Source organism: Exiguobacterium sp. s149, from assembly GCF_018618395.1.
GTDB lineage: Bacteria > Bacillota > Bacilli > Exiguobacteriales > Exiguobacteriaceae > Exiguobacterium > Exiguobacterium chiriqhucha.
In genome coordinates this window covers 111,280-225,660 of the sequence record NZ_JACSLZ010000003.1, presented here as the reverse complement: position 1 = coordinate 225,660, position 114,381 = coordinate 111,280, and the positions used below count along the sequence as shown (strand labels likewise).

General features: G+C 53.7%; 117 protein-coding genes, 2 riboswitches and 2 other annotated features (2 of these 121 cut by a window edge). Of the genes, 44 read left to right on the top strand and 73 right to left on the bottom strand.

Annotated elements, in window-relative coordinates; translation table 11 throughout:
* The 3 genes from KNP81_RS06180 to KNP81_RS06170 all read right to left on the bottom strand — a co-directional run.
* Positions 1-181, bottom strand: the start of a protein-coding gene (locus KNP81_RS06180) for a YwiB family protein (protein ID WP_214719297.1). The gene continues 239 nt to the left of window position 1, outside the view; the window shows 181 of its 420 coding nt (coding positions 1-181); the start codon lies at positions 179-181; the stop codon falls past the left edge of the window.
* A gap of 186 nt (positions 182-367) precedes the next feature.
* Positions 368-1,027, bottom strand: a complete 660-nt coding sequence (locus KNP81_RS06175; protein WP_214719295.1) for a Type 1 glutamine amidotransferase-like domain-containing protein — start codon at positions 1,025-1,027, stop codon at positions 368-370.
* A 95-nt stretch (positions 1,028-1,122) separates the two neighbouring features.
* Positions 1,123-2,832, bottom strand: a complete 1,710-nt coding sequence (locus tag KNP81_RS06170) for a glycoside hydrolase family 13 protein (RefSeq protein WP_285800917.1) — start codon at positions 2,830-2,832, stop codon at positions 1,123-1,125.
* A 213-nt stretch (positions 2,833-3,045) separates the two neighbouring features.
* On the opposite strand from KNP81_RS06170, the gene KNP81_RS06165 reads away from it, so the two are divergent.
* Complete coding sequence (locus KNP81_RS06165) at positions 3,046-3,510, top strand: GNAT family N-acetyltransferase (protein ID WP_214719294.1); 465 nt, start codon at positions 3,046-3,048, stop codon at positions 3,508-3,510.
* 47 nt (positions 3,511-3,557) lie between these two features.
* Positions 3,558-4,322 carry a MerR family transcriptional regulator gene (locus KNP81_RS06160; RefSeq protein ID WP_214719292.1) on the top strand — a complete coding sequence of 255 codons (765 nt, stop codon included), beginning with the start codon at positions 3,558-3,560 and terminating at the stop codon, positions 4,320-4,322.
* A gap of 26 nt (positions 4,323-4,348) precedes the next feature.
* On the opposite strand, the gene KNP81_RS06155 is transcribed toward KNP81_RS06160, so the two are convergent.
* The 6 genes from KNP81_RS06155 to KNP81_RS06130 are packed head-to-tail and all read right to left on the bottom strand — an operon-like array spanning position 4,349 to position 10,586.
* Positions 4,349-5,002, bottom strand: a complete 654-nt coding sequence (locus KNP81_RS06155; RefSeq protein WP_214719290.1) for a hypothetical protein — start codon at positions 5,000-5,002, stop codon at positions 4,349-4,351.
* A 35-nt stretch (positions 5,003-5,037) separates the two neighbouring features.
* Entirely contained in the window at positions 5,038-6,039 is a 1,002-nt protein-coding gene (locus KNP81_RS06150; protein ID WP_214719288.1) for a polysaccharide deacetylase family protein, read from the bottom strand.
* A gap of 19 nt (positions 6,040-6,058) precedes the next feature.
* Positions 6,059-6,643, bottom strand: a complete 585-nt coding sequence (locus KNP81_RS06145; protein ID WP_021066075.1) for a hypothetical protein — start codon at positions 6,641-6,643, stop codon at positions 6,059-6,061.
* A gap of 12 nt (positions 6,644-6,655) precedes the next feature.
* The gene (locus KNP81_RS06140) at positions 6,656-7,798 is read right to left on the bottom strand and encodes a DegT/DnrJ/EryC1/StrS family aminotransferase (protein ID WP_214719282.1); all 1,143 of its coding nucleotides are present in this window, start codon (positions 7,796-7,798) and stop codon (positions 6,656-6,658) included.
* Complete coding sequence (locus tag KNP81_RS06135) at positions 7,795-8,637, bottom strand: NAD-dependent epimerase/dehydratase family protein (RefSeq protein WP_214719281.1); 843 nt, start codon at positions 8,635-8,637, stop codon at positions 7,795-7,797. Before KNP81_RS06135 ends, KNP81_RS06140 begins: the two co-directional genes overlap by 4 nt.
* Before the next feature lie 29 nt (positions 8,638-8,666).
* Positions 8,667-10,586 (bottom strand): polysaccharide biosynthesis protein, encoded by a 1,920-nt coding sequence (locus KNP81_RS06130; RefSeq protein WP_214719276.1) that lies wholly within the window; start codon positions 10,584-10,586, stop codon positions 8,667-8,669.
* 420 nt (positions 10,587-11,006) lie between these two features.
* On the opposite strand from KNP81_RS06130, the gene KNP81_RS06125 reads away from it, so the two are divergent.
* On the top strand, positions 11,007-11,759 hold the full coding sequence (locus KNP81_RS06125) for a homing endonuclease associated repeat-containing protein (protein WP_214719271.1): 753 nt from the start codon (positions 11,007-11,009) through the stop codon (positions 11,757-11,759).
* A 39-nt stretch (positions 11,760-11,798) separates the two neighbouring features.
* Here KNP81_RS06125 and KNP81_RS06120 read toward each other — a convergent pair whose 3' ends face one another.
* The 4 genes from KNP81_RS06120 to speE form a co-directional block, all read right to left on the bottom strand.
* The gene (locus tag KNP81_RS06120) at positions 11,799-12,749 is read right to left on the bottom strand and encodes a sodium-dependent bicarbonate transport family permease (RefSeq protein WP_214719269.1); all 951 of its coding nucleotides are present in this window, start codon (positions 12,747-12,749) and stop codon (positions 11,799-11,801) included.
* 193 nt (positions 12,750-12,942) lie between these two features.
* Entirely contained in the window at positions 12,943-13,311 is a 369-nt protein-coding gene (locus KNP81_RS06115) for a Na-translocating system protein MpsC family protein (protein ID WP_021066069.1), read from the bottom strand.
* Between the two features lie 2 nt (positions 13,312-13,313).
* On the bottom strand, positions 13,314-14,195 hold the full coding sequence (gene speB, locus KNP81_RS06110) for an agmatinase (RefSeq protein ID WP_214719267.1): 882 nt from the start codon (positions 14,193-14,195) through the stop codon (positions 13,314-13,316).
* Entirely contained in the window at positions 14,192-15,031 is an 840-nt protein-coding gene (speE, locus tag KNP81_RS06105) for a polyamine aminopropyltransferase (protein WP_029594637.1), read from the bottom strand. The genes speB and speE overlap by 4 nt, the downstream gene beginning before the upstream one ends.
* A gap of 205 nt (positions 15,032-15,236) precedes the next feature.
* Between speE and KNP81_RS06100 the strand changes: the two genes are divergently transcribed.
* A complete protein-coding gene (locus tag KNP81_RS06100) occupies positions 15,237-16,157 on the top strand; it encodes an EAL domain-containing protein (protein WP_251130283.1) in 921 nt (306 codons plus the stop codon).
* A gap of 39 nt (positions 16,158-16,196) precedes the next feature.
* Here the strand turns inward: KNP81_RS06100 and KNP81_RS06095 are convergent, their stop codons facing one another.
* On the bottom strand, positions 16,197-16,334 hold the full coding sequence (locus KNP81_RS06095; RefSeq protein ID WP_214719266.1) for a hypothetical protein: 138 nt from the start codon (positions 16,332-16,334) through the stop codon (positions 16,197-16,199).
* A 138-nt stretch (positions 16,335-16,472) separates the two neighbouring features.
* On the opposite strand from KNP81_RS06095, the gene cls reads away from it, so the two are divergent.
* Positions 16,473-17,996, top strand: a complete 1,524-nt coding sequence (gene cls / locus KNP81_RS06090; protein WP_353048078.1) for a cardiolipin synthase — start codon at positions 16,473-16,475, stop codon at positions 17,994-17,996.
* Here cls and KNP81_RS06085 read toward each other — a convergent pair.
* From KNP81_RS06085 to ypfJ, 9 genes are all read right to left on the bottom strand, one after another.
* Positions 17,972-18,505: a TVP38/TMEM64 family protein gene (locus KNP81_RS06085; RefSeq protein ID WP_214719262.1), complete on the bottom strand. Its 534-nt coding sequence runs from the start codon at positions 18,503-18,505 to the stop codon at positions 17,972-17,974. The genes cls and KNP81_RS06085 overlap by 25 nt on opposite strands.
* Before the next feature lie 61 nt (positions 18,506-18,566).
* Positions 18,567-19,829 carry a dicarboxylate/amino acid:cation symporter gene (locus KNP81_RS06080; RefSeq protein WP_214719255.1) on the bottom strand — a complete coding sequence of 421 codons (1,263 nt, stop codon included), beginning with the start codon at positions 19,827-19,829 and terminating at the stop codon, positions 18,567-18,569.
* A gap of 158 nt (positions 19,830-19,987) precedes the next feature.
* A complete protein-coding gene (locus KNP81_RS06075; protein ID WP_214719253.1) occupies positions 19,988-20,491 on the bottom strand; it encodes a YwhD family protein in 504 nt (167 codons plus the stop codon).
* Positions 20,492-20,548: 57 nt separating this feature from the next.
* Complete coding sequence (locus KNP81_RS06070; RefSeq protein ID WP_214719251.1) at positions 20,549-21,601, bottom strand: DUF871 domain-containing protein; 1,053 nt, start codon at positions 21,599-21,601, stop codon at positions 20,549-20,551.
* 54 nt (positions 21,602-21,655) lie between these two features.
* Positions 21,656-23,029, bottom strand: coding sequence for a PTS transporter subunit EIIC (locus KNP81_RS06065; protein ID WP_029594632.1), 1,374 nt, complete (start codon positions 23,027-23,029; stop codon positions 21,656-21,658).
* 12 nt (positions 23,030-23,041) lie between these two features.
* Positions 23,042-23,935 carry an N-acetylmuramic acid 6-phosphate etherase gene (gene murQ / locus KNP81_RS06060; protein ID WP_256442315.1) on the bottom strand — a complete coding sequence of 298 codons (894 nt, stop codon included), beginning with the start codon at positions 23,933-23,935 and terminating at the stop codon, positions 23,042-23,044.
* A gap of 170 nt (positions 23,936-24,105) precedes the next feature.
* Positions 24,106-24,561 (bottom strand): GNAT family N-acetyltransferase, encoded by a 456-nt coding sequence (locus KNP81_RS06055; RefSeq protein WP_214719249.1) that lies wholly within the window; start codon positions 24,559-24,561, stop codon positions 24,106-24,108.
* Positions 24,558-25,406 carry a MurR/RpiR family transcriptional regulator gene (locus KNP81_RS06050; RefSeq protein ID WP_214719248.1) on the bottom strand — a complete coding sequence of 283 codons (849 nt, stop codon included), beginning with the start codon at positions 25,404-25,406 and terminating at the stop codon, positions 24,558-24,560. The genes KNP81_RS06055 and KNP81_RS06050 overlap by 4 nt, the downstream gene beginning before the upstream one ends.
* Before the next feature lie 108 nt (positions 25,407-25,514).
* Entirely contained in the window at positions 25,515-26,372 is an 858-nt protein-coding gene (gene ypfJ / locus KNP81_RS06045) for a KPN_02809 family neutral zinc metallopeptidase (RefSeq protein ID WP_214719245.1), read from the bottom strand.
* 164 nt (positions 26,373-26,536) lie between these two features.
* On the opposite strand from ypfJ, the gene KNP81_RS06040 reads away from it, so the two are divergent.
* Positions 26,537-26,725 (top strand): 2-hydroxymuconate tautomerase, encoded by a 189-nt coding sequence (locus tag KNP81_RS06040; protein ID WP_012727443.1) that lies wholly within the window; start codon positions 26,537-26,539, stop codon positions 26,723-26,725.
* A 40-nt stretch (positions 26,726-26,765) separates the two neighbouring features.
* Here KNP81_RS06040 and KNP81_RS06035 read toward each other — a convergent pair whose 3' ends face one another.
* Together KNP81_RS06035 and KNP81_RS06030 are read right to left on the bottom strand one after the other, a co-directional pair.
* Positions 26,766-28,352, bottom strand: a complete 1,587-nt coding sequence (locus KNP81_RS06035; protein ID WP_214719243.1) for a Na/Pi cotransporter family protein — start codon at positions 28,350-28,352, stop codon at positions 26,766-26,768.
* Between the two features lie 23 nt (positions 28,353-28,375).
* Entirely contained in the window at positions 28,376-29,671 is a 1,296-nt protein-coding gene (locus KNP81_RS06030; RefSeq protein ID WP_214719241.1) for an HD domain-containing protein, read from the bottom strand.
* Between the two features lie 100 nt (positions 29,672-29,771).
* On the opposite strand from KNP81_RS06030, the gene KNP81_RS06025 reads away from it, so the two are divergent.
* Both KNP81_RS06025 and KNP81_RS06020 read left to right on the top strand, forming a co-directional pair.
* A complete protein-coding gene (locus KNP81_RS06025; protein ID WP_214719239.1) occupies positions 29,772-30,620 on the top strand; it encodes a lipoate--protein ligase family protein in 849 nt (282 codons plus the stop codon).
* A gap of 4 nt (positions 30,621-30,624) precedes the next feature.
* Entirely contained in the window at positions 30,625-31,470 is an 846-nt protein-coding gene (locus tag KNP81_RS06020; protein WP_214719237.1) for a DegV family protein, read from the top strand.
* Between the two features lie 51 nt (positions 31,471-31,521).
* Here KNP81_RS06020 and KNP81_RS06015 read toward each other — a convergent pair whose 3' ends face one another.
* A complete protein-coding gene (locus KNP81_RS06015; RefSeq protein WP_214719235.1) occupies positions 31,522-33,471 on the bottom strand; it encodes a glycoside hydrolase family 3 protein in 1,950 nt (649 codons plus the stop codon).
* A 326-nt stretch (positions 33,472-33,797) separates the two neighbouring features.
* Here KNP81_RS06015 and lipA point away from each other — a divergent pair, with 326 nt between their 5' ends.
* A complete protein-coding gene (lipA, locus tag KNP81_RS06010) occupies positions 33,798-34,697 on the top strand; it encodes a lipoyl synthase (RefSeq protein WP_353047974.1) in 900 nt (299 codons plus the stop codon).
* Positions 34,698-34,715: 18 nt separating this feature from the next.
* Positions 34,716-35,546, top strand: a complete 831-nt coding sequence (locus tag KNP81_RS06005; RefSeq protein WP_214719231.1) for a lipoate--protein ligase family protein — start codon at positions 34,716-34,718, stop codon at positions 35,544-35,546.
* Positions 35,547-35,602: 56 nt separating this feature from the next.
* Here the strand turns inward: KNP81_RS06005 and amyS are convergent, their stop codons facing one another.
* The 5 genes from amyS to KNP81_RS05980 all read right to left on the bottom strand — a co-directional run bounded on the left by amyS (position 35,603) and on the right by KNP81_RS05980 (position 40,448).
* Positions 35,603-37,120: an alpha-amylase gene (amyS, locus tag KNP81_RS06000; protein WP_251130297.1), complete on the bottom strand. Its 1,518-nt coding sequence runs from the start codon at positions 37,118-37,120 to the stop codon at positions 35,603-35,605.
* 198 nt (positions 37,121-37,318) lie between these two features.
* Complete coding sequence (locus KNP81_RS05995) at positions 37,319-37,846, bottom strand: DUF2812 domain-containing protein (protein WP_214719227.1); 528 nt, start codon at positions 37,844-37,846, stop codon at positions 37,319-37,321.
* Positions 37,843-38,175, bottom strand: a complete 333-nt coding sequence (locus KNP81_RS05990; RefSeq protein WP_214719225.1) for a PadR family transcriptional regulator — start codon at positions 38,173-38,175, stop codon at positions 37,843-37,845. Before KNP81_RS05990 ends, KNP81_RS05995 begins: the two co-directional genes overlap by 4 nt.
* Before the next feature lie 114 nt (positions 38,176-38,289).
* Complete coding sequence (locus tag KNP81_RS05985) at positions 38,290-39,417, bottom strand: YfbR-like 5'-deoxynucleotidase (protein ID WP_214719224.1); 1,128 nt, start codon at positions 39,415-39,417, stop codon at positions 38,290-38,292.
* Positions 39,417-40,448: an ion channel gene (locus KNP81_RS05980; protein WP_214719223.1), complete on the bottom strand. Its 1,032-nt coding sequence runs from the start codon at positions 40,446-40,448 to the stop codon at positions 39,417-39,419. The genes KNP81_RS05985 and KNP81_RS05980 overlap by 1 nt, the downstream gene beginning before the upstream one ends.
* Positions 40,449-40,551: 103 nt before the next feature.
* Between KNP81_RS05980 and KNP81_RS05975 the strand changes: the two genes are divergently transcribed.
* The 6 genes from KNP81_RS05975 (at position 40,552) to KNP81_RS05950 (ending at position 44,144) form a co-directional block, all read left to right on the top strand.
* Positions 40,552-41,010 (top strand): hypothetical protein, encoded by a 459-nt coding sequence (locus tag KNP81_RS05975; protein ID WP_214719222.1) that lies wholly within the window; start codon positions 40,552-40,554, stop codon positions 41,008-41,010.
* Positions 41,007-41,372: a hypothetical protein gene (locus KNP81_RS05970; RefSeq protein ID WP_214719221.1), complete on the top strand. Its 366-nt coding sequence runs from the start codon at positions 41,007-41,009 to the stop codon at positions 41,370-41,372. The genes KNP81_RS05975 and KNP81_RS05970 overlap by 4 nt, the downstream gene beginning before the upstream one ends.
* A complete protein-coding gene (locus tag KNP81_RS05965; RefSeq protein ID WP_214719220.1) occupies positions 41,369-42,592 on the top strand; it encodes a glutathionylspermidine synthase family protein in 1,224 nt (407 codons plus the stop codon). The genes KNP81_RS05970 and KNP81_RS05965 overlap by 4 nt, the downstream gene beginning before the upstream one ends.
* The gene (locus tag KNP81_RS05960; protein ID WP_021066039.1) at positions 42,589-43,002 is read left to right on the top strand and encodes a DUF350 domain-containing protein; all 414 of its coding nucleotides are present in this window, start codon (positions 42,589-42,591) and stop codon (positions 43,000-43,002) included. Before KNP81_RS05965 ends, KNP81_RS05960 begins: the two co-directional genes overlap by 4 nt.
* Positions 43,003-43,063: 61 nt before the next feature.
* The gene (locus KNP81_RS05955; RefSeq protein ID WP_214719218.1) at positions 43,064-43,573 is read left to right on the top strand and encodes a hypothetical protein; all 510 of its coding nucleotides are present in this window, start codon (positions 43,064-43,066) and stop codon (positions 43,571-43,573) included.
* Positions 43,574-43,595: 22 nt separating this feature from the next.
* Entirely contained in the window at positions 43,596-44,144 is a 549-nt protein-coding gene (locus KNP81_RS05950; RefSeq protein ID WP_214719216.1) for a hypothetical protein, read from the top strand.
* A 61-nt stretch (positions 44,145-44,205) separates the two neighbouring features.
* On the opposite strand, the gene KNP81_RS05945 is transcribed toward KNP81_RS05950, so the two are convergent.
* Positions 44,206-45,306, bottom strand: a complete 1,101-nt coding sequence (locus tag KNP81_RS05945) for a globin domain-containing protein (protein ID WP_214719214.1) — start codon at positions 45,304-45,306, stop codon at positions 44,206-44,208.
* A 190-nt stretch (positions 45,307-45,496) separates the two neighbouring features.
* Between KNP81_RS05945 and KNP81_RS05940 the strand changes: the two genes are divergently transcribed.
* Positions 45,497-45,937 carry an RrF2 family transcriptional regulator gene (locus KNP81_RS05940; protein WP_214719212.1) on the top strand — a complete coding sequence of 147 codons (441 nt, stop codon included), beginning with the start codon at positions 45,497-45,499 and terminating at the stop codon, positions 45,935-45,937.
* A 22-nt stretch (positions 45,938-45,959) separates the two neighbouring features.
* Here the strand turns inward: KNP81_RS05940 and KNP81_RS05935 are convergent, their stop codons facing one another.
* The gene (locus KNP81_RS05935) at positions 45,960-46,892 is read right to left on the bottom strand and encodes a ring-cleaving dioxygenase (protein WP_214719210.1); all 933 of its coding nucleotides are present in this window, start codon (positions 46,890-46,892) and stop codon (positions 45,960-45,962) included.
* 119 nt (positions 46,893-47,011) lie between these two features.
* Here KNP81_RS05935 and KNP81_RS05930 point away from each other — a divergent pair, with 119 nt between their 5' ends.
* From KNP81_RS05930 to KNP81_RS05905, 6 genes are all read left to right on the top strand, one after another.
* On the top strand, positions 47,012-47,221 hold the full coding sequence (locus tag KNP81_RS05930; protein ID WP_021066034.1) for a helix-turn-helix transcriptional regulator: 210 nt from the start codon (positions 47,012-47,014) through the stop codon (positions 47,219-47,221).
* On the top strand, positions 47,218-47,682 hold the full coding sequence (locus tag KNP81_RS05925) for a hypothetical protein (protein WP_214719208.1): 465 nt from the start codon (positions 47,218-47,220) through the stop codon (positions 47,680-47,682). Before KNP81_RS05930 ends, KNP81_RS05925 begins: the two co-directional genes overlap by 4 nt.
* Positions 47,683-47,815: 133 nt before the next feature.
* Positions 47,816-49,144, top strand: coding sequence for an MATE family efflux transporter (locus tag KNP81_RS05920; protein WP_214719206.1), 1,329 nt, complete (start codon positions 47,816-47,818; stop codon positions 49,142-49,144).
* Positions 49,128-51,410 carry a bifunctional glutamate--cysteine ligase GshA/glutathione synthetase GshB gene (gene gshAB, locus KNP81_RS05915; RefSeq protein ID WP_214719204.1) on the top strand — a complete coding sequence of 761 codons (2,283 nt, stop codon included), beginning with the start codon at positions 49,128-49,130 and terminating at the stop codon, positions 51,408-51,410. The genes KNP81_RS05920 and gshAB overlap by 17 nt, the downstream gene beginning before the upstream one ends.
* Before the next feature lie 64 nt (positions 51,411-51,474).
* Positions 51,475-51,804 carry an ArsR/SmtB family transcription factor gene (locus KNP81_RS05910; protein WP_214719202.1) on the top strand — a complete coding sequence of 110 codons (330 nt, stop codon included), beginning with the start codon at positions 51,475-51,477 and terminating at the stop codon, positions 51,802-51,804.
* Positions 51,804-52,304, top strand: coding sequence for an SRPBCC family protein (locus KNP81_RS05905; RefSeq protein ID WP_214719199.1), 501 nt, complete (start codon positions 51,804-51,806; stop codon positions 52,302-52,304). Before KNP81_RS05910 ends, KNP81_RS05905 begins: the two co-directional genes overlap by 1 nt.
* Positions 52,305-52,351: 47 nt before the next feature.
* On the opposite strand, the gene KNP81_RS05900 is transcribed toward KNP81_RS05905, so the two are convergent.
* The 3 genes from KNP81_RS05900 to KNP81_RS05890 are packed head-to-tail and all read right to left on the bottom strand — an operon-like array spanning position 52,352 to position 54,934.
* Complete coding sequence (locus KNP81_RS05900) at positions 52,352-53,410, bottom strand: threonine aldolase family protein (protein ID WP_214719198.1); 1,059 nt, start codon at positions 53,408-53,410, stop codon at positions 52,352-52,354.
* 49 nt (positions 53,411-53,459) lie between these two features.
* Complete coding sequence (locus KNP81_RS05895; RefSeq protein ID WP_214719190.1) at positions 53,460-54,440, bottom strand: zinc-binding dehydrogenase; 981 nt, start codon at positions 54,438-54,440, stop codon at positions 53,460-53,462.
* Between the two features lie 2 nt (positions 54,441-54,442).
* Positions 54,443-54,934 (bottom strand): lactoylglutathione lyase family protein, encoded by a 492-nt coding sequence (locus KNP81_RS05890; RefSeq protein WP_214719189.1) that lies wholly within the window; start codon positions 54,932-54,934, stop codon positions 54,443-54,445.
* A gap of 117 nt (positions 54,935-55,051) precedes the next feature.
* Here KNP81_RS05890 and KNP81_RS05885 point away from each other — a divergent pair, with 117 nt between their 5' ends.
* Positions 55,052-55,357: a winged helix-turn-helix transcriptional regulator gene (locus tag KNP81_RS05885; protein ID WP_114165246.1), complete on the top strand. Its 306-nt coding sequence runs from the start codon at positions 55,052-55,054 to the stop codon at positions 55,355-55,357.
* A 28-nt stretch (positions 55,358-55,385) separates the two neighbouring features.
* Here the strand turns inward: KNP81_RS05885 and KNP81_RS05880 are convergent, their stop codons facing one another.
* The gene (locus tag KNP81_RS05880; protein WP_214719186.1) at positions 55,386-55,766 is read right to left on the bottom strand and encodes a VOC family protein; all 381 of its coding nucleotides are present in this window, start codon (positions 55,764-55,766) and stop codon (positions 55,386-55,388) included.
* Between the two features lie 79 nt (positions 55,767-55,845).
* On the opposite strand from KNP81_RS05880, the gene KNP81_RS05875 reads away from it, so the two are divergent.
* Positions 55,846-56,331, top strand: a complete 486-nt coding sequence (locus KNP81_RS05875; RefSeq protein ID WP_214719184.1) for a GNAT family N-acetyltransferase — start codon at positions 55,846-55,848, stop codon at positions 56,329-56,331.
* 9 nt (positions 56,332-56,340) lie between these two features.
* Here KNP81_RS05875 and KNP81_RS05870 read toward each other — a convergent pair whose 3' ends face one another.
* From KNP81_RS05870 to mtnK, 5 genes are read right to left on the bottom strand one after another with little or no spacing between them, the layout of a single operon-like run.
* Positions 56,341-57,342 carry an ABC transporter permease gene (locus tag KNP81_RS05870; RefSeq protein ID WP_214719182.1) on the bottom strand — a complete coding sequence of 334 codons (1,002 nt, stop codon included), beginning with the start codon at positions 57,340-57,342 and terminating at the stop codon, positions 56,341-56,343.
* A gap of 1 nt (position 57,343) precedes the next feature.
* Complete coding sequence (locus KNP81_RS05865; RefSeq protein WP_214719179.1) at positions 57,344-58,717, bottom strand: sugar ABC transporter ATP-binding protein; 1,374 nt, start codon at positions 58,715-58,717, stop codon at positions 57,344-57,346.
* Complete coding sequence (locus tag KNP81_RS05860) at positions 58,717-59,793, bottom strand: sugar ABC transporter substrate-binding protein (RefSeq protein WP_214719177.1); 1,077 nt, start codon at positions 59,791-59,793, stop codon at positions 58,717-58,719. Before KNP81_RS05860 ends, KNP81_RS05865 begins: the two co-directional genes overlap by 1 nt.
* Positions 59,786-60,820 (bottom strand): S-methyl-5-thioribose-1-phosphate isomerase, encoded by a 1,035-nt coding sequence (mtnA, locus tag KNP81_RS05855; protein WP_214719175.1) that lies wholly within the window; start codon positions 60,818-60,820, stop codon positions 59,786-59,788. Before mtnA ends, KNP81_RS05860 begins: the two co-directional genes overlap by 8 nt.
* A complete protein-coding gene (mtnK, locus tag KNP81_RS05850) occupies positions 60,817-61,968 on the bottom strand; it encodes an S-methyl-5-thioribose kinase (RefSeq protein WP_214719173.1) in 1,152 nt (383 codons plus the stop codon). Before mtnK ends, mtnA begins: the two co-directional genes overlap by 4 nt.
* An 81-nt stretch (positions 61,969-62,049) precedes the next feature.
* A riboswitch (SAM riboswitch) is annotated at positions 62,050-62,152 on the bottom strand.
* Between the two features lie 205 nt (positions 62,153-62,357).
* Positions 62,358-62,459, top strand: a riboswitch (SAM riboswitch).
* Positions 62,460-62,528: 69 nt separating this feature from the next.
* Here mtnK and KNP81_RS05845 point away from each other — a divergent pair.
* The 4 genes from KNP81_RS05845 to KNP81_RS05830 are packed head-to-tail and all read left to right on the top strand — an operon-like array spanning position 62,529 to position 65,494.
* On the top strand, positions 62,529-63,686 hold the full coding sequence (locus KNP81_RS05845) for a 2,3-diketo-5-methylthiopentyl-1-phosphate enolase (protein ID WP_214719171.1): 1,158 nt from the start codon (positions 62,529-62,531) through the stop codon (positions 63,684-63,686).
* A complete protein-coding gene (locus KNP81_RS05840) occupies positions 63,683-64,333 on the top strand; it encodes a 2-hydroxy-3-keto-5-methylthiopentenyl-1-phosphate phosphatase (RefSeq protein WP_214719169.1) in 651 nt (216 codons plus the stop codon). Before KNP81_RS05845 ends, KNP81_RS05840 begins: the two co-directional genes overlap by 4 nt.
* A complete protein-coding gene (locus KNP81_RS05835) occupies positions 64,330-64,947 on the top strand; it encodes a methylthioribulose 1-phosphate dehydratase (RefSeq protein ID WP_128123584.1) in 618 nt (205 codons plus the stop codon). The genes KNP81_RS05840 and KNP81_RS05835 overlap by 4 nt, the downstream gene beginning before the upstream one ends.
* Positions 64,948-64,960: 13 nt before the next feature.
* Complete coding sequence (locus tag KNP81_RS05830) at positions 64,961-65,494, top strand: 1,2-dihydroxy-3-keto-5-methylthiopentene dioxygenase (protein ID WP_021066014.1); 534 nt, start codon at positions 64,961-64,963, stop codon at positions 65,492-65,494.
* Positions 65,495-65,531: 37 nt separating this feature from the next.
* Here the strand turns inward: KNP81_RS05830 and KNP81_RS05825 are convergent, their stop codons facing one another.
* Positions 65,532-66,365, bottom strand: coding sequence for a TerC family protein (locus tag KNP81_RS05825; protein ID WP_214719166.1), 834 nt, complete (start codon positions 66,363-66,365; stop codon positions 65,532-65,534).
* Positions 66,366-66,622: 257 nt separating this feature from the next.
* Here KNP81_RS05825 and folE2 point away from each other — a divergent pair, with 257 nt between their 5' ends.
* On the top strand, positions 66,623-67,531 hold the full coding sequence (gene folE2 / locus KNP81_RS05820) for a GTP cyclohydrolase FolE2 (protein WP_214719165.1): 909 nt from the start codon (positions 66,623-66,625) through the stop codon (positions 67,529-67,531).
* Positions 67,532-67,568: 37 nt separating this feature from the next.
* On the opposite strand, the gene KNP81_RS05815 is transcribed toward folE2, so the two are convergent.
* The 4 genes from KNP81_RS05815 to pta all read right to left on the bottom strand — a co-directional run bounded on the left by KNP81_RS05815 (position 67,569) and on the right by pta (position 69,843).
* Complete coding sequence (locus KNP81_RS05815; RefSeq protein WP_214719395.1) at positions 67,569-67,757, bottom strand: hypothetical protein; 189 nt, start codon at positions 67,755-67,757, stop codon at positions 67,569-67,571.
* Positions 67,733-68,032 carry a rhodanese-like domain-containing protein gene (locus KNP81_RS05810; RefSeq protein WP_214719164.1) on the bottom strand — a complete coding sequence of 100 codons (300 nt, stop codon included), beginning with the start codon at positions 68,030-68,032 and terminating at the stop codon, positions 67,733-67,735. Before KNP81_RS05810 ends, KNP81_RS05815 begins: the two co-directional genes overlap by 25 nt.
* 36 nt (positions 68,033-68,068) lie before the next feature.
* Entirely contained in the window at positions 68,069-68,776 is a 708-nt protein-coding gene (locus KNP81_RS05805; RefSeq protein ID WP_214719162.1) for a DUF2711 family protein, read from the bottom strand.
* Between the two features lie 77 nt (positions 68,777-68,853).
* On the bottom strand, positions 68,854-69,843 hold the full coding sequence (pta, locus tag KNP81_RS05800) for a phosphate acetyltransferase (RefSeq protein ID WP_214719160.1): 990 nt from the start codon (positions 69,841-69,843) through the stop codon (positions 68,854-68,856).
* Between the two features lie 338 nt (positions 69,844-70,181).
* On the opposite strand from pta, the gene hemQ reads away from it, so the two are divergent.
* Complete coding sequence (gene hemQ, locus KNP81_RS05795) at positions 70,182-70,961, top strand: hydrogen peroxide-dependent heme synthase (RefSeq protein WP_214719158.1); 780 nt, start codon at positions 70,182-70,184, stop codon at positions 70,959-70,961.
* A 77-nt stretch (positions 70,962-71,038) separates the two neighbouring features.
* Positions 71,039-71,185 (top strand): hypothetical protein, encoded by a 147-nt coding sequence (locus KNP81_RS05790; RefSeq protein ID WP_021066006.1) that lies wholly within the window; start codon positions 71,039-71,041, stop codon positions 71,183-71,185.
* 15 nt (positions 71,186-71,200) lie between these two features.
* Here KNP81_RS05790 and KNP81_RS05785 read toward each other — a convergent pair whose 3' ends face one another.
* Positions 71,201-72,136 carry an ATP-grasp domain-containing protein gene (locus KNP81_RS05785; protein ID WP_214719156.1) on the bottom strand — a complete coding sequence of 312 codons (936 nt, stop codon included), beginning with the start codon at positions 72,134-72,136 and terminating at the stop codon, positions 71,201-71,203.
* Positions 72,137-72,293: 157 nt separating this feature from the next.
* On the opposite strand from KNP81_RS05785, the gene KNP81_RS05780 reads away from it, so the two are divergent.
* Positions 72,294-73,790, top strand: coding sequence for a potassium/proton antiporter (locus KNP81_RS05780; protein ID WP_214719154.1), 1,497 nt, complete (start codon positions 72,294-72,296; stop codon positions 73,788-73,790).
* A 113-nt stretch (positions 73,791-73,903) separates the two neighbouring features.
* Positions 73,904-74,347 carry an Hsp20/alpha crystallin family protein gene (locus KNP81_RS05775; RefSeq protein WP_214719152.1) on the top strand — a complete coding sequence of 148 codons (444 nt, stop codon included), beginning with the start codon at positions 73,904-73,906 and terminating at the stop codon, positions 74,345-74,347.
* A 26-nt stretch (positions 74,348-74,373) separates the two neighbouring features.
* Here the strand turns inward: KNP81_RS05775 and trpA are convergent, their stop codons facing one another.
* Genes trpA through trpD form a run of 5 tightly spaced genes read right to left on the bottom strand, consistent with a single transcriptional unit; the run spans position 74,374 to position 78,608 of the window.
* Positions 74,374-75,150: a tryptophan synthase subunit alpha gene (gene trpA / locus KNP81_RS05770; RefSeq protein WP_214719150.1), complete on the bottom strand. Its 777-nt coding sequence runs from the start codon at positions 75,148-75,150 to the stop codon at positions 74,374-74,376.
* Positions 75,150-76,331 (bottom strand): tryptophan synthase subunit beta, encoded by a 1,182-nt coding sequence (gene trpB / locus KNP81_RS05765; protein ID WP_214719149.1) that lies wholly within the window; start codon positions 76,329-76,331, stop codon positions 75,150-75,152. Before trpB ends, trpA begins: the two co-directional genes overlap by 1 nt.
* A complete protein-coding gene (locus KNP81_RS05760; protein ID WP_214719147.1) occupies positions 76,313-76,885 on the bottom strand; it encodes a phosphoribosylanthranilate isomerase in 573 nt (190 codons plus the stop codon). The genes trpB and KNP81_RS05760 overlap by 19 nt, the downstream gene beginning before the upstream one ends.
* The gene (gene trpC / locus KNP81_RS05755) at positions 76,861-77,622 is read right to left on the bottom strand and encodes an indole-3-glycerol phosphate synthase TrpC (RefSeq protein WP_214719145.1); all 762 of its coding nucleotides are present in this window, start codon (positions 77,620-77,622) and stop codon (positions 76,861-76,863) included. The genes KNP81_RS05760 and trpC overlap by 25 nt, the downstream gene beginning before the upstream one ends.
* Positions 77,619-78,608 carry an anthranilate phosphoribosyltransferase gene (trpD, locus tag KNP81_RS05750; protein ID WP_214719143.1) on the bottom strand — a complete coding sequence of 330 codons (990 nt, stop codon included), beginning with the start codon at positions 78,606-78,608 and terminating at the stop codon, positions 77,619-77,621. Before trpD ends, trpC begins: the two co-directional genes overlap by 4 nt.
* Before the next feature lie 57 nt (positions 78,609-78,665).
* Positions 78,666-78,890 (bottom strand) — a binding site (T-box leader).
* Positions 78,891-78,940: 50 nt separating this feature from the next.
* Positions 78,941-79,170: a binding site (T-box leader), on the bottom strand.
* A 195-nt stretch (positions 79,171-79,365) separates the two neighbouring features.
* Between trpD and KNP81_RS05745 the strand changes: the two genes are divergently transcribed.
* A complete protein-coding gene (locus KNP81_RS05745) occupies positions 79,366-80,727 on the top strand; it encodes an amino acid permease (protein ID WP_082665751.1) in 1,362 nt (453 codons plus the stop codon).
* A gap of 95 nt (positions 80,728-80,822) precedes the next feature.
* On the opposite strand, the gene KNP81_RS05740 is transcribed toward KNP81_RS05745, so the two are convergent.
* From KNP81_RS05740 to KNP81_RS05730, 3 genes are all read right to left on the bottom strand, one after another.
* A complete protein-coding gene (locus KNP81_RS05740) occupies positions 80,823-82,358 on the bottom strand; it encodes a murein hydrolase activator EnvC family protein (RefSeq protein ID WP_214719140.1) in 1,536 nt (511 codons plus the stop codon).
* Between the two features lie 458 nt (positions 82,359-82,816).
* On the bottom strand, positions 82,817-83,182 hold the full coding sequence (locus KNP81_RS05735; RefSeq protein ID WP_214719138.1) for a DUF423 domain-containing protein: 366 nt from the start codon (positions 83,180-83,182) through the stop codon (positions 82,817-82,819).
* A 13-nt stretch (positions 83,183-83,195) separates the two neighbouring features.
* On the bottom strand, positions 83,196-83,801 hold the full coding sequence (locus tag KNP81_RS05730; protein ID WP_214719136.1) for a trimeric intracellular cation channel family protein: 606 nt from the start codon (positions 83,799-83,801) through the stop codon (positions 83,196-83,198).
* A gap of 93 nt (positions 83,802-83,894) precedes the next feature.
* Here KNP81_RS05730 and KNP81_RS05725 point away from each other — a divergent pair, with 93 nt between their 5' ends.
* Positions 83,895-85,532 (top strand): ABC1 kinase family protein, encoded by a 1,638-nt coding sequence (locus KNP81_RS05725; RefSeq protein WP_021065993.1) that lies wholly within the window; start codon positions 83,895-83,897, stop codon positions 85,530-85,532.
* On the opposite strand, the gene KNP81_RS05720 is transcribed toward KNP81_RS05725, so the two are convergent.
* Both KNP81_RS05720 and KNP81_RS05715 read right to left on the bottom strand, forming a co-directional pair.
* The gene (locus KNP81_RS05720; RefSeq protein WP_214719134.1) at positions 85,471-87,063 is read right to left on the bottom strand and encodes a GNAT family N-acetyltransferase; all 1,593 of its coding nucleotides are present in this window, start codon (positions 87,061-87,063) and stop codon (positions 85,471-85,473) included. The genes KNP81_RS05725 and KNP81_RS05720 overlap by 62 nt on opposite strands.
* Entirely contained in the window at positions 87,056-87,571 is a 516-nt protein-coding gene (locus tag KNP81_RS05715; protein WP_214719132.1) for a glycerol-3-phosphate acyltransferase, read from the bottom strand. Before KNP81_RS05715 ends, KNP81_RS05720 begins: the two co-directional genes overlap by 8 nt.
* Before the next feature lie 86 nt (positions 87,572-87,657).
* On the opposite strand from KNP81_RS05715, the gene KNP81_RS05710 reads away from it, so the two are divergent.
* On the top strand, positions 87,658-89,070 hold the full coding sequence (locus KNP81_RS05710; protein ID WP_214719130.1) for an NAD-dependent succinate-semialdehyde dehydrogenase: 1,413 nt from the start codon (positions 87,658-87,660) through the stop codon (positions 89,068-89,070).
* A gap of 38 nt (positions 89,071-89,108) precedes the next feature.
* Here the strand turns inward: KNP81_RS05710 and KNP81_RS05705 are convergent, their stop codons facing one another.
* Positions 89,109-89,741 (bottom strand): HAD family hydrolase, encoded by a 633-nt coding sequence (locus KNP81_RS05705; protein ID WP_021065989.1) that lies wholly within the window; start codon positions 89,739-89,741, stop codon positions 89,109-89,111.
* 205 nt (positions 89,742-89,946) lie between these two features.
* Here KNP81_RS05705 and KNP81_RS05700 point away from each other — a divergent pair, with 205 nt between their 5' ends.
* Entirely contained in the window at positions 89,947-91,275 is a 1,329-nt protein-coding gene (locus tag KNP81_RS05700; protein WP_214719128.1) for an alkaline phosphatase, read from the top strand.
* Positions 91,276-91,337: 62 nt separating this feature from the next.
* Here KNP81_RS05700 and KNP81_RS05695 read toward each other — a convergent pair whose 3' ends face one another.
* The 5 genes from KNP81_RS05695 to KNP81_RS05675 all read right to left on the bottom strand — a co-directional run bounded on the left by KNP81_RS05695 (position 91,338) and on the right by KNP81_RS05675 (position 94,672).
* Entirely contained in the window at positions 91,338-91,703 is a 366-nt protein-coding gene (locus KNP81_RS05695) for a rhodanese-like domain-containing protein (RefSeq protein WP_214719127.1), read from the bottom strand.
* Between the two features lie 105 nt (positions 91,704-91,808).
* Positions 91,809-92,081, bottom strand: coding sequence for a DUF5327 family protein (locus KNP81_RS05690; RefSeq protein WP_214719126.1), 273 nt, complete (start codon positions 92,079-92,081; stop codon positions 91,809-91,811).
* Between the two features lie 69 nt (positions 92,082-92,150).
* On the bottom strand, positions 92,151-93,446 hold the full coding sequence (locus KNP81_RS05685) for a DUF2252 domain-containing protein (RefSeq protein ID WP_214719125.1): 1,296 nt from the start codon (positions 93,444-93,446) through the stop codon (positions 92,151-92,153).
* 13 nt (positions 93,447-93,459) lie between these two features.
* The gene (gene msrA, locus KNP81_RS05680; protein ID WP_214719120.1) at positions 93,460-94,410 is read right to left on the bottom strand and encodes a peptide-methionine (S)-S-oxide reductase MsrA; all 951 of its coding nucleotides are present in this window, start codon (positions 94,408-94,410) and stop codon (positions 93,460-93,462) included.
* Positions 94,411-94,489: 79 nt separating this feature from the next.
* On the bottom strand, positions 94,490-94,672 hold the full coding sequence (locus KNP81_RS05675) for a hypothetical protein (RefSeq protein WP_021065984.1): 183 nt from the start codon (positions 94,670-94,672) through the stop codon (positions 94,490-94,492).
* 89 nt (positions 94,673-94,761) lie between these two features.
* Here KNP81_RS05675 and KNP81_RS05670 point away from each other — a divergent pair, with 89 nt between their 5' ends.
* From KNP81_RS05670 to KNP81_RS05660, 3 genes are all read left to right on the top strand, one after another.
* Positions 94,762-95,097 (top strand): hypothetical protein, encoded by a 336-nt coding sequence (locus tag KNP81_RS05670; RefSeq protein ID WP_214719394.1) that lies wholly within the window; start codon positions 94,762-94,764, stop codon positions 95,095-95,097.
* A gap of 90 nt (positions 95,098-95,187) precedes the next feature.
* A complete protein-coding gene (locus KNP81_RS05665; protein WP_214719118.1) occupies positions 95,188-96,258 on the top strand; it encodes a diguanylate cyclase in 1,071 nt (356 codons plus the stop codon).
* 147 nt (positions 96,259-96,405) lie between these two features.
* Entirely contained in the window at positions 96,406-96,930 is a 525-nt protein-coding gene (locus tag KNP81_RS05660; protein ID WP_214719114.1) for a hypothetical protein, read from the top strand.
* Positions 96,931-97,177: 247 nt separating this feature from the next.
* Here the strand turns inward: KNP81_RS05660 and cydC are convergent, their stop codons facing one another.
* The 8 genes from cydC to arcA form a co-directional block, all read right to left on the bottom strand.
* Positions 97,178-98,893, bottom strand: coding sequence for a thiol reductant ABC exporter subunit CydC (gene cydC / locus KNP81_RS05655; RefSeq protein ID WP_214719113.1), 1,716 nt, complete (start codon positions 98,891-98,893; stop codon positions 97,178-97,180).
* A complete protein-coding gene (gene cydD, locus KNP81_RS05650; protein WP_214719111.1) occupies positions 98,890-100,614 on the bottom strand; it encodes a thiol reductant ABC exporter subunit CydD in 1,725 nt (574 codons plus the stop codon). The genes cydC and cydD overlap by 4 nt, the downstream gene beginning before the upstream one ends.
* Before the next feature lie 128 nt (positions 100,615-100,742).
* The gene (locus KNP81_RS05645) at positions 100,743-101,429 is read right to left on the bottom strand and encodes a Crp/Fnr family transcriptional regulator (RefSeq protein WP_214719103.1); all 687 of its coding nucleotides are present in this window, start codon (positions 101,427-101,429) and stop codon (positions 100,743-100,745) included.
* Between the two features lie 134 nt (positions 101,430-101,563).
* On the bottom strand, positions 101,564-103,906 hold the full coding sequence (locus tag KNP81_RS05640; RefSeq protein ID WP_214719101.1) for a glycoside hydrolase family 31 protein: 2,343 nt from the start codon (positions 103,904-103,906) through the stop codon (positions 101,564-101,566).
* A 178-nt stretch (positions 103,907-104,084) separates the two neighbouring features.
* Positions 104,085-105,047: a carbamate kinase gene (gene arcC, locus KNP81_RS05635; RefSeq protein ID WP_214719099.1), complete on the bottom strand. Its 963-nt coding sequence runs from the start codon at positions 105,045-105,047 to the stop codon at positions 104,085-104,087.
* A gap of 15 nt (positions 105,048-105,062) precedes the next feature.
* A complete protein-coding gene (gene arcD / locus KNP81_RS05630; protein WP_214715650.1) occupies positions 105,063-106,538 on the bottom strand; it encodes an arginine-ornithine antiporter in 1,476 nt (491 codons plus the stop codon).
* Positions 106,539-106,591: 53 nt separating this feature from the next.
* The gene (argF, locus tag KNP81_RS05625; RefSeq protein WP_214719097.1) at positions 106,592-107,620 is read right to left on the bottom strand and encodes an ornithine carbamoyltransferase; all 1,029 of its coding nucleotides are present in this window, start codon (positions 107,618-107,620) and stop codon (positions 106,592-106,594) included.
* Positions 107,621-107,636: 16 nt separating this feature from the next.
* Positions 107,637-108,866, bottom strand: a complete 1,230-nt coding sequence (arcA, locus tag KNP81_RS05620) for an arginine deiminase (protein ID WP_214719384.1) — start codon at positions 108,864-108,866, stop codon at positions 107,637-107,639.
* A gap of 342 nt (positions 108,867-109,208) precedes the next feature.
* On the opposite strand from arcA, the gene mgtE reads away from it, so the two are divergent.
* Together mgtE and KNP81_RS05610 are read left to right on the top strand one after the other, a co-directional pair.
* The gene (gene mgtE / locus KNP81_RS05615) at positions 109,209-110,567 is read left to right on the top strand and encodes a magnesium transporter (RefSeq protein WP_214719095.1); all 1,359 of its coding nucleotides are present in this window, start codon (positions 109,209-109,211) and stop codon (positions 110,565-110,567) included.
* 145 nt (positions 110,568-110,712) lie between these two features.
* Positions 110,713-112,494 carry a solute:sodium symporter family transporter gene (locus KNP81_RS05610; protein ID WP_214719093.1) on the top strand — a complete coding sequence of 594 codons (1,782 nt, stop codon included), beginning with the start codon at positions 110,713-110,715 and terminating at the stop codon, positions 112,492-112,494.
* Between the two features lie 39 nt (positions 112,495-112,533).
* Here KNP81_RS05610 and KNP81_RS05605 read toward each other — a convergent pair whose 3' ends face one another.
* On the bottom strand, positions 112,534-113,436 hold the full coding sequence (locus tag KNP81_RS05605) for a sensor domain-containing diguanylate cyclase (RefSeq protein WP_214719089.1): 903 nt from the start codon (positions 113,434-113,436) through the stop codon (positions 112,534-112,536).
* A gap of 151 nt (positions 113,437-113,587) precedes the next feature.
* Here KNP81_RS05605 and KNP81_RS05600 point away from each other — a divergent pair, with 151 nt between their 5' ends.
* Positions 113,588-114,381, top strand: partial view of a serine hydrolase domain-containing protein gene (locus KNP81_RS05600; RefSeq protein WP_214719088.1) — the 5' portion only. The gene runs 223 nt beyond the window's last position; the window shows 794 of its 1,017 coding nt (coding positions 1-794); it begins with the start codon at positions 113,588-113,590; the stop codon falls past the right edge of the window.

Below are 114,381 nucleotides of genomic sequence, written 5' to 3'. Positions count from 1 at the left end.
GGCCTGTCGTATATTTGATTGTCGTCGGAACGACACCGTCTTCCCGTTCTTGATCGAACGTCAAGATGAAGCCGGTCTTCAATTCATAATAGAGCCCCTCGGCTTGCAGCTCGATCGGTTCCGCGATCTCACTGATCGTCGTCTTTTGGCGCACACGTACGCGTTTCGGTTCAATTGCCATGATGATTCCCCTTTCCGCTGTCCCATCGTACCATATCTCGCGAACGGTCCGGAATCGGTAACTTTTTCTTTCCCGGTTCGCACGCGCTTCACACGTCGGGCCCGATCAATTTTATATTATGTGCGTGCAAGAAGTCCGCTTCAAGCAAAAGACCGCGGATGTGATCATCCGCGGCCGTTCGTTCCGTTAAAACTTCAGCCAATTCCCTTCCGAAATCACGTCTACACGCCCGTCGACGACTCGAATCGCCGTCTCGTCATCGATGGCGTAGCTCGGCCCAGCCAACATGCCTGCCCATTCGGTCGCATGCTCGGACGTGTTCTCCGGCAACATCTCATGATCGAGGTGAGGGAAAATCGAAAAATCGACGTAGCCTAGCGTCTCATCGCTTTGCACGCCTGGCGCCTGCCAACCGACAAACGCCTCCCCGATTCTCGGGGTCATAACCATGCTGCCGGCACTCAAACCGACATAGACGCCATTCCAATCCGGTAACAGCTGCGAGACACCGGACTGCTTCATCCAATAATGCAAGAACAGTGGGTCGCCTCCGTTGACCAACAACACATCCGCCTCGTCGAACGCCGGTCTCCAAACCGTTTCATCAAGACTTGGGAGGGCACTCAATTCGAGGACCCCGACCGACTTCCACCCTAACTCACACATCGGCGTCGAGAAATCACCGTTGAAAAAGTTCCACGCGTGATTCGTCCCACCCGGCAACGCGTAAATCGCGGTCGGGATGCACAGGGCGGTACACTCCTCAATCGGTTTCCCTAACAACTCGAGTAACGTTTGTTTAATCCGGTCATTTTTAATCCCGGCCGATGTCAGTAACAGTCTCATTCCAACCCCTCCTCGTCTTGTCTATATATGAATTCGTGCTCTCTCGTCATTTCCCTGTACGCAAAAAAAAAGACAGGGAATGTCCCTGTCTTCGATTAACTCATTTTATAGACGCGCCCCTCGAACGGCTTCAAGTGGACGAGTGTCGTCTCATCATGCGGCTCGAGCGGCATATTTTGCAAGACGACGTCTTCCGAGCGAAGCGTGAGCTCCGTCGCAAAGATGGCTTCTTTGCCCGTCAAGTTCGTCATGACGAGGTATTGCGAGTCACCGAGCGTGCGCGTGTACGCGTAAATCTCCGGGTGTTCCGGCAAGACGATGTCATACGTCCCGTAAACAAACGTCTCGTCTTGCTTGCGAAGACGAATCATCTCTTTATAGAAATTGAGAATCGAGTCGTCGTCTTCGAGCTGGGCGTCGACGTTGATGTCCGTGTAGTTCGGGTTGATGCCGAACCAAGGCGTCTCGGCGAACGTGAAGCCCGCGTTCGGGGCATCGCTCCACTGCATCGGTGTGCGCGTGTTATCACGTGACGAGTTCCACGTGATGTCCATCATCTCCTCATGGCTCTTGCCATGTTCGAGACCGATGTAATAGCGGTTTCGTGTCGCGATATCATCGTACTGGTCGATCGAGTCGAACTTCACGTTCGTCATGCCGATCTCTTGGCCTTGATAGATGAACGGCGTCCCTTGCATGAGGAAATACATCATCGCAATCGATTTCGCGCTCTCTTTCCAATAGCGCTCGTCATCACCCCATGACGACACGGTCCGTGTCTGATCGTGGTTCTCGACATAGAGGGCGTTCCAGCCGTCTTCTTCGAGACCTTTTTGCCATTTCGTCAGGACGTTCTTCAAATGGACGACGTCGAGCTTCGACTCGGCGTCTTCGCGCCAAAGACCCATGTGTTCGAATTGGAACACCATGTTCATCTTGCCTTCCTTCTCGCCGACCCAAAGGTGAGCGTCGTCAGGCGACACGCCGTTCGCTTCCCCGACCGTCATGATGTCGTGCTTGTTGAACGTCTCGTCGCGAAGCTCTTCCAAATAACCGTGAATCCCATCGACGTTCATGTGCATCTCGAACGATGGCACGAAGTCGAGGCCTTCTGGGTTCGGCAAATCGCCGAACGATGGATGTTTGCGGATGTGGCTGATTGCATCGACACGGAAGCCGTCGATGCCTTTGTCGAGCCACCAGTTGATCATGTTATAGATCGTCTGGCGCATCTCGGCGTTCTCCCAGTTCAGGTCCGGTTGTTTCTTCGAGAAGACGTGCAAGAAATATTGCTCCGTCGTCTCATCGAACTCCCAGGCCGACCCGCCAAAGATTGACTCCCAGTTGTTCGGTTTCGAGCCGTCGGGTTTGCCGTCACGCCAAATGTACCAGTCACGCTTCGGATTGTCTTTCGAGCTCTTCGATTCGATGAACCATGGGTGCTCGTCCGACGTATGGTTGACGACGAGGTCGAGCAACAACTTCATGCCGCGTGCATGGACTTCCGTCAACAGTCGATCGAAATCTTCCATCGATCCGAACTCGTCCATGATGTCCTGATAGTCGCTAATGTCATAGCCGTTGTCATCATTCGGCGACTTATACATCGGACAAATCCAGATGACGTCGACGCCGAGGTCTTTCAAATAGTCGAGCTTATCGATGATGCCTTGGATGTCGCCGATTCCATCGCCGTTCGCATCGTAGAAGCTGCGCGGGTAGATTTGATAAGCGACGGCTTCTTTCCACCAGTTTCGTTTCAGTGTTTTCGTTTGTGTGTGTTGGTCACGTTGTAAAAGTTGCATGTCTCAATGATACTCCCTTATCCCTAAACTCACTGCGCATCCTATATACTAATATCAGTGCTGTTCTCTCTATATCGCATTAGCGCAATCGTTTGCACGATGCACTACGTTTATCTTAACAAAAATTCGAAATCAATACAAAGAGTGTTTCAACAGCTTACTCACCGTGTACCCTACACGAATTTGAAATGAAATGAAAGTGAGGCGACTTATATGATTCGTTTGGCCACACAGGCCGATCTTTCGGCAATCGATCAACTAATTTTAAAGAAAGCCCAAGCTTTTCAGGCAGCCGGAAAAACGCAATGGGTGAAATATTTGGAACCGAGCCGGACCGATTTTGTGACTCATGACGTCACGAACGGGACCGTGTATGTATATGAAACAAATGGAACCATCACCGGGTCGGTCAGTTTGATTCCGCCGACGGCTTGGGATGAGAATTTATGGGACGATTCCCGGGGGGCCGTCTATTTACATCGGCTCGTCGTCGACGACCGAATGAAAGGCCAACAAATCGGCGAACAGCTGATGCGTCATGCACTCGCAGCAACGTCGGACCGGATTCGCCTCGACTGCGTCGCCACGAACTCTTTTTTGAACGCCTATTATCCCCGCTTCGGCTTCCGGTACATCGGCGAACGGGATGGTTTTTCTTTGTTTGAAAAAGAGGCTTGACCTTGACGCGACGTCAACGTGTACGCTGAATCCAAGGAGGTGAGGACATGTATACGATTCAACAGCTCGCCACGCTCGCTGGCACGACCACACGGACGCTACGGCACTATGATGCGGTCGGTCTGCTTGTTGCCGAGCGTGACGTCAACGGGTATCGCCGTTACTCGTCACAGGACGCCGAGCGGTTGCAGTCGATTCTGCTGTATCGTTCGCTCGACTTTCCACTCGAGACGATTCAGGCGTTGCTCGAAGCCGAACCGTTCGATCGGACCCGTGCCCTCAAGGAGCAGGTGACCGCGCTGCGCGCAAAGGCCGCCTATTTCGCGACACTCGCCGAGACGGCGGAATCGACGCTCACCTCACTGAGAGGAGGAATTTCAATGGAAGACAAATCGTTGTTCAACGGTCTGTCGTTTGACGAACTGAAAACCCACGAAGCGAAACACGAGCCCGAGGTCGTGGAACGTTGGGGCGAGAGCGAGGCGTACAAGACGTCACGTGCGCGCGCCGACAAGCGCTCGAAAGAAGACTGGGAAGCTCTCAGTCAACAGCAAGTCGATCTCGTCAAACCGCTGGTCGACTTGTTCACGGCCGGTGTCCCGGTCGAAGACCCACGTGTCCAAGCGGCCGTCCAGGCGAACCACATGTTCATCAACGACCAGTTTTATGACTGCTCGCTCGACATGTTCAGCGGACTCGGACAGATGTACGTCATGGATGAGCGTTTCACCGCATTCTATGACAAGTACGCCCCAGGACTTGCCGTCTACTATAATGACGCCATCCAACACTATTGCATCACCCAAAGCTAAACGGCCAAAGCATCACGCTTTGGCCGTTATTTCGCCGTTCGGCGGTCATAGACATCTTCCTTTAACAGCAACTCGATTTGCCGTCTCAGGAGGGGCAATACGGTCGTGAGCTGTAAATACGGGTACGTGGCAAAATTATCCGTCCCGCCGATATAGAGCACGGCCCGGTCGACCACGGACCAGCCCCGCTCGGTCCACTGTTCGATTCGTGCCTCACAGACGTCCGGTTTGGCCCGGAACGCCCAGTATGCCTCAATTTGCCCTTCGGCGATCGTCGGTTTGACTGTCAGCACCGGACAGTCGAATCGGGCGAGGACACTCGGGTCAATCGGTCCCGTTTCATGGGTGACGATCAGTTGTGGATCGAGACGATCGAGCCACATCGTCGTCTTCGCATCGTTTAATGAAGTGACCCGCAGGATGTGATGGAACGGAATCGGCTCGTCGTTCAACGGATAGCGACCTTTCAATTCTCGAATCCGGGCCCGGCTGGATACGCGCATGAGAGGCGACATCGACCGGACATAGGCGTGCGTCAGCCAATGGTTGAGCGATTCGGGTCGATGCTCGCTCGGACCATCTTCTCGAATCACATGGGTCACCCCTAGGTTGCGAATCGCCTGATAGACGTAGGCGGATGTGCGATGTTCCCCGATAAGTAACACGATGGGTCGACCCATGGCGTTTCCCTCCTTCCATTTTCCTAACACAACGCTCATCCGTGACGCTCCTGCGTCGAGACGACGACCGGACGGCACCGGTCAGCCACTTCTTCCATCGATAAACTTTCGAATTGGTATGTCTGGTGGAGCTTCTCATAATGAGCGACGATTTCGCTCAACATCGCCATATTTTCCGATAAGTGCTTCCCGAAGTTATGCGGGTGCCACCAGAGATGGAACACTTGTCCGGTCTTGGCCGCATGCGTCATGCTGCGCTTGATACGACGCAATTTGAGACGGTCGAGGAAGCGGAGCGGCGGCACGTACGGACGGAGGAAGCGGCTCGAAGGTACGTTATACGGAGAGGACTGGCGAATGGATTCCCATGAGACGGTGTGATGCCCGGTCAAGTTCACGTAGGCGTCCAACAGTCGAAGGGCCCGTCGGCCTAACCCCTCATCCCCTCTCGCATCGGCCCGATAAATGTAATGGGTCTCATTGCCGCGATAGACATCGATGCCGACCTCTTGAGCTGCCTTGAAATGCGCCGGACTCGATTGGTTACGTGGATAGACGATACTTTGAATCGGGACATCCCGCCGTGCCGCCACACGCTTCGCCGCCTCAAGGTCGGCCTTGAACGCCTCGATGGTCACACCTTCCTCGAGACAAGAGAGATGGCAATACGTATGAGTTCCAATCGTTTGGCCAGGGGTGGCGATGATTTGATCGACGAGTGACTTCCCGAAGTGATACGGATCGGTCGCCTCGTCCGCCCCAACGTGCTGCATCCAGTTGTACGAAGAATATTCGGGATGACGGTACGCCGGCTGAATCGTCGGCAAGTCTTTCAACAGTTCCGCTTTCGTCTCATAGAACAGGAAGCCGACGGTCGCCCACGTCACATGAATCTGATGCGCGGCGAACAATTCGAGCAGGCTTGGAACGACTTGCCGTACTCCAAGTAGATTCTCGCCATACGCCTCGATCGTCGTGCCGTCAAACGTGACCCAGTTCAATTCGAAATCTAACGAGATGACAAATGCTCCGTTCATCGCGATTCCTCCTCCATGTTCACTTCTTTCCATCACACGACTCACGAAGCTCCAACTCGGCGAGTGCCCGTTTCCAAGAGCCATACCGCCGCGATATTTTGGCAACACTCGGTCGTTTATGTTGTTTGGCCCATTTCTGATACGTGACGGCGTTGAATGGGACCACGACCCGGCTTGCTTCGAGTAACGATTGGACGATTTCTGCTTTTTCACGTTCTGGTTGGACGGTAAAATGGAGTTCTTCTAAACGCTCAACCGTTTTCACGGCCAGACTCCAAGACCCGAAGTGGGAAATAATATCACCTAGGGAAGGGGCGACTTGACCTTTGGCCCATTGTTGATAGTGGGTGCTCGTCAATCTCCCTTCCTGTTCAAGTGCGAGCCGAAGCGCTGCGATGAGTTCTTGTTGGGTATACTGTTTGCGGGATTCGACGAGCCCGGCCGCTTTTAACGCACCGGTCCATGACCCATAAAAATTGAGAACGTCGAGGAACGTCGGGACGTCTCGGTCTCGGCTCCAGAGCTGATATTGTTTGACAGTGAGGGTCGGAGTCAGAGATGCAGCGGCTCGAAGCGACTGGATAATCTCTGCTTCCCGGTTCATCGTTCGTCCTCCTCAGACACTTTGTTCGGTCACGATTGTACGTGTATCGAGTACCGTCTGGATGACTTGCTGTTGTTCTCCGAGCGTCAAATCAGATCCCGACGGAAGACAGATGCCGTTTTCGAAGAGTCGGCGACTGACGTCTTCTCCGTCGACCGACACGTATTCTGCATCGCGGTAAACGGGCTGTAAGTGCATCGGCTTCCAGACGGGACGCGATTCAATCCCGGCCGTGGCGAGCCGCTGCATCAATGTGTCACGATGCAATTCGGTTTGGTCCAATTGCATGGCCGTGAGCCAACGGTTGGCCCGTGAATATGGGACCTCTTGTTGATACGTCGTCCCAAGTTGCCGGAACATGCGCTCGTAGCGGGCGAAGACTCGACGTCTCGCTTGGACGCGCTGTTCAATCACTTCGAGCTGTCCCCGACCAATGCCGGCCGAGACATTGCTCAATCGATAGTTGTAACCGACTTGTTCATGCTCATAATGCGGCGCATCTTCCCGGGCTTGCGTGGCCAACTTGAGCGCTAACTGTTTCGTTTCCGCATTCGGCACCATGAGCATGCCGCCGCCTGAGGTCGTGATGATTTTGTTGCCGTTGAACGAATAGAAGCCGATGTCGCCAATCGTGCCCGTCATCTGCCCGTGCCATGTCGAACCTAGTGATTCGGCCGCATCTTCAATCAACGGGACACCATACTCGCGGCAAATATGGCGAATCTCACCTATTTTCGCGACGACGCCATAGAGATGCACGACGATGACTGCTTTTGGAAGTTTCCCTTTCGTCGCCGCTTGGACGAACGCTTTCCGGAGCGCGTCCGGCGACATGTTCCACGTCGTCGTTTCCGAATCGATAAAGACCGGGATCGCCCCGACATAACGGATCGGGTTGACCGATGCCACGAACGTGAGCGATTGACAGAAGACTGTGTCATTTGTCCCGACACCGAGGGTAAGTAGCGCTAAATGGAGGGCGGCCGTGCCTGAGCTTGTCGCCAAGGCGTGAGGATGATCCGCATATGCGGCCACTTCCGCTTCAAACGCATTGACGTTCGGGCCGAGCGGCGCGATCCAATTGCTCGCGAACGCCTCTTCGATATAAGCCATCTCACGTCCGGACATGTGCGGCTTCGATAATAAGATGTTCATTTGATGCCCTCCTTCATCATGTTTTTATACGAGATATGCCAGTCGACGACTTGCTCGAGCCCTTCAAACAGCGATGTACTCGGGCTAAAGCCAATCAAAGTATCGAGCGTCGGGATGTCCGACTGCCGGAGCACGGATGTGCGCATCGGCAACGACGTCTTGGCCGATTTGTTGAGGATGTGCCCAATATCGGACAGTAACGTTTGAACGATCACGTAGTCCGAGGCTGGAATTTGAAAGTAGCCGACGGGCGACAGCCCTGTTTGAATCAAACGCAATAGTCGAACGACCGACTCAACGACGTCATCGATATAGGAGACGTTGATGATATCCGTCGCATAATAACCGGAAAGACGGACGCCGCGGTCGACGGCGACAATCGCTTTGGACACGAGTGTCGAGGCGTCATCCCAAGGTCCGAAGACGTCTTCCGTGAATAAGTGGATGGCGGGATCTTCTTCGCTCACTTCCTTTACCGGGAGGTCGAACGTGATGAACGACTCGAGTGGGACTCGTGTCGTATGCAGCGCGATGTACCGCTTCATCAACTCGTATCGTTCGAGCGGGTCGTCGACGGTACGGGTCGAACATAGGATGATGTGGCGTGGTTCATGTCGCTTCAAGATGCTGCGCATGACCGTCTTGTTCGCGAGTGTCGTGCGAATCAACTGAAACTGCGGGTGCGTCAGGACGTAGAGACGTTGTTTGGCAATTCTCGTCTTGTGCCGCCCTTCATCGTCGATTCCGACGACGTCAAACCCTTCCTGTAACAGTCGACGTGCCAGATGGAATCCTTGAAAGCTGGCGACGCCGACGATGATCACTGTTTGATCGACCATCGTTCTCCCCTCCTCGCTCGTAGTGGCGTTCAGTTCCCATCGGCGAGACGTGATGCGGCGATATGAGGACGCATCCGTTTCACCCCGTGTGTGAACAGCCGTTCGACGTCTCGATCGAGGTCGTCGCTGTTGGCGATGAACAGCAACAGATACATCAACGCGTCACGGTCATCGCGGAACGTTTCAATCAAATGCAAGACAGAGGAGACGGTCTTGAACGACCGGGTCCGACCGACGAAGATTTTTGGGAAGACGTTCGCTTCCGGACCGAGCTCACTTTCGGCCAACAGTTCTTCATACAACTTCTCACCAGGACGAATCCCAGTGACCTCGATTCCAATCTGATCGGTCGTGAATCCGCTCAACTCGATCATCTTTTTCGCCAAATCGATGATTTTGACCGGGTCACCCATATCGAGCACGAACACTTCACCACCTCGCGCTAAGACGCTCGCTTGAATGACGAGGCGACTCGCTTCCGGAATGGTCATGAAGTAACGGGTCATCTCGGGATCGGTGACGGTGACCGGACCCCCGCGTAAAATTTGTTCTTTAAACAGCGGGACGACCGAGCCACGGCTGCCGAGGACGTTGCCGAAGCGGACGACCGCAAAAATCGTATCACTGACACGAGCTTTCTCTTGGACGACCATCTCGGCAATTCGTTTTGTCGAACCCATCACGTTCGTCGGATTGACCGCCTTGTCCGTCGAGATCATGATGAAGCGATTCACTTTGTGCCGGGCCGCGACGTCGACCATATGTTTCGTCCCGTAAATGTTGTTTTTGACGGCTTCGAGCGGATTGTCTTCCATGAGTGGAACGTGTTTGTGGGCGGCGGCGTGATAGACGATGTCCGGTTTATACATCCGGAACACTTCTTCAAGCCGGGCCTCATCCTGCACATCACCGATGACGGGATAAAGCACCGTGTCCGTCCCGAGTTCGCGCAGCTCGCGTTCAATCAAGTAAATACTGTTCTCGCCGTGACCGAGGAGAATCATTTCAGCCGGGGCAAATTTGATGAGCTGACGGCACAGTTCCGAACCGATGGATCCGCCGGCACCCGTGACGAGTACCGTCGCTCCTTCCACATGACTAGAAATTCCAGATATGTCCAACTGGACCGGTTCTCGGCCTAGCAAGTCTTCGATTTTCACTTCGCGGATTTCACTGATGGAGACCTTCCCGGTCGCGAGCTCCGAGATCATCGGTAACGCATGGGACTCAGCACCCGTCTTCTCAATCCGCTTGAGCAAGGCAAGTCGTCGCGCATAGGACAGGCTTGGGATGGCCAAAATCACGACTTCAATCCCGTGCTCTTGGATGATGCGCTCTAAATCGTCCGTTACCCCGAGCACTGGAACACCGTGCACGTAAAGCGACTGTAAGTGCGGGTTGTCATCGAGTAGACCGACGACGCAGAGGACGGTCGTCCGATGTTCTTTCAACTCACGGACGATCAACTGGCCCGAATCACCAGCCCCGATGATGAGCGCTTTTCGTCCGGGATGATTGGAGTGCGGTTTGAACACATCGAATACGTGGTTGCGGGCCAGGAATCGCGTGAACAAAATCAAGTTGAAGGCGAGCAACCCTTGGACAGCGATGATCATGCCGAGCCCTGCCCCGAAGTGGAACTGGTTGTAGGCGTACAACACCAAGTCACTGCTCAGTAAGGCGATAGCGACTTGTTTCATCTCATGGACCGAGGCGTAACGCCAGTCGATACGATGGATTTTTAACACCGTCCCGACGAGACTGAAGCTGATGATTTTGATACCGACCATCATCAACATTTCGCTCGATTCGAGCGCCGCGTACGACGTAATCGTCGAGAACAGCAATTCAAACGTCGCATAGAGCACAAATGAGACGATCAAGATGTCAAGACATAAGAACAGCAAATTCCGTTGATTCTTCCGATACACGTTCACAAGTGTTGCCATGGTAGTTCGCACCTCCAAGAGTCTGAGTTGTTCGTTCGTGGTGTGGGTTGGAATGCGCAAAAGATGCGTCGATGCTAGTAAACTACCCGACTCTTCTCGACAAATTTAAAGATAAAACAAGCTTTTTCTCATGAACGACACAGATGGCAACAAAGGAGTTCACGAAATTATTATCATGATTTCTTTCACATAATGAATAATTGTCGGACAAACGGGAAATGGGAATATACATAACCCGAATTGGGTATCGTTTACATTATCTTGAATTTCGTCTAAAACATCATGTAAGGAGGGAAACATCGATCGCACGCATTCTTTTTGACTAGCTCGTTGACTCTTCAACCAATACAAGCTGTTCATTCACACCAAGAGACCTTCCGAGACGCTCGCTGCGTCTCCCTCCAAAGGAGAGACACCAAGATGAAAAAATGGACACGCCCTCAAATCGTACAAGCGTTGCAGTTAGCTGCTCAAGAACATGCCGAGCTCGATTCGAAACGGTACAGCGTTTGGTCGCAAACCAAAAACGTACCGTCCCTTTCCACCGTTATCCACCAGTTCGGGTCTTGGCGCGAAGCACTCGTCGCCGCCCAAATTCAAATGTCGTTCCATTACTATTCAGATGAGGATATCCTTCAGGCATTGAATCAAGCCGCTGAGGAACTTTCGCTCTTCACGAGCCAAACGTATCGGGAGTGGTCGAAAGTGACACGTTCCCCGTCGCTGACGTTAATCAGCAGCCGGTTCGGCTCTTGGTCGAACGCGCTCCGGGAAGCCAAACTTCAGACGACCGCGGCGAAAAACAATGAAGAACGGATTATCCAAGCGTTGATTGAAGCGTCCGAGGAACTCGAACGTCTCACATCTCAGCATTACGCCATCTGGGCCCAAGAGCGCGGCTATCCGACGGTCGCGACCATCGCCCGGAAGTACGGGTCATGGAGCTACGCCTTGTTCGTCCTCGATATCGCCCCACCGAAGCGGAAATGGGATGAAGAAGATGTCATCGAGGCGCTTCGGGTCGCTAGACAAGAGTTGTCTCACTTCAGCATCCTCCATTATCGGAAATGGGCCGAAGGACGAAACGTGCCGAGCACATCGACCATCAACGCCTTATTCGGCAGTTGGACGGCGGCGTTAAAATGTATGGAAGAACAAAAAGTGAATCAATAAAAACAGGCCCGGTCTCAACTCGTGAGAACGGGCCTGTTTTCAGGTGACGATTGAAATGAATAGCGGGATGCCGACGAGCAGATTGAACGGGAACGTGACGGCGAGGGCGAGCGTCAAATAAAACGACGGTTCCGCTTCGGGCACCGACGCCTGAAGCATGGCCGGGGCGGCGATATATGACCCGCTCGCGGCGAGCGTCATGAAGAGAATCGTCCCCCCGTCCGACAGTCCGGCCATCCCGGCCGCGATGTAACCGATGACGGCCCCGACGAGCGGAAACGTCATGCCGATGACTAAAAACTTGAGGCCATAGGACGGCACCGCCTTCAACTGATGACCGACCTTGACGCCTAGGCTGAGCAGGAACAAGAGCAAGACGCCCGGGAACAAGTCGATGAAAAACGGTTCGAGCGCTGATGTATCCGGTGTGACGATTCCGACGACGAGACCGGCCAACAACAGCAGGATGCTCTTCGAGAGCAGACTGTCGCGGATGACCGTGAACGATTGAGTCGGGGCCGCCGTGATCCCGAGGACCCGGCTCTGATTGTATAGCAACAGCGCGACGACAAGACCCGGAATCTCGAGCACGACGACGAGCGTCGTCATGAACGGTTCATAGACGATACCGAGACGTTCGAGTTGGGCCGTCGCGGCGACGTACGTCACGAGCGATACCGAGCCGAACGTGGCCGCCATGGCAATCCGTTCCGGGAACGTGAATTTGAGTAGCGCGCCGAACCCGAAAGCGACGAGCGGCAAGATGATGCCGACGACGAGCGTCACTGCTAGCGGGAGCGCCAACTCGTCCATCGACACCGAGGCGAGCCCGATTCCCCCTTTCAACCCGATGGCGAGCAGTAAATACAAGTTGAGCGTGATGCTGAGCGACTCCGGGATTCGTAAATTTGATTTGCCTAGAGCAGCGATCACACCGGTCACGAATAGGAGCACCGGGGCGCTCGTCAATAAAAACGTCAATAGTTCCATACATTTCCTCCTAGACGACAAAAGCGCACACCAAAGAAAGGTGTGCGCTGCATGCCGACGGCTCGAACATGTTCGCTCCGTCTAGCCGACAACTGTCGGATGTGTAGTTGTTCAGCTCCGGGTCAGGACGAAGGGGATGTCTCGCGGACACCACCCATCCTGAACCGTCTCTGCTTCTAGTGTAAAAACGTCGTCACGGCTTGTCAATCCCGTTCTCCCACGGTGCATCGAGTCGAAAGACGATGAGGCGTTCCCCTGTCTTCGTGCTGATGTCCGTATGGAGCGAGACGAGTCGCCGCCCGAGTACGTCGTGCACGATGGCCTCGAGCTGAGGCCGACCGGATTCGACGAGGTTGTTGCGGTACTTCTTCAATTGCTCGCGTCCGGCCGATTTGGCGGCCAGTTCGTACTCGGCCGGGGTCAAGACGCCTTGGAGCGTCACGATCGCCAGGTCGCGGAGCAAATCTGCTTTACACGTCAAGGAACCGCGTCCGAGATACTCTTTCTCCCATTGGGTGATGCGAGCACTCAGCTCCATCTCGAGCTGACCTTTTTTCGGCATCGTTACTTCACGAACCCGATCATCATCTCGCGAAGAATCTTCGCGGCGGCGATGGCCGTCATGTCCGACTGATCGTACGCCGGTGACACTTCGACGAGGTCGGCCCCGATGACGTCGACGTCAGCGTTCGCGATGGCGTGGACCGCTTCAAGCAATTCTTTCGTCGTGATGCCACCGATCTCTTGCGTTCCCGTTCCCGGTGCAGAAGATGGGTCGAGGACGTCGATATCGATCGTGACGTACACTTTCTTCCCGGCGAGCGTCGGCAACACACGTTTGAGCGGTTCGATCACTTCATATTTATACATGTTATAGCCGACTTCTTTGACCCAGTCGAACTCTTCTTTCATCCCAGAACGAATTCCGAACGAGTAGCAGTTCGATGGCCCAATCAAGTTGGCCGCTTTTTTGAGTGGTGTCGAGTGCGACAACGGCTCGCCTTCGTATTCGTCACGGAGGTCCGTGTGCGCATCGAAGTGAAGAATGACGAAATCGTCGCCGTATTGATCATGCATCGCCTTGATGACCGGCCAAGTGACGAGGTGTTCCCCACCCATACCTAGTGGGAACTTGCCTGCTTGAATGACGTCCTTGACGAACGACTCGATCATGTCGAGCGACTTCTGAGCATTCCCGAACGGAAGCGGGATGTCACCAGCGTCATAGACGGCGGCTTCACTCAAATCTCCGTCCAAATACGGGCTGTACTCTTCAAGCCCGATTGAGACTTCACGGATTCGGTTCGGACCGAAACGTGATCCTGGACGGAAACTGACCGTCCAGTCCATCGGCATCCCGTAAAGGACCGTCTTCGCGTCTGCGACTTCTGGCAGGCTCGCGATAAACACTTTGCCTGAATAGGCTTCATCGAAACGTTTAATCATTTCGTCAAGTCCTCCACGAATTTAGGAAGGACGAATGCTGCATTGTGAAGCTTCGGCGTGTAGTACTTCGTCTCGATGTCGTGGAAACGCTCCGGAGCCACTGCTTCCGGGTCATACTGCTTCGAACCGATTGTGAATGTCCACATGCCGCTTGGGTACGTCGGTACGTTCGCTGTGTAGAGCTTCGTGATCGGGAAGATTTCTTTCACGTCACGTTGGACTGTCTGGATGAGCTCTGGCGTGAACCATGGGTTGTCCGTCTGCGCGACGAAGATTCCATCGGCTTTGAGCGCTCTCGAGATTCCGGCGTAGAATCCTTTCGTGAACAAGTTGGCCGCTGGGCCGACTGGTTCTGTCGAGTCGACCATGATGACGTCGTACTCGTTCTCAGACTCGGCGATATGCATGAAGCCGTCGCCGACGATGACTTCAACGCGTGGGTTGTCGAGTTCGCCTGCGATATTTGGTAAGTATTTCTTCGAATATTCAATGACTTTCCCGTCGATGTCGACGAGAACTGCTTTTTCGACTGATGGGTGTTTCATAATCTCACGGATGACGCCGCCGTCTCCACCGCCGACTACGAGCACATGCTTCGGATTCGGGTGCGTGAAGAGTGGGACGTGAGCCACCATCTCGTGATAGACGAATTCGTCCTTATCCGTCGTCATGACCATTCCGTCAAGTAACAACATTGTTCCGAACTCGTCCGTTTCGACCATTTCTAGTCGTTGAAACTCCGTTTGTTCGCTCTCATAAACGTGGTTTACACGGAACGTGATTCCGTAATCTTCTGTCTGGTGCTCCGTAAACCATAATTTTAATTTTTGGTCCATCGATAGAACCCCTTTCTGATTAAAAAGTTGTTCGTATGCGAGTGGCGTTTTGAGGCGCTTCTTATTCATACGATAGGAAGTATACAAAAACTACCCGCAATTTGCACGATTTTTTTATTTATTTGTCCTGCCATGTGAGTTTTATGTGAGTTTTATCCGATAAAGTATAGAGAGAGTACTTTAATCATTCGAAAGGAGGGATCTTATGTGGTCTCCGTGTACTGCCTGCTCTACGAACATCCCATTTTTTGAACGAGGCCTTGTCGTCGTCAACGACACTTTCCATCCGTATGAATCGTTAGATGAATTAACCGCACACCTTTCCACCGTCGAGGAGGACGTCTATTGCGTCGATCAAGTGACGAAACGGCAAACCGCAATCATCTCGGCCAGCAATCTGCTCGAACAGATTGCCAACCGCGATACGATCGAACTCATTCAACACGGTGAATTCGAGAGCCATCTGCAACCAATCGTCCATCTCGATACCGGTGAACGATTCGGTTACGAAGCGTTACTCCGCAGTCGCAATAACGTCTCTCCCGGAGAACTGTTCCGCGCGGCCAACCGTTTCGGCCTGCATTCCAAGCTTGACCAGCGCGCTCGCGCCGAGGCCATTAAAGCGACCTATCATGCCGTCGCCCCGCACGAAAAGACGTTCATCAACTTCTTGCCGTCGACGATTTATAACCCGGACTATTGTCTGCAACACACGTTCGAGATTATCGATCAATACGGGCTCAGTCCCGACCGTTTCATCTTTGAAGTCGTCGAGACGGAAAAAGTACAAGACGTGGCCCACTTGCAGCACGTGTTCTCTACATATAAGAAGCGCGGCATGAAAGTCGCCCTCGACGATGTCGGGGCCGGTTTCTCGACGCTCGATATGTTGAGACGCCTCAAACCGGACTATGTCAAAATCGATCGGTCGTACATCTCGTTTTGCGATCAAGATGCCGAAAAACGGACATTCTTGAAAAATGTACGTCAATTGACCAAATCGATGGACATCACGATTCTGGCTGAAGGCATCGAACGCGCCGAAGAAGTCGATGTCTGTCGTGAACTCGGATTCGACCTCGCCCAAGGCTATTACTTTGGCAAACCGTCCCCGTATTCGCTTTGACGCAATGAAGGCCTAGAGCATACGCTCTAGGCCGTTTTTTTAATCTTCTTCTTCATCCATATCTTCTTGCATTTCCGTATCTTCATTGTTCATCGGTTCTTCGTCTGCTCCCCCGCAAGCCCCGAGAATGATGCCTGTCGCCAAGAGCGACGCGGCCAATGCACCTTTCTTCTTCATCGCTAACACCCCTTTTACGTTGTGTCGTACAGTTACGATAATTCCCTTCGCCCATATCGTGAAACGTAATTTTAGATTAACAATGTGTAAACGGTGGAATGAATTCAGTGATGACAACTGAACAGAAAGAAGGTGTACGTGTTGAAACGACGCGTCTGGCAACTCCTCACCATGATTGTACTCGGCCTCTTCCTTCTCCTCGCCCTCTATTCTGTGGACGGATTGATCCCATTCCTGATTGGTCTTGCGATCGTGGCGCCGCTCCTCGTCGGCTGGCATATTTTATTCGACCAGGTCCAACCGCAGGCCAAGCTTGCTTGGCTACTCGCCGTCCTGTTCATCCCGTTCCTCGGCGCCCTCGCCTGGGTACTATTCGGACGGACACCGCGACGCCACCGTCGGATCAAACGGACCTCGACCGAGATTCGCATGTTCCGCCAAGCGATTGAAGAGGAGCGCGTCGAGACGTCCAACGACGTATCCGATCGTTATCCGCTCACGCGCACGCTCGAAAAACTCGGGGCGACCGGCGCGGATGGCCACACGTCGACGAAACTACTCGTCAATGGCGAGCAAAAATTCGATGCAGTGATTAAAGATATCGAGCAAGCGACCCACCATATCCACGTCCAGTATTATCTGTTCCGGACTGACGAGATTTCGATGAAAATTCGCGACGCCCTGATTAAGCGCTCCAACGAGAACGTCACCGTCCGCTTCTTATATGACGGGCTCGGCAGTCAGGAAATCAATGAAGACTTCATCGAACCGCTCCGCGAGTCGCGTGTCCACGTCCAAGCATTCGACCCGGTCGTCCATCCGCTCCTCGTGTTTAACGCCAACTTCCGTAACCATCAGAAGTTGATCGTCATCGACGGACGGATCGCTTATACGGGTGGCCTGAACGTAGGTGATGAATATCTAGGTAACAATAAAAAACTTGGCTTTTGGCGCGATACGCACCTGCGCCTCGAAGGGCCGCTCGTCCGCGAACTGCAGCGCCTGTTCGTCGAGAATTGGCTATATGCCGGCCATGAGGACGACAAAGAGACGTGGGACTTATTTGCCGACAGCAAACACTTACCGGAATACTTTATCGATGAGCCACAACAAGAAAACGGGGCGACGCAACTGCTCGTCACATCTCCTGGGAAAGACGTGACGATTCGAGACGGGCTCATGGCTCTGTTGATGCAGGCGAAGGAATCGATTTGGATGACGACCCCTTACTTGATTCCGCCTCCCGAAATGCTCGCGCTGTTAGAAGTCGCCGGCAAGCGCGGCATCGACGTCCGAATCGTCGTCCCCGGAAAAGGAGACGAATGGTTCAGTTTCCATGCGACCGAGTATTATTTTGAGCAATTGCTCAAACGGAACATCCGGATTTATAAATACAATCGTCATTTTATCCACGCAAAAACCGTCCTCATCGATGGCAAGATTGCGCTCGTCGGGACGGCTAACTTTGATTTTCGGAGCATGTATTTGAACCATGAGATGACTATCGCCCAGTTCGAGACGTCATCCATTCAAGAGTTGCACGAAGCGTTCTTGAACGACTTCGATGAATCGATTCTCGTCGACTGGTCGATGATGCGTAAGAAATCGAACGGCAAACGCTTCGTCGAAGCGTTCTGTCATATTCTCTCGCCGCTCCTCTGAGACAAACGCCACACGACGTATAAAACGGCGAGCACGGCGACGAGTACGAGTTGCCATCCGCTCGCCACGGTCAGGACGGCCGTGAAAGCGAGCGCCTCCATCAAGAGCGCCGGGACCTTCCCCACCGTGCTTGCCAAGGCGAACGACGGGAGCGACATCCGGCTGAAGGCGGCCGACAGTGTGACGAGACCGGACGGCACGAACGGTAGCAGCCGGAGGCTGAGGACGAGGAACCACGCCTCGACGCCTTCCGCCTCACGGAGACGCCTCAGCCGCTTCCCGTCCGGTGACGTGTAGCGATGGAGCGCCCGGCGATACAAGATGAAGCTGAGTACGGCACCGAATGCCTCACCGACGATAGAGACGGCGACACCCGGTCCGAAGCCTAGAATCTGGACGTTCAGCGCCGTTAAAAACGCGCTCGGTAACACACCGGCGATGGCTATGATGCTGTTTAAAATGATGCTGACCACGATAAACAGCGGGATCGGCAGAACTTCCCATTCCATTCGTTAAACCCTCACTTCATTTGAAAAGGCTGGCCCGGTATGAACCGGGTCAGCCTTTAGGTTATTTTGCGTCCACTTCATCCCACGAGTCTTCATCGACAGCAGGAAGATGCTTCTCTTCGAGTTTCGAGACGACGACCGCACACGCGGCGTCACCTGTAATATTGACCGACGTCCGGAGCATATCGAGGACACGATCGACACCGATGATCAGGGCGATCCCTTCGACCGGTAAGTTGACCGACTGCAAGACGAGCGCGAGCATGACAAGTCCGACACCTGGTACGCCCGCCGTCCCGATTGAGGCGAGTACGGCGGTGATGACGACCGTCACGAGTTCAGCCATCGTCAAATCGGTAGCAAACACTTGCGCAATAAAGATTGTCGCGACCCCTTGCATGATGGCCGTCCCGTCCATGTTGACCGTCGCACCAAGCGGTTGGACGAATGACGAAATCGAGCGCGGAACGCCGAGTTTCTTTTGAGCCACTTCCATCGACACCGGTAACGTCGCGTTCGACGACGATGTCGAGAATGCGAATGTCATCGCCTCGTAGAAGTTTTTAAAGAAGAAAATCGGATTCATTTTCCCGAGGAGGGCGACTGCGCCACCGTACACAACGACCGAGTGCAAGACTAACGTGAAGACGACCGCAAACATGTACCATGCCATCGCTTGAACGGCTGCAAAGCCGATGCCACCGATAGCCGAAGCGATCAAGGCGAATGCACCATACGGCGCGAGCTTCATGACCAAGTGAATCAAATACATCATGACTTGGTCGCCTTGTTTTACAAAGCGTCGCCAAGTTTTCGCTTTATCACCGAGTGCAATCAAGGCAAATCCGATAAATGCCGCGAAGACGATGATTTGAAGCATGTTGCCTTCTGCGAGCGCTTGAATCGGGTTTGTCGGAATCATGTTGACTAACGTCTGCACGATGTTTGATGACTCTTCCGAACCTGATGCATCGAACTCAAGACCTGTCGTCGGGAAATCGCCACGTTCTCCAGGTTTTACAATCGAGGCCACACCAAGTGCCAACACGATGGCGATTGCTGTTGTCGTTAAGAAGAACAAAATCGACTTCGTACCGACGCGTCCAAGTTCTTTCGGATCCCCGAGACCCATGACGCCAAGAATGATCGAGAAGAAGACGATCGGGACGACTAGCATTTTAATCAAGTTTAAAAATACGGTTCCGACCGGCGATAGAAGATACGTGTTCGTCACATCGTAAATGTTGCCTGGCAATCCAGCCAATCCTAAACCAACGGCCACCCCCAACAGGAGGCCAATCATAATTTTCTTAGTTTCACTCATCGTGTCACCCTTTCTCTTTTACACAGTGTGTTTAGTATAGCATAATGCTGAATATTCATACAATTACGCCAATGTCACAATTCTGTAACATGTTGGCGATAATGAGTACGTCTCAAACGAAAACAAAAAAGATTGGAGACCAGGACGGTCCAATCTTTTCACTCGGCTTGAAGACGCGCGAGTTCGGTCTGAAGTTCGGTCGAATGCTCCCAAATTTCCGGACGATGTGCTTGTAGGAACATCGCGAGCACGTTCCGTGACGGTTCGTCCATCATCTCGATGAGAATCCGGCCTTTCAGAGATTTATCCATTTGGTTGACGTGATACGGCAATAACTTGTAACCACGGCGCGCCTCGAGGTCAATCGACATGTCACAAGCCGCGACACCCCCGTAATAGAACCCTTCCGGCTTCCGCCCGACCGTCACCCAGACGATCCAGTACGGTTTACCATTCGGCACCGCTTCTGGATCCGTCAAAAATTTGATGCGTTTCTCGATCGCCGATTTGGCATGCATGGCCCCCATATCGATGACCGCGGTCCCCGCCTCGACATCGATGATGACGGGAGACATATTGTTCAAACTGAGCGAACCGACCCCAAAACCGCCGTGGCCATCGGTCGAATCGTCAGCGACGATGTTAAAATTAATCTCTTTCATGGCATTCCCTCCCTCTCTACTGTACACAAAGACGAGGGAATGTGGCAATCCGGAACGTCAACACCACTCGATTCGAAACTTCGTGCCCGGTCCGATCGATTGGATGAGCGGCCGGTCTGCCTCGATGACGCGCCCAAGGACGTTGATCCGATCGTCTGCCACCAAATCGCGTTTTGTGATTTGCAGCTCACCGGCATAGCGCCCGTACTTCGCATTATCGACCGTGATCGTTCCGAGCGGACGCGGTCTTGCTGCCATCGGCTCGAACAAGCGGTCCCCCGGACGTCCATAGCCCCTCGATTCGACCGAACGGACGACGTCACGTGCCGGGTCCATCCGGTTCGTCTGGACGCGATAGAAGGCGGCCTCAATCGTCGTCTCCGCTTCGGCCCGAAGAACGAGCATTTTGTCGGCGTGTGAGGCGAACTGTTCAATCGTCTCATCGGTGAGTCCCGGGTCGCCGATTAAGATGCGATCGACTGAATCCATGAGGTCCATGTAGCAGGCGAACGTCGACAACAGGCGATGGTCCTCGAGCGTCGGCAGCCGTTCGAACAGCGGTCCTCGGAGTGTCCCGTCACCAGGGATGAACGCCTGGACGCTCAACCCTTGCCGCTTCAGCCAATCGTTCTTGGCATCGAACCAGTTACGATCGAGCCCCGTCTCCGGGCGCGGATAGAAGTTGTGCCACGCCTCGACGTTGTCCGTCACGAGGCCGTGTTGCTTCATCTCTATGAGTTCCGCTTCAGACAGCGTGCTCGCGTTCAAGGCGACCGTCATTCGGGTCGACAAGTCGGCGACTTGTTTCGGCGTCACGCCGTAATCGACGCGCAGCCCCGTCACGCCCCAATCGAGAAGTGTATGGGCATCGTCCCACGTCTTGCCGAGCGCGGCGAGCGACGTCGGTGCGATATCCGCAAACAGTTCCATGTCGAGTTCTCGTGCGAGCGTCCCGAGGTCACGAAGCCGTTCCGCATACACCGACGTGTCGTCCTCGGGGATATGCAGTGACGTGAACATCGAGGTGAAGCCAATCTCGCGCATGCGTCCGACCCATATCTTGAACTGCGGTGTGAGCGGTTCGCTCAAATAAACCGATAATCCCTTCATCAGAAATTCCTCCTCATCAAATGAAAAGGCGACTCCAAAGAGCCGCCTCAGTTGTTAAATCCCGTCTGCCATTTCTTCTTTGAAGCCGAAGAAATACGTGAAGATGAAGCCAGCCGTATACGAAATGACAAGACCTGCGATGTACGTCAAGTACATGCCGTTATCGATGAGCGGCGTAAGCGAGAGACCCGAGACCCCAATCCCGAGTGCTGCCGTCTTCATCGTCGCTTGGAAGGCACCGCCGACCGCGGCCCCCATACAAGCCGTCAGGAACGGACGGCCAAGCGGGAGTGTGACCCCGTAAAGGAGCGGCTCGCCGATTCCAAGGAATCCGACCGGGATGGCCCCTTTAATGATGTTACGAAGACGTTGGTTGCGTGTCTTCACGAAAATCGCGAGCGCCGCCCCGACTTGTCCAGCCCCAGCCATCGCCAGGATTGGCAAGAGTGCCGTGTTACCGACCGTGTTGAGCAATTCCAAGTGAATCGGTGTGAGTCCGTGGTGCAACCCGACCATGACGAGCGGCAAGAAGAATCCAGCAAGGACAGCCCCTGCTACCGGTCCACCGACTTCAAGCACGGCGTTCAACCCTTGCATGATCCCGTCTGACAAGATGCCTGCGACCGGCATGATTGCATAGAGCGCCGTGAAACCGACGACGAGGACCGTGAGAAGCGGTGTAAAGATGATATCGACCGCCGTCGGCATGAAGCGACGAACGTGTTTCTCGATGTACGTCATGAGCCAAGCGGCAAAGATGACCCCGAACAGTCCACCCCGCCCGACAACGAGCGGTTCCCCATAAATCGTGATGTCCGCGAGCACCGGGTTGAAGAGAATCCCCCCGGCGATGGCACCGAGTACCGGCGTCCCGCCGAACTCTTTGGCCGTGTTCCAACCGACGAGGATGGCGAGATACGCGAACACTGTGCTACCGAGCAATAAGAGGATTTGCATCCACGTCTCGGTCGGGTCAACGCCGGCGTTCTTCGCGAAGTTGGCTCCCCCGTTAATGATACCTGAAGCGACAAGCCCTGGAATGAGCGGAATAAAGATGTTCCCTAAGCGACGCAAGAAGCGCTTGAACGGCGACTTCTGTTTGTCTTTCACTTTTTGACGTTCGATGGCCGCCCGTTCGTCCGGCGTCAAATTCGCATCGACCGACTCTTCCCCGATGGCGAGCCCCGTCTCACGACTGAGATGGTCCGCCACGCGGTTGACCGTCCCCGGGCCAACGACGATTTGCAACGTCTCGTCATCGATGACACCCATGACACCATCGATTTGTTTCAATGCAGTGAGATCCGCTTTCGTCGGATCTTTGAGCGCTAAACGCACACGTGTCATACAGTGCGCGAGTTGACGAATGTTATCTTTCCCCCCGACATGCTCTAATATCGCATGTGCAAGAACCTCTTCTTTCTTCATCTCGAATCCCCCTTATAATGCGTCACGGACGAATCCGTTCGCACGCTCTAATCGCTCGACTGCCTCCGCATGCGGGACGTCGGCTAAAATCATGACAATCGCCGTCTTGACGTGACCACCGGATGAATCGAAATAACGCGCGGCCGTCTGTTCGTCGACCCCTGTCGCTTCCGCAATCATCCGTTTGGCCCGCACTTCCAACTTTTCGTTCGTCGGCTGCACGTCGACCATCAAGTTTTGATACACTTTCCCTACCCCAATCATCGACGCCGTCGAGATCATGTTGAGGACGAGTTTTTGCGCCGTCCCTGCTTTCAATCGGGTCGATCCGGTCAATACTTCTGGTCCCGTCTCGACTTCGATTTTGAACTCGGCGTGTTCGCTGATTTTTGAACCTTTGTTACACGATAGCGCGGCTGTCGTCGCGCCGACCTCGCGGGCGTAATCGAGTCCGCCGATGACGTACGGTGTCCGTCCGCTCGCGGCAATCCCGATGACGGTGTCGAACGCATTCAAGTGAAGCGCTTTCAAATCATTGACCGCCAAATCCTTGCTATCCTCTGCTCCCTCGACCGCTTTAATCAACGCCCGTTCGCCACCTGCGATGAGTCCGACGACCATGTCCGGTGACACGCCAAACGTCGGCACACATTCCGCCGCGTCTAAGATTCCGAGCCGTCCGCTCGTCCCTGCGCCGATGTAAATCAAACGTCCGCCTTGTTTGAAGGATGCGATGGCACGCTTCGTCACTTCGGCAATGACCGACAGTTCTTCTTGAATGACGTGTGGGACCGATTGATCTTCCTCATTCATCACTGCAAGGAACTCCTCGACCGCCATCTCGTCCAAGTGCATCGTTCGTTCATTTCGTCTTTCAGTAGCCAGTTTGTCTAACATCGCCACCATCCTTTCTTCTCTCTAATTTTATTGTACTAACTTGAAATTAAAAGTCAAACTTATTTAAAAAAATAAGGAAATAAAATTTCATTATAGGTCAAGCGTATACGTGTATGCATGTAAATTTGTATACATGTATACATGTATGGAAAACGCCCGGCCCTATTGGACCGAGCGCTTTAGCTGATGACTTTTTTCAACACGTGGACGTGATCGCCGCGTGCCGTGATGGAATCTTTTTCATAGACGTAGCCTTGCCGTTCCCAAAAGCGACGCGCCCGCTCATTGTGAGGTAACACCCCGAGTCGGAACACCGTCTGGAACGGACGCATATATGTTTGTTCGAGATGTTCATACAACCGCGTCGCAATCCCGGTGCCGTGCAGCCGTTCATCGACGACGAACAGACCGAGCCAAAGCGAGCCGTCGACCGGGTGTTGCTTCAACAAGTCGGCGACGGCGATGACGTCCCCGTCCTCAAAGACGAGGCTGACGGTCTCCTCCGTCTCAAAATCGGCCACGTTTTCATCGCGGAACGTTTCGGGCGCCTGTCCGTTCAATTCCGCGAACGACCGTTGTTGTAAGAGGAACGCCGCCACCGCATCGCGCCACGTTGGGTCATAGACGTGAATCATCGGCGCAACTTCACCATCTCGTCACGTGCCTCGGCGTAGCGATCAATCAATCCCTCGCCTTTTCGGTGCAACAGCCCCATATAAAGTGTGTCGATAATCGTCAACTGTGTCATCCGTGAAGCGATGCTCGCAATCCGGAAATCACGTTCGACGCTCGGCGTGCATAGTCGGACATCCGCTTCTCGATAGAGCGGAGATTTATCGAGGTCCGTGATGGCGACGACCGGCACCCCTCTTTTCTTGGCGAAGCGGACGAGTTCGAGTACGTCTTTCGTCCGACCCGACGTACTGATGGCGACGAAAACGTCGTTCGGGCCGAGATGCGGAATGAGAGACAACATGTAATGGAAATCTTGCGATGTCTGGGCCGCATAGCCGAGCTTTGTGAATTTATATTGCGCGTCATAGGCGGCCGTCGACGAACCGCCGACCCCATAAAACACGACCCGGTTCGCTCGGGCGAACGTATCGATCGCATGCTCGAGCTCACGCTTGTCCATCGCCTCGGCACATGCCTCGATGGCCATTTTGTTCACATGGATGACTTTTTGAAACGAATCGTAAGGTGTGTCTTTCTGCTGCAACACGTTGAAATCGGTGAGCGTCGTCTCGGTGATCGCCAAGTCTTTGACGAGGGCGAGTTTGAACGCCTTGAAGCTATCGATTCCGACGACACGCGCAAAGCGAACGATACTCGCCTCGGACACGTCCGTCTTTTGAGCGAGCTCTTTCGTCGTCATATTCGGAACGAGCGTCGAGTGGGATAAAATATAATCGGCGATTTTTTTCTCCACGGACGTCATCTCGCTTTTGGCGAATTCGATTTTTTTGAGTAAGGATTCCATCGGGTCATCCCCTTCCTACTTCTAGTTTCTGTTTCCATGATAGCGGATTCTTTCTTCACAAGCCAACTTGGACATGGAAAAAGGTCAAGCCATCGCTTGACCTCATGGTTATAAGTTTTTAGCGTTGAACGTATCGCCGCCTTGAATCGTCCCGTTTTGGAACCCTTTATCGAACCAACGTTTCCGTTGTTCGGACGTCCCGTGCGTGAACGAATCCGGCGTCACATAGCCGCGCGCCTGTTTCTGAAGGGTGTCATCCCCGATTTGGTGCGCCGCATTCATCGCCTCTTCGACGTCGCCGGACTCGAGGTAACCCATCCCTTGAGCGTGGTGGGCCCAAACGCCTGCATAATAATCGGCCTGGAGTTCGAAGCGGACCAAATATTTGTTGAACTGTGTCTCACTCATCTCGTTTCGGAGCGGCATAATCTCGTCCGTCGTGCCGAGCAACGTCTGGACGTGGTGACCGACCTCGTGGGCGACGACGTACGCCATCGCGAAGTCACCCGGTGCATTGAACTGTTGACTCAGGTCATCATAGAAACTCAAATCGATATACAACTTCTGATCACCCGGACAGTAGAACGGTCCGACAGCCGATCCGGCAATCCCGCACGCCGATTCGACTTGATCTTTATAGATGACGAGCGTCGGCTCCCGATACGTCAATCCGTTCTCCGCAAAAATATCGGTCCACACTTCTTCGGTATCCCTTAGCACGACCGACACGAAGTCGGCCATCTCTTCTTCCCGCGCCGAGCCTTCATACGCTCCAGAGGACTGTTCCGGTTCTCCGAGTCCGATGTTGTTGACGATATCGCCCGGATTGCCCCCGTTGAGCAGTGTGAAGACGATGACCAAGATGAGACCAAAGCCCCCACCGATTCCTGCGATGCCTTTCCCTCCGACACGTTGCCCCCGTCGATCCTCGACGTTTCGACTTGCTTGTCTACCCTTCCATTTCATCCGCCTGTTCCTCCTACGACTAGTCTGTCTTGTTCCTTACCCCGTTTTCACATATTTCGCACCTGCATTTTTTATTTGTACCGTCCGCCCAATCGATTTTCTGCTTTCCACTTGCCTCACCTTTCACTAGAATGAAAGGGAACGAACTAAAAGGAGGAAATGTGATGCCATACGTAACGGTTAAAATGCTCCCAGGTCGCACGGTCGAACAAAAACGTGCGTTGATTGAAAAGGTGACAGACGCCGTCTCCGAGACGACGAACGCCCCGAAAGAAAACATCACCGTCTTCATCGAAGAGATGGACGCGACGCACTACGGCCAAGCCGGCGTCATGCACGCAGATAAGAAGTAAACACAGCGACCGCCCTTCCATCTCGGAGGGCGGTCGTTTTTCAATCTTCCAGATTCACTTCAAACCGCTCGCTCGGGACGGTCGGTTTAATGAGGTGACGCGTCGCTCGCCAAATATGATAGCCAATCCGGTCGAGCCAGAGGAGCGCCTGGACTTTTTGAATCGTCTGGTCCATCTCGAGCTGATTCGCCGCCGTCTCCTCGAGCAGTTCGGCCCGATGCGCTTTTCGATATTCAGCGAGCTGTTTCGAGGCCGTCTTCCACTGACGCGACTCTTCCGGGGGCGTGTGATGGTTAAGCGTCTCGACCATGTCGAGTTCATGCAAGACGAGCTGACGCGCGACCAGGAAGTCCGTATCGCGGAGCGCGTCGACCGGGTCGACTTCACGCATGACGAACAGCCACCGCTCCAAGTGGTCGATTGTATGGAGCAGCGACAGATGTTGGCCGTAGTCGTTGCGTCCTCGCCCTTCTTCCAATTGAATCGTGCTCAAAAAGACACGGACGTCGCCGAGCGTCTTCTCGACGAGTTGAAGCTCGTCGTCGCGTTTACGTGCCTCGTTCAGCAACAGTTGCGTCTCTTTGGCCAAATAGCGCTCAATCTCAATCAACGAGCGCCGGGCCGCCTCGAGCGCGACCGTCGGGATGCGGGCCATATTCGGGTCGAGGAACCGGGTCAGCTTTTCCGCCCGGCTCGGGATCCACTTGAGCAACTGACGACTGAACGCCTGATGGAACGGCAGGAACGTGAACACCCCGAGCAAATGGAACGAGGTGTGGAACAAGGCGAGCCGCAACAGTTCGTTCCAATTGAGGCGATCGGCCACACCGTTCACGACACCGAACAAGAGCGGGAACGTCAGCCAGCCGATGAGTAAAATCGAGCCGTGGACGAGCACGTGCGCCAAGACGATGCGGCGGGCCGACTTCCAGCCTCCAATCGACCCGATGGCGACGACGAGACTCGTCCCGGCGCTTTGTCCAAGCACGAGCAGACAGGCTTGGGCGAGCGTCACCGTATCGGTCGCGAGCGCCGTCATCGTCAAGACGAGACCAATGCTCGAGGACTGTAATAGGACGGTCATCAGTAATCCTGTCCCAAGCAGTGCGAGTTGATGCAACGGTGTGTCCGCTTCCCAACCGGCGAATGAGAACGTGACGACGTCGCGCATCGCCTCTTGAAGTGTCCCGATGCCAACGAAAATCAGACCGAGTCCGACCATGAGCATACCGATGCGCTTGACGCGCCGTCCGATCAAACGTAGCGTCATACCGACCCCGATGAGCGGGAGCAACAGTTCGCGAATATCCACGTTATAACCTAAGAGCGCCACAATCCATCCGGTCGTCGCGCTGCCCGCGTTCGCTCCGATGACGAGTGTGAGCGCTTGGGTGAACGTCAACAGACCGGCGCTGACGAAACTGATCGTCATGAGCGTCGTCACGGTCGACGACTGGAAGAGTGTCGTCATTGTAGCCCCGAGAAACGCACCTGAAACCGGTCCCTCTGCCAACAGGTTCAAGCGTTGCCGGAGCCTTTCCCCGGCCATGTTTTTCAACGTATCCGTCAACAGCATCATCCCGAGCAAGAAAATCCCGACCCCGCCGACCAATGTGCCAACTCCCATGGTGTCACTTCCTTTTCAACGATTCACTCTCCCCGTAACGTTGACAACATCCATGTTTTTTCTGACGCGTAATCTTTCAAATTGAGGAGCACGTCCTCAGGATAATAGATTTTCTCGTCTGACTGGCGCGAGTTCAAAATCGATTGGACGAGCATCGATACTTCTGAGATTTCGCGACGGTCGCCGTCGTTCATTTGCAGGTAGATGCCTTCGTATTTGCCATGCCCTTTATACAAGTCGTACGGCAGTTGACTGAGCTGGTCCTCGAGTAAGTAGTAGCGGGTCGGCAACCCGATTGACTCCATCGTCGAACGCAAGCGGTCCATGTAGCGGACGCGGTTCGCTTCCGGGAAATTCTTATACTTCAACAGGCGGCGGTTGACGAACCGGCTCGCGAGATCGGCCAAAATCGGGTCCGCCTCGTCCATCCATTCTTGGAAATAGAAATAGACGATCGTCTCATCGAGCTTCAAGTAATGCTCGAGCGTCATGTCCTCATGATTGAAAATCGGCAAGAAATGCTTCGGCGTCATCTCGAAGGCGTAGCCCGACTCGTACAGCTCTTGCGCCCGCTCGAGCACGGCTTTGAGCAACAGGTCGCTCGACCGCGTCGCCGGGTGCAAATAGACTTGCCAATACATTTGATAGCGCCGCATGATATAGTCCTCAATCGTATGCATGCCCGACTGTTTGACTACGACTTGGTCCTCATCGGGACGCAACACCCGAAGCATTCGCTCAAGGTCGAACTTACCGTAACTGACACCGGCGAAATGGGCGTCACGGAGCAGATAGTCCATCCGATCGACGTCGAGTTGCGAACTGAGGATATTGACGAGCAGTCGGTTCGGGTGTGTCTTATTGATGATGGCCGCCACTTCTTCCGGGAAGCCGCCCCCCATCTCGGACAGCACTTTGTTCACTTCCGTGTCCCCGAGGATGATGCGTTCGGTCCACACCTCGTGACGGACGGCGAAGACGTGCTCGAACGCGTGCGAGAACGGACCGTGTCCGACATCGTGCAGCAGCGCCGCCGCGAGCAACAACTCCCGGTTGCGGTCATCCCACTCCGGATACTCATGGAACTGATCGATTAGCTGTCGGGCGATTTCGTAGACGCCGAGCGAATGATGGAAACGCGTATGCTCGGCCCCGTGGAACGTCAAAAACGACGTCCCGAGCTGCTTGATGCGACGTAACCGTTGAAACTCTTTCGTATTGATCAATTCCCAGACGAGATGATCATAGACGTATATATATCGATGAACCGGATCTTTGAACACTTTCGATCCTGACAATTGACCTCGTGACGTATACATGACGTTGCCCCCTACGTTTCATTAATGATTGGATTCGACTTCTAGCGCGTGGTTCCTCCCATGTTATAATGGGAAGGAGATTATTTATTGAAAAGGAATTATGTATATGACCCATCCATTATTACGACAACCGACCTACCGTGTCATTGACCAATCTTCGCTCGGTTCGGCGTTCCAAGCCGAGCAATCGTTCGCGACGGACGATACGCTCTGTGCCTCGACCGCGACGTCAGGTGCCGTCCTGCGGGCCTGGGTTCATCTAAACACGGTCGTGCTCGGGATTCAAGACGCCCGTCTGCCCCACTTGGCAGATGGCATCCGTTTGCTTCATGAACACGGCTTCCGTCCTGTCGTCCGCAATTCAGGAGGACTGGCCGTCGTCTTAGACGCGGACGTGTTGAACTTATCTTTGATTTTACCCGAGAAAGACGGGATTCAAATCGATAGCGGCTACGAGGCGATGACGTCGCTCATCCAACTCATGTTTCAAGACGTGACGACAGACATTGTCGCTGGCGAAATCGTTGGGTCTTACTGCCCCGGCAGTTTCGACTTATCCATCGGTGGCAAGAAGTTCGCGGGCATCTCACAGCGCCGTGTCCGTGGCGGTGTCGCCGTCCAAATTTATTTGAGCGTTCGCAAGAGCGGGAGCGAACGCGCCGCCCTCATCCGTGATTTTTATGAGCGCGCCATCCAAGGCGAAGCGACAAAGTTCACCTACCCGGCCATCGTCCCTGAGACGATGGCGTCACTCGAGGACTTGCTTGGTATCCCGCTCACCGTCGATGACGTGTTGCGCCGCGCCTACACCGTCCTTAGTGACGTGAGCCGGCTCGTACCTGGCACTCTCGATGCGGAAGAGCAGGCGACGCTCGTGACCCAGCTCGACCGGATGTGGAAGCGCAATGAACCGATCCGTGAGATTGAACAACAATTAATAGAGGAGTGACCGCATGTTTAAAATCATAACCGATACCGGCGCCGATTTGACCCAAGACCAGATCGTCGAGTACGGTCTCGAAATGCTACCGCTCGGTGTCGTCATCGACAACGACGAATTTTTAGACGGTGAGACGATTCAACCAAAAGACGTGTACGACGCGATGCGTGCCGGGAAGACGCCGAAGACGTTCCAAATCGAGGCGGCCCGCCTCGAACAATGTTTCCGTCAACATCTCGAATCGGAAATCCCGTTCCTGTACCTCGCCTTCTCCGGTGAGCTTTCAGGCACCTATCAGACGGCCGTCATGGTCGGCAACCTACTTAAAGAAGAATACCCGAACAGCACGTTCCATATTCTTGATACGCGTGCCGCGTCCGTCGGCCAAGGACTGTTCGTCAAGACGGTCGCCGAGTATGGTCAAGACCATACGTATGAAGAGACGGTCGCCTACGCTACGTCGCTCGTCGGCAAAATCCGGCATTTGTTCACGGTCGAATCGCTTGAATATTTGATGCGCGGCGGTCGTGTCTCAAAAGCGAGCGCGTTCATCGGGGATTTGTTGACGATTCTACCGCTTTTGACAGTCGAAGACGGCAAGCTCGTCCCAATCGAGAAGGTGCGCGGTCACAAGAAAGTGTTACGCCGCATCGTCGAATGGATGACCGAGTCGAAACCGCTCGTCGAGGGTGGGCACGTCTTCATCGGCCACGGCGATGATCCAGTCAAAGCCGACCAATTCGAGGCGTTGTTACAGGAACATGTGAACCCGGCGAGCGTCACGAAGACGATTGTCGGTTCGGCCATCGGGGCGCACACAGGCCCAGGCCTTCTCGTCGTCGGCTATTTCGAGGCGTGACAATCAAACGAAAAACCGCGAGTACCCTCATGGGGCACTCGCGGTTTTAGTTTACTTGTTCCAGTTGCGGAATCCGTCACCAAACTCGAGGTGCAAGTCGTCTCCGAACACGCTGTTCTCAAACGTCGGTACGTCGACCGGGAGTTTGCCCGCCGGTTTCACTTCACCGAAGATGGCGCGAATGCCGGCCGGGAGGTTCGGTCCTGCCGATTTGGCATTGCCCGCCTCTGAATCCGGTCCGTTCGGGTCACCTTTGAAGCCGTAGATGATGAGCTGGGCCGGTGCATCCGGCTGAACCGCCACATCGTACGGGTTACGCAGGCTGAGCAAGACTGACTTCTTGCCCGTCTCGTTGGCGTAACGGAACACTTCGGCCGGCACGTAGTTGTCAGCCGAAGTCGATTTCAGCTTGGCGCTGTTGTTCACGTTCGAGCCGACGATGATATAGTCGGCCGCGTCGAGTTTTTCTTTCAATGCCGGGTTTTGATCCAAGTGCTTCGTCGATGCCGTATAGTTCGCGGCGATGACGTTCACGTCTTTCATGTTGCCGGCGTTCTTCTCGAGCGACTTGATCGTCTTGATCATGCTGTCCGTCTGGTCTTTCGCCGGTGACAAGACGAGGACCGTCTCACCTTTTTTCGGTTTGAACGGAAGCGTCTTGTCATCGTTTTTCACGAGCGTGACGGCCGCCTCGGCGATTTCACGTTCTTTCGCTTTATGTTCGGCACTGCCGACGACCGCATTCGCCTCAGCGAGTTTCGCCTCGAGCGTCGTCGTGTCGACCGATTCTTGCCAAATGCCGCGTTCCGCTTTGAGCGTCAAAATCCGCTCGACCGCTGCATCAATCTTCTCTTCTGACAGGCGTCCATCCTCGACGGCTGCCATGACGTCTTCAAAGATCGTCTCGAGCTTCACGACGTCCGCGTTTGACCGTAAAATCGTCGGCATGAGCGCGATATCCACGCCCGCATCGAACGTCTTGATGACCGCTTCGGCTTCCGTGAAGTTATCGGCAATCGCCTGCATGTTCAAGGCGTCCGTGATGACGATCCCGTCATAGCCCATGTCTTCCCGTAACACGCCCGTGATGACGTCGTCCGAGAGCGTCGCCGGGAGCGGGAACGTGCCGCGCGGTGAGTTCACGACCTCATCTTCGATTTGTGGCATCCCGATGTGTGCCGTCATGATCATGTCGATGCCTTCGGTGATGGCTCGTTTGAACGGTAACAACTCGAGACCGCGCAAATCTTCGAGCGATTTGTCGACGATTGGCAGTCCGTAATGCGAGTCGACCGCCGTGTCACCATGACCTGGGAAATGCTTCGCCGTCGCGGCGACGCCCTGGTCTTGGATCCCTTGTGTCATCGCCGAGCCGAGCTCGCCGACGAGTTCCGGGTCGCTCGAGAACGAGCGCACGCCGATGACCGGGTTGGCCGGGTTGTTGTTGACGTCAAGTACGGGACCGAAGTTGACGTTCACCCCAAGTGCGTTCAGTTCCGAACCGATGATGTTCCCCGCATCATAGGCGTACTGACTGCTCCGTGTCGCCCCGAGCGCCATGTTACCCGGCAAGTTCGTGCCCGTTCCGAGACGTGTCACGATTCCACCCTCTTGGTCAATCGTGATGAAGAGCGGTACGTCGTTGCTTTCGTCTTGTTTGACGACTTCTTGGAGGTCGTGGACGAGTTTCGTCGTCTGTTCGGTCTCGGTCACGTTTTCCGCGAACAAGATGACACCCCCGAGGTCAAACCGATCGACGACGCGCGCCACATCTGTCGCGAGTGCCGTATGGTTCGCCCCGTTCCATAATCGGAAGTCTGGCATGATCATTTGACCGAGCTTTTGTTCAAGCGTCATCGACGCGAGCTTGGCGTCCACACGCTGCTCAATCGACGTTGCTGGCGTCTCCTCCGCTACGACCGCAGTCGCCATCGGGACCGATGAGACGAGTAGCGCTGTCGTTAGCCCCAGTGTCGCCGTCCAGTTCAATGCTTTGTTCATGTTCCCCACTCCTTTTTTGAAAGTTTCCCCGACCCCCAAACAAAAAGGCATGGAGGAAGAAGCGTTGCCTCACCAACGCTCGTTCACCCCATGCCTGATCGTATCAGTTACATATGGTCCTTATTCAGGTGGTCAACGTCAGTATAGCAATTCAAAAAATGGGAAACAACACTTCACATGAAAGCGTAACCATTTTGAAATATATGTTCTGTTTTGACACACAGCCGACCTGTATTGGCAAAGCCAATAATTTCGCTGGTTCGAATTCGCCTTCATCTTTGGTAAACTCTTTTTGTTAGGGGTTAACTTTCAAAAAGGGGGAAATCATCTTGGCACGAGGGGAACTGAAACGAAAGCCGGAATGGTTAAAGATTAAACTGAACACGAACGAGACTTATACCGGTCTCAAAAAGATGATGCGCGAGAAAAACTTACATACGGTCTGTGAGGAAGCGAAATGTCCGAACATCCATGAATGTTGGGCCGTTCGCCGCACCGCGACGTTCATGATTCTCGGGAGCATCTGCACCCGTGCCTGCCGCTTCTGCGCGGTCACGACGGGTAAACCGAATGAGCTCGACTGGGAGGAACCGAAACGTGTCGCCGAGTCGGTCCGCCTCATGAATTTGAAGCACGTCGTCATCACAGCCGTCGCCCGCGACGACTTGAACGACTACGGGGCGACGGTGTTTGCCGAGACGGTCCGCGCCGTCCGTAGCATGAACCCGGAGACGTCAATCGAAGTGCTCCCGTCCGATATGATGGGTGACTTCTCGGCGCTCCAGACGCTCATCGATGCCGGCCCGGACATCATGAACCATAACTTGGAGACGGTGCGCCGCTTGACACCGAGAGTCCGCGCTAAAGCGACGTACGACCGGACGCTCGAATTTTTAAAACGGTCGAAAGAACTGAACCCGGACATCCCGACGAAGTCGTCAATCATGGTCGGACTCGGCGAGACGAAGGAAGAGTTGATTCAAGCGATGGACGACCTCCGGGCCCATCACGTTGACATCCTCACGCTCGGCCAATACTTGCAGCCGACGAAGAAGCACCTCGACGTCGAGCGCTACTACCATCCAGATGAGTTCGCCGAGCTGAAAGAGATCGCGTTGGCGAAAGGCTTCTCCCACTGTGAGGCCGGACCGCTTGTGCGTTCCTCGTATCACGCGGACGAACAAGTCCACAAGGCACGTCGTCACACGATGTTGCCAATCGATTAAGAGAAAGAAGAGACCGATATGACTGGAACGACATGGCATTTGCTCCACACCGCCCCGCTGTCCCCGGCCGAGAACATGGCAATCGATGAAGCCATCGCCGGCTGGGTCGCACGCGGCGACATGAAACCGACACTCCGTTTTTACGCCTGGGCACCGCACGCCATCAGCGTCGGACGCTTTCAACGGGCGACGCGTGATCTTGATCGCGAGGCGCTTAACGCGAACGGCATTCCCGTCGTCCGCCGCTTGACCGGCGGACGGGCCGTTTTGCACGCGGACGAGCTGACGTATAGCGTCATTCTCCCTGAGACGATGCCATCCTTGCCGACGAACGTCATCGAGAGCTATCGCCTCCTGACCGAAGGGGTGCGTCGCGGGTATCACGCACTCGGCGTCCCGGCCGAGTTCTCGGTGCCGTTGACCGAGGCCGACCGTGAGGCGCTTCGAAAACCGAAGTCGGCCGTCTGTTTTGACGCCGCCTCGTACTATGAGCTCGCCGTCGACGGGAAAAAGATTGCCGGGAGCGCCCAAGTGCGCCACCAAGGTGCCGTCCTGCAACACGGCTCAATCCCATTGTCGATTGACGATGACGTCTTGTTCGACTGCTTCAATCTCGAGGCCGATGCGAAGGCGGAGGCCAAAGCCCGCTTTGGTGACAAGGCCGTCTCCTTGAACGAGACGCTCGGTCGACCGGTCGCCTTCGACGAGGTCGCGGCGGCGTTCACGGACGGGTTCAGTGACGCGTTCGACTTGACGTTCGAACCGCTGACGTTCACCGAGGCGCAGCAACAAGAGATTCAGGAGCTCGTCGCCAAATATGAGAGTGACGAATGGGTCTGGAAACGCTAAATTCAAACAACACCCGATCGAAGAGAGGATCCCCTCACTTCGATCGGGTGTTTTCGTTATTGTTGCGTATAAATCGAGACCGAGCCTCCGTTGACGAAGAACTGACCCCAGCCGTCAGCATTGATCGTGACGAGACGGGCGTTGTTGTTCGTCATGTCTTTCCATACCTCGCCGGCGTTCTGCTTGCCGACGTACATCCACTTCGAGCCGCCCGGACCGTCCGATAGAATCGTCGCGAGACCCGATTTGGCACGGTCGGTCACACCTTCACGTGTCCAGCCGATGACGTCCTGATGATCGAGGTAGTCATGCTGCGTCCCGTAGGCGAAGTCTTTTCGTGCCTTCAAAATCGGTTGGAGCGTGCCCGACATGTTCGGGATTTCGCGGTTCGTCGTCCCTTTCGTGCCGTAATAGTCTCCATAGAAGAGGGCCGGATAACCCTGACCGCGCGTCATGATTGTCGCGTAGGCGAGCGGTTTGAACCAGTTGGCGACCGTCGACTCGAGCGACTGGCCCGGCTGTGAGTCGTGGTTATCGACAATCGTCACGGACAGCGACGGATGCTGTTCGGTGACGGTGCCTTTCAAGATGTTGCGCATATCGTAATTCCCGCCGCCGTTACCAGCCGCTTGGAAGTTGTAATGGAGCGGCACATCGAAGACGGAATGCGTGTAGCCCGTCTTATACAGATAGTCGTTGATGGCACCGAGGTCGTTCTTCCAATACTCGGCGACCGTGAACATCTCTTTCCCGGTCGTCTGGCGCACGCTCGTCACCCACTCCTTCAAATACGAGTGGCTGATATGTTTGACCGCGTCCAACCGGAAGCCGTCGAGCCCGAGCGAGTCGGCGTACCATTTACCCCAGTTCTTCATCTCTTGGCGGACCTCAGGATGCTCGAAATCGACGTCGGCATACATAAGATAATCATAGTTGCCGTTCTCGTTCGACACGTCCGTGTCCCACGCCTTGCCCGTGCTCTTAAATTTATAGATGCGGCTCAAGCTGCGTGACTGATCCCAATCAGTGCCGTCAAAATGGTACCAGCGCCATTTGAATGGCGAGTATGTATTGTTGCGCCCCGCGAAGTTGAACCCGGTCCAGGCCGAGATGCCATACTCACCGGACGTTTCTTGGTTCCGGTTCGACGGATTGACCTCGATTGCCTGAACGGATTCGGTATAATCGGCCCCGCCCTTGTGATTCATGACGACGTCGCCGTACACACCGATTCCTTTACCGCGCAAGTTCGAGATGGCGGTCTGGAGCTGCGCTTTCGTCCCGTACTTCGTCCGGGTCGTCCCTTTTTGGTTGAATTCGCCGAGATCGTATAAATCGTACGCCCCATACCCGACATCGTTCTGTGACGTGCCTTTATACGCCGGCGGAATCCACACCGTCGTCACCCCGATGTCTTTCAAGTGCTGCGAGTCATTCGATAGTCGGTTCCAATGCAGCCCGTCGTTCGGGACGTACCATTCAAAGTACTGCATCATCGTACCGTTTTGCGGCGTCGCCGCCTGTGCGACCGGTTGCCCGGCGAGCAGTGCAATCGCGGTGACACCAGCCGTCATCGCTAACCCTTTCCGTCTTTTACCCATGCCCGTTCCTCCTCTTCAAAATGAATGCAAGCGATTTCATTAATTATCATGCCCGATTCTATTTTGGTTGAATAGAGGATTTCCATAAAACAGTTCTCTGCGCCTAACTATTTTTTTCTTGAATAGTTCAGTCGACCAAAACAAAACGGATGGCTTGTGCCATCCGCCTAGTCATTCATTCCGTTCCAAACGTTTTCGCTTCACGAGGTATCCGAGATAAGGGAGTCCGGTAAAGACGAGGCCGATGACGACCAGCGTCTGCAACACCAAGATGATGGCTTCCGCCGTCTGTGGCCAATCCAATTGCAACATGAACACGAATCCGAGTGATAGCAATAGACAAATGAGCGCCGCCCGGCCCATCGTCCGCTCGACTTGGCCGTATTTCTCTTCGGTCGTCTGGCGATCGGTATAGAGAGGCGTCGCGTCCGGACGACCTTTGAACACATGAATCTCTTCACCTGTCGACGTGACATGCTCCCAGCCGCTCGCGGCGAACAGCTCGAAATATTCCGCGTCCGGTTGTTTCCGATAATCGAGACTGTAGCGCACATCCATCGGTTCGCCTTCAACGAGCGTGTAGCCGAGCGGCGCGAACTTCTCTAAATGCCAGCCTTGAGCGGCCATCCGTTCCAATTTTTTCATTTCCCGTTCTTCGGCGAACGCCAGTCCCCAACTCGACATATATTTCCGTTTCATCGCTGTCCCTCCCCTTCTAAAATGAAGCGTGCATCATCGACGATCGCTTGCCTGCGTTTCAAGTCTTCCGCCACGAGCGCACGCCCCTGTGCCGTGATCACATAACGTTTCTGTTTCCCGTCCCCGTCAATCGGCTCGATCAGCTGTGCGTTCACGAGTTTCTTGATGATTGTGTACATCGACGCCGGCCCGATTTTAATCCGCCCGTTCGTCAACTCGTCGACGAACTGCATAATCAAATAGCCGTGACGCGCCTCGGTCAAGGCGAGCAGGATATAGAGCATGCTGTCGGTCAATTCGCCGAGCTCGATCGTATCATTACGCGGCATCCCGCCACCTCCTATATCATTCATTGATATATCTTACCCTTAATATATATCGTTGAATGATATATGTCAATGAATGATATAAAAAAAGCCGCAGACAATTTGTCTGCGACCTGGTTAACTGGTGACGTAATCTAAATCATGCAAGATGTACGCCAAGAAGAACAACATGCTCGGGTTCTCGTAACGCATCTGCACTTTACGGAGTTGCTCGCGATACGTGACCTCATATTCGGCCCCGTTCATCTTCCGCTCCATGTTCATCTTGATGAGCGCGTCGAGCTTGTCCATCATGTCGACGAGCATGCCTTCATACGTGTCATCTTTCGAATCGGCCATATAGCGCCGGAACGCCGGCTGCATATAGCCCGGGAGGAGCGACAAGAGCGCCTCGCTCTCGGCCCGTTCATACGCCTCGAACGCCGCACCGGTCTCGGCAGTTGAATGTTTCACCGGGCCGAGCACGTCCCCGGTCACCCCCTCGACGAGATCGTGACAGAGCAGGCGCGCTGTCAGCTCGGCGACATCGACATCGACGTCATATTTCTCACGCTCGAGCAATCCGCTGAACATCCCGAGCGCGGCCGCCCGGAAGCCATGGATGGCGTCGTTATCGTCAATCGTGTTGAATCGGCCTTTCCACCGCCGGACACTGTCCATCCGCATGACGTTCTCGATGAACGTCGCCACGTCTGTCTCCGCTTCGACTTGTTCATACAGCCAACGGACCGATTCGAGCGGATGTTCGCGCAGGGCCGCTTTCATCTCTTCTAGCTTGGCGACGAAATGGGGCGAGCCGTGGCCGACTTCCCGACGAACGAACAGCATCGCGTCGAACGAGTCGATTCCATCGACGAGCCGTCCTTCGAATGAGTCGTCCTCCGCTTCGACGAGGAAACGATAAAAATGCGGCCGGAGCGACTGCGACAACAACTCGACGAGTCCGAGACTCGCCGTCCGCTCCATCCGTTCGATATGTTCTTTGAGCGTCGGTTCTTTTTTCGTCCGGTGCATGATTGGACCGGTCTGCACTTCGTTCATATCATGGAACAGCGCCTTGCCGAGCACGTCGAGCAAGTTGACGTCCCGTCCTTTGTTCTCTTCGTAGTATGCCGCGATCAAGCTGAAGACAGCGACGCGGAAACTGTGGCTTGCCGCGTTGTCATGATAATGCGGCGCATACTCGTCCCATCGTTGCACGTTCTGCATGCGTGTCATCTTGCGGATAAACGTTCCGTTATACATCAAATTCCTCCTTGGTTCAGTCGCTCCCACGAGTCATCGTGACAGACGATGTAAAGCATATCGCTCGCCTGAAGCGGTGTATCGAGCACCGTCGCGTAATCGAGACGGTCGTTGACGGCGATTAACGTGACGCCTTGATGCAACAAACTTTCCGCAGCGTCCCGGATGGTCGTCCATTCCGGTTTCGGTGCGAGCGCCTGGATGTTGCCGCCTGACTGTTTACTAAGCAGCTGACGGAAAATCGATGTCGTCCCCGGCTGCAGCGTCGCTTTCGCCATGAGGAGTGACACCGAGTCGTTCGCGAGAATAAAGTCGTCGATTCGGACGTGTTTGAATTTCGAGATGTTCCGTTCCTCGCACACCTCGACGACCGTATGCAAATCGACGCCACGTTCAGACGAGAGCGCTTCGACCGCTGACGCGATGAGCAACGATTTCCCGTCAGCGAGGAGTGTCTCCGTGATGCGGGCATCCGCGAAGATGGCGACCCGGCGCGCCTTTAAAATATTGGCCTGCAAGAGTACGGCCTCATCCGACGCGTCACCGTGGACGAAGTGGACATTGTCGTGGTCGTACGCTTCTTCCTTCAACTGATCGATTAAGACGATCTCAGCCTTTGGCTCATAGACGAACACTTCATCAATTGCCTTTTTCGTCTTCGGCGACCAGCCGATATAGACGTAATGCCCTTCTCCTCGATACACTAACTTCCCCTCCCGTTTTAACCGTTGAAACGTCGCACCGACTTCAACGAGTTTTCCAATCAACGCCCCGATAATCCCGATCCCGAACAGGAACAAGAAAATCCCGAGCCAACGTCCCGCGACCGATGTCGGGAAAAAGTCACCGTATCCGACGGTCGTGAGCGTCGTCATCGTCCACCAGAATGAGTCGAACATCGACGGGAACGTCTCCGGCTCGAGCACAAACCCGAGGACGGTACCCGTCAAGATGATGACGAGCGATGCCAAGACGACGTTCAAAAACGATAATTTCGATAATCCGCGCCAGACACGAAAAAAGATATGCACAGAAAAACCCCTCCTTTTCCTATATACTAGAGACAACTTACTTGATTTACGAAACCACCTTACGTTCGGTTCCGTATAGAAAGAAAAAAGAAAGGACGACGTCATGAACTCAATCGTTTTGGAATATCGACTTTATAAAAATGAACTTTCATTCGAGCCACTCTACCATTATACATCGCTCGGCCTCGATGAAGTACTTGCCCGTCGCGAATGCGATTTTTTCGTCAAGGACGGCATGACCTACAAGCAACGCTCATCGGCGCTCGAAGGCGAGCAATACTTCTTGATTTACGTCGACCGTTACACGGAAGGCCCGGTCGACAAGCATGAGACGACCGACATCAAAGTCGAGATCCGGACGCTCGACGACCGGTTCGACAATCCGATGCTCGAGGCGTATTACGTCGACCGTCATCTCGACGCCCTTGCCATGCTCGGCAGCCAATATTTGTACGTCGCCGGCAAAGAATATGAACGTGACTCGGCCGAGACGGATGAGGATCGCGGCGTCTATGTCATTTACGTCACCCCTACAGGTTATACATTGGAGGAATCAACATGAAGACAAGCAAAAAAATCTTGAGCGGTCTGTCGGCCGCAGTGTTAACCGCTTCGCTCGCGGCGTGTGGCACCGACGAAACCGAGCAAGCGACGTTACCGGAAGAACCGACGGGCTACGAATGTGACGATTGGGACTGGGATGATGAGACGGAGTCATATTACTGTGACGATGAGCGTTCTCCTCACTTCGGCAGCTTCTTCTTGCTCGGCAGCCTGTTCAATTCAAAGAGTGCATTGAAGAATTCCTCGTCTTATAAAAATTACCGTTCGAATGGCGGCGCCAGCAGCATCACCCCGAACAAATCGAACTCAGGCTCTAACTCGGGCCTCGGCAGTGGCTCAAAAGGCGGCTTCGGGGGATGAAGCGCGACGCGTTGTTCGGCCAAATCCCTTTCTTTTGGCCTGACTTGAACGACGAGGAGTACGCCCTTTACGACTGTCTCGCCATGTCGGGTGACACGGTGAGACAAATTCGGAAGGCGACGCGTGACGTCGATACGATTTTCCGCAAGGCGAATCGCCTGCTGCGCACGCTCCCGGACGACACGCTCCGTTTGCTCGGTTACCCTGAGGCGAGCTTGCCGTTCCTCCGGGACAAGTCACTGCCGCAAGAGACGATTATCGGTCGCTATGACTGGATCGTCAAAGACGGCACCATCAAGTTGATGGAATTCAATGCCGATACACCGACGTTCATCAAAGAACTGTTCGATGTGAATGGCTATGTGACGACAGAATTCGGGCTCGACGACCCGAACGCGGCGTCGACCGAAGAGCTCAAGGCCGAACTTCGAAAAGCCGTCATCGCAGCGTGGCAACGACTCGGTCGGGACGGGACACCGAAAATCGTCTTTACGGCCCACGATGACAACATCGAGGACAAATGGACGACGCGCTTCCTTCAAGAGACGCTCGATTTGCCGTCCGAATTCGTCCCGCTCGACCGATTGCTCGTCGAGGCGGACGGCGTCTTCACACCATCTGGGGAAAAAGTCGACGTGTTATATCGTCAGACGTACCCGATCGAGCATCTGGTCGACGACCAGGCACCCAATGGTGATTTGATCGGCATCCGCCTGCTCGAACTAAACGCGGCCAAACGCGTCTCGGTACTCAATCCGCTCTCGGCGTTTCTCATGCAGTCTAAAGGCGTCCAAGCGCTCATTTGGGAACTGTATGAGGTCGATACATATTTCGACGAAGCGGAACGTTCCATCATCGAGACTTATTTTTTACCGACGTATCTCGAGCCTGATCCGTTTATCGGCCAGAGCGCGTACGTGCAAAAGCCCGCCTTCGGCCGGGAAGGCGACTCGGTCATCCTCTATGACCAAGCCGGCGTCCCGTTCCATAAAGAGGCGCTCCAGACGTACGCGGACGAGACGGCGGTGTATCAACAGTTCATCGAGCTGCCGACCCGTCTGACGAACACGGTCAACGGTCCGCTCGAGACGCACTACATGGTCGGCTGTTTTTGTTTGAACGGCCATCCGTCCGCCCTCGGCGTCCGCGCCGGCAGCATGATCACGAACAACCAGTCTTACTACTTAGCCATCGGCACAACAAAGGAGAATAACTTATGACGTTCATCACGCTCGATTCCATCTTGAGCTTCCTCGCTCACCTCGGCACAGGGTTTGGCCTGATTTTAGCCGGACTCGTCGTCTTCGCCCTTACGACGAAGTATTCGGAACGTAAATTGATTAAAGAAGGTAACGTCGCCGTCGCCTTGAAACTTTGGGGGAAAGCAATCGGACTCGCCATCGTCATCTACACGGTGTGGGCGAACAGCGTCAACCTGCTCGACGCCTTCATCTGGGGACTCGTCGGGATTCTTGCCCAAGTGCTCGCCTTCTGGACATTTGAATACGTCCTGACACCAGGCGTGAACTTAGAGAAAGAAGTCGAGAACGGCAACCTCGCCATCGGGATTAGCCTCTTCTCCGCCTCACTCGTCGTCGGCATCATCGTCGCCGCGAGCTTGACGTACTAATCAAACAGCCCATGCGCTCAGGATTGAGGCATGGGCTGTTGCTATAGAAAGGAAGAGACAAATGTTCAAACGAAAAATTATCGGAGTGTTGCTAGCTTGTATCGCACTTATCGCCTTGATACAAAACGGACCTACATTTTTAGAGAATCGAAAGCTTGATCGCTATTTGGCTGATGACGGTTTTCACGCCTATACATTCGATCAATTTGATGAATCAAACCTCGCCCTGTTCACAAATGAGAACGAGACAATGCTTGGACTCGCCGAGATGAGTGGTGACGGGTATGGTGCCACAACTGTCGAGACAGTCGATGCAGCTCCGTTCGACTATATCGAGCTTGAACATGAAGGCACTTATTATTGGGGGGTGCGTCTCAACAACAACCCTCAAAAAGTGGCTTCTCTCCGCATCATCGGAGAGCGTATGCAAGGAGAACACGTCCTCAATCGTCCCGAAGAGGATACATTTTCTAAATATCATATCTTGAAATTACATAACGTCCCTCAAGAAGATTGGACGATTCAAACGTTAGACCAAAATGAGCAAGTCATTGACTCGATCGATTTCTGAAAACTGAACAAGGAGAGGCAAAATGTCAAAACGTAGACTCGCATTATTCCTTACAGGTATGATCATTATCATCGCCATTTCAGTCACGGCCGGTATCCGGTCTTATAACGACGAACAACGAAAACAAGCATCCGAACAGGTACAACAAGAATTGAACGACCAGATGACTGCCCAAGGGTGGTCTGCTTACGAATACCATAAATTAGAAGGATCGACCGTCACGCTATTCACGAACGCAGACGACACGATTCTCGGTCTAGGCATCATGAAAACGAACGGTGAGTTTAGTAGCTCGACCCGTGACACAATTGAAGAAACACCATTCGACTGGGCTCATCTTGGCAATGGAACAGACGAATACCTTGGGGTTCGGTTGAACAATCAACCCGAAGACGTCGTGTACTTGCGGTTACAGAATTCCGATTGGAGTAAAACCTACATGGTCAACGATCCTCGAGACGAAGGATATATCAGGACTTACTTGATTACTCTAGAGAAGACGCTACTTGGCGACTGGACAATCGAAACGCTCGACCGCGACAAAAACGTGATCCACGCTGAGCAACTATAAAAACCGCAAACCGATAACCGGTCTGCGGTGATACGACGACTGCTTTCGCGGTCGTCTTTTCTTATGCTTTGGCGAGTACGGCCGATGGACCGAAGAACTCGTAACGGGCTTGTGGAATTGTTTGGACGACCGTCTCCATCATCGCGGTCGGACCGCACGTGTAGACGTCGTGTCCGTCGACATCGAGTGCTTCGAGCTGTGTCGCACTCATGCAACCTGATACGTCATCGACGTGTGTGATGAGCTGGAGACCAGCGTTCACAAGTTCATCGAGCTCTTCACCGAGCGGACGGAGGCTCGTGCTGCGGACAGCATGGAGCAACGTGACCGAACGGCCTTGACCGAGTGCCGTCTTCGCCATGTTGAAGAGCGGCGTGATACCAATCCCGCCAGCGACGAGTGTGAGCGGACGATCCGATGCTTCGAGCACGAATTCGCCAGCCGGGGCACTCACTGGAATCTCCGTACCGACCGTCTGCTCGTGGAGCCAGTTTGAGACGAGCCCTTCCGCTTTCGGCGCAATCCAGTAACCGTCTTCTGTCGTTTCGACGACGCTATATTGACGGTGGTGCAAGATGTCTTCCCCAGCGATACGGGCTTGAACCGAGATGTATTGACCTGGGATGGCCGTCCCGACGACTCCGTCGTTCGCTTTGATGTGGAATCGTTTCACTTCCGGTGTGTCTTCAATCACTTCAGCAACCGTGAACGGTTTGAAACCGATCCATGGTGCATCATCGTACATTTGTTTCTCGAGCGAGATGAAGACGTCAGCGATGACACCGTATGCTTTCGCCCAAGCGTCGATGATATCCGGCGTCGCTGCTTCACCGAGCACATCTTGAATCGCTCCGAGTAAGTTCTCGCCGACAATCGGATAATGTTCTGGGCGGATGTTCAAGCTCTTGTGTTTATGGAGTGCCGGTTGGATGGCCGGAAGGATCGCTTCGAGACGATCGATATGGACGGCTGCTGCGTAAACGGCGTTGGCAAGCGCCTCTGGCTGCCGACCGCGTTTTTGATTCGTATGATTGAAAAATTGACGGACCTCTGGGTTGTTTTCGAACATGCGCTTATAGAAGTGACTCGTGATGGCGACACCGTGGTCTTTCAAGACCGGTGCGGTCGCTTTGACGATATCCATCGTTTGTTGATCTAACATTTTATTTCCCCCTTTTTGAAAGTTCATGTTCATTATGTGAGGTAAGTCACTTCAAAAGCAATATATAAAATACTTGTTTAAATACAAGTTCAAATTTCCGCCTTGAATCCGCCACGCTTTTTTCACATCTTCCATCGTCGCGCTTTCGCGAGATGTCTTGTACAATGAACGAATGAAGAGGTGAATCATCATGCGGCTCACGCAAACGTGCGACTACGCACTCCGAACACTCATGTATAGCGCCACGTTCTCCCATCGTCTTGTGACGATTCAAGAAGTGGCGGACCAATATCAGATTTCAAAGAACCACGTCATGAAAGTCGTCTATGAGCTCGGGAAGCACGGATATCTGGAATCGGTACGCGGCCGTGGCGGCGGCTTCCGGCTCGCCCGCCCGATGGAAGACATCAATGTCGGCGACGTCGTCCGGACGATTGAACCGCTCGAGCTCGTCGAATGTTTCGGCGAAGGACGATGTGTCATCGCCCCCGCGTGCGACCTGCGGAGCGTCTTGAACGAGGCGATGCTCGCGTTCCTGCACGTGCTCGACCGCTATACGATTGCCGACCTCGTCGCCAACCGGACGAACGAACTGGCTATGTTGCTAGGCATACAAAACCCGACGGACTGAAATAGTCCGTCGGGTTTGTCTGTTATAGCGGTTTTAATTTGGCCTCAATCTCGGCTCGTCGCGGCTCGAGAAACGGCGGCAGCGCCAAGCGTTCCCCGAGTGACTCGACCGGCTCATCCGTCGCAAATCCAGGGCCATCCGTCGCCAGTTCCACCAAAATCCCGCTCGGTTCGCGGAAATAAATCGATTTGAAATAATAACGGTCGATTAGGCCCGAATGACTGATACCGAAAGAATCGAGCCGCTCGACCCAACGCGCCATCTCGTCATCATCCTCGACGCGAATCGCGACGTGGTGGACACTGCCCCGGCCCGGCCGCTCCGACGGTAAATCGGGACGGTCGACGAGATGAATCTCTGTAGCCACACCCCCGTCGCCCGTCTCGAACACACGAACCGATTGTCCGTTCCGTTTGAACTCAGACGCGAAGCGATAACCGAGCACGTCCGTCAGTACGCGTTCCGTCTTCTCGATTCGCCGCACCGTCCACTCGCTGAACCCGAGGCCGAAGATGGCGACGTTTGCCGGTACCGTTCCGTTTTTCCACGGCGTCCCTGACCCGCCCTCGACGAGACAGAGCCGTTGCCCCTCCTCGTCCTCGAAATAAAGAGTCGGACGACCGAGCACATCCTCTAACGGAGCATGGAGTACACCGAATTCGAAAAATCGTTCCAGCCAGTACGACAATGCGCCGTTCGGCACCCGGAGCGCCGTCCGCGAGATGCTGCTCGACCCTTTATACGTTTGCCCGAGAAAAGGCAGCTCGAAGAACGTCAAATCCGTCCCCGGTGTCCCCGATTCATCTGCGTAAAACAAGTGATACATCGATGGATCGTCTTGGTTGACAGTCTTTTTGACGAGTCGCATCCCGAGTACCTCCGTATAGAATCGCAAGTTCTTCGACGCGTCCCCTGTCATCGCCGACACGTGATGTTGTCCTAAAATCGCCTTCATCCGACTTCTCCCCTTTCAACTTTGATTATATTGTACCATCCACAAATAAGTAAAGTTAGCTTTACATTAAGTAAAGTTTACTTTACACTAAGGATAGAAACAAGAAATGAGGTGGCGGCATGCCATTAATCAATCGCGTCAAAGAGTTGCGGGCCCGGCATCAATTGACCCAAGGCGACTTGGCGGCCAAAGTCGGTGTGACGAGACAGACGATCATCTCGCTCGAAAAAGGGAGCTACACGCCGTCGCTTCTGCTGGCGATGCAAATCGCCCGCGTGTTCGAGGAACCGGTCGAATCTATTTTCACAATCGAGGAGGAAACAAATTGAAACACGTCGTCATCCAATCCATCTCCAGCATCATCTTGTACGTCCTGATGGCATTTCTGTTCAGTTCGTTCTTGTCTGACGTGTCGACCGTCATCGAGACCGACCGATTTGAAATTGAGTTTAACTTATTGCCGCTCTTGCTGTTAGTCGGCTTCTTTATCATTTGGACAATCTATTCGTTCAAGACACGCCCGAACCAAAACTTAAGCTTTCGCCAATGGTCGGTCCGGATGACGGAATTTAGCGAAGTCGACGAACGCGAGCAGATCATCACGGCGAAAGCGACGAAAGCCGCCTACGTCTCGTTCGGGATTACTGTGCCGCTCCTCATGGCGTCATTCATGTTTTATCCGCTGTTCGAGAACGCGCTCCCCGCCTATCCGATTTACGCACTAGCCTCGACACTCATCATCTCGACACTCGTTTATATGACGACTTGGATCCGCGCCTATACCCATTAAGGAATTCACATCGAATTCCTTTTTTTGTGTCGATTTTTCGTCGAGTCGTTCCGTACGATTGCGAATTCAGTCACGTCGTGCTTATATATAACTAAACGGTTATATACTAAATGTATTGAAGGGGTCTTTCATCGTGAAAACCATCGATTTGACGACCGGTCAGGTTCAACGCGTCATCGTGGCGCTTGCCCTCCCGCTCGTCGGCAGTTCGCTTTTACAATTCACGTATAGTCTCGTCGATATGTTCTGGGTCGGTGCGCTCGGTAGCGACGCCGTCGCCAGCATCGGCGCGGCCAGCTTTTATATCATGCTCGGTCAGGCGATTCAATCCCTTATCGTCGTCGGCGCCGGCATCAAAGTATCGCAAGCCGTCGGACGACGGGATCAGGCGTTGATTCAGCGCTACGTCCGGGCCGGGAGGCGGATAAACCTTGGTCTCGGCCTATTGTTCGTCACCGTCCTCGCCGCGTTCGGCCAGGCGCTTATCGGCTTTTTGAACATGGACGCACCGGCTGTAGAGCAGTTGGCGTACAGTTATTTGCTCGTCAGTGCACCGATGCTAATCTTCTCGTTCTTCAACTTGTTGTTCGCCCGACTGTTCAGCGCTTATGGCAATACGACGACGGCGATGCGCATCAACGCGACCGGGGTCACGCTCAATATGATTCTGTCGCCGCTCTTCATCTATCCACTCGGACTCGGCGTCGTCGGGGCTGGTCTGGCGACGCTCGTCGCGAACGTCGTCATGTTCGGCTTCTTCTGGCACCGGGCCCGCGTCTTGTTCGATTGGGAGGAGACGGTCGAACCGAATCACACAGACTATAGAGAAATTCTTCGCCTCGGCTTCCCGATGGCGTCCCAGCGCGTCTTGTTCACCGTCATCAGTATTTTCCTCGCCCGCATGATCGGTTCATATGGGACCGAAGCAATCGCGGCCCAGCGCATCGGGCTTCAAATCGAGTCGATCGCCTATATGATGATCGGCGGATTAAACGGTGCTATCGCAAGTTACACGGGGCAAAATCTCGGCGCCCGCAAAGTAGACCGGGTCCATGAGGGGTATCGGGTGACGACCCGGCTCGGCATCTTGTATACCGGGTTAATCACACTCGTCTTCCTCTTCGTCCCAGACGTCCTGATTGGGCTGTTCGTCGATGACCCGACAACGATTGAAATCGGTGCGAACTATTTACGGATCATCGGAATTTCGCTCATCTTCGCCTCACTTGAGATGATTGGGAATGGCTACTTCTCGGGACTCGGGCTACCGAAAATTCCGGCGACGATCTCAATCGTCTTCACCGTCGCCCGCATTCCGCTCGCGCTTGCCCTCGAGCCTTATCTCGGTATCGATGCCATCTGGTGGAGCATCGCCCTCTCGAGCATCATCAAAGGGCTCGTCTCTGCCTTCTATGTCCGACTAATGAAAAAGGAAGTGAGTTCCCTTGCAGAAGCGATTTAATCAACTAACTAAACAATTGTTGCACGGGCGCTTCGCCATCGAGCGTGAAATGCTCCGCGTGACACCCGATGGCACGCTCGCCGCTACGAAGCACCCGACAGCACTCGGAGACAAAGCGACGCACCCATATATTACGACCGACTTCTCAGAAAGTCAGATCGAGCTGATCACACCGACGTTCCCGACCGTCGAGGCGGCGCACGACTTCCTACAGACGCTGTATGATATCACGGCACTGAATATCGGTGACGAACGCCTTTGGCCGCAATCGATGCCGTGCGCGCTTCCTGACGGCGGGGTCATTCCGCTCGCTGACTTTGGTAGTTCAGGACTTGAAGCCGGGCGCTACCGGGAACATCTGCTCCAAAAATACGGGGCGAAAAAACAGCTCATCTCGGGTATCCATTTCAACTTCTCGTTCGCAGACGAGTTGATTGCCTCCCTCTATGAAGGGTCACCCGAACGATACGACCGTTTCAAGAACGACCTGTATTTAAAACTCGTCCGCAACTACTTACGGACACGCTGGCTCGTCGTCTATCTGTTAGGCGGGACTCCGGCCGTCCACACGAGCTATGAAGAACGCTGCGTCAGTCAAATGCAGGCGCTCAGCGAAGATGTGTATTCGAACACGACGGCGTTATCGTACCGGAATAGTGACTGCGGCTACACGAATGTCGAGCCGCTCTATCCGGACTATTCAACGCTCTCGGACTACACCGCGAGCGTGCGCCGCTTCATCGCCCAAGGTGACATCGCCAACCCGAACGAGCTCTACTCTCCGATTCGACTGAAGACGTCACGAGGAGGCAATGACTTGGAACGACTCGAGACGAACGGCATCGATTACATCGAGATTCGCAATATCGATTTGAACCCGTTCGAGAAGACCGGCATCGCCCTGTCCGATTTGAAGTTCTTGCACGTCTTCTTGCTCTACTTGACGTTGAAAGACGAGACACGATTTGCGGATTGGCAGGCTGAGGCGTTCCACAACCAGCAACGCGTCGCGAAAGAAGGGTTATCCCCGACGCTCACGCTCATGCGGGACGGCGAGGCGGTGGCGCTCCAGACGTACGCTCGCGATTTGCTCGACGAGATTGAAGCGTTCAATAAACATCACGACCTCGAGTTCGACGCGATTTTCGCCTCCGTCCGTGAACGAATCGACCATGTCGAGGCGACTTACGCGTCACGCCTCACCTCCGCTATGATGACGGATGGCTATACTGACTGGTCGCTCCGACAAGCGGAACTGTTTTATCAAGACGCGTACGCCAATCGGTTCCGGGTGCACGGCTACACGGATATGGAACTATCAACACAGATTTTGATGAAAGCAGCCTTGAAACGCGGTTATGCGGTCGATGTCATTGACCGCGACGACCAATTCATCCGCATCCGGCACGGCAACCAGACCGAGTACGTCAAACAAGCGACGAAGACGTCAAAAGATAACTACGTATCGGTTCTCATGATGGAAAACAAGACGGTGACAAAACACGTACTCGCCGAACATGGCATCCGCGTTCCCGGAGGGGTCGAGCTCCGCACTGAATCTGATTTACAGGACGCCTGGTATACGTTTGGGGACGAGCCGATTGTCTTGAAACCGAAATCGACGAACTTCGGCATCGGCATCCACATCTTCAAGGACGGGACGACGTTCGAGGAAGCGCTTGAGGCGTTCCATCACGCTCTTACGTTTGACGACGTCGTCCTGCTCGAGACGTTCCTGCCCGGAAAAGAATATCGTTTCCTCGTCATCGGTGATGAGGTCGCGGGCATTTTGCACCGCGTCCCGGCAAACGTGACCGGGGACGGTGTATCGACGATTCGTGAGCTCGTCGCCAAAAAGAATGAGGATCCGCTCCGCGGAAAAGGCTATAAGACGCCGCTCGAAAAAATTGACATTGATGACATCGTCGTGGCATTCCTTCGTCCACAAGGTAAGACGCCGGACAGTGTCCTTGCAGATGGAGAACTCGTCTTCCTTCGTGAGAACTCGAACATCAGCACCGGGGGTGACAGTATTGACTATACGGACCGGATCGCCGATTCATACAAACGGATTGCGGTCGAGTCCGCCCGAGCGATTGACGCCACAATTTGCGGGGTCGACATGATGATTCCGTCGATCGAGCGTGAAAATGACTACGGTATCATTGAACTGAACTTCAATCCGGCCATCCATATTCACGCCTTCCCGTACGAAGGAAAGGAACGGCCAATCGGCGAGACCGTGCTCGATTTACTGTTCGATTAACCAATATTCCTAGTTTGGAATATTCTAAAATGGGAATATTTTAAGTAAGAGGACGGTGACGAGGATGGAAGAAAATTTGAGTCCGTTGTTTCACGCGTTGGCCGACCCGAATCGCTTACGAATCATCGAGTTGTTGAGGCAAGAAGCTTTAACGGTCGGTGCCATCGCCGAACGACTCGACATCAGTCAACCACAGACGTCCAAGCAACTGCGTGTGCTCTATGATGCCGGACTCGTTTCGGTGACCATCGAAGCCAATCGGCGGCGCTACGCCCTGAATCTTCAGGCACTTGCCCCGATAGATATTTGGCGTTCACGGCTCGAGGCAGAGACGGCTCGGCTCGATCGGTTGGAAGAGTTTTTGCAACAGTCAAAACGAGAGGGGAAATCCTAATGGAAACGCTCAAATCGTACGTCGAAGGCAACACGTTAGTCGTGGAACGGAGTTTTAACGCGCCGCGCGCGCTCGTGTTCGAGGCATTTTCGACACCGGCCCATCTTGAAGCATGGTGGGGACCCGCTGGATGGAAAACGGAGGTTCGCACGTTCGAGTTCGAACCCGGCGGCACGTGGCATTATTGCATGACGTGCGTCGACAAAGAGCAAGGCGACTATTACGGCATGGAATCATGGGGCAAATCGACGTTCCTCGAGATTGACCCGCATCGTAAAATCGTCTATACGGACGCCTTCTCGGACGCGGACGGCCACGTCAATCCTGAACTTCCCGTCATGACCATCACGAACGAATTTGTCGACATCCCGAACGGCACGCTGTTCATCAGCCGCTCCGAATTCACGGACGCCGAGTCGCTCCAACAAGTCGTCGATATGGGAGCCGTCGAAGGTTTCGCCTCGCAGCTCGACCGTCTCGACGCCATCGTCTCCAGATAACAGCAAGCACCGCTCCTCGGATGAGGAGCGGTGCTTTTTCGAATTCCTCATCGCTCTAGTTGTTCGAATAGTCGATCGAGTTGAGGTGCATCAATCGCCTCATACGCATCTCCGACACTGATTTCGGTCGAACAATAGCCGTCATGGGGTACGAGATAGCCCGTTATGCCGATTCCGGTCACGTCTTGAACGGATTGAATCCAGGCCGAGACTGCCTCCACGTCCCCCTCAACATGAAGGTGGAACATATTCGTCACCGGGACGTCCGGTGTCGTCCACACCCTATCGATCGCATTGAAGCGGCGCGCCAGTTCCTTCGCCTGTTCGTAGTAGCTTGCCATCCGATCTTTCCGAAGCTCATAGTAATAGTCGGCCGGGATAATGTACGGATACAGTCCAATCAAATCCCCGCCATAGCGACGTTTCCACACTCTCGCCTCGGCGCAGAACGCTTTCGGTCCGGCCAAGATGGCTCCGGCAATCCCGCCGATGCCTTTGTAGAATGAGACGTAGACGCTGTCGAACAGTGCACATACTTCTGCTGCCGTCTTCTCGTAATACGGGAGCGTCTCGAATAATCGTGCCCCGTCGAGATGCAGACGAATCCCCCGCTCCCGGCACAAGTGACTGATTGCCTCCAGTTCATCGAACGGTGGCAAATAGCCCCCGAGTTCCCGTTGCGGCAACTCGATCAACAGGCAGGCGATATCGGGCAACGCCTGCACTTCCTCGAGCGTCATCAACCGCTTGTCATCTCCAATCAAGATTGGCTCAAGGTGATGCAGCTCCTTCAATCCGTCCTGCTCATGAATCTCCAAGTGACAGAGCGGATGATAGGCGACGTTTCGATTTCCGGTCTCGTCCGCCCAAATCCGTAACGCAATCTGCTGCGCCATCGTGCCGCTCGGAAAGAAAATTGCGTCTTCCATACCGAGTTCTTGCGCCAGTTTTTGCTCGAAGCGCGCGATGACCTCACCCGTCCCGTAATGGTCGCTCGCCTGATTCTGGTCGACCTCGGCGAACGCTTGCTGCAAGACGCCGACGTTCCGTCGACCGTGGCCGTTCAATTGATGCGACGTCTGTTGATATGATGTCCGTAACTCCATGTCATTCCCTCCACAACAAGCCCCCTGTCCATAGACAGGAGGCCATCAGTTAGTCGCGCATGCGGACGATTAATTTGCCGCGCACTTTGCGTGTATGTAGCTGTTCCAAACCATCTTTTAATCGTTCGAACGGCAAGACGTCCGTGACGAGGTCGTTCAATTCACCCGCCTCGAGCAGCTTCATCATCTCTTCGGCCATATAGGACAAGTTACGGATGGCCCGCTCGTTCTCACTCGCATGGGCCGCACCGAGGGCGACTTCATGAATCGAAGGCGACAGCGTGAACCCTTTCATGTCCGACATGTCAGGTGGACCGGCGATATAAGCGAGCTGTCCGCTGAATGCGAGTCGATCCAAATCGGCCGTCGCCACGTCGCGTCCGACCGTGTTCAAAATCAAGTCGACACCGCGACCGTCTGTCAGTTCCATGATTTTCTCCGTCACATCCTCGACGTTGTAGTCGATGGCGACATCGGCACCGAGCGATGTGACCCAGTCAAAGTTTTCCGGCGATGCGGTTGTGAACACTTTGAGCCCAAGTTTTTTGGCAAGTTGAATCGCGTAACCACCGACTCCGCCCGCTCCGGCGTGGACGAGAATCGTCTCTTTGTCGCGTGTGTTCAACTTCTGCATAATGGCCTCATACGCTGTCATGCCGGCACAGAGGATGGCCGCAGCGGCCTCGTCGCTCACTTCCGGCGGGACGACGGCGCAAGCACGCGCATCGACGACCGCATACTCGGCGAAGCCGCCGTTGTTTCCAAGACTCGTGTGGACGGCGACACGTGAACCGGTAATGATATTGGCGAGACTCGAACCGACTTCGACGACTTCCCCGACCAGGTCGACGCCAAGAATGTGTGGATACGACCAATTCGGATTGCCGTTCGTGCCGACTTTATAGTCGACCGGGTTCAATGCGACCGCTTCGACTTTGATGAGCAGTTCGCCCGCGCCTAGTGTCGGACGCTCTATCTCACCGATATGGAGATGTTCTAATCCAGGTTCATCAAGTAACCACGCTTTCATGCTCAATACGCTCCTTCCGAATACGTCAGTTCATGCGAATGTGAATAGATTTCGACAAGATTGCCGAACGGGTCTTCACAGTACACCATCCGATACGGCTTATCGCCCGGGTAATATTCCCGAATCGGCATCCGTTGTTTCCCACCATGGGCTACGATTTTCTCGACGAGTCCTTCGATGTCCGGATCTTGGACGCAGTAGTGGAAGATGCCTGTCTTCCAAAACTCGAAATTGTTCTCCGGCTTCTCATTGTTCGGAAACTCGAACAACTCAATCCTGATTTTGTCACCGGTCGACATGTGGGCGATTCTGAAACTGCCCCAGCCCGGTCCGAATACGTCCGTACACATGACACCGATCGGCGAGTCGTCCTCGACGACGTCTGACGGCTGCATGATGGTGTACCAGCCCATCACGTCCTCATAAAATTTAACTGCTTCTGCCACACTCGGGACCGATAGTCCGATATGTGAGAATGTACGTGGATATGTCACTGTCATCCGCTCCTTTTTGTTTGCTCAATTTGATGGATAACGATACGATACCTTCATCGAAGCAATAAAAAAAGTACGCACATTCAAGTAACTACCCGAAAGCGAGGCGAATTGAACATGACGACCCCGTTCCCCGTCAATAAGGCGCTCGACATCATCGGCGGTAAATGGCGGCCTCAAGTGTACTGTACGCTCGAGAACGGCCCGCGCCGCTTTTCTGAGATTCAACGCGCCATCCCTGACGTCAGCCGCAAGGTGTTGACCGATCAACTGCGCGAGCTCGAACAGCTCGGTATGGTCCGCCGCATCGACTATTCGACCGAGAAACAGCTTCACGTCGAATACTCGCTCACCGAGGACGCACTCAGCCTGCAACCAGCCATGAAGGCGCTCTGCTCTTGGGGCGAGACACGAGACGAATAAACCCTCGCCGGATCCGGCGAGGGTTTTGTCATGCTGCGAACAAGCTGATCAGATTTCCGTCCGGATCGATGACGATGGCGTAACGTTGTCCCCAGAACGCATCCCACGGTTCGCGATGCGAGGCATAGCCGTGCTCGACGATTGCCTCATAGCGCACATCTAGTTCATCCCGACTGTCGCATAAGAAGGCGAGTTCGACCCGATGCCCCGTCGCCGGGTTCCATTCCCCGTACACCGATTCGGCCACTTCGACCGTGTCGAAGGCGAGCCGGACCCCGCCGTCATCGACCTCGACATGCGCTTCCTCATTACTCGATTCCGGAATCGACAGACCGAGCATCCGATAAAAGTCGAGCGCCCGCGTCATATCTTCAACGACAATCCCAATCATGTCTAGCTTGATTCCCATGTGATCACCTCATTTCCCAAGTTGGTGGTGCTATGATGAGTGTAGCACTACATCCTGCTCGTGAAACGAGGAAATTCAAATGACCCATCAATTCGCTGTCCTGACCCAGCCACAGGCGGAAACAATCGCCTACACATGGCACTACGAAGGCGATTATGCGTTTTACAATATGGCGGCCGACAAAGACGATTTAGCCGAATTTTTAGACGTCGAACAGCGCGGACAGTCGGTGTTCGCCATCACGTCTGACGGTGCACTCGTCGGGTTCGTGAGCGTCGCGCAAACGGATGCTGAAACGGTCGATATCGGTCTCGGCATGAAGCCCGATTTGACCGGGAACGGGAGCGGACGAGCGTTCGTCACATCGATTCTCGACTTCGTCAAAGCGACTTACTCATCGCATCGCATCACCTTGTCCGTCGCCGCCTTCAACGTGCGGGCGATCCGTGTCTATGAGACGTGCGGGTTCAAGCAGACCGGTTCGTTTCAACAACCGACGAACGGGAGCACGTTCGATTTTATTCAGATGGAACGTCAAGAAAGTCCTCAGAACCAACCGTTCTGAGGACTTTTCCTATGTGAGCTGTTTCTTTTGGATGTATGACAAGCCGAGCGCCGCAATCAAAATTGTGCCTTTGACGATGTCTTGGGCGTAATACGGCACGTCCCACATCGTCAGTCCGTTCAACAAAATCCCAATCAAGACGGCACCAATCAACGTGCCGACGACGTTCGGTCGTCCGGTCCCGAAGACGGCGTAACCGATATAAGCGGCCGCGACGGCGTCCATGAGGAGCGGTGCTCCGGCCGATACTTGTCCGGTACCGATGCGCGACGCCAAGATGATGCCGCCGATGGCTGCGAACAGACCACTCAACACATACGCGTACAGCTTGATGCGCGTGACGGCGATGCCGGAGCGGCGGGCCGCCTCGACGTTCGAGCCGACGTAATAAAATTCGCGTCCTGTCTTCGAATACGTCAAAAATAGATGCGCCCCGGCGAAGAAGAGAATCATCAAGATGGCGACGAACGGGACAGGTCCGATTGAACCTTGGCCGATGAAGAGGAACGACGGGATAAAACGTCCCGGTGCCGTCCCTCCTTCAATCGGCATGTTGTCGTAGATTGAAAAACCTTTCGTATACGTCAATTGGACCCCGTTGATGACGTACATGATGGCGAGCGTCGCGAGCAAATCCGGTAACCGGAACTTGATTGTCACGAGCGCGTTCAACAGCCCGACGAGCACACCGAGCGCAATCGGGACGAGCAGGGCGACGAGCAGTTCTTGACTATGTAACACGAGGCTCGATGCCGCCCCGATTGTTGCGAGGCTCGCCGTCGAGCCGACCGATAAGTCGAATCCGCCGACGATGAGCGAGAATGTCACCCCGAGGGCGAGCAGGGAGACGATCGATACGGATTTGATGATGTCGCTAAAGTTCGCGTACGTCAAAAACTGGTCGTTCGTCACACCGAAGACGGCGATGAGTGCGAGAATCGCGAACAGTGTTCCGTATTGACCGATGCCACTAAAGCGTTTCGTGCGTTGTTTGATGACGAGTTGGGCCATGTTAGACGCCTCCTTTCTGTTGCCAACGGCCGCGGTCGAGCCAGAGCGTCCGGTTGGCGACCAATTCTAATTCATGCGGTTCGCTCGATGTGAAGATGACGGTCTTCCCGTCTTTGGCAAGGCGGGTGACGAGTTCATAAATGTCCCGTTTCGCCGTCACGTCGACACCTTTCGTCGGTTCGTCGAGCAGATAGACGTCCCGGTCCTCGAGGAGCCATTTGCTGAGGACGACTTTTTGTTGATTCCCGCCGCTCAATTCTCGGACCGGTTGCCCGACCTGGTCGTATTTCACTCGCAGCGAGGCCAATACGCGTGTGATCGCGTTCGCCTTCCCTTCAATCGCGAGGACGTTCCATTCAATCGAATCGTCGAGGAAAAGCCCCTGTTTCCGGCGTTCTTCTGGTACGAGGGCAAATCCGGACCGGACTGCCTGACGCGGTTCACGAATCTTGAGCGGTTTCCCGTCCAACGTCACTTGTTGTTCGACACCGGAGAGACCGAATAGCGCCTCGATCAACTCCGTCTTCCCGCTCCCGGTGACGCCGCCAATGCCGACGACTTCGCCTTTATATGCCGTGAACGACAACTCGGTTCCGAACGTCGGTAACGTGAGGTCGGCTTGAATCCGGATCTCGGTTTCCGGAACGGCTTTCTCTAACGCTTCTGCCATGTCGGATCCGCTCAAATACGTATGGATATCCCGTTCTGACAATGCCTGAAATGGCCCTTCGTAAGCGATGCGCCCATCCCGGAGGAACGTCGTCGTCGTGGTGACGCGCGACAGTTCATCTGACCGGTGAGTGATGAGAAGAATGCCGACGCCTTCTTCTGCGAGCGATTGCAATAACGTAAGCAGTGCTGCCGCGTCATCTGTCGACAGTGCGGCCGTCGGTTCGTCGAGCAAGAGGTAGGCCGCATCACTCGCGAGTGCCCGGGCAATCAAGACACGTTGTTTGACGCTGAGCGGGAAACGCCCGACCGGTTCGGTCACGTCAATCTGTAATCCGACGCGTTCCAAATAGACAGCTGCTCGCTGTTTTAGTTCGCGAGGACGAATCCGTTCGACCGCCTGCCACGGCACGACGTTCTCATAGATCGGTAAATCGAGATAGAGAGCGTCATCGACTTCTTGCGACACCGTGATGACCCCGCGGCGAATCGCCTCGGCCGGTGTGAGTGTGACCGCCGTCTCGTCGAGCTCGACCGTCCCAGACGTCGGGATGATGGCGCCACTCAACAGCTTGACGAGCGTGCTTTTTCCGGCCCCGTTCAACCCGAGCAAGCCATGAATCTCGCCACGACGGAGCGTGAAGCTGACATCTTCGAGCACGGTGACGTCGCCGTAACGTTTCGTGACACGTTCGAGCCGTAACATCAGTCTGTCCCTTTCATCCAGTCCGACCAGGCCGCGTCTGATGCGCCCCAGTTCGGGACGTATTGGCCGAGGTCGTCCATCGTCACTTTCTCGTCCGGCAAGACGTCACGATCGACGAGATACGGATCGACCGAATGAATCGACGGCGTCTCTTCACCCGCTAATTTTTGATACGCGTACCGGACTTGGATGCGTCCGATTTCAGCCGGATCGGTCGCCGCCGTCACTTTCCACGGGCTGCCGTCCTCTTGCATGAGTTGAAGGTCTTCGTCACTCAAATCGATGCCATAGACAGCGATTTCATCACGTCCGGCTTGTTTGATGGCACGGCTCGCACCCTTAGCGAACTCGTCCCACATCGCGAATACGGCATCAATCTCGCCTTCCGGATACTTCTTCAAAATCGCTTCCATCTGGCTCTGTGTATCGAGCGCCGTATTATTCGTCGCCGAACCGAACTTGGCGACTTCCGTAATGCCTGGGTAGCGTTTCAAGAACGCATCATAAATCGTGTGGCGTCGTTCCATCGGTGTGAAGCCACCGACCCAAATCGTGACGATGTTGCCTTCACCGTCCAAATCTTCGGCGAGTGCCTTGAGCGAACGCCAGGCGAGCGAATAGTCGTCCTGGTCGATGACCGTCACGCCTTCGTTCGTCAAATCGTTGTCGAATGCGACGACTTTGATGCCTTTGTCGAGTGCACGTTGGACCGGTTCTTTCAACGCATCGGCGCGGCCATGGTCAATCAAGATGACATCGACGCCTTGCGTCGTCGCCGTGTCGACGTAGCTCGCCATCTTCGACAGATCGTTGTCGGCGTTGTACACTTTCACGTTGCCGCCGAACGATTCGACCTGTTCCGTCACCCCATTGATATACTGCGACGAGAACGTGCCAATCGACATCTGCATGATGAGGGCGACATCGATATCTTTCGGCAACGTCCCGTTCGATACCGAGACGGGTTTGGTCTCTGCCGTCTTCTCGGCCGGCTTCGATGGGGCCGCTTGCTCGTTCGTGCAACCGACGAGCGCCAAGACGAATGTGAATAACAAAATCAATAGTTTTTTAGACATGAATCGTTCCCCCTACATGATGTGTGATGGCGGCCTCTGTCGGTTCGAACACACCCGCCTCGGTGATGAGTCCGGTGATGAGGTCCGGTGTGGTGACGTCGAACGCCGGATTGAAGACGGTGATGCCGACGGGTGCCGTCGGTTGACCGCCGATATGTGTCACTTCTGACGGGTTCCGCTCCTCGATTTCAATCGTGTCATCCGCCGTCAAATCGAACGTCGAATGCGGCGCCGCGACGTAGAACGGAATGCCGTAATGTTTGGCAAGGACGGCGAGCTGCAACGTCCCGATTTTATTGGCGACGTGACCCGTCCGTGTGATACGGTCGGCTCCAACGATGATGGCGTCGACTCGTTTTGACTGAATCGTCCAAGCCGCCATATTGTCTGTGATGAGCGTCACGTCGATATCGGCCCGGTCGAGTTCCCAGACAGTGAGGCGTGCCCCTTGCAGGAGCGGCCGCGTCTCACAGGCGAAGACGTTGAAAGATACGCCCTGTTCTTTTCCGACGTAAAACGGCGCGAGCGCCGTGCCGTATCGCGATGTCGCGATGGCACCGGCGTTGCAAATCGTCAACACGTTCCCTCCGGCCGGCAACACCGTCAGTGCATGCTCGCCGATGGCCCGATACGTATCGACGTCCCGGTCGTACAAAGCGATGGCGCGCCGTTTGATTTCCTCGGCAATCGCCTCAAAGTCGTCCCCGACATTTAAATCAAGGAGCGATTCAATCACGTTTTGCAAATTGACCGCTGTCGGCCGGGTCGCAATCAAGCGGCGTCCGACGAGTTCGAGCCGACGCGTGAAGTCCGGGTCATCGATTAACCGGCCCGCCTCTTTGGCGAGGACGAACGCTCCGAAATAAGCGATGGCCGGGGCGCCGCGGACTTGGAGCGTCTCGATGGCATGTTCGGCCTGTTCAAGCGTCTCGATTGTCACGTAACGCTCTTCGTGCGGCAACAACGTCTGATCCAATAGGATGAGTTCGTCCGTTTGCGAATTAAAGCGGATGTTTTGGACCGTCATACGCGCACCCCCGACAAAAGCGTCACCAAGTCGTCAATCGATTCGACGCTGTGGCGTTCTTTGATGAGCGCCGTCCCGAGGGCAAGCGCGTCACGTTTTCGTTCGAGCCGCGTCGCTTCCGGCAACGTCTCGAGATCGGCGACACCGGCGAGTCCGACGGCACGGCGAATGAGTTCGCAACCGGCGTAGCCGATCGTGTCGCTGAAGATCGTCCGCAACAACTCGTCGACAAAACCGTCCGTGTTGAACGGTTCGACGGCGCGCTCAAAGTTGGCCCGGAACGTCTTCTCAAACGTCTCCCACACCGTCAAGACGTCTGTGAAACGTTCGAAGCGTTTGAACGGGTCATAGAACGTCGACAGCGTCAAATGGGCGATGATTTGGCCCAGGTCGAAGCCGAACGGTCCGTAAAATGCGAACTCTGGATCGATGATTTTCGTCTCTTGTTGGGTCGCGAAGATGCTGCCCGTATGTAGGTCACCGTGCAGAAGCGCCTCATGTTTCGTGACAAATCCGACTTTCAGTTTCGTCACCTCGACCTTCAGCGCCTGGTCTTGCCAAAGGCGTTCGACATCTTTTCGAAGCGCCGCCTCGATGTTGTTCGACTCTGCGTCTTTGAACGGGTCGGTGAAGATGAGCTTCTCGGTGATGTCACACAGTTCCGGATTGTAATAGTCACGTTCAATCCGCTTCTTCGCAATTGGTCCGGCCGCATAATCCGACGTCGCGAACAGCGTCTCTCCTAAAAATTCACCGACATGACGCGCGAGTTCCGGATAGCTCTCCCCCTTCAAATAACCGGTGCGGACAATCTCATAATCAGACAGATCTTCTAAAATCGTGTAGGCGAGCGTCCGGTCGCTGCCGAGGACGTCCGGGACGAAACGCGGCGCCACGTTCGCAAACTCACGGAGTGCCAACTGTTCAATCCATGCCCGTTCGAGCGTAAGCGGCCAGCTCTCGCCGACAACTTTGGCGTATGGGAGCGCCTGTTTGACGATTAGGCGCTGTTCGCCTTGGCGAATCCGAAACACGAGATTCAAGTTACCGTCCCCGATTTCCTCACACTCGGCGATTCCTTCTTGCAAGTATCCTAGTTGACGGACGTGCTCGACGACGGTCTGTTCTGTAAATGGTTGATATGACATGATGTTTTCCCCTTCCTGTAAGTTGCCCACAAAAAAAGCCCCTTTCTCCGCGAGAAAGAGGCACAGCCAAAATGGTTGTTCCTCTCATCTGTCAGACATTCGTCTGGTGGATGTAGCACCGTGCCTAGTGGTCGGTTGCTGCGGCGTCATCGGGCCAATTCCCTCTGCCAACTCGCGATAAGAGTGGTTTATTCGATTCGGTGAACTTATGTGATGAATATTACGGACTTGACGTCACAATTGTCAACGTCATTTTCTCCGTGCACCTCCGTCTTTTTTTGTGCATATATGGAAACAACTCCCCAAAATATTTTTTTTGGAAAAAAAGGAATTGACGACGTGACGATTCTGTGCAAAAATTCAATTAAATTTCACAACTTCAAATCACATTCTTATCAAGAGCAGACGGAGGGACGAGCCCGATGATGTCGCAGCAACCGACCAGAGATGGCACGGTGCTAATTCTTGCAGCGAAAGCTGAGAGATAAGAGTTCATTTTTTATGATGACCTCTTGCCTCGGCATGGGGTCATTTTTTGTTTGCCTGGAAGGAGGAACCATATGAGTATCACTGCCACATATGAAATCAAACGAACGGACGCGGTCGCGACCGTCGCCGACAAAATCGCCCTCGAGCTGACCGTCGGTACTTGGACGGAGCTGCCTCACTTAGAGCAAGAGCAGTTACAGGCGTACCGGGGTGAGGTCGTGTCGACCACACATACGGATACGACGAGCCGCTTCACGATCCGCTACCCGTTACATAATGTCAGCCCTGACTTATCATCCATCTTGACGACGACGTTCGGGAAACTGTCCCTCGACGATTCAATCCGGTTAATCGATTTGACGTTGCCCGAGACGCTCGCGCCTCATTTCAAAGGCGCCAAGTTCGGCGTCGAAGGGATTCGCGATTTGCTCGGTGTCCATGATCGCCCGCTCGTCATGAGCATCTTCAAAGGTGTCATCGGCCGTGACCTCGCGTTTCTCGAGCAGCAACTCCGCGATCAGTTTGCCGGAGGCATCGATATCGTCAAAGACGACGAAATTTTATACGACAACCCGCTCACCCCATCGCTCGAACGGGCCCGCATCGGAGCGGCCGTCATTCAAGCGCACTTTGAGGCGACCGGGAAGCGTGTCCTCTATGCCATCACGTTGAGCGGTCCTGTGTTCGCTCTGCGCGACCAGGCACTCCGGCTGATTGAGGCCGGTGCGACGGCGCTTCTATTCAACGTCTATACGTACGGTCTTGACGCACTGCGCGAACTTGCGAACGACCCAGACATCCGTGTGCCGATTTTGGCTCACCCGGCCTTTGCCGGCGCCTTGACCGGGTCCATCAGTCATTCGCTCTTACTCGGTAAACTCCCACGCCTCGCCGGGGCCGATTTGACGCTCTTCCCGTCTCCGTATGGCTCCCTCGCGACACCGCGTGACGAGGCGTTCGCGATTCGTGACCAGAGCGCCGAACCGCATTGGTCGAAACCGATTTTACCGGTCCCATCAGCCGGGATTCATCCGGGACTCGTCGCGGATATCATTCGTGATTTCGGGACAGATGTCGTCATCAACGCCGGCGGTGGCATTCACGGACACCCGGATGGCGCAGCCGCCGGGGCTCGTGCTTTCCGACAAGCCATCGCTCACGTCCTCGATCAAACCGAAGGACAGACGGACGAGCTCGATACCGCGTTGAAGGCGTGGGCGTCGCGATGACGATCCATATCCTGTGCGACTTCGACGGGACGATCACGGCGGAAGACAATATCATCGCCTTGATGAAAGCGTTCGCCCCGCCGGCTTGGGTCGAGTTGAAAGATGCGGTCCTCGAGCAACGGATTTCAATCCGCTCCGGCGTCGGTCAACTGTTTCAACTATTGCCGAGCGCGGCTGCCCCGGCTTACCGTGATTATTTGTTGGAGCGGATCACGCTCCGCCAAGGGTTCCCGGCATTTTTAGAACAAGTTCGGGCCCACGGCTGGAAGTTTGACGTCGTCAGCGGCGGGATGGACTTTTTCGTCCATCCAATTTTAGCAGGCCACGTCGACCCCGAGCATATCTACTGCAACGTCGCCGACTTCTCTGCTGAGACGGTAACCGTCACGTGGTCGCACGCTTGCGACGAACAGTGCACGAACGATTGCGGCTGTTGCAAGCCGACGCTCGCTCGCCGCATCGTCAATCCCGCCGACCGCTTAATCGTCATCGGCGACTCGGTGACCGACTTCGAGGTCGCGAAGCGTGCCGACTTCGTCTACGCCCGAGGTCAACTCATCACGCTCTGCGAAGACGCAGGCATCCGTTACGCCCCGTTCGAGACGTTTGACGACATCACCCATCATTTGAAGGAGGTGGCCGTATGAGCCTTACGGCACGTTGGCTTGAACTGGCCGAGATTAAAGACGAACTCGCCGCCCGCGACTGGTTCCCCGGAACGAGTGGGAATTTGGCGATTCGCGTCTCTGACGACCCGCTCGAATTTCTCGTCACGGCGAGTGGACGCGATAAACGGAAACGAACGCCAGACGACTTTGTTCATGTCGATGCGGGCGGACGCTTAATCGGCGAACAGACAGGAAAACCATCCGCCGAGACGCTGCTACATGTCGAAGTGTTCAATCGGACGGATGCGACGTGTTCGCTCCATGTCCATACGGTCGACAATAATGTCATCTCCGAGCTCCATGCCGCCACCGGCGAAGTCGTCTTCACCGGTCAAGAAATCATCAAAGCGCTCGGCTTCTGGGACGAGGATGCGGTCGTCCGCGTACCGATTATCGAGAACCATGCGGACATTCCGACTCTTGCGGCCGCTTTCGCCCCTCACATTCACGCAAACGCCGGTGCCGTCCTCATTCGCAATCACGGCATCACCGTCTGGGGCGAGACCCCGGCCGCGGCCAAACGCTATTTAGAGGCTTACGAGTTCTTGTTCAGCTATACATTAAAACTACGCGCCCTAGGCGTCCATTCATAAGGAGGAACCAACCATGGCAACTGTCTATTTCCAACAAACCGAAGAGCGTTACGTCGATCAAACTGAAGTGAGCGCCTTTTTAGAGTCTCGCGGGATTTTATATGAGCAGTGGGACATCACAAAGCTCCCGGAAAACCTGCAAGAGAACTATCAGTTGACGGACGAGGACAAACAAGCGATCTTGTCGACGTTCCGTGACGAGATTCGTGATGTATCGGAGCGCCGCGGCTATGAGACGGCAGACGTCATCTCATTGTCAGACGCGACGCCGAACTTGGACGAATTGCTCGTCAACTTCCAAAAGGAGCACCATCATACGGATGACGAGGTCCGCTTCATCGTCAGCGGCCATGGCATCTTCGCCATCGATGACGCCGAGCGTGGCTACTTCAACATCGAGCTCAACCCCGGCGACCTCATCTCGGTGCCGGTGAACACGCGCCACTACTTCACGCTCCAAGACGACCGCAAAGTCGTCGCCGTCCGCATCTTCGTGACGACAGAGGGCTGGGTGCCGATTTACGAGAAACAAGACGTGACCGCATGAAAAATGGTCTCTCGCTCAAAGGCGAGAGACCATTTTTTTAATGTTTGGCAGCGGCTGTCGGTTTTGAAGAGAACCAACCCCATACCGCGATACCGACCATGACCGACCAGAAGAACACGGTCCACGCCGTCGAGTGGACGAAGCCGTCCGGAAGACCCATGAACGCGAACGGTGTACCGGCAATCAATTCCTTGAAGCCAGGGTGTTCAAGGACGAGCACCGTCAACTTCACACCGACCCAGCCGACGATGATGAAGGCGGCTGTCTCAAGTGTCGGACGTTGATGCAACAGCTTGACGAAAATTCGAGCAGCGAAACGCATCAAGATGACCCCGATGAGTCCACCTGTCAAGACGACGAAGAACTGACCAGAGTCGATCCCACCGATTTCACCGAGACCGAGCGGCGGCAAGCTGACCGCGAGCGCGACCGCTGCGAGAATCGAATCGACCGCGAAGGCGATATCAGCAAACTCGACTTTCGCAACCGTCAACCAGAACTCTTTCTTCGTGACCGGCTTCTCTGTGACAGCCGTCTCTTCTTTCGCCTCAGCGGCGAGATCTTGTTTCGGCTCCACCTTACGTGCCTTATAGGTCATATACAGATGTCGTGCACTCATTCCAATCAGGTAAAGCGCACCGAGCGCCTGGACTTGCCAGACGTTGATTAAGAATGAAATCAAGAACAATGCGATGAAGCGGAAAACGAACGCTCCAAGCAAGCCATAGAATAGTGCCTTCTTCTGTTCTGTCCGCGGCAAGTGCTTGACCATGACCGCCAAGACGAGTGCGTTGTCTGCAGAAAGTAGCCCTTCTAGACCGACGAGTACGACGATGATCCAGGCGTACTGCAGAATTAACTGCCAATCCATTAAAAACATCCCCTTTTTTTGTTGTGTTCCTTCATATTTAACAGTGATCTATTTTTTAAGTTCACAGGAACATTTTATTCCCGATTCATATCGAAATCAATCTTCTTTTCTTCAATTGCTGAAGTTTTTTTATTCACGAGCACGTTCAAAGCATGTTCAGAGAGCAAAATGGTACCCGGTTGATGTACATTTCGTGATAAAATCCTAACAAGAACGAGTGGCAGTCATTTGCCCTCTCAAAAAAGGAGAATCCGATTATGTCTACAAGCCATGTCGCTTTACCTACTAAAGCAGAACGACATAAATTATTCGGTTCGGTCCCGCCCATCAAAGGCACGAAGCCGACTGAAAAAGAACAAATGGTCGATCTACAAAATACACCTAAAAACTTCTTGTTCGCGCTCGACAGCGTCGGCATCTCAAACGTCAAACACCCTGTCAACATTGAGACGCCAGACGGCATCCAAGCGACGGTCGCCACGTTCGAGTTGACGACTTCGCTCGTCCAAGACCGTAAAGGCATCAACATGTCACGTCTCACTGAACAGCTCGACGCGTACCACACAGAAGGTTGGACGTTATCGAACCGCTCGCTCATCGAGTTCGCACAAGAACTCGCCGAGCGTATGGAACAGACGGAAGGCCAATTGACGGTCCGTTACCCATGGTTCTTCAGCCGGAAAGCACCAGCCACAGGTCTCAGCGGTCTCATGAACGCGGACGTCATGCACAACGTGACGTACAACCTCGAGACAGGCATGGCTAGCGTGACAGTCGGTCTCGTCATCAACGTGACGACACTTTGCCCATGCTCGAAAGAAATCAGCGAGTACAGCGCCCACAACCAACGTGGTTACATTACAATCGAAGCCGGTCTCGACGAAGCATCACTTGACGGCTTTGACTGGCGTCTCGCACTTCTTGAGGCAGCCGAGTCGAACGCATCGGCTCCGCTTCATCCTGTCCTCAAACGTCCGGATGAAAAACGTGCGACGGAAATCGCGTATGAAAACCCACGTTTCGTGGAAGATATGGTCCGCTTGATCGCAGCTGATTTGTACGAAATGAAACAAGTCGTCAATTTCTTCGTTGAATGTCGCAACGAAGAGTCGATTCACCAACACGATGCGATCGCTTCAATCACTTTCGATAAGCGCGACAACTAAAAAACGAGTGAAGCCTTTACGGGCCTCACTCGTTTTTCTATAGACTTTGGACGAGCCGAATCGTCAACAACATGACGATGACGATGAGCCAGACGGCCCAGACGAGCCGCCATTTATCGCTATCGACTCGTTTGACGAACGTATAGACGGTCAAATAGAGCGCGATCAACAGCGGAATGACGACCCATGGATTGTCGAGCATCACGCCTCGATGTCGCCGTCCCATGCGAGCATGCCACCTTCGACGTTGACGACCTTATAGCCTTCCGACTCCAAATAGTCACCCGCCGTCTGACTGCGCCCGCCTGAACGGCAAATAATGTAATAGACGTTGTCTTTTGCGAGCTTGTCCGCCACCTCTGGGAATTCAGACAGCGGATAGAGCGGCACGTGCGGGATGTGGCCCGCATCGTACTCGTCTTGTTCGCGCACGTCGATAATATGGAGCGATTCGCCGTTCTCGAGCTTTTCGCGTAATTCAGTTGCATGGATGCTTTGCATGCTAGTTCCCCCTTAAAAGTGTTGTCCCCTACTAGTTTACCTCAGTTTTCGTTCAGAGAAACTCCAATTGATCGTCGTTTCATCATCACAATAGAACCCTTCGAGTTCGCATCGCTCGACAACCTGCTCGATCCAAGCACGACGGCCACAAAACATGGTGAAGTGGCTATCCCAAGGCGGTACGATGAGCCACTCATGGTTGTAACTAAAAAACGTCCGATGTTGCATCCCCCACGTGTCGGCAACTAACGTCTCACGAAGATGGATGAGATGCCGCTCCATACAGAATTCATCTCCGCTCCAGATCCATCCTTCTCCCATCTCTAGAAGTACCCGTAACACTCGATTCTCTAGAAAATCCGATAGCTCACCTTCGCTTGGCGGAAGTATATTCTCGCGCTCGCAGTATTCAATGAGTCGACTCGCACCGTCTTGGTCTTCGGCGTGCGGTTTCAGCGCCCCAATCATCGTCCGGAGCGCATGATCGATACGGCTCACATCATGGAAACCAAGCTTTTGCCGCATTTCTTCCCATGTAATAGCCCGAAATTGCAATTCTACTTCGTTTTTGTCCATCTCGAGATAGCGGTCAGTTGCGGTCGCGTCGTCGATTGGGATGAGAAATGGATGAAACACGATAAAGACCGCTTCGAACACGCCTTCATAATACGTTTTAATCGGATTATCATCCCCGCCGCCGAACATGGCGTAACGATGTCCTTCCGGTAACGTAATTGCCCCCACACAACCTCCTCCTTTCCCAATAGTTTACAATGTGACCACAAAAAAAGCATCCTCCGCTCAGGAAGGATGCTCGCGACTTATGCTTCGTTGCGCTCGTCGATGGCTTGTGCCGCTGTGATGAGCGTCAATTTGTAGACGTCCTCTTCGTTACAGCCGCGCGACAAGTCGTTGACCGGTTTATTGAGACCTTGAAGGATCGGTCCGATCGCTTCGAATCCACCGAAACGTTGAACCATCTTGTAGCCGATGTTTCCGGCTTCTAGGCTTGGGAAGACGAACACGTTCGCATTTCCGGCTACTTCAGAGCCTGGTGCTTTCTTCGCCGCTACGCTCGGAACGAACGCCGCATCGAATTGAAGTTCGCCGTCGATCGGAAGGTTCGGTGCCTTCTCTTTGGCGAGACGTGTCGCTTCGATGACTTTTTCTGTCTCTGGCGACTTCGCTGAGCCTTTTGTCGAGAAGCTGAGAAGCGCGACTTGCGGCTCGATGCCGAACGTCTTCGCTGTCAACGCTGACAAGTAGGCGTTCTCGGCGAGGTCAGCCGCATCCGGTGCGATGTTGATCGCGCAGTCCGAGAAGACGTACTGCTCGTCGTCGCGTACCATGATGAAGACGCCTGACGTCTTTTTGATGCCTGTTTGCATCTTGATGATTTGAAGGGCCGGACGAACCGTGTCGGCCGTCGCATGCATCGCGCCTGAGACGAGACCTTCTGCTTTTCCTGTGTGGACGAGCATCGTTCCGAAGTAGTTCACATCTGACGTCAACAACTCACGTGCTTGTTCCGGTGTCGCTTTGCCTTTGCGGCGCTCGACGAACGACTCGACGAGTGTGTCGATGTCTTCGTATGTCGCTGGGTCATACTGCGTCAAGTTTGAGATATCAAAGCCGTGTTTTGCTGCGACCGCATCGATTTCAGCTTTTGGTCCGACAACGATTGGTTCGACCATACCGTCCTGTTTCAAACGAACGGCTGCGCCGAGGACGCGCTCATCGATCCCTTCCGCTAAGACGATGGTCGGGCGAATCGGGCTGACTTTTTGTTTCAACGTGTCAAATAGTTTCATAGTGAATGAACTCCTTTTCGATTAGAAGAAATCGGATTTTTTCTCTCTCGGACGCTCTCGTCCATATGCGAGTTTTATTATACACAGTACGTTTTTTAAAATAAACTATTCTGCCCACTTCGTCATAAATCGCTTGAAATCAATCATTATATGAATAGAACAGTTTACCATTTCCGACTGATACAGCCCATCGTGAAGCCGTTTTCACTAAGCACACACGTTATGTTTATACCCGGTGTTGACATGTGACTATCCTCACGACGGCGTCAAATTTGCCAGGCGGTCAATCGTGTATGGTAAAATAGTCAGCGAAGCCTAGTCTCGAAAGGAGTTTTTTTATGTCAGAACGTCCAGCACCAACACCGACAACCGAAACGCAACACGCAGCCGCCACGTTAGACGGTTGGTATACGCTCCATGATTTCCGATCAATCGATTGGACTCGCTTGAAGGCGGTCGATCCAACTACCCGTCAAGAGATGATTGACGAATTCGTCGCTTTCCTCGGCTCACTCGAAGATGTCGAGACGCGCGGCGAAGGAAGTCATGCTTTCTATTCCATCCTTGGCCAGAAAGCGGACGTCGTCTTGATGGTCCTTCGTCCGACGTTCAAAGAGCTCGAGCAAGTCGAGCTCGCTCTTCGGAAGACGAGATTGTACGATTATATGATTCCAAGTTATTCGTATGTGTCGGTGATCGAACTCGGCATGTACCGTGGTTCGGGCGACGGTGACCCGTACGAGAACCCACACATCCGGGCCCGCCTCTATCCGACACTCCCGAAAGCGGCCCACATTTGCTTCTATCCGATGAGCAAGGCTCGTCGCGATGGGGACAACTGGTATACGCTATCGATGGATGAGCGCAAAGACCTCATGTATCGCCACAGCATGATCGGCCGCAACTATGCCGGCAAGATTCAACAATTCATCGGCGGCTCGACCGGTTTCGACGGTTGGGAATGGGGCGTCACGCTCTTCGCGGAGGACTCGCTCCAATTCAAAAAGATCGTCTATGAGATGCGCTTCGATGAAGTCAGCGCCAAATACGGCGAGTTCGGCGACTTTTATGTCGGAAACATTCTTCCAAAAGAAGAACTTGGCACATTCCTCGGTTAATCGAGGTTTATGCGCATCTCGCCTCGGGAATGATTGTGTTAGAAGCAACAATACAATGATCAATGAGGTGAACAACGATGCGCGTGTTCAAGGAATCAGATCGAGACACGGCGAAACGTTTAGATTCGTTCATCGAACGAATGGCACCGACGGCAGAACTAGTCCAACTTCGATTTGAACAGCAATTACAACATACACAGCGAAAGGGTCAGGCAAAAGCCTGACCCTTTCTTCTGTCTTTATTTCGTCGTGACCGCCAAGGCGTCCCCAAGGAACGTCGCGAGCTCGAGCATACCGTACTGCCCTGCTTTCACTTCGGCGTCTGAGTTATAGTTCGTGTTCGTGTTGACGTCATACGCGTATACGTTCCCGTCCGCATCTTCGATGATTTCAATCCCGGCGACCGCAATCTCATTGTTTCGAAGGAACGTTTCCAACTGTTTGATAATCGGGTCATGGAAACCTTCGACGATTTCAAACTTCGCCGGTGGCGTCTCGCCGACCGGGCAAAACTGGTCTTCAATCGAGCAGGCATCGGCCGGGCAGAGCTCGAAGCCGTCTGACGTGTCGACACGCACCGCGTAAACGAATGTACCGCCGATGAACTCACAGCGTGTGATGTACGGTTTCGGCGCCTCGATATATTGTTGGATGAGCGTAATCCCGTCAATCGATTCCTCGAACGTCGGACCCTCGACGTAAGCCTTCAACGCATCAATCGAATGGAACAGTTGGACACCGAGTCCTTTGCCGGCGCGGTTATGTTTGGTGATGAACGGTGTCATACCGAGCTTCTCGGCCGCCTCGATGATTTGCGTCTTCCCGACGGCTGCCACCGTCTTCGGTACACAAATCCCTTCTCGTTGAAGCGCCGTATACTGATTGACTTTGCTCACTTCGAGCCGAATCGCCCGTGTCCCGTTGAAGACCGTTCGTCCGTTCGCTTCGAGCCAAGCAAGCACCCCTTCCGTCAATTCCGGCGCGTAGCGGTGACCGCGTGTATGCGACGACGCGCTCATCCGGTTATAAAACACACCTTCCGGCGGCTCTGCCATGAGATCAATCGTCCCTTGATCAAGATGCCACAGCTCATACGGCAGTGATAATTCCTCGAGTCGCTTCACGAGGTGATCGGTCCATTCGTTGTTTTCATGAAGCACGTGAATTTTAGCCATGTGAATCCCCCTTTTTGATGCCCCTACTGTACCACATTCATATCCGATTATTCCAATGTGCATAATTTATGATGCTTTATTTCTTAATTCATAACGGTTTCATGGTATAATGAACTTAATAATATAGCGAAAAGTAATTAATTTCTAAAAGGAAGTGATGTGTTTGAATGGTTCGATTTTAAGTACAGATGTCTTAATTTTGTTGTTCGGGTTACTCCTCGTCGCCGGTGTGTTGGCCACACGCGTATCGACGCGGTTCGGTTTGCCTGCCTTGATTTTGTTCATGGGTATCGGCATGCTCATGGGCAGCGATGTGACTGGTCTCATCTTCTTTGATAACTCCAATCTTGCTCAAATGATTGGGGTCGCGGCCCTCGTCGTCATCTTATTCGAAGGTGGCTTACAGACGAAATGGTCGTCCATCCGGAGCGTACTCGCCCCGTCTGCTTCACTCGCCACAATCGGCGTCTTATTGACGACCGCTCTCGTCGCCGTGGCCGTTCGTTTCGTATTCGGCTTCGATTGGGTAGAATCTTTCCTATTTGGTGCCATTATTGGCTCCACTGATGCGGCCGCTGTCTTCGCGGCCTTCAAAGGAAAGAACATCTCACCGAAAGTTGGCTCGACACTCGAAGCCGAGTCCGGCACGAATGACCCGATGGCGATGTTCTTAACGATTCTCGCCCTTGACTTTATGTTAAAACCCGACACGACGATTTGGGACGGTGTTTGGATGTTCATCCTACAAATCATCGTCGGTGCGTTCGTCGGTTATTTCCTCGGAAACTTGTCCCGACTCATGTTGAACCACTTGCGACTCGAGTCGAGCGGTCTGCATGCCGTCCTCATGATCTCAATGGCCTTTATGACATACGGTGTCGCCGCCTATTTTGCCGGCAGCGGACTACTTGCCGTCTATCTCGCCGCGATAATTGTCGGGAATGCGCACACAGCCCACGAAGTAACCATCGTTCAATTCTCAGAGGCACTCGCTTGGATTATGCAAATCATCATGTTCGTCATCCTTGGACTGCTCGTCTTTCCAAGACAGTTGCTCGACCCGGAGCTCATCTGGAAAGGATTGTTGATTTCATTCATCCTCATGTTCATCGCCCGTCCGATCGCCGTCTATTTATCAACGATCAACATGCAGTTCACCAATAAAGAGAAACTGTTTATCTCGTGGGCCGGACTGAAAGGCGCCGTGCCGATTGTCCTCGCTACGTTCCCACTCATCGCAGGCATCGACAACGCCCAATTGATTTTCAACGCCGTCTTCTTCGTCGTCGTGACGAGTGCCTTGATTCAAGGAACGACATTAACACCGCTCGCGGCGAAACTCGATTTGCTCGGACCGGATAAAATTCGATCGCCCTATACGATCGCACTCGTCTCGAGCAAGCAATCGCAACATCAGCTCGTCCCTTACGTGGCGACCGAAGAATCATCAATGATTGGCAAAACGCTCGCCGATATCACCTTGCCACCGAACACGGTCGTGAATGCAATCGTCCGTCAAGACTATCTCATCCCGCCGACGGGCCAGACGAAAATCGAGCCAGGCGACTTGTTATACGTCCTCGCCTCGACGTATCGTCACGACCAACTCGACCGCAAGTTCGGGGAAGACGGGTTAGAACGCGTCGAATTGTGACCCTCTTTTCTTCATCGAACTGTCACGTCAATTACGTTTATCCTTAGCTAAAAACGGAGAGAGTAAAAGTGACAACACTTCTACTCTGTCCGTTTTTTGAAGGGGGAATTTGTATGTTCGATTTGACGCCATTCCGGAAGAACGAGCTCGATCGATTGCGCAAAGATTTGTTCGGCGACGTCTTTGATCGGATGAATCAACTGTTCGATCCGAAAGACGGCGCGACGTCGTTCCTCGACTCGTTCAAACTCGACGTCCGGGACCAGGACGGCCAATACGTCATCGAGGCCGAGATGCCAGGCATCAAAAAAGATAACATTCACATCCGCTACGACAAAGACTATCTTATCCTCTCGGTCGACCAACGTGAAGAGAAAGCAGAAGACAAAGACTACGTCTATCGGGAACGCCGCGTCACATCGATGCAACGTTCACTCTATCTACCGAACGTGAAAGAAGATGCCATCAAAGCGAAACTGTCAGACGGCGTGCTCCACTTGACCGTACCGAAAGCCGATGACGGCTCGAGCACCCGCACCATCGAAATCGAAGAATAAATAAGGGTCGTGCCTCGGCACGACCCTTATTTTTTTGCGTTGACCGTCCGCGCCGATGCAATCAACGTGGCCACGTCCTGTTCACGTCCCGCATGGAGCGCCTCGACGATGAAACTACCGACGACGACCCCGTCACAGGCTGACCCGAGCGTCCGGACCTGATCAGTGCGATGGACACCAAAACCGGCGAGCACCGGTACGGGCGAACGTGCCGTCAACGAACGCAAGTGCTCGAGTAACTCATCAGGGAATACGTCTGTCTTCCCGGTCGTCCCTTTGAGCGTCACCGCATAGACGAATCCTTCCGCCTGATCCAGAATCGTGTCGATGCGGGTCTGACTGCTCGTCAACGTGACGAGCGGTACGACCGCGACTCCGTGACGATCGATGCCAGCGAACAAATCGAGGCTCTCTTCAAACGGCAAATCGGGAATGATGACGCCGCTGACCCCAGACGCTGCCGCCCGCTCGAAGAAACGCTCGACCCCGAATCGGAACACCGGATTCAAGTACGTCATCAAGACGATTGGCACCGAAAAACGACCCGTTCCTTCTATTAAACGGTTCAACACGTCCGTCAACGTCACACCTTGTTCGAGGGCGCGCATTCCAGCAGCCTCGATGATGGGACCGTCTGCCACCGGATCCGAGAATGGAATCCCGAGTTCGATGGCCGTCGCTCCCATCGCTTCTAGCCGTTCAATCGTCGGAATCAAGTGATCGAGTCCGCCGTCCCCGGCCATGATGTACGGGACGAACGCCGTCCCTTCACTCCGCTGTCGAATCGCTTCATCTAATCTCATCATTGAGTCACCCTTTCTCGAATCGTATGAACATCCTTATCCCCGCGACCAGATAGACAGATGACGAGCACGTCGTCCTCGTCCATCGTTTGGGCGAGCGTTTCCGCATATGCGAGCGCATGCGATGACTCAAGTGCCGGAATAATCCCTTCTTGGCGGCTGAGCGACATGCAGGCTGCGAGTGCGTCCTCGTCCGTGACCGCCGCGTAGCGGACCCGTTCGATATCTTTCAAGAAGCTGTGTTCTGGTCCGACACCCGGATAATCGAGTCCGGCCGAAATCGAGTGGGCTTCCTGGATTTGCCCGGCTGCGTTCTGGAGCACATACATGAGCGACCCGTGAAGCACCCCGACCTCGCCCTTAGTGAGCGTTGCCGCATGCTTGTCCGTGTCGACACCGCTCCCTGCTGCCTCGACACCGTATAAGGCGACTGTTTCGTCATTCAAGAACGGATAGAACATGCCCATCGCATTGCTACCGCCGCCGACGCAGGCGACAACCGCGTCAGGGAGACGCCCTGTCTTCTCAAGCACTTGACGACGTGTCTCTGTCCCGATGACGCTTTGGAAATCGCGGACCATCGTCGGGAACGGGTGCGGTCCGAGCACCGACCCCATCACGTAATGTGTGTCATCGACATGTTTGACCCAGTAACGGAGCGCCTCGTTGACGGCATCTTTTAACGTTCGACTCCCCGACTTAACGGGAACGACTTTCGCACCGAGTAACTCCATTCGAAATACGTTCAACTCTTGACGTTCGACGTCGACCTCACCCATGAAAATCGTACATTCGAGATTGAGCAGCGCACATACCGTCGCCGTAGCGACTCCGTGCTGTCCGGCGCCTGTTTCGGCGACGACCTTTTGTTTGCCCATTCGTTTGGCGAGGAGCGCCTGGCCGATTGTGTTGTTGATTTTATGGGCACCGGTATGGTTCAAATCTTCTCGTTTTAAATAGACATTCGTCCCGAGGCGGCGGCTCATGTTCTCCGCATAATAGAGTGGCGTTTCTCGACCGACGTATTCGCTGAGGAGATCATTGAAGCGTTCCTGGAATTCAGGGTCTTGTTTCGCTTCCTCGTAAGCCACTTCGAGCTCTTCGACTGCTTGCATGAGCGTCTCAGGGATATATTTTCCGCCATATGGTCCAAACTTTCCGTTCACTGGTTGTGTATACATGATGCTTCCTCCTTGGCGCGTCGGATGAACGCGCGAATCTTATCGTGATCTTTCTGTCCGTTCGTCTCCACACCGCTCGAGACATCGACACCGTCCGGTCGCATGGCGCGAATCGCCGCACCGACATTGTCGACGTTCAATCCACCGGCGAGCCAAAACGTCTGCTGCGGCCGTTCGAGCTTCGCCCAATCGAGCGTCTGCCCACTACCCGGTGTCGGTGCGTCGAGTAAAATGACGTCGGCCTCTGACTGGTGATCCGCTTCGACAATCGGGAGACCGAACTGACGGAACGTTTCAAGCGGCCGTGTCCGACGGTGCAATTGGATATCGGTCAACCCGCAAGCGACGGCAGCTTCGACCTCTTTGGCTGTTGGATCGAGAAACACGCCGACGACTCGGACATCTTCCGGTATGAACCCCCGAAGCCGCTGCGCCGTCGCGATGTCGATTTGGCGCGGGCTATCCGCAAAGACGAACCCAATGGCGTCCGCTCCGGCCTCGACAGCGACAGTCACGCTAGCCTCAGTTTTCAGTCCACATATTTTAACGAACATGATGTCAACTCCTCGATTAAGGGTGTCGGGTCGTCCTGTCGCATGAGCGCTTCTCCGACGAGAATCGCTCGGGCCCCGGCCGTCTGTAACCGACGGGCCGCATCGCCTGTGCTGACGCCGCTCTCGCTGACGAACGCGACATCTGGATACTTCGTCATCAAGTCGACCGACGTGTCGAGCGAGACCTCGAACGTCTTCAAGTTTCGATTGTTGATGCCAATCAACACATCGCCCAGTTCGAGCGCCGTCTGAAGCTCGGCCTCATCATGCACTTCGACGAGCACGTCGAGGCCGATGGACCGCGCATACTGTTTTAACGTATGGAGCCGGCTCGGATGGAGCGCCGCGACAATCAGCAGTGCCGCACTCGCTCCAGCTGCCTTCGCCCGGTCGAGCTGTCGTTCATCGATGATAAAGTCTTTGCAGAGGACTGGGATCTCGACAGCGGCCGCGACATCACGCAAGTCGTTGAACGAACCGTTGAAGTAGGTCGTATCCGTCAAAACGGAAATCATTGTCGCCCCTGCCTGTTCATACGTGCGGGCCCGGCTCACGACGTCCACTTCTTCGCGAATCACGCCTTTTGACGGGGAGGACCGCTTAATTTCGGCGATGACATGAAAGCCGTCCTTCATTAAAAGCGGTAATGAGATGGCGAGCGTCCGCGTCACCTCGATGTCTTCCATTTGATTGACCTCTTCGATTTTCGTTCCGATGATTTTCGTCAAGTAGCTCATGCGCCAACCTCCGTTCGTTGTAGTTGTTTGAGCACGCGGATGGCGTGCCCTTCATCAATGCTTGCCGTTGCCACCGCGACGCCTTCGCGAAGCGTCTGGACCGTCCCATATGTGCAGAGGGCGAGCGCGGCGTTCAATAAGACGACGTCTCGCGCTGGTCCCTGCTCTCCGCTCAAGACGGCCAGGAGCGTCGCCGCATTCTCAGCTGGTGTCCCGCCTTGCAAGGCCGACAGCGGAGCGCGCATCAATCCGACGTCGAGCGGGTCGACGGTGTAGCGGGCCACTTTGTCGCCGTTGAAGAACAAGACGTCGTTTCTTCCGGCGAGACTCGCTTCATCCAGCCCGCCTGCCCCATGGACGACCATGCCGCGCTCGACGCCGAGGTGGCGCATCGCCGTCGCCATCTTCTCGATGAGCGATGGATGGTACACGCCGATCAATTGCCGCTTCGGCTTGAGCGGGTTCGTCAACGGGCCGATTTGATTAAAGATAGTCGCCGTTGCAAGTCGTTTCCGGACCGGCATGACATGTTTCATGACCGGATGGATGTGTTGGGCGAACAAGAAACTTAAGTTCGTCCGCTCGAGGTCGGCGAGCATCGCCTCATGACTTTGGACGATGGGGATATTTAATGACTCGAGGACGTCGGCACTGCCTGACCGGCTCGACACGCTGCGATTCCCATGTTTGGCGACTGGGATGTTTAGCCCCGCTAAGACGAACGCGACCGTCGAGCTGATGTTGAACGTGTTCGCCCCGTCCCCGCCCGTGCCACAGACGTCGAGCACAGGAAGCGCCGTCTCGGGGAACGTTGCCGCCTCACGAATATAGTCAGCGAGTCCGGCCATCTCCTCAGCCGTCTCACCGCGCGCTTTCATGGCGAGTAACACCTCGGCGATTTGCGCTTCATCGGCTTGGAACAGCTCGGCCGCCGCCAGTTTCATTTCGTTCGTCGTCAATGGGTTCGTCAATAGTCGTGTTAACATGTCCGTTCCTCCTCAAGCATTTTGTGTATAAAAAAAACTCCATACGACGTCTGTCGTATGGAGGACGGTTTGGACCGCGGTGCCACCTCTCGTTGGATCGATTGATCCCACTTTCCGATGCTATCACATCGTATCCCGATAACGGAGGAAACCGTCATGACCTACTTGGTTCAGCCATGCTCTCATGAGCCCATTCACGTGACGGCCTCGGCCGGGATCCCACCACCCCCAGCTCTCTGAACGAGACTTGTTCACGCTACTCTTCTCAATCACTGATTTATGATGTGTTGAAACGAAAAAGGGTTACCCGCCCGACTCATAGCTTGCGCTATGAGAAGGACGAGTAACCCCGTGGTGCCACCTTCGTTGGTTCCGTAGAACCCACTTCACGGACAAACATCCGCTTTCCCATGGTAACGGTGGGTGACCCGCTAAAGCCTACTAGAAGTTTCGGTTTAGAGCTCGGAAGTCCATTCGCGACGTCCCGCATACTGATTCGCACCAACCATCAGCTCTCTGTCATGCGGGGACCGTCGTTACTTCTCTTCGTCGACGCCTTTATTCGTTTCAATTAAGTTAACTCGTACTATACAGGGCGGATTACCTCCTGTCAAACAAAAGCGTGTAAAAAAACTTTGCTTCTATAGGTGCGGCCGAATCGATGCCGTCTTTTACGATTTCGCGAGTTGACACTTGTTTTTTTTGTCTGCTATAGTCGTCCCCAACAACACTTCACTCAACTAAAGGAGAATTAACTTTGGAAACTAGCAAATTAAAACGTGAACTGTCCACGCGGCAGTTGACGATGATTTCGCTCGGTAGCGCCATCGGGACGGGGCTCTTCCTCGGAAGCGGTCTCGCCATCCAAACGGCAGGACCGAGCGTGCTCGTCAGTTACGCCATCGGGGCGTTCATCGTACTGTTACTGATGGGTTGTCTCGCTGAGATGACCGTCGCTCATCCGACCTCTGGCTCATTCGGCACAATCGCCGAGCGCTATGTCCATCCGCTCGCCGGCTTTTTGGTCCGCTACTCGTACTGGGTCGCCAACGTCCTCGCCATCGGCGTCGAAGTGAGCGCGATCGCCATCTATATGCGGTACTGGTTCCCTGATGTGAACGGATTTGTCTGGGTCGCCGTGTTCGGCGGATTGCTCATCTACGTCAACGCCCGGCACGTCCATACGTTTGGGACAACTGAATACTGGTTGTCGTTCATCAAAGTGACGGCCATCATTCTGTTTATCGTCCTCGGTGCCGCCACGCTGTTCGGTCAACCCGGTTCACCAATCGAATCGATCACGACCGGCGATGAAGGTTTCTTCGCCTTCGGGTTTTACGGGATGTGGGTGACGATTTTCATCTCACTCTTCAGTTTCCTCGGGACCGAGCTCGTCGCCGTCACGGCCGGCGAAGCGAAAGACCCGGACCGCGCCGTACCGAAAGCGTTGCGCGCGACTGTGTTCCGTCTGACGTTCTTTTATCTCATCACGATTGGCATCATGCTCATGCTCATCCCGTGGCAACAGGCCGGCATCGATCAAAGTCCGTTCGTTCTCGTCATGCAACAATTCGACGTGCCTGGCGCAGCCGGCATTTTGAACTTTGTCATCTTGATCGCCGCCTTGTCGGCGATGAATGCACAGCTCTACGCTTCAACGCGAATGATGTATTCCCTCGCCGAGGCCGGTGATGCTCCGCGCATCTTTAAAAAAGTCAGCGCTAGCGGGATTCCAATGCCCGCCTTGCTCGTCTCAACAGGCGGGATCATTCTCGCAGCACTACTTCAAGTGTTCATGGAAACATCGTATCCATTCTTGATGGGCATCTCGATGTTCGGAGCCATCTTCACATGGTTCATGGTATTCGTCTCCCACTTGTTCTTCCGTAAGAAATGGACAGGGCGCAAATTACCGGTCCGCATGATCGGTTACCCGTTCTTGCCGTTACTCGGTGCCGGACTGTTGCTCAGCCTAATGATCACAACATGGTTCACCGACTTCAATATCCTGCTCAAGTTCGGGATTCCATGGTTGGTCGGATTGACCGTCATCTATCTCGTCCGTGAGCGGTTCCGCAAAGCAAAGGATCAATCAGACGACATCGAGCAAGCCAACTGAAACAAGCGCCTGTCCGCAAAGGATAGGCGCTTGTTTTTGGTTTTGCTGGGACACAAAACGAGGACCTATCACGATTGACGGGTCCTCGTTGAACATCAGAAGAACTGACGTGGGTTGACTGTGCTTCCCGCGCTCGTTCCTGAATATGAATAGCTGCCTTGGTGAATCTCGAAGTGAAGGTGCGGGCCTGAAGAGTTACCCGTGTTACCGAGTCCACCGATGTTCGAACCTTGTGTCACACGTTGACCGGCACTCACTGAGACCGAGTTCAAGTGCGCATAGACCGTCGTCCAGACTTGACCGTTGATGACGTGGGCGATCATGACGTGATTCCCGTATGCGCCACCCCAGCCTGCACGGATGACCGTTCCCGTTGCCGAGGCACGGATTGGTGTCCCGACAGGTCCAGCGATATCGACGCCGTTATGGAACGTGTAGCCGAATTGACCGCTTGCCGGTCCCCAGCCTTGTGAGAAACGTCCTGTTGTCGGTTGAATGAACATTGCGCCTGAAGGTGCCGGTGCCGAAGTTGTGGGTGCCGTCGGTGCTGGTTTAGGCGCCGGTGCTGGTGCTGGTTTTGGTGCTGGCGCAGCCGGTTTTGGTGCTGGTGTGCTATTTTGTGCCGTCTGGTTTGAAGTTGAAGACGACTGGGTATTATTGTTATTGTTCTGCTGTTTTTGAGCTGCTGCTCGTTCTGCCTCGGCTTTAGCCGTTGCCGCTCTTGCTTCTTCTGCTTGACGGGCCGCTGCAGCTGCTTGCGCCGCTTCTGCTTGACGAGCTTCTTCAGCTTTACGGGCCGCTTCTTGACGAGCTGCCTCTTCAGCACGACGACGCGCTTCTTCTTCCTCACGACGTTGCGCTTCAATCTCAGCCGCAATCGCTTCTTCTTGCGCGATTAGCGTTGCTTCGATTTCTTGTAGGTCGAAGATTTGCGATTCGAATTCGATATTTTTGTCCTTGAGCTCTTTGATGCGAGCTTCACGCTGTTTCATCGTCTTCTCGAGTTGAGCTTGACGCACTTCTAGCGCTTTTTGTTGCTTCAAGAGCGACGTACGCTCTTCTTTAAGTGACGCTTGCGCTTCTTTTAACGATTGACGCGTCGCTTCGTAATCTTCAAACAATTCTTGGTCGCTTCGTTGAATCGTTCCGGCCGTGATCATCCGTGTGATCAAGTCCGAGAAGTTTTTCGAACCGAAGATGAACTCCGCCCAGTTGATTGAGCCGCCGCCATTCGTTTGCATCGTGGCCATGCGCTCTTTCATCATCGCTTCTTGAGCCTTCATTTTCTTCTCATAGCTTTTAATATCTTTCTCGAGATCTTCAATTTTCAACTCGGTGCGCTTGATTTCTTGGCGTTTCGTTGCGACATCGTTGATGATGTCTTGAAGTTGAGCATCCATCTTGTTGACTTCAGCTTGAACTTTCGAGATTTCGTTTTTATTTTGATTAATTTTCGAAGATGTATTCGATTGGTTCTGTTTGACGTTATTCCGTTGCTCTTGCACTTTCTTCTGCTGTTCTTGTTTCTCCTTGATTGACGTCGAGGCATCAGCCACCGAGTGCGTCCCAAGAAGAAGCGCGCTAAGCGTGAGTGTCGAGACGGTGCGTTTCCAATTGATCAATGGGGACATCCTTTCTATTGACGGGGTCGGGGTTCACATACTATTTAAAGGTCAGTCGTTTTTCTATGTAACAAAAACGATTAATTTTTTAGTTTCAACACGACTAATTATATCGAAGTGTCGAATGTTTTCCTGTTAAAGTTATATTTCACTTTTATTACGAAGAAGGGGTGGGAAACCTTATACGGCTCCCCACCCCTTTATGTTTCAACATTTTTTCACTTTTCTTTTTTCGAAACATAGTTGTAATAATAGATGAAAATAGGAAGTCATTGACCTTATATTGAAAAAGTATAATCCAGCTATTTTTCTAAGTCTAACCATTTCCAAAAAACGTAAAAAGGGCCTATTTAGTCTACCGCTCTAGGCGAGAAGGCTAAACAGGCCAATTGTTCGTTGGTGTGGAGACAAGGGGTCTCACACTCCAAATAATACATGAGGACTATTAATCAGGCGTTAACGTTTGATTACAGTTTGAGCGCCCCGAGGATGACGAACACCCAGGCTGCGATAAATAAAACGCCACCAATCGGTGTAACCGCTCCGAGCTTCGTGATTCCGGTCAGCGCCATTACGTAAAGGCTACCTGAGAAGAAGATGATTCCGGCGAACATGAGCCAACCTGCCGTGCTAAACTGGCTGATGCTCACTTTCATCAAGATGCTGGCCAAAGCGATAATCCCGATGGCATGAATCATATGGTAGAGCACGCCTGTCTGCCAGTTCGCGAGCATGTTCGGTGTCAGACGTTCTTTCAAGGCGTGGGCCCCGAACGCGCCGAACGCGACGCCGAGTGCCATCAAAGCAGCGCCGATGATGAGCAATACTTTCATACTAATTTCCCCCTTATCGCACTTTGCGTGCAGGTAAATTCCACTTTCGATAGTAGGATATCACTCGAAGCGTCGCCACGACAATTAATAACGCATACACCGCAAGCCCACCTTCAAGCCTGAAATAATACGTGACGACCGCGATGATGATGGCCCAAATTGCATATACTTCCGATTGTAAGACGATCGGCTTACGGCCGGCCAATAAATCACGGACGACACCCCCACCGACACCTGTCAAGACGGCAGCCGCAATCGCTGCCGATAATGGTAAATCGAGCTTGATGGCGACTTGTGCGCCTTGAAATGCGAAGGCGACGAGCCCGATGGCATCGACGATGACGCCCCAGCGTTCCCAATGGGGCAAGACGACGCTCGGTAGCAGGAAGATGAGCAACGCGACAAGAAAACAAAGGATGAAGAGATCATTTTGTTGCCAAATCAAGCTGACGGGGTTGCCGAGCAAGACGTTTCGAATTGCTCCGCCGCCGAAGGCTGTCGTAAAGGCGAGCAACCACACCCCAAAAATATCATATTTTTCGTCCATCGCGATGATGGCGCCGCTCGCCGCGAACGCGATCGTCCCGACGACGTTGAGTAATTCCCACTCCATAAACATCCCTTGCCCTTTCTTGAAAGCATTCTGTGGTAAAGTTAAGATACAAAAAATCAGACCAGTCGAGCGACTGCTTGTAAAGGATGTCGGTACTTTATGAAACGAATCGCCTTGTTCCGCATATGGATTATCGTCACAATGTTCGCCCGATTCATCATTAAAATTTACGCCTTCTCACGCAAACAGCAGCAAGGTCTCGCGTCGACCGAAGAATACGAGACACTCATGTTGAATCTCGCCCGCGAGTATAAGCGAAATGCGCTCCGACTCGAGGGGCTACTAATAAAGCTTGGCCAATTCTTATCAATTCGAGCCGACTTGTTGCCCCCGTCCGTTTTAAACGAATTGTCGGAGCTCGTCGATCGCGTTCCCACTTCAGGCTGGGACAAATCCCGCGCCATCTTGGAAGCAGAATGGGGCGTCCCTTACACACAAGTCGTAAAAGACGTCGGCATCGATGCCGTCGCCTCCGCTTCGATTGGGGAAGTATACGGCGCGACCCTGCTTGAGACCGGGAAGCGTGTCGCTCTGAAAATCCAGCGTCCGGACATCGAAAAAATCATTCGGACCGACTTTAAAGCGATGCGAATCGTCACGACGATGCTCAAGCGGACCTCGCTGGCAAAATCGACCGACTTAGATAGCTTATATCGCCAAATGATTTTTGTCATCGGGGATGAATTAAATTTCCAAACTGAATTAAAAAATGCCCTATATTTCAAAGCGAAGTACGCCGAAAATCCGGACGTCTACATACCGGACTATTATGATCATCTCTGTTCAAACCGAGTGTTGACGATGGATTGGGTCGATGCGCGTCGCATCACCGATCTCGCGTTCTTGAAAGAGAATAACATCGATCGCTCCGCCCTGGCCGAACGCTTATTCACGATGGCGGCCGAGCAGCTGTTGTTCGGCGGGAAATTTCACGCCGATCCACACCCGGGTAACGTGCAAATCCGGGCCGATGGCACAATCATCCTGCTCGATTTCGGAATGGTCGGCTCGACGACACCACAAGATATGGCGACCATCCGTAAAATCCTGCAGGCGTTCATCTCGCTCGATTATGACGGGGTCGTCGACGGCCTCGAAGACTTGCGCTTCTTGTTGCCGACGGCGAACAAGCACAACATCCGCCAGGCGCTCGAGAAAGCGGTCACGTTCTATTTAGAGACCGATATCGATACGGTCGACACGAAATTGATTGAAAAAGTGTTGCAGGACATCCAGTTGCTCGTCAAGAACGAGCCGATTCAATTGCCAGCCGAGTTCGCGTTCTTCGGTCGAGCCGCCTCGACCTTGCTCGGGATTTTACAAATCCTTGATTCGAAAATCGATTTGTTTACGCTCGGTAAACCGATTGTCATTCAATGGCTCGAGGCAGACGGCACGACAATTCAAAACCGTTACGTCATGACGGCACTCAATTACGGTAAAAAGTTGCTGAACGTCCCGCCGCTCCTCGATAACTATTTAAAAGAACCGACCCGGAAGCGCCTGTCCGAACAAGCGATGTTCCAACGTGAGCTTGAGTCGAAAGAACTGCTCCATCGTCAAACATTCAACGCCGGCTTGATTATCCTCGGCCTTGTCGTCGGGCTTTTCGGCTATCTCCGACCGGATGAGTGGCTGTTCTGGTCAGGTGGCGTCGTCTCGGTCATCGCTTATTTCAACTCAAGACGCCTCGGTCGAAAGATTCGTCATTTGGCCCGCCAAGATTTCCGCGTCTGAACCCGTCACTCTCTGGAGTGGCGGTTTTTTTCTGGAGCCACGTCCCGATATAGGCGGCGACTTGCTGCAAATCCCGTTCAGTCGTCCATCCCATCGTGGAGACTTGGAGACAGTTCGCACGCCGTAAATAGGCGCTCTCATATTGCACTTGATAGCCCTGGAACATCAACTGGCGCCCCAGTTCAAGCGAGGAAAGATGTTCCGGTAACGTAAGCGAAAAAATACCCGGTGCTTGGTCGTCTCCGAGTTCAACCGGTATACCGCGGCGCACCAGTTCATGCACGAACACATCGAGTTTTGATTGATGCGTCCCAATCTCCGCGTCTGTCAGTTCGTCCAACGCGATATCCATCGCTTGAATGAGCGGAACCGATTGCGTGAAGGCGATTGGGTCATAGCTAGCCAAGTCTAAATACCGTGGAATCATTGGGTTCGGGACGGCTCGATCTCGCATGGCGATAAACGCCAACCCTGGTGCATTCCGTAACGCTTTCCCCGAGACAAACGTCACCAGATGCGCGAACGAATAGTCGGTCACTTTCGTCCCGACCGCACTGATGGCATCAATCGCAATCTTCGTGGGATACATTTGTGCGTACTGACGCAACTGGTCTAAATTAACCAGCTTGCCTGTAGACGTCTCACAATGGACCGTCCAAATCCAATTTGGTGCATGCTGTCCGATTCGCTTTAAATCGAGACGACACCCAGCCGAAAGCGGGATGACATCAAATTCAAGACCAGCCCGGTTGGCATGGTCAATCAACCGCCGTCCGAACTCCCCTGTGTCGATGATTACGCCACGTCCGCTTAACTGTGCGGCGACGGCATCGTTCGCAATCGTCCCGCTGCCGAGTAATGTGTAGACATGAGGCAACTTGACGAGATGGCTCAGCCTCGACTGGACCGAATGGAGCAAACGGCTGGCCTCGGCCGACCGATGTGATACCGGCTGAGCGGCAAGCGCGGCGCGCACTTGATTCGACAGTTCGACGGGCCCGGCGAGGAGTAGCTTTGGTCGCAACGTTGGAGCGGTCTCTGACTGCATGAACCCAGAGCGCGTCAACTGCATCGGCACGTATAACGCCTCCGCCGTCCCGACCGGTTCTGCGAACGGGATAAACCCGAACCGTCGATATAGCTTCTGTTCGCGTACCGTCCCGCTGATGACGATTCCTTCTACGCCCCGGTCTGTCGCTTCCATAAGCATCGCTCGCATAAGTCCGGCAAACGTCCTCGTGTTCCGGTAGGCGGGCGTCACAGCCAATAGTCGGACTTCAATCCATTCTCCCGGCGGCAGCGTCACGCCTTTTTGTTCGAGCGAGAACGGATGCTTGTCCCGGATGGCACACATGGCGACGAGCTGTCCGTCCGCCAACCCAATCCAATATGTATTTGTGTCATGAAAACGGTCGACGAGAAGTCGTTCCGCGTTTGGATGGTGCTGCGGGATTTCTTCGACGAACGTCTCATAGTTCAGTCGGTGAATCGCCGCGGCATCCTCCGGCGTCGCTCTTCGGAATTCAAGCACGTTGTTTCCCCCTTATGTGGTGATACACGATGAGTAGCATCGTCAAACTGGCCAATCCGACATCTGTTGCGTCCCCCCACGCCGCGAGCGGCAGGAGCACGAGCATGACGAGCCCCGTCTCGCGCGAGTTACGCGTCAGTTTGATCAAAAGTAGCAACAGCAGCAGTCCCCCGATAAACCATAGCGGGCTGTACGCTAATATAATTCCAGAAAACACGGCATACCCCTTCCCCCCGGAGCGAATATGCCAAATCGGATAAATGTGGCCAAGCGTCAAGGCGAGCCCAGTCTCAAAAAAGTATGGACCGCTGATCGACAACACGAGTACCGTCTTCAAGACGTCGAATCCGTAAACGAACAAGAAGGCTTGCTTCCCGCCCGTGCGTAACGCATTGCGGGCACCGGTGTTCCCCGAACCGGTCGTAGCGAGATGCTGTCCACTCCACATGCCATACAAGCGCCCGCCCAGGATACTGCCGACAACATAACCTACGATGATGATCCACATGGCGACCCCTCCTCTTTGTAAAATTGTGTATGATTTTTGAAAACGGGTACTTTTACAATGTGACCTAGACGAAAGGGGAAATCAAGATGCGAGTGGAGAACAATTTCATCAATGGAGAATGGATTGATACATCGGACACGATTGAGGTGCGGAACCCCGCCACCGGAAACATCATGGCCACGGTGACAAAGAGTGACACGGCCGAAGCGAAACAGGCTGTCGATGCCGCGCACGACGCCTTGAAGGACTGGCAAGAGAAAACGGCCGAAGAACGTGGCGCCCTCCTGCTTGAATGGAACCGCCTGATTGAAGAACATACGGAAGCCATCGCTCGAACGATGGTCGAAGAGCAAGGCAAGCCTTTGCAAGAAGCCATCGGCGAAGTCCGCTATGCGAACGGCTTCATCGAATGGTACGCCGCCGAAGGACGACGGGTGTACGGCGAGACGATCCCCGCCTCGTCGAACAAGAAGCGCATCTTCGCCATCAAGCAACCGGTCGGCGTCGTCGCCGCCATCACGCCTTGGAATTTCCCGGCGGCGATGATCACCCGAAAGCTCGCACCGGCTCTGGCCGCAGGCTGCACCGTCGTCCTGAAACCGGCATCGGCGACGCCGCTGACGGCCATTGAACTCGTCAAGCTGGCCGATAAAGCCGGTTTCCCACCCGGTGTCATCAACCTCGTCACCGGGAAAGCGTCTGACATCGTGAATGCGTGGCAACACGATCCCCGTGTCCGCAAGCTGACGTTCACCGGTTCGACCGAGGTCGGCAAGACGCTCATGCGCGGCGCCGCCGATACAATGAAGAAAATCTCGCTCGAGCTCGGTGGTCACGCCCCGCTCATCGTAACGGCGCAGGCAGACCTCGACAAGGCCGTCCCGCAAGCCGTCGCCACGAAATTCCGTAATGGCGGACAGACGTGCGTCTGCGCCAATCGGATTTATGTCGAGCAGTCCATTGTCGATGTGTTCTCTGAAAAGTTCATTGAGGCCGTCGCGGCGCTCGAAGTCGGGAACGGACTCGATGAAGGGACAGACATCGGCCCGCTCATCGACGAGGCTGCGGTCGATAAAGTCATGAAGCACTTGGAAGACGCCCAAATCCGGGGCGGGGAAATCACGGGTGGCGAACAGCTCGACGGATTGTTCGTCCGACCGGCCGTCGTCCGCTATGCGAATGAGGATATGCTATGTATGAACGAGGAGACGTTTGGCCCCGTCGCCCCAATCGCGTCGTTCGATACGCTCGAGGAAGTGATTGAGCGGGCGAACGCGACCCCGTTCGGTCTCGCCGCCTACGTGTTCACACAAGACATCAACGAGGCCCTCTATTTGGCCGAAGCGCTCGAATACGGCATCGTCGGAGTCAATGACGGTCTCCCGTCGACACCGCAAGCACCGTTCGGCGGGTGGAAGCAGAGCGGTCTCGGACGTGAAGGTGGTCACCATGGCATCGAAGAATTTTTGGAAATCAAATATATCTCGCTTGGCCTTTAAAGAAATTCCGGTTGAACGCGATGTTCAACCGGAATTTTTTATGATTCGATATACGTAATCAAGTCGTTCGGCGTCGCAATCACATGATCTGCGAGAGCCCATTCATCCTCGTTTCCAAACCCAAAGCCAGTCAAGACGACCGGGAAGTCATGGGCCCGAGCCGCTTCGACATCCGATTTCCGGTCCCCGACCATCACATAGTCGTTCTCGCCGTGACGGAGGCGATGCGCCGTCAAAATGTCGGCTTTTTTCTCACCACTTACGGATTCGAGGCATTCTGGCGCCGTCATGAACTGGCGAATGTTTTGCGAGTCAAGAATCAGGTTCAAATAATGGACGCCGCAGTTGCTCGCGGTCGTCAACGTATGCCCTTTTTTATGAAGCGCCTCGAGCATCTCATAGATGCCGTCGAACAAGACGAGCTGTCCTTCCATCGCCCGCTCGAGCGTCTCATGCCGCAACTTGCGGATTTGGCGAATCTCTTCAATCGTCGCTTCCGGGATGACATGTTCCCAAAATGCGTTGCCGGCCAACCCGTAACCGGAACGGACCGCATCCTCACTCGGTTTCGGTAAATGCGGAAGTTGCTCCAACGCCTCGTGAATCGCTTGCGTCATCGGTCCGGTCGTGTCGACGAGCGTCCCATCGATATCAAATAAAATGACTGCCATTGTCTGGTCCCCTCTCTCTTTCCTATGTTCCTACCGTAGCAGATTCCCCTGAAAATCGAAAGCGGAAACGTCACTAGGCATAAAGTCTGGTGCTTACAAGTGGTCCCATCTTTTTTTACAGATTCTAAAAAAAAGGGAAATGGAACAATTACATTTGTTTTTTATAGTGAGGACTGTAGTGATTACATATGCAGGAGGCAGACAAATGAGCAAACAAAAATGGATGATTGGGACGCTCGCTTTCGGCTTAACGGCCGGCGCGGTCGTTGGCGGAAGCGGGATTCAACCAGAAGCTGGCGCGAACGCCAAACATAACCAGAAGCAAGTGAAAAATGTGATTTTTATGATTCCGGACGGATACTCCGCATCTTACGCCACCAACTATCGATGGTATGCGGACGAGGAAGAGACTACACTCGATCAACATTTGACCGGGATGATGCGGACGTATTCCGCGAACTCGAAAGTGACCGATTCGGCAGCCGCCGGGACAGCGATGGCGACCGGCGTGAAGACGAACAACGGCACAATCAGCATGGACCCGAACGGCAAGGAACTGACGTCAGTGCTCGAAAAAGCGAATCAGATCGGAAAAGCGACCGGACTCGTAGCCACGTCGACCATCACCCATGCGACGCCGGCCGTTTTCGCCTCACACGTCGCGTCGCGCGCGAGCGAGGCCGAGATCGCCAAACAATATATGGATGAGCTCGAGGTGGACGTCTTGCTCGGTGGCGGTCAAAACTATTTCACTACTGAACAAGAAGGCGGCTTGCAAAAAGAAGATTTGATTGCTCGAGCGGAGGCAGCTGGGTATACGTATGCAACGAATGCAGACGAGCTTGAAACTGCGAACGCTTCGAAGTTGCTCGGTCTGTTCGCACCAGAGGCGATGGCACCAGAACTCGACCGTGAGATGACCGAGGAACCGAGCCTTGCCGAGATGACCACGGCCGCTTTGACATCCCTTAATCAAGACAAAGATGGCTTCTTTCTAATGGTTGAGGGCAGTCAAATCGATTGGGCCGGTCACGCCCACGATGCCGCTTGGGCGATGAAAGATTCTGAAGCATTCCATGACGCTTTCCAGAAAGCCATCCAATTCGCCATGAAGGACAAACAGACACTTGTCGTCGTCGCAGGCGATCACGATACGGGAGGCATGTCGGTCGGCGGTTATAATGAGTACGTGGCCAAACCAGAAGTGCTTCGTTCGGTCACGGCGACGGGCGATTTTATGGTCGATTCGTTTGACGAGTCGCTGACGAATGTTCGGGACGTCGTCAAACGATATACGTCACTCACGCTGACGGAAGCAGAAGTGAAGGCAATCCAAGCGGCCGAATCGCCAAAACGTACGCTCGTACTGAATGAAATCATTAGCAAACGCGCTTACGTTGGTTGGACGACGTCACAACACACGGGTGTGGACGTCCCACTGTATGCCTATGGTCCTCAGCACGACCGCTTCACTGGCGTTCTGGATAACACTGACGTGCCGAAGCAAATTATGCAGGCCCTCAAACTGAAATGATGTGGATGCGTACCAAAAAAACAGCTCTAGTTGAACATATTGTTCGGCTAGAGCTGTTCTCATTATCCACGCCAGAAATTCATACCACCTTTGACCGAATAGACGTCCGTATAACCTGCGCTCTTCAACATGGCGGCGGCTCGTTGGCTTCGCATCCCGCTCTGACAGATGACATAGACCGGACGGGCTTGATCTTTTGGATACTGGGCACTCGCATTGCCGAAGCCAGAGAGTGGCACGTTCTTCGCTTGCTTGATATGCCCACCTCGGTATTCGTGCGGTTCTCGGACGTCGAGCAATTGAATGTTCCGCTCTTCCGCGATTTTCCGTTTCAACTCATCGGTCGACACCGTGTTGACGCTGTTTCGCTTCGTCCACCAAAAATAAATCAATCCGATCACTACTGCAACAAACAAGAAATCAAGCATAATCACGCCTCCGTTGGGTGTATTTTAGTTAATCTCATTATACCCCCTATGGTATACAAGTCAACGCGAACGCCTCACAAAAAAAGCTGTGCCTCAGGGCACAGCTTAAAAGTCGAGCAATGAATCGGTTTTCGGTTTGTTCTCTTCTTCAAGCGGAATTCCAAGGAACGCCGCCATCTGACGATCGAGCGGCGGCTTAGACTCGACCGGTTGGGCCACGGGAACCGCAGCTTGTTGCGTCGGAGCCGAATCAGCGAGCAGTAGCTCGCAATACCCCATCAGCTTGGCCAAATGGCGCTTCTGCGTCTCTCCGCTCGACTGTTCGATTTGTGTCATCACTTGCTTCATCTGCAGGATGACCTGTTGTTCCGTAATCATCTATCGCACACATCCTTTACTGTTCCATTCTGAAGCAAACGAGGGGCTGGCCGCAAGTCCGATGCTCGTTCAGACGTGAGTCTCCGAGCGCGTCGTGAGCCATGTCTGGAATGCTTCAAAATCAAACCGGACTTGATTGGCGTAAAATTGAGACCACCTTGTGATTTGACGGATGAATAGCGGGCGTGACACGCCGATGGCCGCCGCGATGCGTTCACTCGCCTCATAATCAAGCACGTTCGCATCCGCGTCGGCCCGGGCATGGATCTTGGCGGTGATTTCCGCCTGCACTTTCAACGTCTCGATGAGCGATTCCTCATTCTTGATGTGCTTCGCTTTCACTTTTCGCTTATACGGTGACCGCTGACGGACGTAGTATTCATTCCCATCAATCGTCAAATAGCCGAGATACGGGTCACGACTGTGCACCATGGCACGCTGGGCCGCGATGACGCGGGCTCCTTGATGCGATAGTCCGTCCTCAAACAATGGATGCGTCGGTAAGAAGAGAGATGGGACGGCCGATTGGGCTTGTTTCATTTCCAGGATGATATCCTCGTCATGTTCCTCGTCCGCGCCTTCAATCAAAATATAATAGCGTTCGAGCCCAATCGAAGCGGTGCCACTCTCACGTTTAATGGCGATATCTTTAATCTCGTAATGGTCGGCGTGATGGCGATGTTTCTCCGATAACGACGACAAATAGTCCGGCCATGCCTGCTTGATTTGCTTCTCCGTCTTCGGACTGACCGGAACGAGGTCGTCACTCGTCGCAAAGTAGCGCTCCTCGTCCCGCACTTCCGTCCGCTCGGCCATGAACGCGTCTTTCTTCTTCTCGGCCTTTTTAATCACTTTCTTGATTGCTTTGCACGTGTTCGCTTTCGTGAACTGGACTTCCTCGTCTTTCCCGTTCGCGTAGCGCTCGATTGCGCGTGCATACGTGTCAGCATATGTCTCGATGGCACGAGTCGCGTCAAAACCTGACTCGGCGGCAAACAAGTCAACTGAGATGGCCATGCGCAGGACGTCAAACAAATAAGAGCCGAGATACGCCTCATCAAAATCGTTCACATCGTAAATGATTGTCCCGGCGCCATCTTCGAACACACCGAAATTCTCAAAATGGAGATCTCCTTGAATGAACGTCGGATGGGACGCATCCGTATCGAACGCGAGCGGCACTTTCGCAAAGTCGTAATAGAACAAGTGCGAACTCCCACGGAAAAACGAGAACGGCGTCGCGCTCATCTTGTTATACTTCTCATCTCTGGCGGCTTCCGATAGATTCCGAATCGATTTGTCGTAATAGTCCAATACGGTCGCGAGCGTCTCACGACGGATCTGTTGTTTGACGGATGTGAACATGGCCTTCTCTCCTTCACGCATCGAATAAGTGCTTGTACTCTCCATAACCTGCAGACTCAAGTTCTTCTTTTGGAATGAAACGGAGCGCTGCCGAGTTGATGCAGTAGCGCAAGCCACCCAGCTCTTTCGGACCGTCATCGAACAAGTGGCCGAGGTGGCTGTCGGCTCCCTTCGAACGGACCTCCGTCCGGACCATATGGTGCGTCGTGTCCATGTTCATGTCGATGCGCTTCTCTTCGATTGGACGCGCGAAGCTCGGCCAACCGCAATTCGATTGGAATTTATCGCGCGACGTGAAGAGCGGTGTCCCATCGATGACATCGACATACAGCCCTTCACGCTCCTCATCCCAATATTCGTTTTGGAACGGAGGCTCGGTGCCGTTCTCTTGCGTGACTTTATATTGCATCGGCGTCAGACGATCTTTCAATTCTTTCTGAATCTTCTTGTCACTCCACGCTTCTTTCACGAACTTGGCCCGGCCAGAACCGACCCGGTACATCTCATAACGGAATGGGTTTTTCTTGTAATAGTCCTGATGGTAGTCTTCTGCTTCCCAGAACGTCTTCGCTGGGCGAATCTCCACTTCGATTGGTCGATCGAAGCGGCCTGAGTCTTCGATTTCTTGTTTTGATCGTTCAGCCGCCGCACGCTGTTCTTCTGAATGATAGAAAATCGCCGGTCGATACGATTCACCCCGATCGTTGAACTGTCCGCCACCATCGGTCGGGTCGATTTGACGCCAATAGATGCGCAACAGTTCCTCGTACGAGATGACTTCCGGATCGAACGTGACCTCGATTGCCTCTAGGTGACCTGTCGTCTCTGAACAGACTTGTTGGTAGGTCGGGTTGTCGACATGTCCGCCCGTATAGCCGGAAATGACGCGCTCGACCCCCTCATATTTATGAAACGGTTTGACCATACACCAAAAACAGCCTCCCGCAAATGTAGCTTTTGCCATAATAAATCCCTCCTTACTATGTAGTGTACCCAAAAAATCTCATCGACAACAAAAAACGAGAACCGCAAACGTGTTCTCGTTAATCTTCTTCGACCCGATTCATATGACGCATCACTAAAAATAAGATGACGCCGACAATAGCCGCCCCGAGAACAGTCAATGCCAGGTTGCCTCGAGCCGATAATGTATAAAAGATGGCTAATCCGATCAAGATGAGCGCGATCGGAATGAAGGCTCGTTTGAAATGATCCCAATACCGCACGGACAGTCCCCCTTTTCTCTCTATCATACCAAACTTATTTGTTAAGATAGAGTGGAAGATGATGTTCCATTTTAAAGGAGGCACCTAATATGGAAGTTGAACGATTATGGGCCGAGCGCCCGACACTAATCTGGGAAAACCGGATGAACGAGGGAGATGACGTGTATACCATCGAGATCATCTTTGCAGTCGATGCCGTGCTCCGACGGTACGTGACCGCCTTGACACATGCAGACGGGACGGAAGTAAACGTGTTAACGGCCGTCCGCGACGTCGTATTGCGTTTAAACGAAATTGATGAAGAACACGACCATTTCATCGAGACGGTCGAGCGTGAGGAATTGTACGACTTCATACAAGCCGGTGCCGTTCTAGCTGGTTATGAGACAACAGAAGACGTGACGGAAGAATGGCGGGAATGGTGAACACATTCTCTTCATTCAAAGAGCGTCAACTTGATTTGAATATGCTAAACTGAAACTAATTATTTCCATTTCACGTTAGGGGATGCATTCATGCTCACAATCATCAACTCATTTTTTCTGAATCTGTGTATCCTGTTCACGTTATTCACGATTTCGTTTCTCCCTTTCCGCAACCGTCCACGACTCACACCGAAATCGCCGTTGAAAGGCAGAATCCTGCTCGGCGTTCAAACCGGGGTCGTCGCCTTGATTTTACTGGCGAACGCACTGCCGCTTGAAGGTATCCTGATTGATTTGCGCTCCATACCAATCTCACTTGCCGTCCTGTTCGGTGGATGGGTCAGCGGAACGGTCGCAGCCGTCATCTTTTTGACCGCCCGATTTTTGATGGTCACCGATGGCGCATATATCGGTTTTTATTTGGCCGTCTTGACGATGATCGGGCTCGTCCTTCCTATTAGTCTATTGCGACTCAAACTCGATAATACTCGCAATACGCTACTCATTTTCACGACAATCAGTGTCGCTGTTTTCGGTGCCGCCATCTATTACGCGTTACCGCTTCAATTGTTCTATCCCGTTATCTTTGCCTACGTCGTGATGGCATACGGCGGTGCCTATGCAGCTTACCGGTTACTTCAAGAACTGCGCCGTCACTTTGAGAACGTCCAGCATCAGCAACAACTTGCCCGGACGGACGCACTGACCGGCATCGCCAACCGGCGTCTATTAAATGAAGCCATGGCCAACTTGAACGTCGAGGCGAAAGAGTACGCACTCATTCTCGTCGATATCGATCACTTCAAGCGCGTGAATGACACGTATGGCCATGACGTCGGCGACGACGTCCTACGTGAGCTCGGTATGTTGCTCGTCGCCGAGAGCGAAGAACGACATCTCGTCGGTCGCTTCGGTGGAGAAGAATTTTTAATCATCATGCCGAACGCCAAGAAAGAAGAAGTGAGCCGTCTGGCCGAATCTATACGAGAAAAAGTCTCGACGTTCCCATTCGAGACGAGCGCCGGGACGTTACATATCACGGTCTCGCTCGGTGCCTGCCATTCGAACGACATCGAAGTCGACAGCGTGTTGAAGCATGCCGACGAAGCGTTATATCACGCTAAGGAATCCGGTCGAAATCGCTTCATCTTGGCATCGTAATCGGCGCAACGTTCGCAACAGATTGCGGTTTTACGCAGTTTTCCCGCTTTACTTTCAACTAGTGAATCGGTACACTAGGCTAGACTTTGATTCGATGATTCTTACAGTTGATCATAGATTTGGACAGGAAAAGGGGAAACACATTTCATGACAGTATTGTTATCACTATTTGGTTTGATGTTTGTGGGATCGTTCATCCTCGACTATCAACGTGGCAAGACGTTCCGCCAGTCACTCTTCGGGGGAGTCGACACGATGAAACGAAACTTGTTGATCTTTTTACGTACGTCACTCTCGATGATGATTTTCATCGGCCCGCTCTTGTTCATCTCGATGTTTGCGTTCTCGAAGCTCGTCTCTTTCGAAACGGTCGCTGCGTTCATGATTTCCGTGCTCAGCATCGGGTTTGCGGAACGTATCATCGGGATGATTGTCGCACCGCTCGTGCGGACGTTCTGGCATCAGCGCGGCAAGTTGATGCCGCTCTATCTCGACGCCGGCCTCTACGTCTTCTTGCTGTCGATTCTCATCCTCGAGTTCTTGATGAACATTCCAGGTGTTGAACTCGGCGCATCAGCCATCGCTGTATTTTATGCGTTCGCGCTCTTCTATATCCGCTATTTGTTCAGCTTGATTCGCTTCACGTTCCGCAAGGACGTGCCATCAAGCTGACGATTGACCGCAACCCGGACCGGTTGCGGTTTTTTTATCTCATTTTCTAATTGACAATGAGAATCGTTATCATCTATACTCAAGATGTAGCTCCCAAAAGCTTGACGTAACCGTTCCCCAAACCATTACGTCACGTGGATTCCCCTCCACGACACTCTTTTTGAAAGCAATGCGACAACCCCCATTTGTTGCACCCAAATTTGCCATCCAAAAAACGAGCGGCTCTCCGACGGAGCCGCTCGTTTTTTCATGCGAAAATATCTTGCTCGATTTGTTTCAATCCATAGAATACACCGCGGGACTGCATCAGTTCATCATACGTTCCTGTCTCTACGATGCGACCACCTTCCATGACGATGATGTGATCGAAGCGCTCGAGCCCGGTCAGACGATGGCTGACCATGACGAGTGTCGATGACTCGGCACGGCGGAAGACTTCGGCGAACACGTCCGCCTCGGTCCGCGCATCGAGGGCCGACGTCGCTTCATCGAGAATCCAGAGCACCCCGTTCTTCAAGAGCGCCCGGGCAATGGCGAGCCGTTGCCGTTCCCCGCCCGACAAGTTCGCCCCTTTCTCAAGGACAGGCTCATCAAGCGAGAAACCGAGCCGGACGCTCGCGAGCGCCGCTTCCATCTCAGCGTCGGTGAACTCTCCGGCTAGCGCCAAGTTCTCCCGTACCGTCCCGAAAAAGAAGTGGTTCTCTTGAAGGACGACGCTGGCTTCACGCCAGACCGATGCTTGGGTCACATCGTCCAACCGTTGCCCATTCAATCGGATCTCACCGGAATCGGGTCTGACGAAAGCGAGCAACAGTTGCAGGAGCGTCGATTTCCCTGAGCCGCTCGGCCCGACGATGACCGTCTTCGTCCCGCTTCGTAACGTCACATCCACGTCGCTCAGGACGTCGCGGTACGTATCCGGATAGCGATAGGTCACGCGCTCAAACGATACGTCCGGAGCGGATTCGAGTACCATGTCCGTCCGGGCGACTTCGGCCGCGACGATTGCTTCACTCGGCTCGACGACTTCGAGCAGTCGATTGGCCGCTTGCTTGCTGTCGGCAAAGTGGCCTGGGAAGACCGCCATCGGTGTCGCGTTCTCAAACGCGGTGAGCGACATCATAATGAGCATGGCCAAAAATAGGCCGTTTAACTCGCCGTCGACAACGAGATACGCCCCGATAGCAAGAACACCCCACGAGACGAGTAGGGATGCCGCCACGACGAGTGACGAGTTGAAGAACTGATTCGTCACATCCCGTTTCTGTGCTTCGGCGTAACGGTCACTCTGTTCGAGCAGCTCGCCGCGTGTCCGTCCAAGTTGATGATGAAGCAACAAATCGCGATATCCGTACATCATCTCTGTCATCCCACTCGACAGGTCACCCCGTAAAGCGCGAAGCTCGCGGTCGTGCTTGGCACGGATTCGGGCGAAGAACGCCGGAATCAAAAAACCGGTCACGAACACACCGAACAAAATCCAGAGGCTGACCCACATCGAGAAGTACGTGACGAAGAAAATCGTGCTCAAGAAGACGAGCACCAAGATAATCGGCGGATAGAATACCCGTAAAAAGTAGTTTTGCAAGCTCTCGACGTCACCGACGACGCGAGCAAGCAAATCTCCACTCCGATACTTGGCAAAGATGCTCGGCACAAGCGGTTCAAGCTGGCGGTAAAACCGGACCCGCAACTCGCTCAAAATCGTGAACGTCGCCCGGTGCGAGGCAAGGCGCTCTTGATAACGCGCACTCGCCCGAATCACACCGAACAATTTAATCAAGACGACAGGTACCATGAGCGCATAGAGCGGCGGTACGAGGCCGGCCCGTGAGACAAGATAACCGCTCGCCGCGAACAAGGCGACGGCCGCGATGCCGGCCACGTACCCAAAGAAGATCGAGAGGACGATATCTTTCTTCTCTCGCATCATCCATTTCGTGATCGTCCAAAGTGAATTCATCCTCTCACCCCTTTCTGTAGCGTGAACAAGTCAGCGTATTGCGGAACGCTGAGCAGTTCGTCATGCGTGCCTTGGGCGAGTAGCTTTCCATCGCCCATGAACCAAATCGCATCTGCCTGCTTAATTGTATGCAACCGATGCGCGACCGTGACGAGCGTCGCCTCACACGACAACTCCTCAATCGAACGCCGAACGATTTGCTCCGTCACTAAATCGAGCCCTGTCGTCGGTTCATCAAACAAGATGATGCCGGGACGTTTCAAGAAGGCACGGGCCAAGGCGAGTCGTTGTCGTTCGCCTCCGGACAATCCATAACCGCCTTCACCGAGCTCGGTATGAATGCCGTTCGGCAATTGCGCGATGACATCGTTCAGTCCGGCTGCATTCGCGGCTTCAAGGATTTTTATCTCGTCGGCTGTTTCCCCGAGGGCAATATTATCAGCAACGGTACCGGCGAACAAATACGGATTTTGTGAGATGTACCCGATTGTGTCATACCATGACGAATCGGTGTATGTCTCGAGTGGTTCTCCGTCGACGAGGACACGTCCACTGTCCGGTTTTACGAGTCCGGACAACACGTTCAAAACGGTCGTCTTGCCAGATCCACTCGCCCCGACGAGCGCCACATGAGCGCCAGTAGGAATCATACCGCTCAATGGGTCCAGCGTGAAGCGTCCACCTTCATAGGCGAACGAGACGGCGTCGAGCTCGAGGTCGGGCGTCCGGCTCGTCAACATACGGTCGCCCCAGGTCAAACGTTCATCCGGTGCGTCGAGCGCCTCGAAAATACGATCGGCCGCCCCCATGCTACCGCGTCCGGTGTGGAACGCACCTCCGAGGTCTTTAATCGCCAAATAGTATTCCGGGGCCAAGACGAGAATCAAAAAGCCAGAGAAGAACGTCAAGTTCTCCCAGACGACCATTTGGAGCGCCACTTCGAGTGCCACGACGCCCGTGCTGAGCATCGAAATGAACTCGAGCATGAGACCCGACAGGAACGCCGTCTTCAAGACGACCATCGTCGCGTCGCGGAAATCGAGACTACTCTTTTCAATCGCTTGCGCCTCGCGCTCGGTCCGACCGTATAGTTTCAACGTAGTCAATCCTTGCAAGACGTCCAAAAACTTGCCAGAGAACTGATTCATTTTCTCCATCTGCTGTTCCGACTTCTTCTGCGTCGCAATCCCGATGATGATAAAAAAGATTGGAATGAACGGTGCCGTCACCATCATGATGACGCCCGAGATCCAATGTTGACTGAAGACGACGACGAGAATGAGTAGCGGAATAATCGACGTTTGAATGACTTGCGGCCAATATTGACTGAAGTAGGCATCGACCTCGTCGACCGCGTCCATGAACACGCTCACCTTTTTACCGGATTGACCGGATAGTGACGTCTCAATCCGATTCGACGTATAACGGTCGAGCAGTTGCAAGCGGAGTGTTCGTTTCGCTTTCTCCGATAGACTCGCCCCAATCCTCCCCGACATATAGCCGAAACCAGCTCGTGTGACGAGTGCGAGGATGAGCCAGCCGAGCGTCGGAACGATGCTTTCAAACGATGCATTTTTTAAAAAGACTTGATCGACAATGTCGACAATTAAATAAGCTTGAGCCAAAATCGATAATCCAATCATCACTGCCGCGATGACGAGTCCGACGATATGACGTTTTTCTGCTAAAGCGAGAGCTTGCAGTCGTTTCACTGCGTTCATCCTTTCTATCAATCAGGAGACTTTTCCTTTGTGAGGATTCTCACTAATTATACCTGATGCACCCTTTCAAGGCGAACGCTTCGCTTAGCTAGACATGCAAAAAACGCCACGTTCCATACGCGGCGCTATCAAAGCGATTGTTCGAAATATTCAGGATGCCCGATGATCAATTGATGCGCATCGAATTGGAGCACGTCTTCTTTTCGCAACCGCGATAAGATTTGCGAAACGGTCTCTCGTGACGTGCCCGACAACCGCGAAATCTCCACCGTCGTGAACGGGCAACGGACACGGACGCCCATCGCTTCCGGTTCCCCGAGGTCTTCAATCAAGTAATGAATCGTGTTGAGCACGCGATCGGTCGCACTTGGCGTGATGATGTCTTGGACACGCCGCTCGTGCAAATCGAGAATCCGGTTCATCTGTCCGACGATGTGGAGTAACATCGAGGCGTTCCGCGAGACGAGTTGTTCGAAACGATCGGTCGGCATGTAGATGACCTCGATATCGGTCAACGCCTCGGCTGAATGTTGATAGTACGGTTCCGTCATCAAACCGCGATATGGGAACAGTTGCTTCGGCTTCAAATAGTCCGCATATTGATGAGTCGCCGTCTCGTTGCAACGCTCGAGCTTCACATACCCGCTAATCAAGAAATAGACCCGTTCCCGAGGGTCACCTTCCATGAACAAGAGCTGACCTTTCCGATACACGCGGCAATACACATGCGGCAACAGCGCCTCGAGCTCTCGTGTGGCACATTTAGCGAACACATCAAGCTGTCTCAACTCGTCTACCGTCCATTTTGGTTTCATGTCTCATCCTCCAATCCGTCTTGCCTCTCTTTTTAGTATAAAACACCCCCTTTGTGAAAACGCTTACAAAATCCGACGATTTTCTGACAAAAAAAGAAGGGCATGAACCGCCCCTCTCCGTCACAATATAATATTCAGTCGAGCATCAATTCCATAATCGCGTCTTGCAGGTCGCGATCGAGTTCGAGCGCGTGTAAATCGAACAGCCAGGCTTCGAGTCGTGTCTTCGCGGCGGCTGAGCGGTACAACCGATCTTTCAAATCGTATGAGATCTCGGCACGGTCCAAGAAACGATACAGCCGATCAAGACGATGGTCGTTCGCCGTCACGTCGACCGGGAGCTCGACGGTCAGCTCGTCCGTGATTGGACCGAGCTCAAGGCGTAGCGTCTGTGTCTCCCGTTTATATTCGCCGGATCCCGTCACTCCTCGAAGGAGCAGTGTGACGTTCCGTTCATCCGGCAACACCGACCGATCCCCCGTCACCTGGATATGAAGGCTTCGTTCCTCCCAATCGAGCGTGAACGTCGTCTCGGCGTAGGCTCCTGTCTCATAGTCGCGGTCCGTCCCATTGTCTTCGTAGAGCGTGAACGTGTTCGAGGCGCCCGGGAAGATGAGCACTTCCAAATCGGCCGGATTGTCGGTGTCGTTTCGACCCGAATGATGCGGTGCCATCGGGATGATGGCACCCGCTTTAGCGAACACCGCCTGCTCCTCGAGCCCGCGGAACACGCGAACCGATTTGTCCCCGCTGTAGCGATGACCCGTGAAAAAGTCGAACCAGTCGCCTTTCGGTAGCCAGACGTTCGTCGCCGCCACGTGTAGCTGTCGGTTCATTGGTTCGACAATCGGGGACACGATGAGTTCACTTCCGAAGTAATACTCATTCGGCACCTCATATGCCGCGTCTTCATCCGGATGCTCATAATACATCGGTAAAACGAGCGGCAAAGCACCGGCATGGTTGCGCCAGTTCATCGTATAGATATATGGAATCAATTGATGACGCAGACGCAGGAACGTCTTCATCGACCGCTCCGCCTCGAGACCGAAGCGCCACGGTTCCTTACCATTGAACGTGCTGAACGTTGAATGCAGCCGCATAATCGGGCTAAACACTCCGAACGCGACCCAGCGCGCGGCAAGCTCGTCGTCTTTCGACCCGCGATAATGGCCGCCGATGTCATGGCTCCACCAGCCATAACCGATATTAGTCGCCGTCGCTGTAAAGTACGGTTGGAACGCCAGTGACGCCCACGAAATCAATGTGTCCCCCGAGAATCCGATTGGATAGCGATGACTGCCCGGCCCCGCATAACGGGAGAAGATGAGCGGACGATTGCCATCCCGGGCGATGTCGGCCGCGTGATAGTGATTCAACATCCAGAGCGGATCGAGCCCCTCCATTTTAGAGGTCGAGCCTTGTTGCCAGTCAATCCACCAAAAATCGACGCCATCGACTTCATGCGGATGATGCATCTGCTCGAAATAAGCTTGAATGAAACGTTTATCGGAGAAGTCGAACGGGATGCGGTCGCCGTGAGATGGATCGAGTCCCATCGCTTCCGCCATCGCTGCGTATTGATCTTCGAACGCCCGTACGCCGTCGGCTGGATGCAAGTTTAACGTGACGAGCAACGCTTCGTCCTTCAGCCACGTCAAGAAGCCTTTCGGGTCCGGAAAGAGGTTCTTATTCCACGAATAGCCCGTCCATCCGCTCCCATATTCCTCAGGGATATCGGTGACATGCCAATCCATGTCGATGACACTGACCGAGAACGGGATGTCTTCTGTCTTGAAACGGCGCATGAGCTCTTTATATTCCGTCTCATCATAACGCCAATAGCGGCTCCACCAGTTGCCGAGTGCTTTTCGCGGCAACAGCGGCGTTGGCCCCGTCAGTTGATAGAAATCACGCAGCGCCCGCTTATATTCATGTCCATAGCCGAAGTAATACAAGTCATGAATGCCTTGGCGTCGCGGTTCGACGAAACGGTCTTCCGTCATGACAAATGAGTTCGAATCATCGATGACGGCGTAGCCTTGCTTCGAGGCGATGCCTTCCTCGAGCTCGGTAGCCCCGTCGACATGGTCGAGCGTCCGGGCCGTTCCTTTCAACGTCCGTTCTGGTCCGTTGAACGTGTAACGGCTATAGTATGTGCTGAAGTTCCCTTTCACATCGATGTAGAGCGTGTTCGGTGCGAACGGTCCTTTCGTGTAATAGAGGTGGACGTGTTCCGTAATGATTTGCAGTTCCGCCTCATCTTCAATCACGCGAAACTCCGGGACTGCGAACGCCCGGTTAAAGACGACTTGGGTCGGCCGGTCCTCGAACACCCCATCTTCCGCGTATTCCATCCGAATCAGTTGGCTCGTCAGTACCGTGAAGCGATAGCAGCTCCCTTGGACGATTGCTCGATCATCTGCCTGCGGTTTCATTTGTTGCGTATAGACGTTCTCCTCTTCAAATAGACGCATAAGCTCGAGCGTTTCCGCTCTTCGTCACTCCCTTTCTAAATTGTGCAAACGTTTACACTCAAAATGATAGCAATGTCTAAATCGACATACAACATCCCTTCCCCATGTCGACGGATAAAAAACGATGTGTTGCCAATTCAGAAAAAAGCCACAGACGTTGATGTCTGTGGCGTTAAGCTTATTGTTGGAGCGTCGCGGCGAGTCGGACGCGCGTCCCGATTTCGCCTCGGACCGCCGCAAGGGCTTGTTCGAGCGACGTGATGACGGCGACCCGGTCGTGGCCTGACTCGGCGAACTGAAGGGCCGCCCGAACTTTCGGCAACATACTGCCCGGTGCGAACTGGCCCTCGGCGATATACGTCTCGAGCTGTTCTTTCGTCGTCTCTTCGAGCGCCCGAGCCAACGGGGTCCCGAAATCGACGAATACGTGCTCGACGGCCGTCAAAATGAGGAGCATGTCGGCGTCGACGAGATCGGCGAGTTTCGCAGCGGCAAAATCTTTATCGATGACCGCCTCGACACCGACATAACCATCTGGTGTATCGATGACGGGAATCCCGCCACCGCCAGAGGCGACGACGATGTGCTCATGGGCGACAAGGTCACGGATGACCGCGTGCTCGAGAATCGCCACTGGAAACGGACTCGGGACGACGCGGCGATAGCCGCGACCGGCGTCTTCTTTAAACACATAACCGGTCGTCCGTTCCATCTGCTGCGCTTCCGCCTCGTCGTAGAAGGGACCAATCGGCTTCGTCGGGTGACTGAAGGCACTATCGTTCGGGTCGACGACCGACCGCGTGACGATTGGCGCGACCGAACGTTCCAAACCGCGCGATCTCAGAGCTTTCGTGAGGGCATTCTCGAACCAATAGCCAATCATCCCTTGTGTCATCGCCCCACAAACGTCGAGTGGCAAGGCCGGTGTCGCCGGACTGTCTGATGCGGCCTGTTGCAACATCAAATTTCCGACTTGCGGCCCGTTGCCATGGGTGATGATGACCTCAATCCCTTCGGCGACAAGCGCGGCCAGTGATTCCGCCGTCGCCTCGACGGCTCGAATTTGAGCCTCGGCCGTCGCATCTTTTCCTTGTTGAATCGCATTTCCACCTAGTGCGATGACTACTCGTTTATTCCGCATATTGGTTTCCCCCGATCAAAAGACTGAGATATTTCCCGAGACGATACGCACGACGGCCAAGATGGCGAGCGCGGTCAAGACACCGGCCACAATCCATTCCGTCTTCGTCAACGTCTTGATGCCGTTCTCACGCTGTGCCTTGATATAGAGCAACGTACCTGGTGCGTACAGTAAGGTCGTCAAGAGCAGATAGTCGATTCCAGCCGCATAGATGAGCCAAATCCCGTAAATCGAGGCGACGGCTCCGATGATGAGATCGCGGGTCCGGCGTTCACCGGCGTTGTAGCCGATGCCGTTCTTCGCGACTTTGACTTGATAGAAGGCCGAGAAGACGTACGGAATCAAAATGGCGCTCGAAGCGAGCGAGAAGGCGAAATTATACGCCGCATCCGAGAACAGGAACGTGAAGAGGAACAATTGAATCAATCCGTTCGTGAGCCAGAGCGCGTTGGCCGGCGCGCTGTTTTTATTCTCTTTCGTGAACCATTTCGGGAACACGCCGTCTTTCCCGGCCACGAATGGAATCTCGGCGGCAAGTAACGTCCAACCGAGCCACGCCCCGAGGACAGAGATGACGAGACCGCCGTTGATGAGCATCGCGCCCCACGGTCCGACCGCCGACTCGAGCAAGTACGCCATCGCCGGTTGTGAAGCGTTCGCCACGTTCTCTGGATTCATGAGACCGAGCGACATGACCGAGATGAGCAGATAGATGACGAGTGTCCCGAGCAACCCGATGACTGTCGCTTTTCCGACGTCCGAGCGCTTGCGGGCCCGTCCGGATAAGACGACCGCCCCTTCGACACCGATGAACACCCATAGTGTGACGAGCATCGTCGAGACGACCTGGTCTCTCACACTACCCCATGAGAAACCACCCTGGCCCCAGAAATCGAACGTGAAATTATCGAGATTGAAGAAGAATAAGGTGATGGTGATAAAAGCAAAAATCGGTACGAGTTTCGCAATCGTCGTGATGATGTTGATCATGGATGCTTCATGAATGCCTCGTAAAATGAGCGAATGAACGAGCCACAGCATAATCGAGGCGCCGATGATGGAGGCGATGTTTTGACCGCCTTCGAAGATTGGGAAGAAATAACCGACCGAGCTGAACAGGAGCGTCGCATAGGCGACGTTACCAAGCCATGCGGAGAGCCAGTAGCCCCACGCCGAGTTGAACCCCATGAACTGACCGAAGCCGGCCCGGGCGTAACTGTACACCCCGCCGTCGAGGTCTGGACGACGCATCGTCAAATTTTGAAAACTGAGACCGAGTGCGATAATCCCGATTCCGGTGATGACCCACCCAATCAAAATCGCCCCCGCGTTCGCACCTTGGGCCAAATCGGCCGCCAAGTTGAAGGCTCCCCCGCCAATCATCGAACCGACGACGAGTGCCGTCAACGCCCCGAGCCCTAATCGTCGATCCTTTTTCTCCGGTTGTACGCCTGCCGTTCCACTTGAGTCATGCGCTATTTTCGTAGACATTGAACTCATCCCTTTCGTTTAGTACGAACCGGAGGGGAAACCCCTCCCGTCCGTCAGCGTTCAAGCCATTCGTTCGTGTCGGTGAGCGTCGCCGCCATCACAGCTTTAATCGTGTGCATCCGATTCTCCGCCTGATCAAAGACGAAGGAATGACGACTCCGGAACACCTCGTCCGTGACTTCCATCTCGGTCAGACCGTATTCGGCATGGATGGCTCGGCCAACCTCTGTCTCCAAGTCGTGGAAGGCTGGCAGACAGTGAAGGAACATGACGTCTGAATTATTCGTCTTCGTGAGCATGTCCATGTTCACTTGGTAAGGATGGAGCAACTTGATCCGCTCGGCGAATTCCGCCTCTTCGCCCATCGACACCCACACATCGGTGTAAATCACGTCGGCGTCGGCGACCGCTTCATCAATACTCTCGGTCAACATAATTTTCGCTCCCGTCTCGGCAGCGACCGAGCGGGCAAAATCGACGACTTCATCTGACGGCCAGAGCGATTTCGGCGCGCAGATGCGCATGTCCATCCCGACTTTGGCCCCACCAATCAAGAGCGTGTTGCCCATATTGTTGCGTCCATCGCCGACATAGACGAAGCGAATGCCAGACAACTCGCCTTTCTGTTCTTTGACGGTCAAGAAATCGGCCAAGATTTGAGTCGGATGATATAAGTCCGTCAATCCGTTCCATACTGGGACCCTGGCATCTTTGGCCAAACCTTCGACCGTCTCATGGGCGAACCCACGGAACTGGATGCCGTCGAACATCCGTCCGAGCACGATGGCCGTGTCGCGCACCGATTCTTTTTTGCCGAACTGGATATCCGATTTCCCGAGGTATTCCGGATGCATGCCGAGATCGATGGCCGCCACGGTGAACGCACAGCGCGTCCGTGTCGATGGTTTTTCAAACAACAGCGCGACGTTCTTCCCTTCACAGATGCGATGCGGGACGCCTTGTTGCTTTTGACGCTTGAAGGCGGCCGATAAATCGATCAAATAGTTCAACTCGTCTCCTGAAAAATCGTTCAATGATAGAAAATGACGGCCTTTCAAATCAAAGTTGTACGTTGTGGACATGCTCGTTTCCTCCTCGTTAAATGTCTTCGCGGATAATCGGACAGCTCATACAGCGTGGACCCCCACGACCACGCGACAGTTCACTCGACATGATTTCGATGACTTCGACGCCCTCGGAACGGAGCAACTCGTTCGAGACGTAGTTGCGGTCGTAGGTGACGACGACGCCTGGGGCGATGGCGAGCGTGTTCGACCCATCGTTCCATTGCTCGCGGGCAGCGGCAATCGGGTCCCCGCCCCCACATGGGATTAAGACGATCTCATCGAGACCGAGTGCGGCTTTCAACACGTTCAACAGATCCGTTTGCTGCGTGATGTGAAGTTCGCCTTCGGCGTTCAACGTCAGTTCAAAGATATTCATCTTGCCTCCTGGACCTTGGATGAACGGATGAATCGTGAACTTGTCATGGTCGACCATCGTGAAGACCGTGTCGAGATGCATGAACGCGCGCGATTTCGGAATCTCGATGGCGATGACTTTCTTGAATGTACCGTCGTTTTTCAACAAGTTGAGGGCGACCCGTTCAATCCCTTGGGCCGTCGTCCGTTCGGAAATCCCGATGGCGACGACTTCCTTCGACAACACGAGTTCGTCCCCACCCTCCATCGCGAAACGATAGTCGCGGTCCGACCAAATCGGGATGTCGTGTTTCGCGAATCGCGGGTGATAACGCATAATATATTGCGTGAACAACGATTCACGACGACGAGCCGGCTCTTTCATCCGGTTGATGGATAGCCCGTTGCCGATTGCTGCCGCCGGGTCACGGGTGAAGTATAAGTTCGGCATCGGATCGAGATAGAACGGATACGTATCCTCAATCATCTCGTGTAAGTGGCGCCGTTTTTCGGGCTTAATCTCGGATTTCCGAATCCCGGCCATGACGGTTTCAATCAACTTTTCATTGTCGTAGGCGAGCAAATATTCTTTCAGCGTCTCGTACGAACCGTTGATATTTGATTTGGACTCTGACAAGATATCGGCGATGAAACGTTCACGGACACCCGGCAACGACAACGTCTCAGCCATTAAATTTTCGAGGTAGAGCACTTCGACGCCTCGGTTTTGGAGCACGCTCGCAAAGTAATCGTGTTCTTTTTGAATGACTGGAAGATGGGGAATGTCGTCAAACAGGAGTCGTTCCAAATATTCCGGGGTCAAATTTTCGAGTTCGCGTCCTGGACGTTTTAACAGGACGGTCCTGAGTTCACCAATTTCTGAATACACGTGGATCGGATGTTTCAGCGTCGTGTCCCGTGCGGTTTGTTGATCCGTCATCGATATCATCTCGCTTCCTCCTTGTGATTCGGGTGTGTTGCTACCCTTACATTATCAACTTACCCATTTCCACGATGGGCAAGTCCGACGTTCGGACTGTGGTGGATTCCACAGAATAGTGCATAGAGCATGACATGATTTGAATGAACAATCACTCGAGAAACGGTGTGGTTCCTCGAATCGAAGGAAAGTGACGTATACACGCTGTATAGATTGTGAAAAAAATTCATAGCGTTTTTTTGATTTTGTTTGAGCCTTTCGCCAGTCGTGCCATAATATAGACAAATGATGTGAAAAGGAAGTGAGTCGATGGCAATCGAACGTACAGAACGCGCCCGTCATGAAGCCCAAGTGACAGCGCTTATTCAAAAAGGGGACCCGGTCGATTTCCGCGACGTGTTCCTCACCCTCCACCCCGGTGAACAGGCCGACCTGTTCATCGAACTTGAACGTCCGGGCCGTGAGTTCGTCTATGAGGCGCTGTCCCCGGAAGAGTTTACTGACCTGTTTGAAAAACTCGAACTGGATGAGCAGGAACAGTTCATCCAAGAGATGCCCCGTCCGTTCGCCGTGCGTGTGTTGAACGACATGTTCTCGGATAACGCCGCCGACTTGATGACCGAGCTCCCTGACGACTTCATGAACGAACTGTTCGAGTTGATGGACGAGACCGAGGCGACCGAGGTCAAAGACTTGATGCGCTATCCGGACGATACGGCCGGTGCCATCATGACGACCGAGTTTATCGTGTTGAAGGCGGACAAGACCGTCGGTGCGACGCTCGAAGACTTGCGCGAACTTGGACCGGAAGCCGAGACAATCTATTACCTGTACGTCATCGACACCGATCGCCGGCTCGTCGGCGTCGTCTCGCTACGCGACTTGATCGTCTCCCCGCTCGACGTGCAAATCGCGGACATCATGGGCCGGCGCGTCGTGTCGGCCCACGTCCTCGCCGACCAGGAAGACTTGGCCCGGACCGTTCAGAAGTATGACTTATTGGCCCTGCCTGTCATCGACAGCGAGGACCATCTGCTCGGGATCATCACGGTCGACGATGTCATGGACGTCATCGAACGCGAGACGACCGAGGATTTCGAAGAGCTGTCAGCGACGAAAGGTTCGTCCGACATCAACATGGGACCGGTCGAGGCGGCGATGAAGCGGGCGCCATGGATTATCAGCCTCATGTTTCTCGGGATGATTACTGCGTCGACGATCGGCGGTTTCGAGGACACGCTCGAAACGATCGTCTTGCTCGCCGTCTTCATGCCGCTCGTCATGGGTTCGGCCGGTAATGCCGCCACCCAATCGCTCGTCGTCGCCGTCCGCTCAATCGCGCTCGGGACGATTAATCGAAAGAACGTGTTGAAAATGATTCGTCGTGAGTTCGGGACGGGGCTATTGCTCGGGTTCGCCTGTATGGTCGTCATCTTCAGCGTCATCACCGTCCTCTATGACAGTGCCTTAATCGGCATAATCGTCGGTCTGTCGATTTTTGCGTCGCTCAGCGTGGCGACCATCGTCGGGACGCTCGTGCCGCTCTTGATCAATCGATTGAAACTCGATCCCGCCGTCGCGTCGGGTCCGTTCATCACGACGGTCGTCGACAATCTTGGCTTAATCATTTATTTCACGGTCGCGACTTCGTTGCTTCGCTTTTTTTGACACCTGACCTCTCAGGTGTCTTTTTTTGTTGTGAGGTTTGTTACAGTTCTTTTACAAAAGAGAAGACGAGAAATAATCCTACTTCGTGAAGGGTAGTTATGAAAAAGTACTTATAAATAAGAAGAAGTTGAGGGAGGGAATGTCGTTGACCATTCAACAAGTTGTTTACATATTAATCACAGGGGCCTTATTCATGGGACTCGTCGCTTACGTGTCTTATCGCATGACGAAAGGGAAAGTCGAGAGTGCCGACGACTACTTCTTGGCCGGACGGGGGCTCACCGGCATCTTTATCGCCGGATCACTCTTATTGACGAACCTGTCAGCCGAGCAGTTAATCGGCTTAAACGGGCAATCGTTCGCCGGCAACATGTCGGCCATGGCGTGGGAAGTCACAGCCGGAATCGCCGCCATCATCATGGCGCTCTTTTTACTGCCGCGTTTTCTCGGAATCGGTATTTCGACAATCCCTGAATTTTTGAGCCAACGGTATGACGAGGACGTCCGCCGCTTGACGGTCCTGTTGTTCTTGTTCGGATATATGTGCGTCACGATCCCATCGATGCTCTATTCCGGCGGATTGGCCGTCCTGCAACTGTTTGACGTACCGGAATTACTCGGAATCAGCTTCGAGCAGTCGCTCTGGCTCGTCATTTGGTTCATCGGGATTATCGGAGCCGTTTACGCCATTTTCGGTGGTCTCCGCGCCGTCGCCGTCTCCGACACGTTGAACGGGATCGGATTAATCATCATCGGTTTCCTCGTCCCGACGCTCGGCTTCATCGCGCTCGGTGACGGCAACCTCGTCGATGGGATGAAGACGATTGCAACCGAGAATCCAGAGAAACTGAACGCGATCGGTTCAGAGAACGATTCCGTTCCGTTCTTGTCCATCTTCACGGGGATGATTTTTGCGAACTTGTTTTATTGGGCACTCAATCAATACGTCATCCAACGGGCACTCGGGGCGAAGAACTTGGCCGAGGGTCAAAAAGGGGTGCTTTTCACCGGCTATTTGAAGTTGCTCGTCCCGATTTTCATGCTGCTTCCAGGGATTATCGCATTCCATTTGTATGGCACGAACGTCGATAAGGCCGACCTCGCTTATCCGAGCTTGATTGCCGACTTGTTGCCGATGTGGCTCATGGGCTTCTTCCTCGCCGTCTTGCTCGGTGCCGTGTTCAGCTCGTTCAACTCGTTGCTCAATAGTATCGCTACCTTATTCGTGCTCGATATTTATAAGCCGAAGTTCAAACCGGACGCGTCTGACAAAGATTTGATTCGTGTCAGCAAATGGTTCGGGACGTTCGTCGCGCTCGTCTCGTTCTTCGTCGCTCCGAACTTGATGTACGCACCGGACGGACTGTGGGACTTGATTCGCCGCTTCACCGGTTTCTTCAACATCCCGATTCTCGTCATCGTCTTAATCGGGATGCTCGTGAAGCGCGTACCGCCGATTGCCGCGAAACTCGTCATCGGCTTCCACGTCGTCACGTATTACTTCCTCGTCTGGGGAACGGAGCAGTGGTTCGGCTTCGACCTTGGCATCAACTTCATTCACATTTACGGGATCTTGTTCGTCCTCGAAACGACCATCATGCTCGTGTTCGCAAAAGTTCGACCGATGCAACACATCAATCCGATTCGCATCGATCTTGGCCGCGTCAAGCCATGGCGTCATGCAATTTCGACTTCCATCATCCTTGTCGCGTCGATGATTTTCGTCTACTTCGTCTTCTCGCCGATCGGTCTCGCCTACGCAGACGGGATCGTCTCGAGCTGGTTCTGGCCGGCGACTGTCGCTTTGTTCGCTGTGACGGGCGTCCTCGTTTGGGCGTCGTATCGCTACTGGCTTCCGAAATATGAGGCTTACTTGACGAATCTCGGTACGACAGACACCGAACGTGAAGAAGCGATTGGTGAATAATGTATTTAGACAAACAGACGCGTTCCTTGCTGATATCTTTTAGCAAGGAACGCGTCTGTTTGTCTTACTTCTATTCTTCTGTTTATACATGTTTTGGTCCGCTTGATCATATAATTTCTTGAAATCGTTTAACTGCTCCTCCCAAGCTGCACCGACAGCGGCTGAAATGTAATTCGATTCAAACATGCTCCTAATGGAGACCGTCAAATCTAACAATTCATCTTGTTGTAGTTGATCAGTTAATACAACAAATTCGTCCCCTCCAATCCGATAAACGTTTTCGCTTAACCCTTGCAAGAGGAGTCCCGTTTTCTGAAGTAACTGATCACCAGCCGAATGACCTTGATGGTCATTAATTTTCTTCAAATCATTTAAATCGATGACTATCAATCCTACTTTTTTAAAAGAGAGACGATCAATTGTTTCGTTAAAGGCACGTCGGTTCAAAACCCCAGTGAGTTCATCATGACGGCTCACATATTCTAACTCCTCACGTTTCATTACAGCCGCTTCTACATTCCGAATGATTCCTTGTACAGCTACAATCTCACCATTTTTATAGATTGGGGTCGTGTATTCTTCAAAACGTAAGTAACGACCGTCATTAGTGCGCCAACGTTGCGAGATAGCCTCATCGTAACTCATCTTTCCTGAGACTTTATTCATGAGAAGTTGATAATCATCTGGGTGAATACGACGAAAACAATCATCTGGATTTTCGTAGTTTTCCGCTACAACGCCCTCACCTAGATACAAATCAAGGGAAGGACTTATGTAACGAAAACGAAACGTCGGTTTGACTTCAAATATATAGATGACATCTTTAACGTGGTTACCGAAATGTGCAAAGGCTCCGTCCACCTCTTTACGTGATTGAAGTGTCTTCTGCGCAACAAGTACCAAAATCAATCCAACTAATAAACCTAACCAAAATTGTTCCATGTTTTCCCGCTCCCCGTCTAAACGTACTATTCTATCGTATCACATTAGCGAAATGCCGCCTGTACCTTTTCCATTATTTAGGTTAACGTTTAAACATAAAGTTTATTTGTTGATAAATGTAAACTTAAAAATTAGAAGGTGGAGGTCAACCATGAGTCCTGACTGGTCACGCTATAAAGTCTCATCTACTTTTTCTGGATCGGCGCTCGTCATGCGACAAGACGACATCCTGTTCGACCGTCAACAAGGTTATGCGAATCGTGCGGAACGAATTGAAAATCGAACATCGACCCGATTCGGTATCGCTTCGGGCTGTAAGTTGTTTACGGCCATCGCCGTCTGTCAGCTCATCGAACAAGGCAAGTTGGCATTTACATCGACGCTCGGCGAATGCCTCACCATCGATTTTCCAACGTTCGACCCGGCCGTGACAGTCGAACAGTTGCTCACTCACACGTCCGGCATCCCAGATTATTTCGACGAGTCTGTCATGGTCGATTTTGAGGAATTGTGGCGGCAACGACCGATGTATCACATCCGGCAGCTACGTGACTTTCTCCCGATGTTCCAACACGAGCCGATGCGACAAGAACGAGGCGTGTCCCAATACAATAATGCCGGTTATATCGTGCTCGGCCTCATCGTCGAACAAGCGAGCGGGTTGATATTCTCGGATTATATCGAACGATTCGTGTTCAAGCCGGCCGACATGACCGATTCGGGGTACTTCTCCCTCGATGCCTTACCAGCGCACACGGCGCTCGGGTATATCGACCACGCGGACGGCTCTTGGCGGACGAACCACTATTCGATTCCCGTCAAAGGCGGCGCGGACGGCGGCGCGTTCGTGACGGCACAAGATATGGCCAAACTTTGGAACGCCCTGCTCGGTCATCGCCTGCTTGGGGAGGAGATGACATCACGACTGCTGACTCCTCATGTGAA

Coding starts and splice junctions, on each gene's coding strand:
- KNP81_RS06085 (WP_214719262.1), bottom strand. CDS start 18,505: ATGGAATGGGAAGTTCTGCCGATCCCGCTGTTTATCGTGGTCAGCATC.
- msrA (WP_214719120.1), bottom strand. CDS start 94,410: ATGGCAAAAGCTACATTTGCGGGAGGCTGTTTTTGGTGTATGGTCAAA.
- speB (WP_214719267.1), bottom strand. CDS start 14,195: ATGATTAAACGTTTCGATGAAGCCTATTCAGGCAAAGTGTTTATCGCG.
- KNP81_RS05605 (WP_214719089.1), bottom strand. CDS start 113,436: ATGGAACAATTTTGGTTAGGTTTATTAGTTGGATTGATTTTGGTACTT.
- KNP81_RS05840 (WP_214719169.1), top strand. CDS start 63,683: ATGACGATCCATATCCTGTGCGACTTCGACGGGACGATCACGGCGGAA.
- KNP81_RS05670 (WP_214719394.1), top strand. CDS start 94,762: ATGGAAGTTGAACGATTATGGGCCGAGCGCCCGACACTAATCTGGGAA.
- KNP81_RS05735 (WP_214719138.1), bottom strand. CDS start 83,182: ATGAAAGTATTGCTCATCATCGGCGCTGCTTTGATGGCACTCGGCGTC.
- KNP81_RS06120 (WP_214719269.1), bottom strand. CDS start 12,749: ATGGAACTATTGACGTTTTTATTGACGAGCGCCCCGGTGCTCCTATTC.
- cydC (WP_214719113.1), bottom strand. CDS start 98,893: ATGAATTCACTTTGGACGATCACGAAATGGATGATGCGAGAGAAGAAA.
- KNP81_RS05910 (WP_214719202.1), top strand. CDS start 51,475: ATGGAAGAAAATTTGAGTCCGTTGTTTCACGCGTTGGCCGACCCGAAT.
- KNP81_RS06015 (WP_214719235.1), bottom strand. CDS start 33,471: ATGAACAAAGCATTGAACTGGACGGCGACACTGGGGCTAACGACAGCG.
- KNP81_RS06005 (WP_214719231.1), top strand. CDS start 34,716: ATGACTGGAACGACATGGCATTTGCTCCACACCGCCCCGCTGTCCCCG.
- KNP81_RS05705 (WP_021065989.1), bottom strand. CDS start 89,741: ATGGCAGTCATTTTATTTGATATCGATGGGACGCTCGTCGACACGACC.
- mtnA (WP_214719175.1), bottom strand. CDS start 60,820: ATGACGGTCCAAAACATCCGCTTTAATTCGCAAACGGACGAACTCATC.
- KNP81_RS06135 (WP_214719281.1), bottom strand. CDS start 8,637: ATGGTCGATCAAACAGTGATCATCGTCGGCGTCGCCAGCTTTCAAGGA.
- KNP81_RS06035 (WP_214719243.1), bottom strand. CDS start 28,352: ATGGGAGTTGGCACATTGGTCGGCGGGGTCGGGATTTTCTTGCTCGGG.
- arcC (WP_214719099.1), bottom strand. CDS start 105,047: ATGCGGAATAAACGAGTAGTCATCGCACTAGGTGGAAATGCGATTCAA.
- trpD (WP_214719143.1), bottom strand. CDS start 78,608: ATGTTAACACGACTATTGACGAACCCATTGACGACGAACGAAATGAAA.
- speE (WP_029594637.1), bottom strand. CDS start 15,031: ATGGACCAAAAATTAAAATTATGGTTTACGGAGCACCAGACAGAAGAT.
- KNP81_RS05860 (WP_214719177.1), bottom strand. CDS start 59,793: ATGTCTAAAAAACTATTGATTTTGTTATTCACATTCGTCTTGGCGCTC.
- arcD (WP_214715650.1), bottom strand. CDS start 106,538: ATGTCTACGAAAATAGCGCATGACTCAAGTGGAACGGCAGGCGTACAA.
- KNP81_RS05995 (WP_214719227.1), bottom strand. CDS start 37,846: ATGAAACGGAAATATATGTCGAGTTGGGGACTGGCGTTCGCCGAAGAA.
- KNP81_RS05895 (WP_214719190.1), bottom strand. CDS start 54,440: ATGAAAGCGTGGTTACTTGATGAACCTGGATTAGAACATCTCCATATC.
- KNP81_RS06050 (WP_214719248.1), bottom strand. CDS start 25,406: ATGGAATCCTTACTCAAAAAAATCGAATTCGCCAAAAGCGAGATGACG.
- KNP81_RS05740 (WP_214719140.1), bottom strand. CDS start 82,358: ATGTCCCCATTGATCAATTGGAAACGCACCGTCTCGACACTCACGCTT.
- KNP81_RS06055 (WP_214719249.1), bottom strand. CDS start 24,561: ATGATTCACGTCTATGACCCAACGTGGCGCGATGCGGTGGCGGCGTTC.
- KNP81_RS05665 (WP_214719118.1), top strand. CDS start 95,188: ATGCTCACAATCATCAACTCATTTTTTCTGAATCTGTGTATCCTGTTC.
- KNP81_RS05950 (WP_214719216.1), top strand. CDS start 43,596: ATGTCAAAACGTAGACTCGCATTATTCCTTACAGGTATGATCATTATC.
- KNP81_RS05825 (WP_214719166.1), bottom strand. CDS start 66,365: ATGGATTGGCAGTTAATTCTGCAGTACGCCTGGATCATCGTCGTACTC.
- KNP81_RS06075 (WP_214719253.1), bottom strand. CDS start 20,491: ATGAAAGAGATTAATTTTAACATCGTCGCTGACGATTCGACCGATGGC.
- KNP81_RS05935 (WP_214719210.1), bottom strand. CDS start 46,892: ATGAAGGCGATTTTAGGACAACATCACGTGTCGGCGATGACAGGGGAC.
- KNP81_RS05815 (WP_214719395.1), bottom strand. CDS start 67,757: ATGGGACGGCGACATCGAGGCGTGATGCTCGACAATCCATGGGTCGTC.
- trpC (WP_214719145.1), bottom strand. CDS start 77,622: ATGAGCTACTTGACGAAAATCATCGGAACGAAAATCGAAGAGGTCAAT.
- KNP81_RS05870 (WP_214719182.1), bottom strand. CDS start 57,342: ATGGCCCAACTCGTCATCAAACAACGCACGAAACGCTTTAGTGGCATC.
- KNP81_RS06025 (WP_214719239.1), top strand. CDS start 29,772: ATGTATATGACCCATCCATTATTACGACAACCGACCTACCGTGTCATT.
- KNP81_RS05645 (WP_214719103.1), bottom strand. CDS start 101,429: ATGAAACCAAAATGGACGGTAGACGAGTTGAGACAGCTTGATGTGTTC.
- folE2 (WP_214719165.1), top strand. CDS start 66,623: ATGTCTACAAGCCATGTCGCTTTACCTACTAAAGCAGAACGACATAAA.
- KNP81_RS05940 (WP_214719212.1), top strand. CDS start 45,497: ATGCGGCTCACGCAAACGTGCGACTACGCACTCCGAACACTCATGTAT.
- KNP81_RS05905 (WP_214719199.1), top strand. CDS start 51,804: ATGGAAACGCTCAAATCGTACGTCGAAGGCAACACGTTAGTCGTGGAA.
- KNP81_RS06175 (WP_214719295.1), bottom strand. CDS start 1,027: ATGAGACTGTTACTGACATCGGCCGGGATTAAAAATGACCGGATTAAA.
- KNP81_RS06170 (WP_285800917.1), bottom strand. CDS start 2,832: ATGCAACTTTTACAACGTGACCAACACACACAAACGAAAACACTGAAA.
- KNP81_RS05960 (WP_021066039.1), top strand. CDS start 42,589: ATGACGTTCATCACGCTCGATTCCATCTTGAGCTTCCTCGCTCACCTC.
- cydD (WP_214719111.1), bottom strand. CDS start 100,614: ATGAACGCAGTGAAACGACTGCAAGCTCTCGCTTTAGCAGAAAAACGT.
- KNP81_RS05845 (WP_214719171.1), top strand. CDS start 62,529: ATGAGTATCACTGCCACATATGAAATCAAACGAACGGACGCGGTCGCG.
- KNP81_RS05830 (WP_021066014.1), top strand. CDS start 64,961: ATGGCAACTGTCTATTTCCAACAAACCGAAGAGCGTTACGTCGATCAA.
- KNP81_RS06145 (WP_021066075.1), bottom strand. CDS start 6,643: ATGAACCGGGAAGCAGAGATTATCCAGTCGCTTCGAGCCGCTGCATCT.
- KNP81_RS06125 (WP_214719271.1), top strand. CDS start 11,007: ATGAAAAAATGGACACGCCCTCAAATCGTACAAGCGTTGCAGTTAGCT.
- KNP81_RS05880 (WP_214719186.1), bottom strand. CDS start 55,766: ATGGGAATCAAGCTAGACATGATTGGGATTGTCGTTGAAGATATGACG.
- trpA (WP_214719150.1), bottom strand. CDS start 75,150: ATGAGATTAGATGAAGCGATTCGACAGCGGAGTGAAGGGACGGCGTTC.
- KNP81_RS06150 (WP_214719288.1), bottom strand. CDS start 6,039: ATGAACGGAGCATTTGTCATCTCGTTAGATTTCGAATTGAACTGGGTC.
- KNP81_RS05930 (WP_021066034.1), top strand. CDS start 47,012: ATGCCATTAATCAATCGCGTCAAAGAGTTGCGGGCCCGGCATCAATTG.
- KNP81_RS05695 (WP_214719127.1), bottom strand. CDS start 91,703: ATGCTTGATTTCTTGTTTGTTGCAGTAGTGATCGGATTGATTTATTTT.
- KNP81_RS05875 (WP_214719184.1), top strand. CDS start 55,846: ATGACCCATCAATTCGCTGTCCTGACCCAGCCACAGGCGGAAACAATC.
- KNP81_RS05885 (WP_114165246.1), top strand. CDS start 55,052: ATGACGACCCCGTTCCCCGTCAATAAGGCGCTCGACATCATCGGCGGT.
- KNP81_RS05975 (WP_214719222.1), top strand. CDS start 40,552: ATGAACTCAATCGTTTTGGAATATCGACTTTATAAAAATGAACTTTCA.
- KNP81_RS05780 (WP_214719154.1), top strand. CDS start 72,294: ATGTGTTTGAATGGTTCGATTTTAAGTACAGATGTCTTAATTTTGTTG.
- KNP81_RS05985 (WP_214719224.1), bottom strand. CDS start 39,417: ATGTATAACGGAACGTTTATCCGCAAGATGACACGCATGCAGAACGTG.
- KNP81_RS05835 (WP_128123584.1), top strand. CDS start 64,330: ATGAGCCTTACGGCACGTTGGCTTGAACTGGCCGAGATTAAAGACGAA.
- mgtE (WP_214719095.1), top strand. CDS start 109,209: ATGGCAATCGAACGTACAGAACGCGCCCGTCATGAAGCCCAAGTGACA.
- KNP81_RS06065 (WP_029594632.1), bottom strand. CDS start 23,029: ATGAAGAAAGAAGAGGTTCTTGCACATGCGATATTAGAGCATGTCGGG.
- KNP81_RS05690 (WP_214719126.1), bottom strand. CDS start 92,081: ATGATTACGGAACAACAGGTCATCCTGCAGATGAAGCAAGTGATGACA.
- KNP81_RS05700 (WP_214719128.1), top strand. CDS start 89,947: ATGAGCAAACAAAAATGGATGATTGGGACGCTCGCTTTCGGCTTAACG.
- KNP81_RS05725 (WP_021065993.1), top strand. CDS start 83,895: ATGAAACGAATCGCCTTGTTCCGCATATGGATTATCGTCACAATGTTC.
- KNP81_RS06165 (WP_214719294.1), top strand. CDS start 3,046: ATGATTCGTTTGGCCACACAGGCCGATCTTTCGGCAATCGATCAACTA.
- KNP81_RS05965 (WP_214719220.1), top strand. CDS start 41,369: ATGAAGCGCGACGCGTTGTTCGGCCAAATCCCTTTCTTTTGGCCTGAC.
- KNP81_RS05685 (WP_214719125.1), bottom strand. CDS start 93,446: ATGTTCACATCCGTCAAACAACAGATCCGTCGTGAGACGCTCGCGACC.
- KNP81_RS05760 (WP_214719147.1), bottom strand. CDS start 76,885: ATGTTCGTTAAAATATGTGGACTGAAAACTGAGGCTAGCGTGACTGTC.
- KNP81_RS06030 (WP_214719241.1), bottom strand. CDS start 29,671: ATGTATACGTCACGAGGTCAATTGTCAGGATCGAAAGTGTTCAAAGAT.
- KNP81_RS06115 (WP_021066069.1), bottom strand. CDS start 13,311: ATGCCGAAAAAAGGTCAGCTCGAGATGGAGCTGAGTGCTCGCATCACC.
- KNP81_RS05775 (WP_214719152.1), top strand. CDS start 73,904: ATGTTCGATTTGACGCCATTCCGGAAGAACGAGCTCGATCGATTGCGC.
- KNP81_RS06100 (WP_251130283.1), top strand. CDS start 15,237: ATGTGGTCTCCGTGTACTGCCTGCTCTACGAACATCCCATTTTTTGAA.
- amyS (WP_251130297.1), bottom strand. CDS start 37,120: ATGACGGCTGGTGTCACCGCGATTGCACTGCTCGCCGGGCAACCGGTC.
- KNP81_RS05710 (WP_214719130.1), top strand. CDS start 87,658: ATGCGAGTGGAGAACAATTTCATCAATGGAGAATGGATTGATACATCG.
- mtnK (WP_214719173.1), bottom strand. CDS start 61,968: ATGTCATATCAACCATTTACAGAACAGACCGTCGTCGAGCACGTCCGT.
- KNP81_RS06070 (WP_214719251.1), bottom strand. CDS start 21,601: ATGAAGGGATTATCGGTTTATTTGAGCGAACCGCTCACACCGCAGTTC.
- KNP81_RS06020 (WP_214719237.1), top strand. CDS start 30,625: ATGTTTAAAATCATAACCGATACCGGCGCCGATTTGACCCAAGACCAG.
- KNP81_RS05945 (WP_214719214.1), bottom strand. CDS start 45,306: ATGTTAGATCAACAAACGATGGATATCGTCAAAGCGACCGCACCGGTC.
- KNP81_RS06130 (WP_214719276.1), bottom strand. CDS start 10,586: ATGGCAACACTTGTGAACGTGTATCGGAAGAATCAACGGAATTTGCTG.
- KNP81_RS06160 (WP_214719292.1), top strand. CDS start 3,558: ATGTATACGATTCAACAGCTCGCCACGCTCGCTGGCACGACCACACGG.
- argF (WP_214719097.1), bottom strand. CDS start 107,620: ATGTCCACAACGTACAACTTTGATTTGAAAGGCCGTCATTTTCTATCA.
- KNP81_RS06140 (WP_214719282.1), bottom strand. CDS start 7,798: ATGAACATCTTATTATCGAAGCCGCACATGTCCGGACGTGAGATGGCT.
- KNP81_RS05790 (WP_021066006.1), top strand. CDS start 71,039: ATGCGCGTGTTCAAGGAATCAGATCGAGACACGGCGAAACGTTTAGAT.
- KNP81_RS05715 (WP_214719132.1), bottom strand. CDS start 87,571: ATGTGGATCATCATCGTAGGTTATGTTGTCGGCAGTATCCTGGGCGGG.
- pta (WP_214719160.1), bottom strand. CDS start 69,843: ATGAAACTATTTGACACGTTGAAACAAAAAGTCAGCCCGATTCGCCCG.
- hemQ (WP_214719158.1), top strand. CDS start 70,182: ATGTCAGAACGTCCAGCACCAACACCGACAACCGAAACGCAACACGCA.
- KNP81_RS06155 (WP_214719290.1), bottom strand. CDS start 5,002: ATGGGTCGACCCATCGTGTTACTTATCGGGGAACATCGCACATCCGCC.
- KNP81_RS06095 (WP_214719266.1), bottom strand. CDS start 16,334: ATGAAGAAGAAAGGTGCATTGGCCGCGTCGCTCTTGGCGACAGGCATC.
- murQ (WP_256442315.1), bottom strand. CDS start 23,935: ATGGTGGCGATGTTAGACAAACTGGCTACTGAAAGACGAAATGAACGA.
- trpB (WP_214719149.1), bottom strand. CDS start 76,331: ATGTATACACAACCAGTGAACGGAAAGTTTGGACCATATGGCGGAAAA.
- KNP81_RS06080 (WP_214719255.1), bottom strand. CDS start 19,829: ATGAGTGAAACTAAGAAAATTATGATTGGCCTCCTGTTGGGGGTGGCC.
- KNP81_RS05970 (WP_214719221.1), top strand. CDS start 41,007: ATGAAGACAAGCAAAAAAATCTTGAGCGGTCTGTCGGCCGCAGTGTTA.
- ypfJ (WP_214719245.1), bottom strand. CDS start 26,372: ATGAAATGGAAGGGTAGACAAGCAAGTCGAAACGTCGAGGATCGACGG.
- KNP81_RS05640 (WP_214719101.1), bottom strand. CDS start 103,906: ATGCGTCTATTTGAAGAGGAGAACGTCTATACGCAACAAATGAAACCG.
- KNP81_RS05990 (WP_214719225.1), bottom strand. CDS start 38,175: ATGCCGCGTAATGATACGATCGAGCTCGGCGAATTGACCGACAGCATG.
- KNP81_RS05810 (WP_214719164.1), bottom strand. CDS start 68,032: ATGCAAAGCATCCATGCAACTGAATTACGCGAAAAGCTCGAGAACGGC.
- KNP81_RS05900 (WP_214719198.1), bottom strand. CDS start 53,410: ATGGAGTTACGGACATCATATCAACAGACGTCGCATCAATTGAACGGC.
- KNP81_RS06040 (WP_012727443.1), top strand. CDS start 26,537: ATGCCATACGTAACGGTTAAAATGCTCCCAGGTCGCACGGTCGAACAA.
- KNP81_RS05660 (WP_214719114.1), top strand. CDS start 96,406: ATGACAGTATTGTTATCACTATTTGGTTTGATGTTTGTGGGATCGTTC.
- KNP81_RS05730 (WP_214719136.1), bottom strand. CDS start 83,801: ATGTTTATGGAGTGGGAATTACTCAACGTCGTCGGGACGATCGCGTTC.
- KNP81_RS05955 (WP_214719218.1), top strand. CDS start 43,064: ATGTTCAAACGAAAAATTATCGGAGTGTTGCTAGCTTGTATCGCACTT.
- KNP81_RS05785 (WP_214719156.1), bottom strand. CDS start 72,136: ATGGCTAAAATTCACGTGCTTCATGAAAACAACGAATGGACCGATCAC.
- KNP81_RS05865 (WP_214719179.1), bottom strand. CDS start 58,717: ATGTTACGGCTCGAACGTGTCACGAAACGTTACGGCGACGTCACCGTG.